The following is a 115343-nucleotide window of genomic DNA, read 5'->3' as shown; positions in this document are numbered from 1 at the left end:
TGGGTGGCCCGACGCCGACGAGGACATCCACTACGACCGGGCTCGCGAGTACAACCGGGTCCTGCACCTGTTTACCGACGTGATGGACGCCTGCCGGCACCAGCAGGTCGAGGTGTTCGACGGTGGTGTCTGGTCCGGTGGTGCTGCCAGTGCGGCCAACGGTGCGCTGGGCGGGAATCTCAAGCAAATGAGCACGCTGCAGGACTATCTCGCCACGGTTATTACCTGGCACCAGCATGTGGCCGGGTTGATCGCCGAGGCGAAGGCAAACATTGACAACAACGTGGACGGTGCTCATCGCGAAATACGGGTTCTGGAGGGCAACGCAGACCTTGATCCCGAGGAGCGCAAGGCGGCGATCGCATCCCTGATCCGTTCAGCTCACGAGGCCAACTCGGGTCTGGTGGCCGAAGCCGCTGAGCAGGTTCTGGCATCCAGAAACTGGAAGCCGCCGCACAATGCGCTCAAGGATCTGCTGCACCAGGTGACGCACCCGGCACCGGGCATTCCGTCCGTGACCGTGCCGACACCAGGACAGCCAACCCCCGGGGCACCCGGACCCAAGCCATTCGAACCCACGCCGGTCAACCCGCACAAAGCGGTTACCCCTGGCGGCCCGGGCACGCCGGTGAACCCGACGCCGGGTACTCCGGTGGTTCCGACACCCGGCGGGCCACCGCACCCGGTTACCCCGGGCATCCCGGTTACTCCGATCACCCCGGGTACTCCGATCACCCCGGGCACCCCGGTGACGCCGATCACCCCGGTCACCCCCGGCAAGCCGAAGCCAGGGAAACCCGACACCCCGGTCTTGCCGGTCGAGCCAACCCCGGCCCCGGCGCCGGCACCAGCGCCGGCACCGCAGCCCGCGCCCGCTCCGGGGCCCGGTCCGCAGCCGGCGCCCGCCGACCCGGGTGCGAGTCCGCAGCCCGCGCCGTCGCAGCCGGGGTCGCCGTCCACGCCGGGGCAGCCCTCAACCGACCCGGCTCACGTGAAGCCGGCAGCGGCAACGGAGACGTCCACGGCACCGTCAACCCAGCCGTCGGGACCTTCGGGCCCTGCGCACGGCGACGACTCCTCGGGAGGGGCCGTGGCCGCACCTGCCGCCAGCGCGATGCCGGGCGGCGGTCGGGGAGTGTCCGCTGGATCAAGCTCGGGTCTGTCCTCGGCCGGAGCGAGTTCGAGCACAAGCCAGTCAGCGGCCTCGGGCGCCGGCTCGCGTGCCGCCGCGGGGCGCGCACCGGTGGAGTCGGGCGGCCGGGGCCCCAATACGGCCGCGCCGCGCCCGGCAGCGGCTCGCACCGCATCGCCGACCCGTCCGGCTCCGGAGCGACCCAAGCCGGACGAAAAAGAGAAGTCCGAAGCGCCCGATGCCGTTACGCCATCGCCGATGGTTCCGGTCTCGGCGGCGCGCGCCGCGCGCGATGCCATCGCTTCGGCGTCTCGTCGCAGTCAAAAGAAGGACCCCTTGCGCCTGGCGCGACGCATCGCGGCCGCGTTGAACGCGCCCGACACCTACAACAAGGGCGACTACGGGTTCTTCTGGATCACCGCGGTGACCACCGACGGCGACATCGTGGTGGCCAACAGTTATGGGCTGGCCTACATACCCGAGAATGTCGAGCTACCGCACAAGGTCTACATGGCCAGCGCTGACCATGCGATCCCGGCCGATGAGCAGGCCCGGTTCGCCACCTACCCGGTGTTGGCCGTGCAGGGTTGGGCGGCGTTTCACGACTTGAAGCTGCGCGCGGTGATCGGGACGGCCGAACAATTGGCCAACTCGGACGCGGGCGCGGCCAAGATCATCCTGGAAGCCGACGACATTCCGGAGAGCGGCAAGATGACCGGACGTCCGCGGCTCGAGGTGGTAGACCGCTCGGCGGCGGCCCAGCTGGCAGAGACCGAAGATCTGCGGCTGCTGGAGTTGCTGCCGCCGGCGCCGGCCGACGCCAATCCGCCAGACGACGAGCGGCACATGTTCTGGTTCGACCTGATGAAGCCGATGACGAGTAACGCCACCGGCCGTGAGGTCTCGCACCTGCGGGCATTCCGCGCCTATGCCGAACATTGGCAGGAGATCGCGCTGCACCAGGCCTACAGCGCGGCAGACGCTGAAGCCCAGCGGCCGGCGGTCGCCGACTGGCTGTACTGGCGTTATGTCGCCGGGCTGCTTGCCAACGCTTTGGCGGACGCGTCCTGAATTCGGAGTGATCCCAGGGCTCCGGCGTTGTTGATTAGCAGGCTTGTGAGCTGGGTTGATGATCTTTGGTGCCGCGCTATTGGGGCCGGAGTGTAGGCACGGGCTATCTGGAGAACGATCGAGTTGGTTACTGTTCGTCGTTGGTCTGGAGTTGCCCGTGCCTACCGTTTCAGTATTGCCTGTGTCGTCGGTTCCAGAGGTGTTCGACCGCTGGAGTCCTGGTGAGCGTAGCGAGCTCATCGGATCGGAGTTTCTCGATGTGTTGGCCTCGGTGCCAGACCCGAGGGACCCACGCGGTCGGAGGTATTCGCTGATGGCTTTGTTGGCGATCGCGGTTCTGGCCACTGCCGCGGGGATGCGCGGCTATGCTGGTTTTGCCACATGGGCGGCCACCGCTCCCGATGATGTGTTGGCCCAATTAGGGGTCCGGTTCCGGCGGCCCAGTGAGAAGACCTTCCGCGCTGTTTTGTCTCGGCTAGACCCCGCCGACCTCAACGCCAGGATGGGCAGTTACTTCACTGCACACGTGGCCAGCAGCGACCCCAGTGGATTGGTGCCGATCGCGTTGGACGGCAAGATGCTGCGTGGTGCCTTTACGCGCCAAAGCGACAGCCACGCATCTCGTGTCGGTGTTCACCCACCGTGCCCGATTGGTGCTCGGTCAACTCGCTGTCGCCGAGAAAAGCAATGAAATTCCCTGCGTACGTGCCCTGCTCACGCTGCTGCCGGGTAGCTTGCGGTGGCTGGTCACCGTGGATGCGATGCATACCCAGGTCGTCACCGCGAAGTTGATCTGCGCCACCTTGAAGTCGCACTACCTGATGATCGTCAAGTCCAACCAAGCCAAAATACTTGCGCGTATCACCGCGCTGCCCTGGGCCGAGGTGCCCACAGCCGCTACCGACGACTCCCGCGGCCACGGCCGTGTCGAGACCCGCACCCTGCAAATCATCACCGCTGCACGAGGAATCGGCTTCCCCTACGCAAAACAAATCATCCGGATCACTCGTGAACGCTTGATCACCGCCACCGACCAGCGCAGCGTGGAGGTGGTCTATGCCATCTACAGCCTGCCGTTCGAGCACGCCCGCCCTACCGCGATCATGACCTGGATGCGTCAACACTGGGGAATCGAGAACAGCCTGCACTGGATACGCGACGTCACCTTCGACGAAGACCATCAAAGGGCACATACCGGAAACGGCGCACAGATCCTAGCAACGCTACGCAACACCGCGATCAATCTGCACCGCCTCAACGGCGCCGACAACATCGCCGAAGCCTGCCGGATCACCGCTTTGACCGCCAACCGCCGCCTAGACCTCCTCAATCCACAATCCCCAAGCTCACAAGCCTGCTAATCAACAACGCCGGAGCCCTGGGAGTGATCCGATCCCACGCCAGGGCCTCGCGGGAGACGACACTGCTGTGCGCGTGCCTGAACAAGGCCGCTGCCAGTGCGTTTTTCGAAAGTTAGTTATAGTTGATTCCGCAATTCATACACGATTCTTCTGCGATCACTTTCAGAAGTCAGTTCTGATTTATATCAGAAGTTGATTCTGAAATATCCAGGCCTGAATTTCGTGTGAGGCCCGGCGAATTCGGTGGCAATAATTGCTGGTGCCTTACGGGGCAGCTCGGCGCGGCAGAGCAGATGCGAACACCCGATGTTCGCTCTCGAGTGCGTCGGCGTGCGGACAGGCGTGCGGCCGGCCTAGCAGCGTTTTCGACATGACGATGCGGGACAGCCGTGCTGGGCGGCACAACGATAGCTCGAAAGGAATCTTCGTCTCATGCACCCGGATGAAGCGGCGACCCATAACCGAAGCTTTGAAGATTTGCTCGCCCACTTAGAGCCGGACGCAGGATTGTTTGAACCTGACGGATTCGAATCGGACGCATGGGAGACCCAAATTTGACGGATTCGAATCGGACGTAGGGGAGATTGAGCGAGAAGCGGAAGCGGGGGCGGCCGATAATCCCCACGAGCTATGCCCAGGAACCGTTGTTTGCGGGGCGACCCTGACCATCCTTGGTGTCATGTGGGGATGGCTTGGAGATGAGTCGCCCGAGCAGGGTGATCGCTTGGCGAGCAGTGGGTCATTGTTCGACGACGTCGGCGCCCAGGTCGCCGCCCTTGGTCCGGACGGCGGTTGGCGGGGCAATGCGGCGCAGGCCTATTGGGTTCAGAACCTCGCACAGTCGCGGCGCGCCACGCTGATGGCCGACCTGGACCGGCTCACCGCCGGGCTGGTGTCCTCCCAAGCCGATGCCGTCAAGCAAGCCCGCGAGCGGCTGTCGGTACTGATCGCGGTAGTCCTGGGTGTGCTGGTGGTTTGTGCCGGCCTCGAACTAGGGGGGCCCGAGGGCCAGCTCCCGTCCTTCCACATTGCGGTCGCCGCATGCGGTGTTGTGCAGGTTGCCGCCGCCGCCACCCTGATCGGGTTGGCGAACAAGACCTCCTCGAACGCCAGTAGCCTGCGGGCGGCGACACAGCGAGCGACCGAAATGTTGGCGGCACGGTCGGCACGCTCGGACGCGATCCCCGGGTCGGCCGGTATGACGGCGCCCGATGTGGGCACGCCCCCATCCGGCGCCCGGCCGCGGTTGGATGTCGCCGGTGACACCGCGCGTATCCGCCGTACGCCCGATCGGGGTGCGGCTTACGCCGAATTATCAGATCGGAGCTGAGACCGAACCCGTCGACGTCTCGCCACCGCCGGCGCTTTCGACGGGAGCGCTCACCAGTGTGGCGTGGCGAGCCGCGGCGCCTTCTGCACCGGCCGCTGCCAGGGCGTCTTCCTCGCCCTCTTTGGTCTCGTCAGCCAGCTCCGCGTCTTCGTCGGGTTTGGTGTCCGAGACGAGCTGTGCCGGCGCTGCGCCGCCCTGCGAGGAACCCTGTTGGGCCGACTGACTGATGGTCTGCGCGATCGGTGAGGCCTGCTGCGCCATCTGACCGGCTTGCGGGGCCAGTTGCACCAGCTGGGGAATTGTGGCGGCCACTCGGGGCGACAGGGCTTCCGCCTGAGCGCTGACCGCCTCGCCGATCTGTGTCGCCGCCGCCGCGGGTACGCCCAGCAGCCCGGTCGCGGGCGCGGCCAATGCTTGCGCCACGGGCGCGCCCAATAGCCCAGCGGCGGGCGCGGCCAACGATTGCACGGTCTGTCCGGCCTGGCTCTGTGCCACAGCGTTTGTACCGCTTGCGCCTAGCGCTTGGCCGTCGCCGCCGAATTGGTACTGCGTCAGTGCATCGCCAAGGGCTTGGTCGGCCTTCGCGTAGATGTCTGCGGCAGTCGACATGCTGAAAGCGGTTCGTTTCAAGGCGGCGGTTACACCGGGCATCCCGTCGGATACCAAGGACTCGATGCCAGGCATTGTGTCGTTAATTGCAGCCGAAACCGGATCCCCTCCAGTTGCTGCTATCGGCGCTGGTAGCGCCGGAAAAACCAGCTCGGCGACCTTGCTTCCCGCAGCAATCAGACGGGCGGGATCGACGGCCAGAGGCTCAGCCATCGCAGAATCCCTCCTGTACGTAATGGGTTGAGCAAATTTTACCCGACTTGAAACAAGCCCGATTGCGCCAATTTCGGTGCGGGCCGATCCGTTGCCACGACCGCCCTGACGTAGCCCTCCGGTGACTCAGAATCGGATGTTTCGAACCAGGTCATAGACGCCGGTAATCCACAGCAGCAGCGGGACAATTGATGCGACCATCGCGCCATCGAACAATTCCAGGGCCCGTTTCATGACTGGCGAAACGCGACGTACCTGGTTCATCGCGCCGACCGAGATGAGCGTAACGAGGGCCGCCGTGAGGTAGATCGTCAACAACAGCCAGGCATAGTGGGGATACCAAAGGCTCAGCTTCACGGCAAGCCCGGTCGGGATGGCAACCGTCGCCGCCAGCAGCGCCCATGCGCACCACGGATCCGCGTACAGCCGCGATCGGAACGAACAGATCACCGTGATCAGACCCGCCACAATCATGCTGTGTAGGAAGAAGTGGCCGCGTACCACCACGGCTATCGAACCGACCGCAAGAATCAGCGTTCCCGCGGTGACGTAGCCGACGAGCAGCTGCTTAGCCAATTTGCTGCGCTCAGTGAGCCGGGCTGCCGACGCCGGCGCGGAGGCGATGATGGCTTGCCAGGTCGGTGTCTCTTCGTTGGTCGCGTCTTGGGCGGTGATGGGATCGAGCAATTCCTCGTTGTCCACGGTCTCTCCGGGAACGGGGATGGGCGGCAGCGCGATCCGCGCGACGGCGACAGTCAGTTTGGCCGCGTTCGTCACGATGAACAACCCGAACGCAATCGCCCCGGCCGGCACCCATTGCTGATATCCGTATCCGAAGGCGACCGCCGCCGAAATGACCGCGATCGATGTAATCACCACAAACGCCGCGATGTCGTGGCGTTTGTACGGCCCGCCGCGCATCATCAAAGTGATGAACAACACCGCTGTGGCGGCGGCGGCGAGCTGGGGCGCCCCCAGCGAATGGAACCCGCGCGGCAGGGGAACGGCGATCGCTGCCGCCGCGGCGATGACGCCGTACGACGTAACCAGCAGGCTCTCGGCGAGCCGCGAGTTTTGGTAGAACCGTTTTGCGACGAAGGAACCGGCCAAGGCGGCGAGCCCAATTAGGCCGATCGCCAGCGGCCAGAACACGCTGCGCCCGGTTTGCCACCAGGCCCGCATGGCAACGGCGGTGATCAGCAGGGCGAAGAGGGGGATTGCCACGGCGAGGAAGCGTTCCAGAGCGGTGCGGTTGAACTCGGGCGACTCGTCGAGCACCGCGATCGCGTCGATGACGTCCTCGACGAGGGGCCGATACCGCTCCGTGCGACTGGCCAAGACCAAGGTCAGCAGCGATCCGTCGACAACGCCGGCCTCATCGAGGGACTGGTCGAGCTTTAGCGGCGGGAATCCGGGCCGAGCGAACGTCCAAACGCCCTGAGCTTCGAAGTCGAAGCCGGCCAGCACCTCCGCGGGAGTGTCTTCGAGCAGATCGGCCAAGATCGCGACGGTCTCGTCGACATAGCTCTCCATGGGTGCCGCCGCGGGCAGCACCAGATCTGTCATCCGTCTGCCGGTAAGGACGGTGACCCGGGTGGTTGCCGGCTTGGGTGGGGTTGTTCCCGTGGCGGCGGAGGGTGCGGCAACTGCAGGTGCGCTCAACGACGTCCAGCCCTTTCAAAATCGTCGGACAGAGCCGCGGCCAGCTCGAGAACCCGTCGTCGGTAGACGGGGCCAAGCTGGTCGAGATGAATTTCGGTGCCGGCCGCGATGTGCCGGTCCCATGGCAAGACCACTACGCGCCCGGGTTGGAGCTGCTGTTCAAAGTCCCGGACCAACTGCTGCTCCGACACGTTGGTTTCGCCAACGGCGACATGGTTTATCGCTACGCATGCGCGGCTCGCCAAATCCTGGTAACCGTGTTTGCGCAACCAGTCCAGCGCGATTGCGGCTTGGCGCGCACTGTCGATGGAAACGTTAGTCAAGATCACGATCGCTGAGGCGGTATCGAGCACACCCAGTGTCACCGGATCGAATAGCCCTGCCCCGCAATCGGCCAGGACCAGGTTGTAGAACTTCGACACGGTATCGACGGCCGATCGCAAGTCTTCGCCGCTGAGCCCGCGCTGCGCGGAGGTGTATTCCGCGGTGGGGAGAATCTCGAGATTGGCGGCATTGACGCTGGTGTGTGCGCGGACATCGTTGTAGTGCGACAGCCGCGGATCCGCCAGCAGATCGGCAATCGATGATGGCGACGAACGTCCCGAACATTCGGCGAGATTTCCGGCGCCCGGATCGGCGTCAAGCACCAGGATCCGATCCCCGCGCACGTGCGTCAGTGTGGTGCCAAGAGTGACCGTCGTGGTCGTCTTCCCGGCGCCGCCCTTCAGGCCCAAGATCGCGATCTGATACGAGCCGCGGGGCTTTCGACCGATCCGCGTGCGCAGGTCCAATTCATACTTCTCATCGGGAGAAAGGCCGAAGTTGATCCGCGTGACCGCGTGAACCCACCGCCGCCAACCCCGTTGTGGCACCGGCTTCTTCGGCTGCTTGGCCGGGGCACCGGCGTCCGGCAGGGGCTCAGTAGCCTCAGTAGCGGGTTGAGCCGCGGCGGCGGTGCGCGGCGGCTGAGCCCTGGTGGGGCCCGGCGGTTGAGCCCTGGTTGGCACCAGCGGAGATGGTGTCGAAGCGGCCGAAGTCGGGGATTCGGCGCGCCGCCTGGCCCTACGACCATCAGGGCGCCCCGGCGCGGACTCGACGGGGGCCCCAGGGGCGGCGGGCATGGGTCCGGAAGGCCGATCGAGCGTTGGTTGGCTCTGCTGCAGCCACGCGAAGGACGCGGTTGAGCTTTCGTCCGCCGCGGGTCCGTTTCGCCTCATTGGCTCGCGCGTCGGAAGCGGCCGTACCGCGGTGGCCTCGAGGTCATCGGTTTCGGGCTCGGGCCGATAACGATGCGCCCGTCGGGCATGCCGCGAGTGCCGAGGAGCCTCGGATTCAGCCTCCGGTGGCCCTGGAGGCTGAGGCGGGCCACCGATCCGGACCCGGCGCGGTGGCGGAGGTTCGGCCGATTCATGCCGGTTTGGCGTGGCGCCGCGTGCTGGGGGTGTGAACGCCGCTGGCCTTGGTGGGGGCGGCGGGTGTCCGCTGATGGGCTTCGGTTGCCCGGGCTGGTTGGGTGGCGCCGTTGGCGGTTGAGCGCGGCGACGCGGGGGGCCCGGTGGTAACGGTGGCTCGGGCCGGGTGGGTGCCGGCCCGTTGACCGGCATGGGGGGTCGCGGTGATTTCGGTGGTGCCGCTGGGGTTTCGGCGGCCGCCGGTTTCGGTTCTTCTTCTATGTCCTGGTGCGGGTGCGGCGCGCTCTGTTGTGGTTCCGGTGCGGGTGGGGGCCCGCCGATGGGCATGGGGGGACGCGACGGTCTTGGTGCCGCGGGGGGTTCGGCGGTTGCGTGGGCCCGTTCCTCGACGGCCTGCGGCGGCTGCGGTGGCTCTGCTGAGGCCGTCGGTTCCGGTGGAGCCGGTGGCAGTTCGGGCGGTTCCGGTGGCGGTCCGCTGACCGGCATGGGCGGTAGCGGTGATTTCGGTGGTGCCGCTGGGGCTTCGGCGGGCGCCGGTTTCGGGTCTTCTTCTATGTCTTGTTGTGGTTGCGGCGCGGCCGGGGGTGTGGGTGGGGGCCCGCCGATGGGCATGGGGGGACGCGGCGGTTTTGGTGCCGCGGGGGGTTCGGCGGTTGCGTGGGCCTGTTCCTCGACGGCCTGCGGCGGTTGTGCAGCAGCCTCCGGCGGCTGCGGTGGGTCTGCTGGCGCCGTCGGTTCCGGTGGAGCCGCGGGTGGCTCCGGAGATGCCGGTGGCGGCCCACCGATAGGCATCGGAGGCATCGGCGACTTGCCGCCAGGCGGGGGCCCGCTAACGGGCATTGCCTCGTCCGGAGGTTCAGCCTCGGCTGTCGGCGATTGCGGAGGTGCCTCCGGACGAGCCGGTGGCGGTCCCGGGGGTGCCGGTGGTAGCTCCGGGGGGGCCGGTGGTGGCTCTGGGGGTATCGGCGCAGGCCCGCCGATGGGCATGGGGGGCAACGGCGACTTGGCGGGGCCAGCTGCCGGCTCTGCGGAGTCTGACGGCGACTCATCTTCCGCCGGCGGAAATGCGCGCGACCAGTCCTTAGGCGCCGAGTGCCCGTCGCCGTTGGGTTTTACGGGCGGCGGATACGCGGTACCAGGATCAAAGAAGGTTTGCCCAGTTTCATCATCTGGAGGTCCGGAACCCTCGGCGGGCCGAAATAGCTCGTCGTAGTCCGCCGGCATCGGAACCTCTCAGAAGCTCGCCAATAGAACGAAGCACGAGAAGGGGCGAGATTCCGAAAGGTTGAAACTCGCCCCGATCTCGTGCTTCGGTATTCTACGCGAACGAGAGGGGGGATTAAGCAAACATCCCCGTGACGTTGCCCTCGGTGGAGGACATTGCCTGACCGGCCTCGCTGATGGTGCGAGCCAGGTTCTGCAGCGCGTTGTTGAGCTCCTGGGCGGTGGAGTCCCACTTCTGCTGCACACCCTGGTAGGCCTCCGAACCGCTACCACCCCAGGCTGCGGCCAGCTTGTGCAGCGACTGCTTGCCCTCATCCAGAAGGGAATGAATGCTGCCGACATTTCCCCCGATTGAGCTGGATGCGGCCTCAATGCCGGCGAAATTCCACTGCTGTTCTGTCATGTCGTATTGCTCCGTTTCTTTCTCGTTCTAGGGGAATCAGAAGCCCATTTGCGAGGACAGCGCCTGCTGCTGCTCGTCGTCGGCCCGGGAGTACTGGACACCGGCCTGACGGATGTTCGTCGAAATCTCGTCGAGTTCGGCCTTCTGCTTGTTGGCGGCTTCCTGGAAACGGACCACCGCAGCCTGAGCGGCGGTACCAGCCGCACCGCGCCACTGGGCCTGCAGCGAACCGGCGGTCGACTCAACCTGGTCGATCTGGGTCTTCAGGTCACCGGAGATCCGCTCGAAATTACCTGCCTCCTGCGCGAGGGTAGCGGCATCGGTCTTCATCTCTGCCATGCTGGACTACTTTCTCTCTTTCTTTCCTCGCCAAATTGTTGGCAAGTCTTCCGGCCCGGGTGGCCGGGAAGTCTGTTCGTGTTGACGACGCTCACCAGTCGTCCTCGTCATCCCAGTCGTCTTCGTCGGCCTCGTCCCGCTCCTGGGTCAGCGTCGCCAGGGCGGCCATGCCTGGCCGCGACGAACCGCCAGCACCGGCGCCAGCTCCTGCCCCCATTCCGCCGGCGCCCACCGGGGCGGCGCCACTGCTTGCCGACGATCCGGCAGCCGCGGCCGGCTGCACTGACGGACCCATCGGCTTTTCGACGAGTTCGCTGATCAGTGGCGTGCGGGTCAGGGTCCCGCCGGCGCCGGGTAGTGATTCACCGCGCAGCAGGCCCGCGCCGGTGGTCGGGCCTGACCCACCTGCCAGCGGGTGATTGGACAGCGCGCCGGCCCCGAGCAGGCCCATCCGGAAGCCTTCTTCGTCCGCGCCGTTGCCCGAGCTGCCGGTGTTGCTGAACGCCGACGTCATCTGTTGCGCCGGTTGTGCCAGCTGCTGCATCGGGCCACTCACCTCGGCGACCTGCGTGGCGGTCTGCTGAAGCTCACTGCTCGGTATGCCGGTGACCTGTGACGCCATGTCCAGCAGCGGAGTCGACGAAGTCGGCATGCTCTGTGCCGTGGCGGGATCGAGGATCGACGTCATCGGCTCAAGCTGTTCGAACAGCGTGTTGGCCGTCGTCTCGGCCTGGTAGACATCCATCGCCAGCGCCGCCTGATTCCACATGCGGACGAAGTAATCCATCTCGTTGAAGGCGATGGGAACCGTGTTGATGCCGAAGAAGTTGGTCGCGTTGAGGATCACGTTGGTGATCTGGTTGGCAAAGATCTCGGGTAGCGAAGGCGTTGTGGCCATGGCCTGCATGTATGCGGCGGCCTGCGCACCGGCTTGTAGGCCATGCGTCTTGGCCTGGGTCGAGGCGGTCTGCAACCAGGTCACCATCGGCAGAGCGGCCGCTAGGGCTTTCTCGCTGCCACCTCCGGTCCACGCTTCGCCGAGCGAGTTCAAGCGCGCGGTCAATTCGACGGCCTGAGCGTCCAAGGCGGCTGCCAGAGCCTCCCATCCGGCGGCCGCGGCCAGCATCGGGGCCGGGCCCGCGCCGGCCATCAGGCGAGCGGTATTCAGCTCCGGTGGCATTGTGTGCCACAGCATGGTGATCACTCCTTCTTGTTGCGCCGTGTCTGGTGACTGATTTTCTACACGATGACGCTGGTTGCGCCGTCGCTGACTTCTGCAGGGTTAGGGGCGATACGGTGGGGCGATTCGCCGGCTCGGTGGATCTCCCGCTGAGCCGCCGAGCTCGAAGCCAGCAACTGGGCGCCCTCGGCGGCGAAGGCTGCGGCCGCTTGCGTCGACACCTCGTCTGCCCCAGCTGGAACCACCCCGGTCACCGACGCCAACGCTGCCGCATCGGAGGTCACACCAATGCGAGCGTTGCCGCTCAATAGTGTGCCGATGTCGGCGATCGCCGGGCCGTGTGACTTTTGTTCCATTTGCCTGCTTCTTCTCCTTTATTTGCGCTTCGGACAAATCCTCATTTGGTTGTCGCCGAAACGGCCTGCCGGTGATCGCCTCCCGGGCTTGATTTCCGTCAGCTCGGGTGATGCGTCGCTGGCAATGAAATAATCCTAACCGGGGCTTGGGGGTGCTGCGAACACTTCTTCTGGCGGCTCGATGTAAGGGGCCTGGATGACCTCTTTGCCGTCGGGCGAGACCAGAAACGCCTGGCCGGGGGGGCGCCGCTTGACCTTGAACTCACTGGAGGGGAATTCCTGCTTGTCGCCGGAAAGGAACATTGTTGGAGCGCCCGAACCGAATGCGGCACCGACGAAGTTGTCCATGGTCGCCTTGTAGGCCTGGCTCATCTGGCAGGTCACAATGATGTGCAAGCCGATATCGGTCGCCGCCGGCAATAAGGGCGCAAATGGCGCCATCGGGGGCATGCCGCCGGCAGCGCCGACAATCATGTGCCAGTCGTCGACGAGCAGCAAAACGTCGAATCCGCTCCACCACGAACGCGAGCGCAGTTGAGCCGTCGTGAGGTCGGCTGGGGGCAGCCGATTCTTCAAGTTAGCGGCCAGGGCTTTGACGGCCTCGTTCAACGTCGCGCTGTTGCGGTTGATGGCTCCGGCCGAGAGCAGGTGTGTGTCGGGCACCGCATCGAGGAGTCCGGAGCGATAGTCGGCGAGCATGAACCGCACCTGGTCGGGACTGTTTCGAGCGCAGATGGCGCGTGCGATCGCGTGGGCAATGGTCGTCTTGCCCGACTTGGCGGCACCGAAGATGAGCAGGTGCGGGTTGGTGTGCATGTGGCTGTAAGCCACTTCCATGTCGGATTCGCGCAATCCGATCGGGATCTCCCAGCGGGTGCGGTAGTCGGATTCGGGCCCGGGAGGGTTGGGATCCAGCTCGTGGAGGTGGATGCGTTCCGGCAGAGTTCGTACCGGAGGCGCCTTGTCCGTGTGCTGGGCTGCGATTTGAGCTACGCCCGCCGTTATCGCCTCCACCAGGTTGTCGGCGCTGCGCACACCGTCGAGCCTGGGCACCCCGATCATCAGGTGGTGCTTTTCCATGGACACCGCCCGACCCGGGCGGTTCGCCGGGATCTCCCGGGTGATGCGGTCGATCTGGGTTTCGTTGACGTCGCCGAGCCGGAATTCGATCTTGGTGCCCAGGTAGTCGCGGACACGTGATTTCAACTCCGTCCACCGCGGCGTGGACAGAATCGTGTGCACACCAAAGGACAGCCCCTGTGCGGCCAGGTCCTGGACCTGACCTTCGAGGTCGGGAAACTCACTGACGAAGGCGGGCCATCCATCGATGATCAGGAATACATCGCCGTAGGGGTCTGAGGCGACGGGCTGGTTGGGGTCGTCACGCAGCTGGCGATACATCACGATCGAGCCGACCCGGTGTTCCTTGAAGGTGGCCTCTCGTTGTCGCATCACGGCCTGCATCTCCGCGACCACCCGGTGGACTTTGTCGGGTTCGGACCGGCCCGCGACCCCGCCCACATGGGGCAGGTTCTCCAGATAGATCAGGCCGCCACCACCGAGGTCGATGCAATAGAACTGGACCTTGCGCGGCGAGTGCGTGGCAGCGGCCGACATGACCAACGTCTGCAGCAGTGTCGACTTGCCGGTCTGGGGGGCACCGCCGATACCGATGTTTCCGCCAGCGCCCGCCACGTCGACGCCCCAGACGTCCTGCAGGTGGCGGCGCGGCTCGTCCATGATTCCCAGCGCGAAGCGAAGTGGTTGTCGCCGATCGCGGGCGACCAGCTCGTCGAGCGGGGTCGGATCAACCAGCGGCGGCAACCACATCTTGTAGGCGCGCGACTCGACGGTGCTGAGCTGGTCAAGGATGACCTCACGCAACGTCCGTATTTCAGGTTCGGCAGTCATGAGCGCCGCTCCCTTTCGTTGCTTCCTGCTGCAGCATCGCCGGCGTGGATCATGGTGTCAGCGCTTCCTCGAGAACCGGAGCCGCGGTGAACTCGCGGATCTGCAAGGCTCGCTTGGCGAACTGGGTACTGGGTCCGCTGCCATCGCCGTTGGTTTCAGCGGTCGCCGGCGGAACGTATGGCCCACTGATATAGAGCGTGCTGAACTTGATGGGGTCCTCCATGCCGACCCGGAGAAAGCCGACACCGCTTTCCTTGTTGGTGATGTACTGGGCCTCCGGGGTTCCGATCACCGCTTTGGATTCATGAGAGCTGGTGGTACGCAACGCGATGCGATACGTCAGGTTGGGTTCGAGCTTGTCGATGCGGACACCGCCGGTTTGTAGTGACTGGGTGGCCAGTAGCAGGTGCACCCGCAATGATCGCCCGACTCGGCAAATTCGGTCGAACAGGCCGATGAAATCCGGGTGACTCTGCAGAAGTTCGGCAAACTCGTCCACCACAACGAAAAGTGTCGGCAGCGGCGGAAGGTCAGCGCCGCGTTCGCGGTACTTCTCGTACTCGGCCACGCCGGACAGCGCGCCGGCCGCGCCGACCTTCATCCCCGCCTGACGCAGGATCGACTGGCGGCGGTCCAGTTCACCGGTCAGCACCTCGCCCATCCGGCTTACCAGCTCGGCTTCCTCGGCCATGTTGGTGATGACAGCCGCGGTGTGTGGGAGCTTCTCCATCCCAAGAAATGTCGAGCCGCCCTTGAAGTCGGTAAGCAGCAGGTTCACCTGATCGGGGTGGGTCATCGCCACCAACGACAAGATCATGGTGCGCAGGAACTCGGATTTGCCGGAACCGGTGGTGCCGATGAGCATGCCGTGCGGCCCGCCGCCGAACTCCGCACCTTCCTTGATGTCCAGGTACATGACATTGCCGGTCTTGAGTTCGTGACCGAACGGGATCTTGAGCCGGTCTCGATCGGTGTCGGTGTACATGCGCCAACGGCCCGGGGTGATGTCCTCGACGCTCTTGGCGTTGACCAACTGATGGAACTCGGTCGCGACCTTCTTCTGGATGCGTTGGGTCTTGTCGAGGATGGTTCCGGTGATCGACCATCCGGCCAACTTGCGGGCGAGGCGGGTGGCCTCCTGCGGCGTCATGCTGTCGGCGGCCGAGGTCACCAGCCGGAACTGCTGCCCAGGCAGCCGGTCGTCTGCGGTGCCGTTCTCGGCCACTCTGATGCGATAGGCGGACCCGCGATGGTTGCCCAGCGTGATTACCGTCACCCCGGCCCTGCCGTCTGGCGGGAAGCCCGCCTTGCCGCCGGTCAGGTCGAGGACCACGACGTAGGGACCGGTGGGGAGAGTGTCGGGAGCGTGGGGTCCCCGGGCGGCCAGGTCGGCCAGGCCGTCCGGGCGCGTGGAGATCATCCGGACCGGCCCGGCCCCGTCGGTTTCGGTCTGGTGCTGGACATGTGGCAGCCATTTCAACCAGGACCAGTCGGGATCCTCGGGGTCCTCGGTGAGGACGCGGATCTGCAACAGGTCGGGCGGATGGAAGACCGCCAGGTGGCAGATCATCGCGGTCAACAGTCGATCGGCTCCCGGTCGATCACCGCCGATCGCGATCGTTGGAAAACTGCGCAGCTGCACGAGTTTCGGGCAATCGTGGATCAACCCATGGGTACGCAGGAACTTGACCACCCACATGTGGCTTACCGGCTCGAGATAGGGCTGGGGGGCGGCGCTGCTGGCCGCCAGCTCGCCGCCGACCGCCGGCTTCAATAGCCGGTCCACCGCCGGCTGGTCGCCGATCCCGATGCGGGCTGCCGCATAGAAGTCGCTGTTGGCCGGCCTCGACCACTGCCGCTGGGTGCCGACGATGGACAGAAGATCGTCGGGATGGGGCGCGTGGTAGCCGAAGAACGAAACCTGGGAGGTGGCCGACGTCGTTACGCGGCCGCGCAGGCCGGCGAGATACCGCAAGTACTCCTTGCGGTCCGCATTGATCTCGGGGACCTTCTTGCTGCCGCCGCCGCTGCCCCCGGCGAGTGTGCCCACCATCATCACGATCATCATCAGGGGCATCATCAGCATGTATGGCGATAGCTGTCTGGTGCCGCCGGCCACCATGATCACGATCATGCCCAGCATCGCGCCGCCCATGACGTAGGGCAGGATCTTCTGCACGCCCGACGGCGGGATGTCGATACCGAGATCATCCGGTGGCGTGAGGCTGATCTCGCCCGGGGTGAGCCGGGGGCCACGGGTGATCGTTGGGGTGAATTTCTTTGTGGTCATTGAGGTGCTCCGGGTGTCCCAGCTGGAACTTTTCGAGGATTGGGGTCGGAGGGCAACGTTTCGTGTTCGAGCAGAGCGGCGTTTTTGGATAACACCGGACCGTCCACCAGGAGGCGAACGATCTCCCACGGTGCCGTCTTCGGTATACCCAGGCCCTGCGCCTTGGCCGAGTCGGCGTCGGGCACCCCGTAGCGCACCCCTTCCGGGTCGATGTAGTACATCGATTCGCCGTATCGGGGATCGGGTGACTGCAACTGAACAAATTTCCCGCCGTCGATATAGACGGTTGACCTGCCCTGAATCTGTTTGAGGCCGGTCTTCATGGCCGAGGGCGGGATGGGCAAGTGCCGTCCGGTGAGAACCGTCGTGTTGGGGGCCTGGTCCCCAGCGCTACGCTCCCATTCCCAACACAAGACCGGGTCGTCCGGCCGGGATATGAGGTTGAGGGTCTCGTCTGGCAGCGGTGATGCGTAAACCCGTTCGGGGATCCTGACGACCAGGCTCGGCACCACCGCGGGCGGCGCCACCAGCCCATGAGACTGAGTGGCGCGCAGTGCCGCGGCAGTGGTGCCATTTACCGCGGCGATGCCGTCGGTCAGCACTACGTAATATTGCGGCCCCTTGTCGGTGTGGATTTGAAACACCGATCCGATTACCAAATCTTCCGGAAGCCCGAGGGTGTTTGGCTCTCCGGCGGCGGGGATGGGTGGCAATTGCCAGGGGCCCCTGGCCGGAAGCGCATTGAACATTCCCTCGGAAATGGGGACCGTCTGGGCGGTGATGGGGATGCCCACGGCCGATGTGAGCGCACGATCGTTGAGGTCGATCGAGTGGCGTCCCTTTGATGTGACGATCCAGGTCTGGCCGTGATAGTCCGCCAGCATCGCCTCGTTGGGCTCGATCGGATCGATCGCGGCATCGATCCGCAGCGGCATCACCAGCAGCGATGTCTCGACCGAGGCGGAGGCGGTACCCGCCCGGCTGACGGTGTCGCAAAGGGTCCAGGTTGAAGTGGTGTCCCCGGAAACCGGGGTGGCGTAGGGGGCGCCGGGGATTCCAATGGTTTGGCCCAAGGGCAACTGGCTCAATTCGGAGGACTTGACGGTGACGGGGGCGGCAGGGCTGCCCAACACGAGGCGCGCCGAGGTCAAGTTGTAGACAGGGTGCAACTGCCCGGACAGCAGTACATAGAGCTGGTTAGTCGCGCGGTCGGTCAGCAGGTTGCTGCCACCAAGTTTTCCAGCTGGTTTGAAGTAGGCCAGCAGGCCGGCACCGGCCAAGATCAATACGGCGACAACGATGCCCAGCGCTATCGAGCGGCTGTAGAACTGCAGCGGATCATCGAACATGCGGGTGTCGCGCCGCACGATGGCATGCTCGACTCGGCGAAGCAGGAAGCGCCAGCCGCTTACCTGAACCTTGGTGGTTAGGCGAAGCCCCATGTTTCACTCTCTCATATTGAGGTGTGCATGCACCGTGGCAATTGCCTCGGCCATGTCCGCGCCGTTGATCTCTTGCAGTCTGTCCACATCGAGGGCCTCGATGTCGAGGCCCTGTGCTAGCCGCATGTCACGGTACTGCTCAGAGGCCTCGACCAATTGTCGCGCATATCGGCCGTTGCCGGCGATGTCGAGAGCCGGACGGCCCCGCAACGTACGTTCGTGCAGCGTTTTGGCTGCCTGCAGGAGTTCATCCGCGGCCGCCGTGCTCAGCGTCGAGTCATTGCCAGCCGCAATGACTTTCGCGATCTCGAGGAGCTCTTCCGGGCTGTAGGTGTCGAATTCGATACGGGTGGCAAATCGCGAGCGTAGACCCTCGTTGGTTTCCAGCAGCCGATCGATATCGGAGCTGTAACCGGCGATGATGACCACCAAGCGATCGCGGTCGTTCTCCATCCGGGCCAGCAGGGTATCCATCGCTTCCTGGCCGAACGGGTCGGTGCGTCCGTCGCGCTCCTGCACCAGGGCGTAAGCCTCGTCGATGAACAGCACGCCCCCTAGAGCCTGATCGATCGTCTTGGCGGTCTTGGCTGCTGACTGGCCCTCGTACTCGGCAACGAAGTCTTTACGTGACGTCTCGACCAGCTTGGGTTCGGCGATAACGCCTAGTCCGGCGAGCATGTTGGCGACCACCCGCGCGATCGTGGTCTTCCCGGTGCCAGGGGGCCCGGTAAAGATCATGTGCTTGCTGGGCTGTGCGACTTTCATGCCTTTGGCCTCGCGGATGCGAGCCATCATGGTCGCCGCGCGGTACCGCTCGAGCTGGCTTTTTACCCGGGATAGTCCGATTTGGCGGTCGAGTTCTCCTTGGGCTTCGGCCAACAACTTTTCGCGACCGGAATTGTCGGTCACCACGCTGGTCGGATCCCATGGATCCGAACGGGACGCAATCTGCTCGGCGTTGGTTGTCTTGAGCCGGTAGGACGGATCCTTCAACGCAGCAGAGACTTTTGGAGCCGGATGCGTGGTCTGCAACCATTCCAGCAGTGCCACCGCGGCTTCCTCGTTGCCTTGGCCCCGCCGGGCCATGGCCAGATACCACGCGATGGCCTGCGCGCAGGCTTCGCCGGCCGGTGAGTCATTGGCTTCGGTCAGTCTGCGTTCGGCTTCGGTGAACAGGCCAAGGCTGGCCGCCGCAACCCCATGGGCGACGCTGGCGGCTCCGGCCAGGAACTTGTCTGGCCACTTCCCGGCACCCTTGACTTCATCGATCACGTCGGTCCAGCGCTCGGCAGCGCCGAAGATGACCGCCTTGAGCCACGACACCAGATGCTCCGAACCGGTGACCGCACCAGCGTCGATGGCCTCCATCGCGTCCGCGTAGTTTCCTTGCGCCGCTTCGGATGCGGCGAAGCCCATGGTGATGGCCAGGGGGGAGGTAACGGGGTAGGTGATGTCTCCGTACAAACCACCTATGGGGACCCTGGCGTTGAGGGTGCTCATCGAGATCTGCGCCGTGCCTGCCAGCTGGCCGAAGTTGCGGCGCGAGTACCAGGCACGGAACAAAGTCACCCGGTCGACATCGCCACATCGGATCCGGCCGACCCAAGCATCGCACGCTGATTCGTCATAGTTTGTGATCTCGGTGAATAGGTCCATGGACCTTGACTCCGACAGCGGAAGCATGCTGACGGCACTTTCGAACAAACCGGCCAGGCGATCAGTCATGTATCACCGTTCGTTGTAACGAGAGGTGTAGTCGACCTCGTAGCGGGTAGCGAATACCTCGGCTTCGCCCGCTTCTGCTTCTTCCGGCGTCGGCAAGTTGAGTGTCATACCGACGAACTCGCGCAACAGCGCACCTTCTTCTTCGGTCTCGTCGCTCAGTTCGCTGGCCATGGCTTCCACCATGAACGTGTGTTGTGCGGCGCGCGCCTTTTGGCGGGCCAGATCAGCGATGACAAAGATCTCTTCGGCCAGAGCGGATTCCGACATGTTCGCAGCCTTGTCGGTCACCGTAACTCGCTGGACGATGCCACCCATCATGGTCGTGACCGACACGCTCCCTTGCGGGTTGGTCACGGTGAACATCGCGATGTCGGGCTCGTCTTCCTTCTCGGTCAGCCCGTGAAGTGCATCCAGGTCGGCTCCGGCTTGCTCGGTTTCCTGGGGCTCGGGGGCGCGTACTCGTCGAGTGCACCGAGTCCAGAGTCCTCAGACGTACCGCCGCCGGAGAAATCTAGGGCGCCGAGATCTTGGTTGTAGTCGTCGTTCCCGGGCAGGTCCACTGTGGCGTCCCTTTCTGAACTCGTAACGGAGAGGATTAAGTCAACCTCGGGTGGTGGCGTCGGCGCGATCCAACCACGAGCCTGACGGAAGCAGTTCGAGCAGACTGTCCAACGCCCGCTGGAGATTCTGCTCGGTACCGGGGAGGAAGCTGCCGTACAGTTCCCCGCCGACTTGGCGGGGAAGTGAGACAAGCCTGCCATGTACTGAATCCAAGACCCCCGCGGCAGCCTTGGTGTGGGTGGTAGTGCCGCCCGGATGGCGTTCGCTGGCGACGATTTCCACCCAGCTCTTCGGATTGGTGACGATTTCGGTGTACAGGCGGGCGGTGGTCGGCGTGAGCCCATATCGGGTCAGCTGTGCGGCATTGGTGCACTCACCCAGTTCGCTGGCAATGCCGGTCAGCGGTTCGACATTGGCGGGTTCCGCGGTGCCCAGCACGGCAGTCACCATGCCTGCCAGGCCGACCCGCGGAGCCACCAGCTGCAGTACCAACATGTCGCCATCGCGAGCTGCGATGACATGTCTTTCGCCCCTGCGGCATACCACGAACCGCACCATCACGCCGCCAACGTCGCGGCGCCACCAGCGGCCTTCCAAGGTGCGGTCCGCCCTGCTGAGCGTGTCGACCATCGCCGCAACCGCCGGATGCGGTTGTCCGTTGTGGTCCAACACGCCCTGCGCAGTAAGGTCGCGCGCCACCTGGTCCCAGACGATCTCTCGCAGATCCTCTTGCGGGATGTTCGGCCGGATCCCAAGCGTGACAGGGAAATCGACCAGGTGTAACCGGTCCGCGATCACCAGCATGCCGTCGATGGTTACCTCGACTCCGACGACATCGTCACCGGTGCCCGCGCGACCGGTAGCGAGCGGACCGGTCATATCAGCCAAAAATCTTGTCGATGATGCCAGCGAGCCCTTCGTCGGAGTTCAGATAGGCGCCAGCGGCCGAGATCAGATTGTTGGCTAACTTGCCCGTGACGCCCTGCAGGCCTGTCCCGGCGCTGTTGCGGGTGGTTTCGAACTCGACCAGCGTGTCGTTGAAATTCGAGGTGAATGAGCCGTGGGTCAGCTGGACCCGCGAGCCGATTCCGCTCACGACGTTGGTCGCCGATTTGAGTTCGCCGACTATCTCGTTGTGCATGCCCGCCAGCACCTTCAAGAATGAAGGCACGACGTTCAGTAGTCCTGTCATGGGGGTAGACCTTTCCTCTACGTCTAACTTTCTACTCGCTATGGGTTTGGCTCGCTATGGCTTTGGTAGGCCAGTGAGCCGCCGCCGGTTGCCCGGACTAGAGGAGGGTCCCCTCGTTACCTTGCCCTGTGTTGGTTCCCGTGTCGATGGGGGCGCGTTCCGCACCGGCGCTGCCCACGGCCGCACCGTCTTCGTCGTCTTCCTTCTTGTCGCTCACCAGGGTGGCCTGTTGACCGCCTTGGGAAGCCTGCGACGAGATCATGCTGGCCTGCTGGCCCGCCATGCTGCCCAGTTGGCCAGGTCCGTCAGCGGCCGCGACCAGGTGTTGCAGCTGGCCCATCGTCGCGGTCAGCGAACTGACGTTGGGCAATTGGGCGAAGCCGAGCAGGTTGGAGAAGCTCAGGCTGGGTAGCCCGGCGAAGCCACCCAAGAAGTCGGGTAGGGCCGCCAAGTCGGTCCAGGTGGGCAACGTGCCCCATTTGCCGATCCCGGAGAACAGGTCACCCAGGCCGGGCAAGCCGGGGAACAGGTCCGGGATGCTCGGCAACCCAGGAAGGCTGGGGAAGCTGGGCAAGCCCGGGATGTTGGGGAACGGGAAGTCGATGCCGGGGATTCCCGAGGTCGGCGGGAATTCGAAACCGGGGAGCCCCGGGATCGGCAAGTTCCAGTCCGGAATGTCGATCTTGGGTGGCCAGGTGAAATCGGGCAGGCCCGGGATGTTCGGTAGACCCGGGATGGGGATGTCGGGCAACTTGGGTGGCCACAGGTCGTCGATGATGCCCGGGATGTTCGGGAGTAGGCCGCCGATCAGCGATGGCAGGCTGGCCAACATTTCGACCAACCTGCCGAGCAGGCCCTTCAGTTTGGTCAGGTTCATCAACGTCATGATGGTCAGGTACAGCAGCGCGCCGCCGGCGGTGGCCATCGCAATGCCCGACATCGGCAGGGCGAGCTCCCACGACCACAACCAGCCGAGTATCGGCACCTTTTCGAGGCCTTTGCAGACCTTGTAGACGCCGTCGATCATCTTCTTCATCGCGCGCAGCACGTCGCGGGTGTTCGACACATATTCGGCCTGATTCGAAATCAGGTTGCCGGTCAGATAGTCGACGTCACCCATCACCTTCGCGCGAAGTTCTTGAGCGATGTTCTGGTTCAAATAGGCGTCTGCCGCCTGGCCGAGCCAGTTGGTGCCCGGAATTGCCAGACCCATCTTGTCGGCGATTCCTTTGAAGAGCGTCGAACCGGTGTTGAAGATATCGCCCGGGTCGGGGATGCCTTCTCCAAGTAAAAGCAACTGACCCCAAATGAAATTACTTGTTGTCTTGCAAAGACCGCTTCCCTTTGGCGCCATTCGCGGGATTCCTTACACTCGGTGTTTCGTGCACTGTCTTTTTGTGTGCACCTTTGGTCTGTACATTGAGCTTAGCAGTGCTCCGGCCGTGGTCGACGCACGAATTTCTTGGTAGTGCGGGCATTTTCGCGCGCACAGCACCAAGGTCCGCATGCTCGAATACCGGGGTAACGCGAAGGTCCCCGGTCGTTCGGACTCGAGCGATTCAAGGTGAGTTGCCACTGGGCGCCAACCTCAATTGATTTGACGGATGAGCGCTTCAATAGCCTCGGCGGCTTCGGCATGCAAAGTTTCCTCGGCTTCCGCGCGGACGATCAATTCTTCGGTCACTCCGGCGGCTTGCGCGGTTTCCGAAGTGGACAGATTCGCCCGCCGCCGGGCGGCATACAAACGCTGCGCCAGTGTGGCTCCTGGTGCGGTTGCGCTGAGCGTCATCAATTTGTCGTGATAGCGCCGAACAGCACCAAGCGCCTTGATCAGCTCCGGTGTGATGCGGCTGATGCGGGTCGCCTGGACGGCGATGCCCTCGAGCTGGCGCAAATCGGCAAGGATCGGTGCGGCCCGCTCGGTGAAGTCGGCTTCCTCGGGTGCGGGCAATGCGGCGATTGCGAGGCTGCAGGTGTCGACCGCGGCGGCAACCGCCTGCGCGATCAGCGACGCTGGGCCGTCGGAGGTCGGCGCTTCCACGCTGGCTTCGGGAGCGGGCTCTGGCGCAACGGACTCGCCCTGGCGGATCCGCGCGATGGTTCCCGCGGGCCACTGCAGGACTTCTTCGAGCTTGGCGCGGGTGCGTTCGCGTGGCCAGCTGCGGCCCTTCTCGAACGCGATCAGTGCGCCGGCATTGATGATCCCGTCGGCTGCCAGGCTGCGCTGACTGATGTCGAGCTCCCGGCGTCGTGCCGCCGCGGCGGCCCCGGCGCGAACCACACCAGGATCGGCCTCGTTGGTCTGAGAGTCCGATTGCTCGGCCGGTCGCTGTTCACGGCTGTCTTCTTCAGGCGAATTCGAGGGCCTGACGACTTCGAACGTCAACGCCTTGCCTCCAGTGGGATCGCCGAACCGGACAATGGTCTTGTCGCTGACAGCCACAGAACTTTTCCCTGTTCCGTCGACGACATTACCGTTTGGGCTGTTGGTGACGATCCGCCGTTGCCCACCATCGGAAACCGCTCGCACATGTGTCTGCGTTAACACGGGATCATCCAGTCGTGCGTTGGTCAGCGCGCCGCGGCCGACGGGTCGGTGACCGGGCGTTACCAGGCCCGGTGAGTCGCCGCCACGGGCGACTCGCAGGGCCGGCCGAGCAGTCGATTCGGCGTCGGGCATGTACGTCGATTCCTCGCTCGCGGCTACTGAGGCGGGTGGCAAGGCGCGCGTTCCGCTGACCAACATCCTAACCGTTGCACCCTTCCATTGGTATGCCTTCGCTACGTTTCTTGAACGACAGCCGGCGGGGTTCCGAAGCGACCGTTGTCTGGTTAAACCGGGCCACCGCTACGTTTGATCCTACCCCGAAGCATTGCGCAGTGGAACAGTTTCTGTCCGGAAGGGTGTGCGTCGGGGTGGGTGGAGCGCCGTGTCACCCAGCCGATTGACAGCTAATTACCGCTGGTTATGCCAGGTTGAATGCTTATGATGGCCCATCGCGCAGCGAAGTTGTAGCAGGAGGGTGTGCGGCCCTGCATCGGGAACTGTTGCACTGCGACGGTTAATGCTATGCGATCCTCGGGCAGAGGTTACGAACCTGCAACGCTTTTGCTTTATGGAGGAACGCTTAGATATGACTGCAACTGCTCTGTACGAGATTCCGCTGGGCGTTTGCACGCAGGACCCCGACCGTTGGACGACAACGCCCGACGAGGAAGCCAAGACGCTGTGTCGCGCGTGCCCGCGTCGGTGGGCGTGTGCGTGGGACGCGGTTGAGTCGCCGGGTGCGGAAGGACTTTGGGCGGGTGTTGTGATTCCGGAAGCAGGCCGGGCGCGGGCGTTCGCGTTGGGCCAACTTCGGTCGCTGGCAGAGCGCAACGGTTTCCCGGCGCGCGAGCGGATCACCGCCCAATCGGCATGATGCCCGGCCGCGTCCGCCGCTGCTGCGAGGGGTCTGCGGCGACGCCGGGGTGAATTGCCACGTAGGCAAACAGCGCGAGAAATCCAACGATTTCTCGCGCTGTTTTGCATTCGAGCATCCAGCGGACCAGAAGCTCTAGGTCTCAGACGCTACGTTTTCGGTGGGACGGGGGTCTTCATCGGCAGCGGACCGCGCGGCGAAGTGTCCGGTAATCGTTGCGGCGATTTGCAGAAACTTCAGTCGCGTTCCCGGCTCCAACTCATGGCTCACATCGATAACACCGCCGGGGCGCAGATGCGGATCAAAAGGCACCTCGACAACCTGCTGTCCATGGTCGACGAACTCGCGCGCAAGCACCGAACGCGTGCGCTTGTCGGAATGCCCGTCCGAATCGTTGAGCACCACGACGCTGCGCCGCAGCAAGCCGCTGAGTTTGCGGTCCGCGAGCCATTCCATTGCCTTGGCGGCCGCCGAGGCACCGTCCGCCCAGGGGGAGGACACCACGATAAGCGCGTCCAGGTCGCGCAACACTTCCTGAGTTAGGGGCGCGTCCATCGTGGAGCCGCAGTCAATGATCGAGATGGCGAAATGGCGGTCGAGTCGTAGCGCCGCTTCGCGATAAATCGCGGGGTCAAGTAACCGGCGACCACCGACGGCCGCCTCGCCGGGCAAAACGTGCAGGCCCGCAGCGTTTCGGCCCAAGCGGGCAACCACGTCGGCGAACGACGCCAGATTCCTATCGGCGGTCAGGTCCCAGAACGAGCCACGCGCCGTGGGATCGATCCTGCTGCTCAACCGGCCAAAAGCGGTATCGGCGTCGACTGCCACGATGCGGTCCTGCTGTCGCAATTCGGCCAGGAGTGACCCGATGCTGGCAGCGACTGACCTCTTGCCGACGCCGCCCTTGCCTAGCACACCAACCTTGTGGGTGCCGCGCAACGGGGCTCGAATGGCCGCTTCGAATTCGGCGGCATCGCGCTGCGCCGCCGATGGGCGTGGGTTGATCAGCCCAAACGACGCGACTCGAATGATGTGGCGCCAGCCGTGGCCGGTGGATGGAGGCTCGCCGGGGGTACGCGCCGGTGTGGGCTCGGCCCAAAGGCTTGGCGGTGGAACCTCCGGCATCGGTTCGTGTGGGGCAGCTTGTGGCGGGGAGTGCGGCACGGGTGCAGCGGGGCTTGCCGCCGGTGACTGTGGGGTGAGGCCCGCGGTCACCGGGGGTGGCGGCGAGTTGTGCCCGGTGGGTGGATGCGCCACCGGTGGGGGCGGCAGCTCCGGGACCGAAGGTGGCGCCGGTGGCGGCGGGGGATGCGGGTTGGCCCCCCGCGGTGGGACGGGTGAAGGCTGCGGAGTCGGCGGACGGGGCGGGGCGGGCCGAGGTGGGTGAGTGGGCGCTACCGGAGGGCCTGACGCGTCCGTCGCCGTCCGGTGCATACCGGAACGCTGACGAGACCGACTCGCGTCGGGAACGCTGGGCTGGTCCGGCCGGACCCGGTCTCGCAGAAACTCCTCGCGTTCGTTCATGGGCTCCTCGGTCGCATCAGACTGCCAATGCCAAACACCGACCAGTATCCAAGCATCGACTGGCACTCTCGCCGGCCGGCCGGTTTGGCCCGACACCCCCGTGAACCGCTGTGTTGCCCGGTTCGGGGGCTTGTGGGGGGCTTGAGCCCTGGCCCTCGGGTACGGACCTGCCCCTGCCCGCGCTAACCGACACCCCCACCGCACCAGCAGCGCCTCCGTCTCCATATACCGGCGTCAAACTGGCCGCGATCAACCTCAACAAGCCCGACCAGGGAGTATCGCTGAAGAAGTTCGCCCATGACTGTAATGCCTACAACCTGACAATTCAGCAGTCCCTGGGACGGTTCCGCGACTTCGAGAATTGAGAAGGTGAAGCGGCCACCGCGGTGCAGGCCGCATTCGATCAACACCGGGACTGGCTGCGCCTGATCGCGCGGTTGAGTACCACGATGGCCAAACAAGCCTCAGGCCTCGAACAAGCCCACCACTGGGCCATCGGCCAACACCCGACATTGGCTGATATCACCACATTAGAAGACGTCCTTCGTGACCCCAGGGTGCCCGATAAAAACCGTTTATGAAGGTCTACGCGCAATGTCAGAAGAAATCCGAGGAAGTGCTGACCGGATACGCCACCAGGACAATCACCGAGCCCGTACAACCACCCCGACCACCGGCAGCCCCCACCCACAACGACCCCAAACCCCCACCCCCGCTACCACCCCTCCCGCCTAGCGGGGACCCCACACTGCCCTTCACCGGCACACCACCGATGCCGACGATGCCGTTCACCCCACCCCCCGCCGCAACCCCCGACACCACTGAAGCCGCCCGCGCCGCCGCCACACTCGCCACCGGCCCCACCGTCAAACCCGCCGCACTCGGCGAAAGCGCCGGCGCCGCGATCCCCTTGACCGCCCCCTAGGCGCGGGCCCCACACCCCCGGGTGCACCAGGCGCCCTGGGCCCCGGCACCACCCCCACCGGCCGCCCCCCGAGCGCCGGCCCCATGGCAGGCATGCCCCTAGGCACCAACAGCCCAGCCCACACCACCAAAACCAAACGCACCCACCAAGACGACCGAGCCCTCTACACCGAACAACGCCCCTGGACCGAAGCACTCATCGGCCCCGCCCGACCCCACCTCACCACCACAACCACCACGGAGCACAAACCATGAACCTCGACCCCACCGCCGCACACCTGCTCGCAGGGCTCACCCAATTCCACACCGCCCTACAAAACCGCTTCCACCAAATGAACGCCGGCAACTTCAAAGCCTCAGACAACACCCACACCGTCGAGGTCACCCTCAACGGATACAACTGGCTCACCGGCATCCGCATCCAAGACGGCCTCCTCAAACAACTCGGCTCCCAAGGCGTCGCCCACCGCGTCAACTAAGCCCTCCACAACGCCAAACAAGCCGTCCACGCCTACGACAACGCCGCCAACCACGCCCTGGCCACCCTCGCCACCGCCATCAACCAAACCCACCCCTAACCACACCAAACCGAAAGCGACGCAACACTGACGAAAAGCGAAGTTCAGCCGATGAATGACATGTTGACGTTGCAGCCCGACGTCGTGAACCGGCTTGCCAGCGGGCACGACGCCACCGCAACAAGTCTGCGGGCAGCGACGGCGGCGCCCGCCGGGATCGGTGCGACAGTCGCCGAGACCCACGGCCCATTCACCTCGACCTTCAACAATGCACTAAGCGCCTACGAGGCAGTCTGCGCTAGCGCGGGGCGAGCCCTGGAGGGGGTCGCTGATGGGCTTTCCACGAATCTGACCCGGGCCTTCGCCGCCTACGCCGATACGGACCAACGTGGCGCCGAGATCCTCGACGAGCAGATTGACAACTGATGTTCCCGCTCGGCGTGTGGCCAGACCACGCCGAGGCCCAAACCTCGGGCTAGCTTCTCGCCACGCCCGCAACCCATCTCAGAAAGGCATGTCATGACCGACCAGCCCGGGTACGACGCCCATAACTATCTAGCGGGACTGGGTTTCTCCGGCCCCGCAACCGAAGAGACCGACTCCGCCATCGACGCGTTGCTCAGCTACGCACCGGCCCAACCCGAGGACACCGGATCCGACATGTCAGCAATCCTTGGCGCGACCGAGGAGGACAAAACCGATGAGTGCGAACTGTTCACGGTAACCAATCCTCAAGGGAGCGTTTCGGTGTCGGCCGTCATGGGCGGAGACATCCACCGGGTCGAGCTGTCGGACAAGGTCGACAACATGTCCGAACCGAGGCTTGCCGAGGAGATATTTGTTCTTGCGGACCTGGCCCGGCAGAAGGCGCGGGCCGCGCAGCACGCCTTCATGCTCCAAGGCATGGATGAAGTGAACGACGAAGAACAACGCGCCGTACTGCGCGAAATCGTTGAGAAGACAATGAACTTGCCGACGCCCGAGCAGGCGGCCGCGGCAGAAGAAGAGGTGTTCGCCACCCGATACAAGAACGACTTCACTGCAACAACTGGCTAGTCCCGATCGCCGCCCGTGAACCAAGACCACGGCGGCTCGGACGGGCACAGTTGCGGCGGCCCGACCGAATAGGCGACGCTATGCCGTCGCAGAGATCGGGCAACGCAGCCAATTCGTTTTGTCCCGGTACAGGTCAGCCAGGTCTAGCGAATCGGGGACCATGATGGGCATGGTTGGCAAAGCCGGTCAGGTCAGTAGGCGCTGCCGGTGGGGGCGGGTTTGGGTGTCCAGTGGTGCGCGTTCACTGCTGCTGGTGGTGGCTGCGGTGGCGGTGTCGGGGGTGTTGGTGGCGTCGTCTCGGGAGAGGTGATCGGCCGGCGTGGTGTGCTGTTGGGCCGGTTGAGTCGTGGTGCTGGTGGGTCCGGCGAGGTTGGTGAGTTGGCTCAGGGTGGTGCTGAGTTGAGCGATCGTGGGCAGGCCGGCCAGCGTGCTGGTTGGGTCGGGCAGGTTTGTGGGATCGGGCAGGGTTGGCAGGCCGGTCAATGCGGTGATGGGTAGCTGCGGTGCGCCGAAGTCGGGGAAGCCCGCGCCGGCCCCGATGGCCAGGTGAAACTCGGGGGCACCGGGTAACTCGGCCAACGTCGACTGCAGATCGGGAAGCTGCGGTGGGGTGGGGCCGGTGGCCTCGGTGAGATCGAACTCCGACAGGGAATGTATTGGTGGAAAGGTCATCTCGGGCGGACCGGGAACTGTGTCCGCCCCGGTGGTCAGGGCCGCCGCCATGGCGGTCAATCGCTGCGTCGCCGCCTGCACGGCGCTGGCATCCTGCGACGTCGTGGCCGCCAACACACCCAGGGCGGTAGCGGCCGTAAACACCGCCATAGTGCACATGGGTATTGCGATATGGAAGGACAGGATTTGGCCCTCGGGCCCGTGCAGCTCCAAGCCAATGCAAACCACAAGCAAGACCAAGACAATCCAAATTTCGGCCGATAGCAGGTCGCGTGCCCGCTTCACGGCGTCGGCCTGGGATGACACCAGCTCGCCGGTGAGCCGGTCCAGATCAGCGACCAGCGTGGTGTGTTGGGATTGGGCGAGGTTCTTGGCGCCATAGGCCCGCGCTGCGTTGCCCCGCCAACCGCCGTCGGGATCAAGGGTCGCGATCTGGGTGCTGGCACCGTCGAACATCGATCCACTGCGGTCCAGGGATTCGCCCCGGGACGGGCCGGCCTCTCCAAGCAATGCCAGTAGAAGGCCGAGGATGCCCTCGGTCACCCCGCAAACAACGCTTCCTCGACGCGCCCAAGGGGAATTGTCGGGCGCCCCCTCCTGCGCCGGCGGCGGATTTCCGCCTCCCTCTTGGATGTCTTGGAAGTTCTGCAGATTTCCATCTCCGCGTACCCATCGCGAGATTCCCTGAACCAAACGCTGAAGTTGACTGAGATATATGAGATGAACGTTCCTTTCGGGCCCACGTTATGCCGGCCGCCCCCAGTTATCGGTGTGACCAGTTGGGCTCACACGATGTGGTCTAGGCGGTGTTGGGTGGGGTGGGTTGTGGTGTGCAGGGGTGCGCGTTCGCCGCTGCTGGTGGCTGCGGTGGCGGCGTCGGTGTCGGGGGTTTCGTCTGTGGTGTGGTGATCGGTCGGGGTGGTGTGCTGATGGGCGCCCTGTTGGGCCAGGGTGGAGATCATTTGTGCGTGTTGGGTGGCGGTGTTGGTGAGTTGGCTCAGGGTGGTGCTGAGTTGAGCGATCGTGGGCAGGGTTGGTAGGCCGGTCAGCGCGGGGATGGGCAGCTGTGGTGCGCCGAAGTCGGGCAAGCCCGCGCCGGCCGCGGTGGGCAGGTGAAATTCGGGGGCGCCGGGTAGGTCGGCGAAAGCCGAGTCCAGATCGGGGAGGTGCGGCGGGGAGGCGGCGCTGCTATCGATGAGATCGAACTCCGACAGGGAATGCGCTGGGGGCAGGCTCATTTCGGGTGCACCGGGGATCATGTCCGACCGTGTAGGCACCCCCGCCGCCATGTCGGACAGTCGCTGCGTCGTCGTCTGCAGACTGCCGGCCCTGCGCGACGTCTTCTTCGCCAAGTCGTGCAGAACAAGAGCAGAGATACCCAGCACGGCACCGCATACGACTACGGCGAAGTTGAAGGAGAGTAGCTGGCCCTCGGGGCCCTGAAGTTCTATGCCGAGGCAAATCAATAGGTAGGCCGAGACAAAGCCTATTGCTGCCCACAGTGCGGTGCGGGCTTGCTTCACGTCGTCGGCTTGGGAGGACACCAGCTCGGCGGCGAGCCGGTCCAGATCAGCCATCAGCGTGGAGTGTCGGGACTGGGCGAGGGTGTGGGCCCCGTAGGCGTGAGCCGCGCTGCCCTGCCAACCGCTGTCGGGAACAAGAGCCGCGATCTGGGCGCCGAGGTCGTCGAACATCGTCGCGCCTTTGACCAGGCAACCACCTTGGTCGGGGGACGCATGTCCAAGCCATGCCAGTTCGCCGCCAAGGATGCAGTCGGTCACCAGGCAAACAACGCTGCCTCGGCGCAGCCGTTGGGGATTTTCTTCGTTCCCCTCTGCGTCTTCTGCGATCAGTCGTCGAATCAGATTCCTCATTGTTCCGTTGAGGTTCATGCGTTGAACTTTCCTTCGGTTTCACGTGGAGCCGGCTGTTGAAGGTTGATCGGTGGTGTGATCTGTGTGGCCTCACACGACGACGTCTTGGTGTTGTTGGGTGGGGCGGGTTGTGCTGCCCAGGGGCGCGCGCTCGCCGCTGGTGGTGGTGGCTGCGGTGGCGGTGTCGGGGGTGTTGGTGGCGTCGTCTTGGGTGAGGTGATCGGCCGCGGTGGTGTGCTGTTGGGCCGGTTGGGTCGTGGCGCTGGTGGGCCCGTCGAGGTTGGTGAGTTGGCTCAGGGTGGTGCTGAGTTGAGCGATCGTGGGCAGGGTTGGCAGGCCGGTCAATGCGGTGATGGGCAGCTGCGGTGCGCCGAAGTCGGGGAAGCCCACCCCGGCCCCGGTGGCCAGGTGAAACTCGGGGGCGCCGGGTAACTCGGCCAACGTCGACTGCAGATCGGGCAGCTGCGGTGGGGTGGGCCCGGTGTCCTCGGCGAGACCGAACTCGGAGAGGGAATGTTTCGGGGGAGTGGGCATTTCAGGCGAACCGGGAACTGCGTCGGAGCCGGTGGTCAGGGCCGCCACCATGGCGGTCAATCGCTGTGTCGCCGCCTGCACGGCGCTGGCATTCCGCGACGTCGTGACCGCCAAGAAGGTCAGGGCGACAGCGGCGACAAACAACGCGGTACCGCATATGGGTAGTGCGGAATAGAAGGAGACGAGTTGGCCCTCGGGCCCCTGCAGTTCCAAACCAATGCAAACCACAAGCAAGACCGAGACAATCGCTACTAGTGCCCACAGGGTGGAGCGCACTTTGTGCACGTCATCGGCTTGGGCTGACACCAGCTCGGCGGCGAGTCGGTCCAGATCCGCCATCAGCCCCGTGTGCTGGGATTGGGCGAGGTTGCGAGCCCCATAGGCGCGGGCCGCGCTGCCCTGCCAACCGCCGTCGGGACCAAGGGCCGCGATCTGGGCAATGACACCGTCGAACATCGACCCACTGCTGTCCATGCGGTCCCCCTGGTCGGGGAACCCATGTCCAAGCCATGCGAGCAAGCCACCAAGGATGCCGTCGGTCCCCAAGCAAACAACGCTTCCTCGATGCTTCGAAAGGAAACTATCGGTCAACTCCTCTTCCGCCGCTGGCGGATTCGCCTGTGCGGCGTTGAGGTCGTCGAGCACTTGCTGCGAAAGGTCTTGCATCGCTTTTATTGTTTGAATGGTGGCTGGCTGCATGAGATGAACGTCTCCTTCGGTCGGACGTTGTGCCGGACGTGGCCTGTTGGCTTCACACGGCTAGTTTTTGGTGTTGTTGGGTGGGGTGGGTTGTGCTGTCCAGGGGTGCCAGGGCTCCGGCGTTGTTGATTAGCAGGCTTGTGAGCTTGGGAATTGTGGATTGAGGAGGTCTAGGCGGCGGTTGGCGGTCAAAGCGGTGATCCGGCAGGCTTCGGCGATGTTGTCGGCGCCGTTGAGGCGGTGCAGATTGATCGCGGTGTTGCGTAGCGTTGCTAGGATCTGTGCGCCGTTTCCGGTATGTGCCCTTTGACGGTCTTCGTCGAAGGTGACGTCGCGTATCCAGTGCAGGCTGTTCTCGATTCCCCAGTGTTGACGCATCCAGGTCATGATCGCGGTAGGGCGGGCGTGCTCGAACGGCAGGCTGTAGATGGCATAGACCACCTCCACGGTGCGCTGGTCGGTGGCGGTGATCAAGCGTTCACGAGTGATCCGGATGATTTGTTTTGCGTAGGGGAAGCCGATTCCTCGTGCAGCGGTGATGATTTGCAGGGTGCGGGTCTCGACACGGCCGTGGCCGCGGGAGTCGTCGGTAGCGGCTGTGGGCACCTCGGCCCAGGGCAGCGCGGTGATACGCGCAAGTATTTTGGCTTGGTTGGACTTGACGATCATCAGGTAGTGCGACTTCAAGGTGGCGCAGATCAACTTCGCGGTGACGACCTGGGTATGCATCGCATCCACGGTGACCAGCCACCGCAAGCTGCCCGGCAGCAGCGTGAGCAGGGCACGTACGCAGGGAATTTCATTGCTTTTCTCGGCGACAGCGAGTTGACCGAGCACCAATCGGGCACGGTGGGCGAACACCGACACGAGATGCGTGGCTGTCGCTTTGGCGCGTAAAGCACCACGCAGCATCTTGCCGTCCAACGCGATCGGCACCAATCCACTGGGGTCGCTGCTGGCCACGTGTGCAGTGAAGTAACTGCCCATCCTGGCGTTGAGGTCGGCGGGGTCTAGCCGAGACAAAACAGCGCGGAAGGTCTTCTCACTGGGCCGCCGGAACCGGACCCCTAATTAGGCCAACACATCATCGGGAGCGGTGGCCGCCCATGTGGCAAAACCAGCATAGCCGCGCATCCCCGCGGCAGTGGCCAGAACCGCGATCGCCAACAAAGCCATCAGCGAATACCTCCGACCGCGTGGGTCCCTCGGGTCTGGCACCGAGGCCAACACATCGAGAAACTCCGATCCGATGAGCTCGCTGCGCTCACCAGGACTCCAGCGGTCGAACACCTCTGGAACCGACGACACAGGCAATACTGAAACGGTAGGCACGGGCAACTCCAGACCAACGACGAACAGTAACCAACTCGATCGTTCTCCAGATAGCCCGTGCCTACACTCAGGCCCCAATAGCGCGGCACCAAAGATCATCAACCCAGCTCACAAGCCTGCTAATCAACAACGCCGGAGCCCTGGTCATGGCCCGACCTCTCTTATCGATCTGATCTTTGTGTTGCTGTGGTCCGCGCTGGTGGCGGGCTTGGTGGCCGAATTCAGTCGTTTCTGCACCAAACTCTCCGGCCTCAAGAATGGAATTGCGTTCCAGAATGAATCAGGAGTAGTTTCTGAAATGGAATGGCTATGCAAGCGAACCGGACTTTACTTCGGAAATGCGAGTTGCAGGGCGTTTTCGGCTAAATGGACAACGCTGTTATCGAAGCGGCCTGCAGGACGGCTGCCCGAACTGGCGTGGACGCTGCGCACGGGCCCGGCGCGGTATCGGCGCTAGCCCCGCTGGGGGGTGCCGACGCGCGGTTGGTGGTGTTGGGTTCGGCCGGTCGCGGTCGTGACCGGCGCACGCTCGTCGGTGCTGGTGCTCGCGGCGGCGCCGGTGCTGTCGGCCCCGGTGCGCTGTTGAGTAAGTGAAGAGATCATCTGGGCCTGTTGAGCCGCGGCGGTGTTGAGCTGGCCCAGGGCTGCGGTAACCTGATTCATTGCCGCCAATTCGCCGCCGGTGGGCGTCGTGGGCATGCCGGCCAAGGTGGGGATGGGCAAGTGGGGCGCACCGAAATCGGCGAAACCGGGGCTCGGTGCGCTGGGCTGGCTGAACTCGGGTGAGCCGGGTAGGTCGGGTAGGCCGGCCAAAATCATGGCGGCATCGGTGGTCTGAGGAAGGGGCCCAAGGTCCTCGGCGAGTCCGGCGGCACGCCACGGCAAATTTTACGCGGCTCCATCGGATGCCGACGTGGAAGCCGATGGGGGAACGGCCGCGTCGGCCAGCGCGGGAACCGGGCCAGACCAATTCGGCAAATTGGTCATCATGTCGGTCAATCTTTGCGTGAGCACCTGCAAGCTCCGCCGATTCCGATCACTGGCAATACCGCCGTACACCAGCAGGCCGAACCAGCTGGTCAGCGCCCCGACGCAGACGACCCCGGCGATGTGTTGTGACAGTCGCCAGCCCGCCGGTCCCAGCGCCCCCTCAATGTAGAGACACACCGCGCCCGTACCGGCAACGATGACCATCAACGCAATCACGCCGGTGCGAACGGTTTTCACGATTTCGGCTTGAGAGGCCACTAGGCCGGCGGAGAGGCGGTCAAGATCGCCCATCACCCGCGCGTGTTGTGACTGTGCGAGAGTCTGGCCCGCATAGGCCTGCGCCGCGATGCCCTGCCAGCCCTCCTCGGGAACCAGGGCCGCGATCTGGCCGCTGAGTTGGTCGAACATCACCCCGCTGCGCACGACGCTGTCACCCTCTTCGGGGGGTGCTGGATGTGCCAAAGCGTAGATCAACCAGGCGAAGAGGACGGCCTCGGTGCAGGCGCACATCACTGATCCAGGTTCGCCGCGTAATTCCGGTTCCGGCGGGTTGTTGTTTCCGCCAGGCACCGGCGCGTCATTGCCTGCTGGATTGAAAGGCTGCATGCTGCAAAGTTCCTTCTGATCTGGTGTTCTCGTTGCTGCGGTTCAGGCTGTGCCGGCTCGGCTCGATGGGCTTACCGGAGGTGCGCTCGAATGGATTCTCGTTTGGCGTGCCCGAATTTCTATCCGCCGTGCACATCTATTATGGGCGACAAAATGCGGTGATCCCCACGCCAATTTTCAGCCAAGAAAGCAGAACGGCCTTCCAGGATAAATCAGAATTACCTTCTGAAATAAAACGATATGCACGGCTTCTGATACATTGCGTCAAGGCGACCTGGCGGGGGCAAGTGTTAAATAGTCAATGCAGTTGTCGCCACAGCGGAGGGTGTGCCCACTCGTTGGATCCCGCGATTCGTATGGTGATCACGGCGACGCGGGGGTGTGGGTGTGTCGGCGCGATCAACAGGCATTGGACCGCGCGCTAGAGGCGGTGATCTAGGCACACCCAACGGGCCGGAGTCGGCGGTGTGGTTGTCGTGGTTGTCGTTGTCGGGCTCACCGGCCACGGCCAGGTGTGTCCGATCACACTCTCGCGGACTGTCGATGGACGCTGAACTGGGGTCGGTCCAGAATCGGCCGCTAGCTATTGGGCGAGGCGGGGCGAATCGCCGACCCGGACCGCCGGCCTTAGCGTTTTCTTAATATTGCGCAAACATGACCGGCGGCAACCGGGGGATGTCGTGGCGTCGTGGCCATGGCGCGTGCACGGTGATCCCAAAATTCCTGCACGATAACTGCCACGCCTTATCGTGGAACGTGTTGCCGAAGTGACTGTTGTGTGACGCGGTCTCCGCTGTGGCCGAGTGCGCTTCGGCGCCGGTCCAGCAAATTAGTCTAAGCAGTTACTGTGGCTCGTCGCGGGGTTGGGGGCGGCGGTTGGCACGCCGATAATTCACCGGAAAACGGCACGTGAGCGCGGCCTTCGATCATTGGCTGCGCTGACCGTACGGCATCACCACTGGGCGGGTTACCATTGGTAAGTTGGCATGTCAGGCGGCGGGGCTTTGTCATATCGTTTTACGACTTGTCGTGATCGGTTACAGGGGCACCGTTCAGCGCTGCACGGACGAATCCCTGACTGGGTCATCCCGCACGAGGGCAAGCCTATCGACAAGACCGAAGGGGCCAACGCGGGCAACGTCGGGGCGAGGTGGCCTACGGGCTGCTGGTGAGGCCGCGCAGTTAAGTCTGCTGAAGGGTTAGGTGGGTATGACGCCCAAGCGCGTCGGGCTATACAACCCCGCATTCGAACACGATTCGTGTGGGGTAGCCATGGTGGTCGACATGCATGGCCGGCGGAGCCGCGACATTGTGGACAAGGCGATTACTGCGCTGCTCAACCTGGAACACCGGGGCGCTGCTGGTGCCGAGCCGCGCAGCGGTGACGGTGCCGGCATCTTGATTCAGGTCCCGGATGCATTCCTCCGGGAGGTCGTCGACTTCGAGCTACCGGCCCCGGGCAGCTACGCCACCGGCATCGCCTTCCTGCCGCAGTCGTCCAAAGACGCGGCCGCGGCCTGCGCGGCCGTCGAGAAGATCGCCGAAGCGGAAGGCCTGCAGGTGCTGGGCTGGCGCAACGTGCCCACCGACGACTCGTCACTGGGCGCACTTTCACGCGACGCAATGCCGACATTCCGCCAGGTTTTCCTGGCCGGAGCCTCTGACATGGCCCTGGAACGGCGCTGCTACGTCATCCGCAAACGGGCTGAGCACGAGTTGGGGACCAAGGGCCCCGGCCAAGACGGCCCGGGCCGGGAGACCGTGTACTTCCCCAGCCTGTCCGGCCGGACGTTCGTCTACAAGGGCATGTTGACCACCCCACAGCTCAAGGCGTTCTACCTGGATCTGCAGGACGATCGGCTGACCAGTGCCCTGGGAATCGTGCACTCGCGGTTCTCGACCAACACGTTCCCGTCCTGGCCGTTGGCGCATCCCTTCCGGCGCATCGCCCACAACGGGGAGATCAACACCGTCACCGGCAATGAGAACTGGATGCGGGCCCGCGAGGCGTTGATCAAGACGGATGTCTTCGGCACCGAAGCAAACGTGGAGAAGCTGTTCCCCATCTGCACCCCGGGCGCGTCTGACACCGCGCGTTTCGACGAGGTGCTCGAACTGCTACACCTGGGCGGGCGCAGCCTGGCCCATGCCGTGTTGATGATGATCCCGGAAGCCTGGGAACGCCACGCGAGCATGGACCCGAGCAGGCGGGCGTTCTACCAGTACCACTCCTCGTTGATGGAGCCGTGGGACGGCCCGGCGTCGATGACATTCACCGACGGCACCATGGTCGGCGCGGTGCTGGACCGCAACGGCTTGCGCCCGTCTCGGATCTGGGTCACCGAGGACGGCTTGGTGGTGATGGCCTCCGAGGCTGGTGTGCTGGACCTGGACCCGTCGACGGTGGTGCAGCGGATGCGGTTGCAGCCGGGCCGGATGTTCTTGGTCGACACCGCGCAAGGCCGCATCGTCTCCGACGAGGAGATCAAGGCGGAGCTGGCTGCCGAGCATCCCTATCAGGAATGGCTCGACAACAACCTCGTGCCGCTGGAGAAGTTGCCGTCGGGCGAATACGCCCGGATGGCCCATGAACGGGTGGTCCTGCGGCAGCTGGTTTTCGGATACACCTACGAGGAACTCAACCTGCTGGTGGCGCCGATGGTCCGCACCGGTGCCGAACCGATCGGGTCGATGGGCACCGACACCCCGATCGCGGTGCTGTCGCGGCGTCCCAGGATGCTCTACGACTACTTCCAGCAGCTGTTCGCGCAGGTGACCAACCCGCCGCTGGACGCGATCCGCGAAGAGGTGGTGACCAGCCTGCAGGGCACCACCGGTGGCGAGCGAGACCTGCTCAACCCCGACGAGAACTCCTGCCACCAAATCCAGCTGCCCCAGCCGATTCTGCGGAACCACGAGCTGGCCAAGCTGATCAACCTCGACCCCGAGACCGTGATCAACGGACGGCCACACGGGCTCAAATCCAAGGTGGTTCGTTGCTTGTACCCGGTCGCCGAAGGTGGTGCCGGGCTGGCTGCCGCGTTGAATGAGGTACGTGCTCAGGCGTCGGCGGCGATCGCCGATGGCGCCCGGATCATCGTGTTGTCGGACCGCGAGTCCGATGAGCGGATGGCACCGATACCGGCCCTGCTTGCCGTTGCCGGGGTGCATCACCACCTGGTACGCGAGCGAAGTCGCACCAAGGTGGGGCTGGTGGTCGAATCCGGCGATGCCCGCGAGGTTCATCACATGGCGATGCTGCTGGGCTGCGGCGCGGCGGCGGTGAACCCCTATCTGGCCTTCGAGTCGATCGAGGACATGCTCGACCGGGGGTCATCGACGGCATCGACCGCAACACCGCGTTGAGCAACTACGTCAAGGCTGCCGGCAAAGGCGTGTTGAAAGTGATGTCCAAGATGGGCATTTCAACGCTGGCTTCCTACACCGGGGCCCAGCTGTTCCAGGCGGTCGGGGTGTCCGAAGAAGTCCTCAACGAGTACTTCAGCGGACTGACCTGCGCCACCGGCGGGATCACCCTCGATGACATCGCCGCCGATGTCGCCAGCCGCCACACGCTGGCCTATCTGGACCGGCCCGACGAACGCGCACATCGAGAGCTTGAAGTGGGCGGGGAGTACCAGTGGCGTCGCGAAGGCGAGTACCACCTGTTCAACCCCGAGACCGTTTTCAAGCTTCAGCACTCCACCCGCACCGGCCAATACAAGATTTTCAAGGAGTACACCCGCCTGGTCGATGACCAGAGCGAACGGATGGCCTCGCTGCGCGGACTGCTCAAGTTCCGGGCCGGCGTACGGCCCCCGATACCGCTGGACGAGGTCGAGCCCGCTAGTGAAATCGTGAAGCGCTTCTCGACCGGAGCGATGAGCTTCGGGTCCATTTCGGCCGAGGCACACGAGACGCTGGCGATTGCCATGAACCGGCTCGGCGGCCGGTCAAACAGTGGCGAAGGCGGCGAGGACGTCGGGCGATTCGAGCAGGACCCCAATGGGGACTGGCGTCGCAGCGCCATCAAGCAGGTCGCCTCGGCGCGTTTCGGCGTCACCTCGCATTACCTGACCAACTGCACCGATATCCAGATCAAGATGGCGCAGGGTGCCAAGCCCGGTGAGGGAGGCCAACTTCCGGGGCACAAGGTCTATCCCTGGGTGGCGAAGGTGCGCCACTCCACCCCGGGTGTCAGCCTGATCTCGCCGCCACCGCACCACGACATTTACTCCATCGAGGATCTGGCGCAGCTGATCCACGACCTGAAGAACGCCAACCCGTCGGCACGGGTGCACGTCAAGCTGGTCTCCGAGAACGGGGTGGGGACTGTCGCCGCCGGCGTCTCGAAGGCCCACGCCGATGTGGTGCTGATCTCCGGGCACGACGGTGGTACGGGTGCGACGCCACTGACGTCCATGAAGCACGCCGGTGCGCCCTGGGAGCTGGGCCTGGCCGAGACGCAGCAGACGTTGCTGCTCAACGGATTACGTGACCGGATCGTGGTTCAGGTGGACGGTCAGCTCAAGACTGGGCGCGACGTGATGATCGCGACGCTGCTCGGTGGCGAGGAGTTCGGTTTTGCGACCGCGCCGCTGGTGGTGGCCGGCTGCATCATGATGCGGGTGTGTCACCTCGACACCTGTCCCGTCGGCGTGGCCACCCAGAATCCGTTGCTGCGGGAGCGGTTCAACGGAAAGCCCGAATTCGTGGAGAACTTCTTCATGTTCATCGCCGAAGAAGTGCGCGAATACATGGCGCAGTTGGGCTTCCGCACCATCAACGAGGCTGTCGGCCAAGCGGGGGCACTGGACACGACGCTGACGCGGGCGCACTGGAAGGCGCACCGGCTGGATCTGACGCCCGTGCTGCATGAGCCTGAGTCGGCGTTCATGAACCAGGACCTGTACTGCAGTTCCAGCCAGGATCACGGGCTGGACAAGGCGCTCGACCAGCAGCTGATCGTGATGAGCAGGGAGGCCCTGGATTCCGGCAAACCGGTCCGGTTTGCCACCACCATCAGCAACGTCAACCGCACGGTGGGCACCATGCTTGGTCACGAGGTGACCAAAGCCTATGGCGGCCAAGGCTTGCCGGACGGAAGCATCGACATCACATTCGAGGGATCCGCTGGCAACAGCTTCGGTGCGTTTGTGCCGAAGGGGATTACCTTGCGCATCTACGGCGACGCCAACGACTACGTCGGCAAAGGCCTCTCGGGTGGCCGGATCGTGGTGCGGCCATCGGATAATGCGCCACCGGGTTATGTCGCCGAAGACAACATCATCGGGGGAAATGTGATCCTTTTTGGTGCCACCAGCGGAGAGGTATTCCTGCGCGGCGTGGTGGGTGAGCGCTTTGCGGTTCGCAACTCCGGGGCTCATGCCGTGGTTGAGGGCGTCGGCGATCACGGTTGTGAATACATGACCGGCGGCCGGGTCGTCATCCTTGGCCAGACAGGCCGCAACTTCGCCGCCGGAATGTCGGGTGGTATCGCCTACGTCTACGACCCCGACGGCGAACTGCCGGACAACCTGAACACCGAGATGGTCGATGTCGAGACGCTCGATGACGATGATTCCGAGTTCGTGCACGGCATCGTCCAGGCTCACGTCGATGCCACCGATTCCGCTGTCGGCCAGCGCGTCCTGGCCGACTGGCCGCAGCAGCAACGGCATTTCGTCAAGGTGATGCCGCGCGACTACAAACGGGTGCTGCAGGCGATTGCCGAGGCCGAACGCGACGGTGTGGATATCGACAAAGCGATCATGGCGGCTTCGCATGGCTGACCCGACCGGCTTCCTGAAATACACGCATCGCGAACTGCCGACCCGTCGGCCCGTCCCGTTGCGGCTACGTGACTGGAACGAGGTCTACGAGGACTTCGACAACGAGAGGCTGCGTGAGCAGGCGACACGCTGCATGGACTGCGGTATTCCTTTCTGCCACAACGGATGTCCGTTGGGCAATCTGATACCGGAATGGAACGACCTGGTGCGCCAGGGGCGTTGGCGCGATGCAATCGAACGGCTGCATGCCACCAACAACTTTCCGGACTTCACGGGGCGGCTATGTCCGGCGCCGTGCGAGCCGGCGTGCGTGCTCGGGATCAACCAGGATCCGGTGACGATCAAGCAGATCGAGCTCGAAATCATCGACAACGCCTTCGATGAAGGCTGGGTGAAGCCACTGCCGCCGCAGACGCTGACCGGTAAGACGGTTGCCGTTGTGGGCTCCGGTCCGGCCGGTCTGGCGGCCGCGCAGCAGCTCACCCGGGCCGGGCACAAAGTCACCGTCTTCGAGCGTGAGGACCGCATCGGTGGTCTGCTTCGCTACGGCATCCCCGAGTTCAAGATGGAAAAGCGTGTTCTGAATCGGCGGCTCGAGCAGATGCTGGCCGAGGGCACCGAGTTCCGGGCCGGCGTCAACGTCGGGGTTGATATCACGGCCGAGCAGCTGCGCGCCGATTTTGATGCGGTCGTGCTGGCCGGTGGTGCCACCGCGTGGCGGGATCTGCCCATCCCCGGCCGGGAGCTGGATGGCGTCCATCAGGCGATGGAATATTTGCCGTGGGCCAACCGGCTGCAGGAGGGCGACGACGTGCTGGGGCCCGACGGGCAACCACCGATTACCGCCCAGGGCAAGAAGGTCGTCATCATCGGCGGCGGCGACACCGGCGCGGACTGCCTGGGCACCGCGCATCGCCAAGGTGCGGCCAACATCCACCAGTTCGAGATCATGCCGCGTCCGCCGGAAGCCCGCGCTGCGTCGACCCCGTGGCCGACCTACCCGCTGATGTATCGGGTGTCCGCGGCACTCGAAGAGGGCGGCGAGCGGGTGTTCTCGGTCAACACCGAGAAGTTCATCGGTGACGATGGGCGCGTGCGTGCGCTCAAGGCGCACGAAGTCGCGATGCAAGACGGCAAGTTCGTCAAGGTCGAAGGGTCAGACTTCGAATTGGAGGCCGACCTGGTTTTGCTGGCGATGGGCTTCGTCGGTCCGGAGAAGCCCGGTCTGCTCACTGACCTCGGGGTCAAGCTCACCGACCGCGGAAACGTGGCCCGCGGCGACGACTTCGAGACCTCAGCACCGGGCGTCTTTGTTGCCGGAGACATGGGTCGTGGCCAGTCATTGATCGTCTGGGCGATTGCCGAAGGCAGGGCGGCGGCGGCCGGAGTGGACCGCTATTTAATGGGTTCCACGGCGCTGCCAGCCCCAATCAAACCGACCGCAGCACCGCTTCAATAATCACAACAGCCACATTAGAAACATTTGATAATTGCTCGGCGCGTCGTTTTCGGTTTGCCAGAGCCGGGGTGTCTAATTGGCCGATGTGGGCTCCGTCACATAGACGTCGCACATGGGGTCCAAGTAGTTTGTCCGATCACAGGGAGTGTCACTGTGCGTAGTAACCCGTTACCCCGGTCAAGGATGGGGCGAATCGCCTGGTCATGGTTTCGCCACCCCGTCAAAAGCCACGAGTTTCCTGCCAAACACGAGCGCCTGGCAACGGCCGAAGAGCTGCTGCGGTTCGCGGTCTAGCGCCTGGCCCGGCGCACTTGCCGGCGCCAAACGGGTTTGCTCGACTTCATCGATTTGTTATTAGAAGCATCGTTTATCCGTCAATTAATCCCGACTCGCGGATCGCCTCGGCCATCGGCTCCAGCACGGCCGGGTCATGCGGTGGCGCGATATAGACGATTCCCAGATCCAATCCCTCGGCCGCCAGCGCGGCGGCGTTCTCGATCACCTGCCCGAAATCGCGCTCCGGCGCCAAACCCAGGTGGGCTGAAAGCGTGATCTCTTTCGGATCGCGCCCGATATCGGCGCAATGGGCCGCCAATACGTCGCGCTTGCGGGCAAATTCCTCCGGAGTTCCGCCCGCAAAATTCCAGTGTTGGGCATAGCGGGCGGTGATCCGCAGCGTACGTTTCTCCCCGCTACCACCGATACAAATCGGCGGGTGCGGACGCTGCGGGCCCTTGGGCTCGTTGCGCGCGTCCTCGAGCTGGTAGTACTTCCCGTCGAAGGTGGTGCTCGGTTGGCTCAGCAGCCGGGTCAGTACCGCGCAGGCTTCCTCGAATCGGTCGAAGCGCTCCTTGACGCTGCCCAGCTCGATTCCGTAGGCACCGGACTCCTCCTCGTTCCAGCCGGCGCCAATCCCCAGCTCGAGTCGCCCATGGGAAATGATGTCGAGTGCGGCGGCCATGTTGGCCAACACCGCGGGATGGCGATAGTGAATGCCGGTCACCAGGGTGCCTAGCCGCAGCCGCGTGGTGGCCTGAGCCAGCGCGGTCAGCGTTGTTCACCCTTCCAGGCAGGGGCCGGTGGGGTCGCTGAAGATCGGATAGAAGTGGTCGAAGGTCCAACCGGATTCGTAGACGTCGATGCCGTCGGCGGTCTGCCAGACCGCCAGCATCTGCTCCCAGGTGGTGTTCTGCGGTGAGGTCTTGAAAGCGAAACGCATGCCTTCGACGGTAGTCGCGGTGCAACTGCCGCAAACGCCCGCGCAGGTCCACGGTCGCCGCGCGTATGACTTGCCCTGTGCGCCAGCGGTTTTAGACCTACCGAACACGAAACCTCGCACACTTGCCTGCGAGCAATAGTGCCCACGGAGAAGGGACCAACGCCTCCTGCCACCCGCACGCGGATTAACTAACGTCGGTGTTAGCCGGCAAAGCTTGAACGTCCACCACATGCGGTAGCGATGCCCGAACAGGGAGGTTGTCTATGTCGACCGAGTCCACGAGCCCGGCAATTGTGGTCGGCGTCGACGGCTCGCCGGCCTCCACGTTGGCGGTGGAGTGGGCCGCGCGGGACGCTGAGATGCGTAATGTGCCGCTGAAGGTGGTGCACGTCTTCGCGCCCATGGTGGCTCCCGCTAACGGATGGGCAGACGTTGCGATGCCCGCGGACTATGCGCGCTGGCGAGAAGACCAGGCGCACCAGATTGTGCAGCAGGCCCACGCGGTGGCGGTCGACGCGGCCGCGCCGGGTCGGGCAGCGCACGTCACGAGCGAGGTGCGCTATGCCGCGATCGTGCCCGCCATGGTGGAGCTGTCCCAGCAGGCCGAGATGGTCGTGGTGGGTTGCCGCGGCCAGGGCGGGGTGGCTAGTGCCCTGCTGGGGTCGGTCAGTTCCGGGCTGGCCCACCACGCACATTGCCCCGTCGCGATCATCCATGACGATGAACCGCTGCCACCGCGGTCCGCACAGGCGCCGGTGCTGGTGGGCGTCGATGGCTCGCCCACCTCGGAGTTGGCCACCGAGATCGCTTTCGACGAGGCATCTCGGCGCGGCGCGGAATTGGTGGCATTGCACGCTTGGACCGACATGGGTCCCCTCGACTTCCCGAGCATCAATTGGGCGCCGATCGAGTGGAGCAACATCAAGGACCAGGAGGAAGAAAGTCCTAGCGGAACGCCTTTGCGGATGGCAGGAACGCTATCCCGATGTGGTTACGCACAAGGTTGTGGTGAGCGACCGACCAGCACCTCGGCTGCTCGAACACGCCCACGACGCTCAGCTTGTGGTTGTGGGCAGCCACGGTCGCGGTGGGTTCCCCGGCATGCTGCTCGGCTCGGTCAGCCGAGCGGTCGTCAACTCGGCACGGATTCTGGTCATCATCGCCCGCACGCCCCCAAACTCCTGAGGCCAAGCCGCGGCTAGGCCAGCATCGGGTCCACCGCAGCGCGGGGGACCAGCACCTGGCGAGCGCCGGCGGCTTCGGGCAGCAGTTCCCCCGGGCTGAAGGAGAACGTGATCCCGTCATTGGAGATGGCGAAATTCTGGTAGTTCTTCGGGTCCAGACCGGCGCTGGATGCGATCACCACCTGCTCCTCGGACTGCTTTGACAATTCGCTTTCCACGATTGGGAAAACGACCTTCAGCGGATCGGTTTCAGGCTGCCACAACTTGTCCCAAGTGATCGGCTTGCGATAGGCCTGGTCCCAATTGAACGCCTTGTATGTGGTTTGGGGGCGCGGGCCACCGACGTTTTGATAAATCTTGAGCACCACGCTCTGCGTTCCCCGCGGAGGAATCGCCGACTCGTAATTGGTCGAGGTGATGTCGAGCTCGTAGGGTGCGTCGCGCGCAGTGGAGGATTTCGCCTTGTCGAGGAAATGCTCGCCCGTCTCGCGGACGAAGCTCTCGAGCGACTTCCCGTCGGGGTAGTTGCTTGGCAGGCTGATATCGACGGTGTAGCCGGGTTCGGTCATCTGAATCTTGCACACCTCGCCGGTGGTGGTCCCTTTGAGTTCGTCGCAGTAGCTCTTGGGCGGCGCGGCTGCGGCGAGGCCGGTAGAGCCGAAGAGCGTGGCAAACGTGACCAGCACGAACATCATGATGTGACGCATGTCGAAATTCCTCCTGGAGCACATCGCGGCGCGACGGCATAGACACAAGGGATTGGCTTGCCGCGAGATTTGCATCGACGACAAGGCGGGGCCAGCTGGTGCGGACCCCGGTGACCGACGTGACCCAAGCTAGCAGATCATCTGGATTTGGCCGCTAACGCGCAGCAGACGACCGGCGCGCAGGCCGTGCGGCTCCCGGCGGTTTAGGTGAGGCCTGCCCTTAGCCCGCGGGTTATCTCCTCGGGCATGATCGGGCTCTCGGCCGGCCCACAATTGCAGCTGAAGCCGCCGAAGGGGTTGGGCTCTTCGATGACTTCACCGGGACTGGCGCCGGCCGGTGTCGCCCCAACCAGGCAGCCGATAATGACGGCAGCGCCAACCAACACCGTTCTCATCGCGGGGCGCTTCAGAATGGGGAATCCCACGTTTGGCCGTTCGTGCTTCGCGATCGACAGAACGGCCTCTCCTTCAGAATTGTCGGTATCTCACGGACGACTAACTCGTCACGCAGCTGTATTCGACGGTATTTGCCGGGTGATCGACGGTTCAAGCAAATGGGTGACACACATGCAGAATCCATAACCACCGCGGTGCCCGATGGCGTGACGTCGGAGAACGCCATGAAGCCCGGGGCGCAACTAGACTCCATACAACGATGAGCCACATCCTCGGGGTCGACACCGCCATCACGCTGGTGGCGGCGGGAGCCATCTTTCTGCTGGCCCTGGCGCTCGGAGTGTGGAAATACCGGCAGGTCATGGTCAGCGATGGGCACCGGGCCCACGTTTACGTCGATATCGCGCATCGGCCCGCGCTGCTCTACGCGTTCGCAACGCTGCTGGTTGCCGTCTTCGTCGAGCTGAGCGTCTGGCCAGCGTGGCTCAATCTCACGGCGGCGATGGTCATGGTGTTCTTTTTCGTCGCTGCGATCGCGACATACATCTTCCACGGCGCGCGTCGTGACACCGAGAATCAGTTCGATCCTGCTGTGCCGGGGACCGGCGTGTTCATGGTCTCGTTAATGCTGGGGGAGATTGGGGGCTTCACGGTGGTCTTCGTGGGGTTCATCGTCGGTCAGCTGAGGTGAGCGACAAGGCATGGATCCGGTAGCCGCACTTCGGCAGATCGCCTACTACAAGGACCGAAGCCGTCAGGACCCCAGACGGGTCATGGCCTATCGCAACGCCGCCGACAGCATCGAAAAACTGGACGAGGATGCGCGCCAGCGGCATGGTCGGGCCAACAGCTGGCAATCGCTGCCGGGTATCGGTCCCAAGACCGCAAAGGTCATCAGCCAAGCGTGGTCCGGTCAGGAGCCCGATCTGCTGGTCGAACTGCGGTCTGCGGCGCAAGATCTGGGCGGCGGTGAGATTCGCGGCGCGCTGCGTGGGGATCTGCACCTGCACTCGGAGTGGTCGGACGGCTCGGCGCCGATCGAGGAGATGATGGACACCGCGGCGGCGTTGGGGCATGAGTATTGCGCGCTAACCGACCACTCGCCGCGGCTGACGATCGCCAACGGGCTGTCGGCAGAGCGATTGCGCAGGCAGCTCGATGTCATTGACGAACTGCGCGAGAGGTTCGCCCCGATGCGCATCCTCACCGGAATCGAGGTCGACATTCTCGAGGATGGCAGCCTCGACCAGGAACCGGAGCTGCTCGACCGTCTCGACATCGTGGTGGCCAGCGTGCACTCGAAGCTCTCGATGGAGTCGGCGGCGATGACTCGGCGGATGGTGCGGGCCGTTTCCAACGGTCATGCCGATGTGCTCGGCCACTGCACGGGCCGGTTGGTGACGGGCAACCGTGGCATCCGGCCCGAATCCAAATTCGACGCCGAAGCGGTGTTCACCGCCTGCCGTGACCACGGCACCGCGGTGGAGATCAACTCGCGTCCGGAGCGGCGCGATCCGCCGACCCGGCTACTGAACCTGGCCCGCGACATCGGCTGTGTCTTCAGCATCGACACCGACGCACACGCACCCGGCCAGCTGGACTTCCTCGGCTACGGCGCTCAGCGCGCGCTCGACGCGGGAGTTGCGGCCGATCGCATCATCAATACCTGGCCGGTCGACAGACTCCTCGACTGGGCTTCAGTCCGGTAGACGGGGCACCTCCTGGTCCGGGGCCCGGCCCACCAGTACCGCGCGGGTGAGCGCGGAGTTGCCGTATCGACGCCGAATCCGGTCCACCGCCGCGTCAATGGCCTCGGGTTCGCCGCCGAACGGCAGCATCAGTTGCTGGGCACCGCCGGGGTCGATGCTGGACACGGCGAAGCCGACCAGCGTCAATCCCCGCTGCGCGATAGCCGGCGCGGCCGAGCGCACCAGTTGGCGCGCCGCGGCGAGGATCGGCTGGGTAGACGACGTTGCCCACGGCAACGTGTGGGACCGGGTCGCCCGGCTGAAATCGTCGAATCGTAGCCGCAGCACCACGGTTCGGCCGGTGCGGCCGGCCGCTCTCATCCGGCCCGTGATTCTGTCGATCAACGTGACCACCACCGCGTCCAACTCCGCCGGCGACAGGGCGTTGCCCGCTCGCCCCAGTGCGCGCTGGGCGCCCACCGAACGCCGTCGCACACCGGTGCTCACCCGGCGCCGATCGATGTTGCGGGAGAGGGCATACAGCTGGCGCCCCATCGCCGCACCCAGCATCGAGCTCAGTGCCGATTCGCTGAGCTCGGCGACGTCGGCGACGGTGCACAGGCCGTGCGACTGCAGTTTCGCGGCCCACTCCCCAGAGCCGGCGCACCGGCAGGGGATGCAGGAATGCCAGCTCATCTTCCGGCGGCACCAGCAGCAAGCCGTCCGGCTTGGCCTCTTGGCTGGCGACTTTGGCCAGAAACTTCGTCCGCGCCACGCTGACGGTGATGGGCAGCCCGACCCGCCCGCGTACGTCTTCCCGCAGCCGCGCCGCGATCTGCACCGGTGTGCCCGAGACCCGGCGCAAGCCGGCCACATCGAGAAACGCCTCATCCACCGAAAGCGGCTCCACCAGTGGAGTGCAGTCGCGGAACACCTCGAACACGGCATCACTGGCCCGCATGTAGGCGCGCATACGCGGCGGCACCACCACGGCCTGCGGGCACAGCCGCCGCGCCTGAGCTCCGCCCACCGCGGTGCGGACCCCGTATGCCTTGGCCTCATAGCTCGCCGCCAGCACGACACCGCCGCCGACGATCACCGGCCGACCCCGCAACGAGGGGTCGTCACGCTGCTCGACGGACGCGTAGAACGAATCCAGGTCCGCGTGCAGGATGGAGGCATCGCCGTGCACGAACATATGTTCGCACCGCGGACCGACAAGTTCCTGGTTAGCGAGCCGCGCCGTAGATGCTGCTGACCCAGACGTGCACCAGGGTGTCGACCACATGTGTCTCCGGCACGGACGGCTCCTCAGCCAGGAACGACGCCGACAAAGTCCGCTCGTTCATCAGGTTGAGTGCGGTGGCCAGTTCCAGGGCGGGCAGCGTCACCGGCGCGGCGCCCCGTTCGCGCTCGGCTTCGATGATCTTGGCGGTATAGGCGATCCACTTCTGCATGAATGTCGACCACAGCTCCCGGACTTCGGTGCTGATACTTCGGACGCCCTGACCGTCCTGCACGACCGCTCGGTGCGATCCGAAGGTCTCGAAGAACACGTTGATTCCGTTGCGCCACATCGTCACGTGGTCGACGTCGGGTGCCTGGGCGAGGTTGTCCAGCGCCGCGTCGGCCTCATTGACCACCCGGTCCAGCAAGGTCAGCAACACTGCTTCCTTGGACGGGAAATAGAAGTAGAAGGTGGGGCGGGAGATGCCGGCTCCCTTGGCCAGGTCGTCGACCGAGATGTCGACCATCGGACGGTCCTCGAGCAGCTTCTCGGCCGTGTTGAGGATCGCCAGCTCCCGCTCATCACCGGATGGTCGCGCGCTACGGCGGCCCCGGCTCAGCGATGCCTGACTGGCAGTGGAAGTAGACACCACGGCAGCTTACCGCGCGTCGAGAGTTTCGACACTCCGTTGACGGACTCAACACAGCGTTGATAGCGTGGCGCCATGACTGAGCATCCTGACGTCGTGATCGTGGGGGCGGGTATCTCCGGCGTGAGTGCAGCCTGGCATCTTCAAGACCGCTGTCCGACCAAGTCCTACGCGATCCTGGAGAAGCGCGCCGCCATGGGTGGCACCTGGGATCTGTTCCGCTACCCCGGCATCCGATCCGACTCCGATATGCACACGCTGGGCTTCCGCTTTCGTCCGTGGACCGAGCGCCAGGCCATCGCCGACGGCAAGCCGATCCTCGAATACGTCAAAGGCACGGCGGCCATGTACGGCATCGACAAGCACATCCGGCTCAACCAGAAAGTCATCAGCGCGGACTGGTCGAACGCGCAGAACCGCTGGACGCTGCAGATCGAGAGCAACGGTGCCATGAGCGCCGTCACCTGTTCGTTCCTGTTTCTCTGCAGCGGCTACTACAACTACGACCAGGGCTACACCCCGAACTTCGCCGGCGCGCAGGACTTCGCCGGCTCGATCATCCATCCGCAGCACTGGCCCGAAGACCTCGACTATGACGGCAAGAACGTCGTCGTGATCGGCAGCGGTGCCTCCGCGGTCACTCTGGTCCCGGCGCTGGCGAACTCGGGGGCAAAGCACGTCACGATGCTGCAGCGCTCGCCGACCTACATAGTCTCCCAGCCAGAACGGGACAGCATCGCTGAGCGCCTCAACCGCTGGCTTCCCGAGAACATGGCCTACGCCATGGTGCGGTGGAAGAACGTGCTGCGCCAGGCCGCCGTATACGGAGCCTGCCGCAAGTGGCCGCGGCGAATGCGGAAGAACTTCATGGGACTGGCCCAGCGTCAGTTGCCCGAAGGCTATGACGTGCGAAAGCATTTCGGCCCGCACTACAACCCATGGGATCAGCGGCTATGCCTGGTGCCCAACGGCGACTTGTTCCGGGCCATTCGCCACGGACAGGTCGATGTGGTCACCGACACGATCGACCGGTTCACGCCGACCGGCATCCGGCTCAACTCGGGCCAGCAGCTGCCGGCCGACATCATCGTCACCGCAACGGGTTTGAACCTGCAGCTCTTCGGCGGGGCGGCGGTCACCGTGGACGGAGAGTCGGTGGATCTCACCAAGGCGATGGCCTACAAGGGCATGATGCTTTCCGGCCTGCCCAACATGGCCTACACCGTTGGCTACACCAACGCGTCGTGGACACTGAAGGCGGATCTGGTGTCGGAGTTCGTTTGCCGTCTGCTCAACTACATGGACGCCAATGACTATGAGTCCGTCGTCGTCGAGCGCCCGGGTTCGGATGTGCAGGAATGTCCATTCATGGAGTTCACTCCGGGCTATGTGCTGCGCGTGATCGACGAACTTCCCAAGCAGGGTTCACGCAAGCCGTGGCGACTCAACCAGAACTATCTGCGCGATATTCATCTGATTCGCCGCGGCAAGATCGACGACGAGGGTTTGCGATTCGCCAAAAAGCCGGTCGCAGTGCCGGTTTAGTCGCCGGCTTAGCCGCGATTCAGGATTCGGTTGCGACGGCGGCGACCACCACGATGCCGTCGTCGTCGCTGTAGGCGATCTCGCCCGGCACGAACGTGACACCGCCCAGCGTGATTTCGGCGTCGCGTTCACCCGACCCGGTCTTGGTGCTCTTGCGCGGATTGGTGCCCAGTGCCTTGATGCCAATGTCAATGCCACGCAGTGCGGCCGAATCGCGGACCGCGCCGTGCACCACCAGCCCCGCCCAGCCGTTGGAGCGCGCCAGTTCGGCGATGACATCACCGACCAGGGCGGTATGCAGGGAACCGGCACCGTCGATCACCAGCACCCCGCCCTCACCCGGCTGCGAGAGCACCGATTTCAGCAGCGCGTTGTCCTGAAAACACCGCACGGTGCTGATCGGTCCGGCGAGCTCGGCGCGGCCACCGAACTGGCGGAATTGAAGATCACAGCTGCGCACATCGGGCCCGATGTCGTCAACGAGATCGGCCGTTGGCCGAAACGCCACGTTTCCCATCGATCAGCGCCGGCGCAGCTGGCGGATCAGCAGCATCGCCAACAGGCTCAATGCGATTGCGACGACCAGCGGAACGGTGGAGTGGCTTGGCTGCTCATCGGCGACCCGGGGAAGTGGGTTGTTGGCGCGGTCTACCGTCGACTTAGCTTGTGCGGCCGCATCTTTAGCGGCTTCGACGAGTTGGCCGTTGGCGCTCGGTTGTTGCTGTGAAACGTTGGCCAGCGCGGTCGGTTGCGGGGCCGGTTCGGGGCTTTGTGCGGGCGGCTTGGTCGCCGGGGCCTTTTTGGCCGGTGCCTTTTTGGCGGGGGCCTTCTTGGCTGGCGCCTTCTGCGCCGGGGCCTTCTTGGCCGGCGTCTTCTTCGCAGGTGTCTTCTTGGCCGGTGTCTTCGCAGCCTTGTCGGCGGGCGGCTTCTTGGCCGGCTGTCCCGGTGTCGCGTCGGGTTCGCCGTCGGGTCGATCCTGCGGGTCTGCCATGCGGCCGCTCCTTTGCAGCTTCCTCATTGCTCACTAGATCGCGAAACACTCGGGTCCATCATGCCAGGACACGGTTCGTCGTCTGCCTCGCCTACCAGGTCGCCGGCCCAAGCCGCTACGGCCGGCGCCGCGTAGCCCACAGCGCTGCCGCGCCTACCGCAGCGACCACTCCCACCGCGAACGGCCAGGCGGGCAGGTCCTCGCCCGAATCGCCACCGCCATCACCACTGGCGCCGACGGTCACCGATTCGTGCGCCGCCATGCCTCCAGCCTGCGCGGATGCCGCCGGAACCGGCAGCGCGACGACAATCGTGATGGCGACCAATAACGGCGCGAACCGCAACTTCCCGAGCACCTGCGCAACCACACCACGCGAATATCTGGCTCGTGACTGAACACGGCTGCTCGAAACCCAACTGCGCAGGACCGGCATGCTGACTCAGGCTAGCCCTAGACGCGCCATCAGGTCCGCCTCGATGCCGTCGAGTTGCGAGGAGATCGCGGAATGCGCGGCTCGACGCCGCTGGGCCGGCATGTTCTTGGCTGCTGTGATAGCGGCCGAGAGTTCGCAGAGCCGCTCGCTGATGGCCGAGACGAACTGCTTGGTCTCCGCGTCCTTCGGCTTCTTTTCCTGCACAATCCGCAGCGACCGCTCACAACCGGACACCCGGGCGGACAGCTGTGCGCCGTGGCCCGAGAACTGTCCGATCTGAGCCAGCGGCACCCCGAGCTGGTCTGCCCGCCGTTGATCCAGCAGTCCGCGGGCCGCGATGGCCGCGCGATACATCACCGGCGCAAGGATCGGGGCGAGTAATCGAGACACCGTCAGTGTCCGGCGGATTCGAGCGGGCGAGAGGAACTTGCCCTCGCGGGCCGCCTTGAGTTGGGTCTCGGCGACCTTCAATGCCGCCCGGTCGCTGTCGCGCTGCGCCTTGAGCTGCGCCTTGAGCGCCTTGTCGGTCGCCTTCTGCGCGGACTTGATGCGGCGCGCCTCATTCTTGGCGGACAGTTTGGCTTCCAGCTTGGCGCGGGCCTTGATCGCGCGGGCTTCGGCGCGACGCGTCGCGCGGCTCTTTCGCTTGCGGAACAGGCCCATTCCCGGCCGCCTCCCGGTATCTCGTGGACTATCGCGGTGCGTGCGCGCTCGCTGGGCCCAACCCTAATCCGGGAGGGGCGTCGGCAATCCCTCAGGTCGGGGGACCGGCCCTGCGGTAATCGCGTTAAGCGTCGAGGCGTTCCGTCCGGCGGAGTTCTTCGATTCGCTCCACGATCTCCTGCTGCGCTTGGGTGGACAACCCTTGGGAACGAACGGCGATGCGGCGCACGCCGTCGTCACGCATCGTGGCCAGCCACTGCAGTTCCTGATCGAGGTTTTCGTAGTACTCGTCATCGGTGAAATAGGCCGACTTGATGCGAAAGAAGTTGGCGAGGGCGGCCATGGTCGCGGTGGAAGGGTTTGTGCGGTTGCCGGAGCGTAGCTGCGATAGATAAGGAGCCGACATCGTGATGCCCTCCGCCTTGAGCGCCGCAATCACCTCGGCGGAGGTATGCGGCCCCCGTCCGGGCGGGTACACCGTGTCAAACAGACGGTTCAGGCGGGCAGCGAACGTCGTGCTCATCGATATGACCTCCACCGGGCTGCAAAATTGAACGCTTATCTATATGTATTTGCTGATCATGGTAGCGACAGTTATGTCAACAACCAAGTGCAAACCTGAGGCGATTGGGTGCCGGTGCGTCGGACAGGTGCCCAAGCCGCCTCCGACGAGCGTCCAACCGATTCGGTGGGGTGTCCATAAGATGAACGAATTTCACAGGTTATCCGCAGAATACGGCCTTCGGATGGCATCGAAAGCCCACGAGCACCGGCGCTGGCAAGGAACAAAGGTGCTGCCCGTCGGCGGAACGCGCTCGATTCTGGGCAACCAGACGCCAACGGCGGACGTCGGATTGGGCGCTTTGCTGTCTATGAAGCCTCGGCGGGTGGCAGCGCGAAACCGGGGCGGGCGGGGGACCGGTGCGACGATGTCGGGGCGGTGGTCGAGATGGTCGGAGCCCGGCCGATGCCGGTTGGTGCCGGCTACCGGCCCGAGGGTGAATTCGTGCCGAGTGCGGAGGCGCTGCGACGCCGCCGGAGAGTTTGCGCCGTGGCTCCGGCAGCGGCGGCCAGCGCCACCGCCGCGGTCACACCGATGGCGACCGAGCGCCATCCCAGCGCCCCCTCGAACAGCATCCACAAGCCGAAAAGCAGGAACAGCAGGCTGGCCAGCAGATGCAGCAGCTGTTCGGGCAGCCGGTGATGCAGCAGTAGTCCGACACCTATTGCCAGGCCGTCGGCCACGATCATGCCCAAGGTGGTGCCGATCCATACGCCGGCCCAGTTGTGATCGCTGGCCAAGGTGACCGTGGCCAGGGTTGTCTTGTCGCTGAGCTCGGCCAGGATAAACGACGACACCACGGTGAGCAGCGCGAATCGGGGGTTGGGCAGATGCGCGACCTCGTCGGCGCCGGCCGGGTCTTCGCGGCCTTCGCGCCAGGCCCAGCCCGCGAATATCAGGAAGGCGATCGCTCCCACAAACGCCATCGGCCGGGCCGGCACCGTGGTGCCCAGGAAGTGGCCGACCGCCACCGAGACACCATGCACGGTGACGGATGCGATCGCTACCCCGGTCAGCACCACCCACCAGCTGTACCGCAACGCGTAGGTCATCGTGATCAGCTGCGATCTGTCGCCCAGCTCGGCAAGGAAAACCACTCCGAGACTCAGCATTGTGGCGGAAAGCATGCGGGCGACCTCTCGACACGTGCCGATGACCGTCCGGTCATCGAACATCGGTCGAAGGTCTCGCCCACCGTCCGGTGTGACGGTTCGCGGGCCGGGCTGTGCGCCAGTATGTCGACCCAACGATTCGGGGCTACTCCCCTTCGCTAACAGTTTCCCAGGCTAGCGGCCGGATTCGATGCGCGCCACCGTGGCGATGAAGTTCGGGCGGCCGTATCCGTCGATTCGGCGCGCGAACTTATTGGTTCGAATCTCCTTATGCGGCAAGCAGCATCGCCAGAATTGCGGTGTCGGGATGACTGATGGGGTCAACGCCGACGCGGCTGACCATCGAGGTGATGGTTCCGTCGGCTTCGGCCTCCACCCACGCCGCCCGATGTTCCAATCCCAGATACGGCAACCCCGGTAGCAGCACACAGCCCGAGGCGGCGCCGGTGCACTCCGGCAGCGACGGCGTCGTTTCCGACGGCGGATGCAACATGAGCAATGCAGGGGGTTGATGATCGGCGAAGTATCCCGGCTGGATCGCGGATTCGCCGAACACCGTGCCCTCGGCCAGCACCAGTCCGACGGTGCCGGGCTCGGGCTCATCGGGCAATTCCTCGCGCGCCCCGAATACCGTGGTGGTCGAAAGCAACCCGGGCAAAGATGCGACGCGCACGGCGACCATCAACAGTTGAGCCCATTCTTTCGTTGAATCAGGCCAACGCCCGGAGATGACAAACCCTTTCAGTGAACCACGAGAATGAAAGGGTGCAACACCGATAGGCCCATCTGACCCAGCATCCATCTCGCCCTCCGTTGACGCCTCCATCCGAAATAACCACGCTGGTAGCTCGAATAAATGGTAACTCGAATGATCAAGCATGCGCGGGGTTTTGGCGCCGTGCAACTCGACACGGCGGGTGTCCGGCGGTGTTCGTAAGCGCGAAATATTAAGGCCCGGTTAAAACGCAAGGGCGCCGCGCAATGGTGTGCGCGGCGCCCAAGCCTTCGGGTATTCGAGTCAGCCGAAGATTAATCCTCGAGTTTTCGAGGTGGCGGCGTCGTAGCGCGACTGTACGTCGGCCCAGTTGACGACATTCCAGAAGGCCTTGGCGAAGTCGACCTTCACATTCTTGTACTGCAGGTAGAACGCGTGCTCCCACATGTCGAGCAGCAGCAGCGGGACAATGCCCAGCGGGAAGTTGGTCTGGTGGTCGTAGACCTGGAAGATCAGCAGCTTGTTGCCGAGGGTGTCCCAGCCCAGCGCTGCCCAACCCGACCCCTGCACGGTGGTCGCGGCGGCGTGGAACTGGGCCCGAAACTTGTCGAACGACCCGAACGCCTCATCGATGGCCGCGGCGAGTTCACCGGTGGGCTTGTCGCCACCGTTGGGGGAGAGATTCTTCCACCAGATGGTGTGGTTGACGTGGCCGGCGAGGTTGAAAGCGAGGTTCTTCTCGTTCAGCAGGATCGTCGAGTGGTCTTCCTTAGCGCGCGCTTCCTCGAGTTTGGTGACGGAGTCATTGGCACCCTTGACGTAGGTGGCGTGGTGCTTACTGTGGTGAAGCTCGTTGATCTGACCTGAGATGTGGGGTTCCAGGGCTCCGTAGTCCCAGTCCAAATCGGGCAAGGTGTATTCAGCCACGGCATTCCTTCCTTCGATCGTCCGATAAGTCATTCGCGTGGGGACCGCCACGCAGCGGGCTGCAGTAGTTAACCCTGCTTCATGAGCGCTCGCGCCGCAAGGACGCCCCACCGGGCTGATACTGCCGGGTACCCGGTTGGTCGGGGATCTAATACAAGACGATGAGGGCGAGAACTCCCAGTAATGCCAGCGCAATCAGGCCCGCACGCAGGGCGGCTATGACGTAGGCGTGATTCCAGGTGGGCGATCCGGAGTGCGACTTCGGTGAGGGAGTCGACCCGGGGCCGTAGGAATGTGTCGCCATCGAGCGCCTTTCACCTGCACGGTCACCTCCAACAGTGAGGTGACTCACACTGAACCTGGCGTCCGCGATCATAACCTCTGGTGCCCGGCTTGAAAAATTCTTGCCTGGGCGGGTCGGCAACCGCACCAGGTGAGAGCGCCAATGCGGCGATGTGGGCCGCCGGCGGACGCTGTTCGGTGGGCCGTGGTCGGTCACGTTTGTCGAGTCGTCCAACTGGGTACAAGTGCTTAGCGCGGCAATGCATTTCGCTCGGGCCCGGCCAGGGCTGTCGATCGGCGGGTGTTGGTGGCGGGGGTTATCCACAGCGACGGCCGATCTCGACCGAAAGACGCTGTGTTGATAACCAAAACCCACCCAACCCATGTTGTGGATAAACCTGTGGAAACTGTGGATACCCACAAGTAGCTGAGTCGGAGATCGCGCGGCCCGTATGCCCACGAGTGCCGACTCGCATTACGCTGGTCCGGTGATACAGGTGTGCTCCCAGTGCGGCACTCGGTGGAACGTACGCGAGCGACAGCGCGTGTGGTGTCCCCGTTGTCGGGGAGCGCTGATGGCGCCGCTGACCGGGGCTGCGGCCGCCGACCCGCAGTCGCGAACCTCGGTCGGCCCGCAACGGGTGGCGTCTACCGCGCGGCGGGCGGCGCCCCGGCTACCACCAGGTTTTCGCTGGATAGCGGTGCGTCCGGGCGCTGCGCCACCGCACCGGCCCCGGCGACGCGCGTACGGGCCCACCCCCCGGTACACGGTGATGCCGCGCTGGGGACTGGGCGACCGCGTCGCGCAGCCCGGCCCTTCGCCCGTGCCGGTAGCGACCAAGACGGGATCGGCGGCCGCGACCGTACGCACCCTGTTGTTCGCCACCATGCTGGTTCTCGGTGCCGCCGCATTCGTCTACGCGGTGCGATACGTGTTGCTGATCATCAACCGCGACATTCTGCTGAATTCCGTGCTGGCCGGCATCGCGGTCTGGGTGGGAGTGGCGGTCAGTTTCGCCGCGCTCGCCGCGATGGGCGTCTGCTTCGTCGTACTGATCAAGTGGCTTGTCGCGCGCCGGGCCGCCGCCTTCGCCTACTACGGCCTACCCGAGCACCGCTCCACCCTGCAGTTGTGGGCTGGTTGCCTGACGCCGCTGGCAAACCTGCTGTGGGCGCCGGTGTATCTCATCGAACTCGCGGTGGTCGAGGACACCTATCAACGGTTGAAGAAACCCATCCTGGTGTGGTGGATCGCATGGGTGGTCAGCACCGCCACGTCGCTGTTCGCCATCGCCACCAGCTTTTCCAGCGACGCTCAGGGCATCGCGAACAACACCGTCATGGTGGTCGTCGCGTATGCACTGGCGGCAGCCGCCGTGGGCACCGTTTCTCGCGTTTTCGAGGGATTCGAGCGCAAGCCGGTGCAACGGCCCGCGCACCGCTGGCTGGTGATGGGTCAGGATGATCAACCCGGCCGGTCCGCCACGGATGAAGACGATCGGGTCGATGCGGCCCCTGATGCTGATGCGGTTGAGCTGGAGGGGCAGGAACCGGCAGCATAATGGGTATGACCTGGGCCGACGAGGTGATCGCCGGGCATCCTTTCGTGGTGGCCCACCGCGGGGCGTCGGGCGCCCGGCCGGAACATACGCTCGCCGCCTACGACCTGGCGCTCAAGCAGGGGGCCGACGGTGTGGAGTGCGACGTCCGGCTCACCCGTGACGGTCATCTGGTTTGCGTGCACGATCGCCGGTTGGATCGGACTTCGACCGGGGCCGGGTTGGTCAGCACGATGACGCTGGATCAGCTGCGTGAGTTGGAGTACGGCGCCTGGCATGACAGCTGGCGGCCGGACGGTGCCCACGGAGATACCAGCCTGCTGACCCTGGACGCGCTGATCTCGCTGGTGCTGGATTGGAAACGGCCGGTGAAGGTCTTCATCGAGACCAAGCATCCGGTGCGGTACGGGTCGCTGGTCGAAAGCAAGGTGCTGGCGCTGCTGCAGCGCTTCGGCATTGCCCAACCTGCGTCCGCAGACCGGTCCCGCGCCGTCGTGATGTCGTTTTCGGCGGCCGCGGTGTGGCGGATTCGCCGAGCAGCACCGCTGCTGCCAACGGTGCTGCTCGGCAAAACGGCTCGCTATCTGGCCAGCGGTGCCGCCTCGGCTGTCGGAGCGACCGCCGTGGGACCGTCGCTGGCGGTGTTGCGGGAATATCCACAACTCGTCGATCGCGCCGCCGCCCAGGGGCGAGCGGTGTACTGCTGGGGTGTCGACGAGTACGAAGACATCGATTTCTGCCGGGACGTCGGCGTGGCGTGGATGGCCACCGACCGCCCCGGCCGCGCCAAGGCCTGGTTGCAGCATGGCCGGCCGGGCGTGAGTAGCGGTCCCGCCGCCCCGCCGGAGGCCTAGAGGTTGCCTCCGGCGGCACGCGGAGCGGCTGCGCCCGACGGAGCCCGGCCGACCTCACGCGCAACGAAGTTCTCGAGCTCGAACAGGTTGGCCCCGGCCCGGTCGGCAATGCGCACCAGGCTGGCCATCAGCGCCACCTCTTCGATCTGCTCCTGCAGGAACCACTGCATGAACTGCTCGCCGAGGAAGTCGCTCTCATCGCGTGCCACCGCGGTCAGCCGACTGACCTGATCGGTGACGGCCCGCTCCTGATCGAGGGCCAACGCCAGGGCGTCGCGCGGCTTGTCGAAGTGATTTCGTACCGAGTCGATTCCCGGAATCTCGACACGGAGGTCGCGGTCGATCAGATGCTGCACCAGCATCATCGCGTGGTTGCGCTCCTCGACCGCCTGAGCGTAAAAGTGCTTCGCCAATTGGGGCAATTCTTCGCTATCGAAATAAACGGCAATGGCAACGTATTGTTGGGCCGCGGTGAATTCGTTGAAAATTTGTTCCTGCACCAGCGCATGGACTTTCGTCTTTGGTCCGTCGTAGTCGGTCATACCGCCAGAATAGTGCAGGTAAAACGCCACCTGCAACGAAGGCATGACTTACTCAGGAAAGGTTTTCCTAAGCCGATGCGCGAAATCAATAAGGTCAGGTTTGCCTAAGTAAACCTAGCCGGGCCGGAATTATGGGCGCATTTTCCGCATTTTTATGACCTACAACACACCCGGGGCGCCGAAATTGCGTTGTTATGGTGGCCCGTCGAAAGCGTCGGCCGGTATCGGTGTGTCGGAAGCCAGCGCGTCGAACATCTCGGCGGCCGCGTCGTGGTTCCACACCACGACCGAGCCGACGTCGGTGGTGGTGAATTCGCCGATCGGCACCGTCAGGGCCGACGGGTGCCCGTGTAGCGCCCACCCGAGCCGGGCAAGGTCGAATACGTGGGCCCCCTGGTCGACGGTGAGCGCCGCGGCTGCGGCGCGCGGCACCGAATACCAACGCCACGGATTGAGCCATACCGCGGGGCTTTCGGCCCGGCGCAGCAACGCGGACATGAACTGGCGCTGGTTGATCATCCGGTCCAGGTCGGCTCTCGGTGTGGCTCGGGACCTGACGTAGCCCAGTGCGCTTCGGCCGTCGAGTTGCTGGCAGCCCGGCGCTAGGTCGATGCCGGCCAGTGGATCGCTGATCGGGTCCGTCAAACACATCCGGACACCGCCGAGCGCGTCGACCAGTTCGGCGAATCCGCCGAATCCGATCTCGGCATAGTGGTCGATTCGCAGGCCGGTGGCCTGTTCGACCGTCTGCACCAGCAAGGGCGCCCCGCCTATGGCGAATGCCGCGTTGATCTTGTCGCGGCCATACCCGGGAACGGGGACATATGAATCGCGCGGGATCGATACCAGGGCCGTCGGGGTGCTCGATCCGAGTCCGGCCAGGTGGACCAGCAGGATGGTGTCGGTTCGCCCGTCTCCGGGATCTCCGCCGGTGGTCAGCTCCTGCTGTTGCTCGGTGGTCAGACCCTGGCGACTGTCCGAGCCGACGATGAGCCAGTTGGTGCCGCGCCCGGGACCGGGCCGGTCGGCATAGTCGCGCAATACCGGTTCCCGGTGCAGCGCCGTGTCCAGCCACAAAGCCCCGCCGAGAATGCCGGCGCCGGCCAGCAACACGGCGGTCAGCAGGCTCAGCGCAACGATCTTGCCCCAGCGGCGCTTGGTCTTTTTGCGGCGCGCTTTGGGTGCGGCCGGACGTGGCGGCGGCGCCGGGGTGGGGGTGCGCCGCCGGCGTCGGGGCCGACGGGGCCGGTGGCCGGTTTGGGTGGAGGTGGCGCTGAGGTTGGTTGACGCGGTGGCGCCCCGCTGGGTTCGGCCGGACGGCGCAGGGGCAGCGTGTCGCGCCGGATGACCTGCGAGGGTTCCGATTGCGGCGGGATCGGAGGCTGGGGTCGCCGAAACTGAGCGGGTCGATCGCCGTTCACCTGGACAACGTACGTGCCAGGACACCGGAACGCAGCCGGCCGCCACGGCGCGCGGGGCGCAACGGGTTGGCCGCGGCCGGTTATCGCCGGGCGCGCAGACCGTTGCCGAACGGGCAGCCCAGCAGCACCCGGATGGCCTGCCTGAGCCCGTGCATGTCGTCGACCGGGCGATGAAATGGCAGCCGGATATCGCGGTCGCCGTCGTTGCTTTCGATGCGAAACCGCACGCCGTAGCGGTCGAGGCCAAGCGGGCGGACCTCACCGCGTCGCAGCGGGGCCGGCAGGCGCGACACCAACCGCGCGACCACGTCCTGATGGTCGGTCGTCAGGTGGCGCAGCAGGCTCGACTCGATCTCGCAGAACGGATCCGGTCGCGCGGCCAGTAGGTCCACGACGCTGATCGGTTCCGCGCCGGTGGAGTCGGTGACGACCACCGACTCGATCTCCAGTCGCATCAATGCGTATCGGATCTCCGCGCCGTGCGCCGGTGCGGATCTAGGTGTCTGGACTTGCAGCAAGGCTGGGTTGGGGTTCTTGGTGGCGATCAGGTCGAGCGCAGCGCCGATCATGTCCGCGGGAACGGGGTGCAGGCGCCCGCGTATCCAGACCAGCGAGCGGACGGGTTCACGCACCGGCAGTGGGGCGTAGTCCGTTAGTTCGAGGAGGGCCTGCGACGGGGGCTGCCCGGGATCGCCGGTGCCCGCACCCGGGTGCTCGATGGGAACGGCCACCGCAAAAGACCCGTCGGGCATCAGGTGATGGATGGGTGTGGCGACGGGGCCGTCCCGTTCCACCGCCAGCAGGGCACCGCCGGCCCGGGCGCATGCGCTGCGAATACGTTCGGCGGTCGTCGGCGCCGGGCTGGTGAGCGGCAGCATCACAAACTCCTCCATGCTCTTAGGTAAGCCTAAGTTAACTTACTGGGGTGGTGGCTGCAAGCACCGAAAGGGCGGGCGCCGCCGTTAATGTTGTGTGCGTGGCGCGCATCGCATATCTCGGTCCGGAAGGGACATTCACCCAAGCGGCGCTGCTCGAGATAGCGGCTGCCGGGCTGGTCCCAGGCCACGACGACGGCGGCGCGCAACCGCTGCCGGTCGAAAGCACTCCCGCCGCGCTCGACGCCGTCCGTACCGCCGCCGCCGAATTCGCCTGCGTGCCCATCGAGAACTCGATCGACGGCTCGCTGGCCCCCACCCTGGACAGCCTGGCCATCGGGTCGCCGCTGCAGGTGTTCGCCGAGACAACGCTCGACGTGGCCTTCAGCATCGTGGTCAAGCCCGGCGTCGGCGCGGCCGACGTACGGACCCTGGCGGCTTTCCCGGTGGCAGCGGCGCAGGTTAGACAGTGGCTGACCGCTCATCTGCCCAACGTCGAGCTGCATCCGGCGTACTCCAACGCCGACGCGGCCCGCCAGGTGGCGGAGGGGCAGGTCGACGCTGCCGTGACCTCCCCGCTGGCCGCCGCGCACTGGGCGCTGCAGTCGCTGGCCGACGGCGTCGTTGACGAGTCCAACGCCCGCACCAGGTTCTTGCTCATCGGTGTACCGGGACCGCCGCCGCCGCGCACCGGCACCGATCGCACCTCGGCGGTGCTGCGTATCGCCAACGTGCCCGGTGCCCTGCTGGATGCACTGACCGAGTTCGGCATGCGCGGCATCGACCTCACCCGAATCGAGTCCCGGCCCACCCGTACCGGGCTGGGCACGTACATGTTTTTCATCGACTGTGTGGGCCACATCGCCGACGATGCTGTGGCTGAGGCACTCAAGGCGCTGCACCGTCGTTGTGCTGATGTGCGATACCTGGGTTCTTGGCCGACGGGTCAGACCTATGCGGCGCAGCCGCCGCCGGCGGACGAGGCGGCGATCTGGCTGCAGCAGCTGCGCGAAGGCAAGCCCGAAGCAAGCCCGGAGCCGCCGCTATGAGCGGTCGTCTGGTGCTGGTTCGCCACGGTCAGTCGGTCAGCAATGTCGAGCGTCGCTTGGACACGCTGCCGCCGGGGGCGGAGTTGACCCCGACGGGCCGGGCGCAGGCACAGGCCTTCGCGCGCGGCGGTTTGATTCGACCCGCCATGCTGGTGCACTCGATCGCTACTCGGGCGTCGCAGACGGCCGAGGTGATCGCCGCCGAACTGACCGTCTCGGCCCACGAGGTGGTCGGCATTCACGAGGTACAGGTCGGCGAGCTGGAAAACCGCTGCGATGACGAGGCCGTCGCGGAATTCAACGCCATCTACAAGCGGTGGCATTGCGGCGAGCTGGATGTCCCGTTGCCGGGCGGTGAGAGCGCCAACGACGTGCTGGCGCGCTATGTGCCGGTGCTCAACGACCTGCGAATGCGCTATCTGGACGACGAAGACCGAACCGGCGATCTCGTCGTGGTCAGCCACGGCGCGGCCATCCGGCTGGCCGGTGCTGTGCTCGCCGGGGTGGACGCCAACTTCGCCTTGGACAACCACCTGGACAACGCCGAATCGGTGGTGCTGACCCCGATCACCGACGGTCGCTGGAGTTGCGTCCGGTGGGGAACGAAAACGCCGCCCTTCTGCGCCGAGGTCGACTCCGCCGCCGGCGACCTCATGGCGTCCAGCGGCGACCCGATGGGCTGACGGTCACCCCGCCAGGGTGACCGCGGCGCTCTCGCCGCAAGTGCAGCCGATGGCCGCGCAGTCGACGACGAAGGTGTGCGGTATCAGCTCGGCGTCGTCACAATCAGATTCGGTGCATTCCGACCGGCCGGATAGTGGACCCTCCACGTGCCGAATCAAGGTCCCGTGGCAGTGTTCCAAGCCTGCCCGGCAGTCGCGGCAGCCTGTGCTCATAGCACCGTTCATAGCACCGCACCCCGACATCGCCGGGTTGGCGCGCCCATCGTAATTCGATGGCCGATCACGCCCAGCCCAGCTGGCCCAGCCGGTCGTCGTCGATACCGAAATGGTGGGCGATCTCGTGGATCACCGTGATCGCCACCTGGTCGACAACCTCGTCGGCGGACTCGCAGACATCCAGCAGCGCTTCCCGGTAGATCGTGATGGCGTCCGGCAGGGCTCCGGCGTAGTCGGAATCACGCTCGGTCAGGGCGACCCCCTCGTAAAGGCCGAGCAGGTCGTGTTCGTCGGGGTGGCGGTCGGCGACCAGCACCACGCCGTTGTCCATAGCGGCCGCCAGCTGGGGCGGAATCAGGTCCAGTGCGTCAGAGACCAGTTCGTCGAACCGCCGGGGGTCCATCCGCACCGCCACCCGGCTAGCCTCCCGGTACGGGTTCCGCGGGCGCGGGGGCCTCGGGTTCGGGTGCTTGGGCAGGTGGTGGTGCGCCGCCATCGGCGGGCGGCGGCTGACTTTGGGTCGCCGGCGGCGGCTGAGTCGCCTGGGTTGTGGTGGCCGGGGCGGCGGGTGCCCGCGACGGCGTCACCACCGGTTGCTGATTGGGCAGATGCTGATTGCTCGGCGGAGCCGTTTGGGTCTGCCGGGGCGCGGGCGCGGGCGCGGCGGGCGGCACCTGCAGCGGAATGGGCGGCAACGTGAGCCGCTCTTCGGGAATGTCGGGCGGCGGCACCGGTGGCTGCCCGTTGATCAACAGCTCCCCCTTGGCGCTGTTCACCAACGTGGCCCAGCCCCCATTGCCCAGCGTCGCGCCGATGCTGCACGCGACTTCGCGGCTGCCCGCGGACCAGCTCGGCAGCGACAGCGTGGGGTAGATCAGGGTCAGGGTGGTGGTGCGCAACTTGATGGGGGCGAGGTAGGCGTCGGTCATCCGGGTACAGGTGTCTTTGATGTACCCGTCCTGCTCGGGCTCGGGAGGCAGGGCGTCGGGGAACTTCTCCGCCAGATTGACCGTGCCGGTGACTTCCATGGCATGGGGCGCCGCGCAGTCGACCGGAATATCGATTGGCTGGTTGGTGGTCGAATCAATGCCCAAACAGGTGCCGGCCGGCCAGACCTTGGATTGATTGATGTCGGCGACCTTGCCCTTGAACGCGGTCTGTTGGTTGTTGGGACCGGGCAACTGCAGGCCGCACAACATGCGGCGCTCGCCGGCCTGACGCCACGCCCGGTCGCCGGACCAGAGCATGCTGGTGGTGAACTTGCTGTTGGGATCGAACTTGGCGCCGAGGTAGCGGCGCACCGCGGCCTGGCACTGTTCCTGGCTGATCTGCTGAATGCGGGCCGGTGATGGGGGAGAGGCGTCGGGCCCGTACTCCGAACCGGGGAAGGTTCGCATGTCAATGGACTCGGCGACTTCGAACCGGTGCTCATCGCCGCAGTCGACGATGGTGGCCGCCTCCGGTGTGCCTTCCGGCCACATCAGGCAGTCGCCGGTGGTGGCGCGGTTGAAAGCGGCGTTGCTCTTGGTGCCGGTGCTGGGCACCGGGTTGTTGTCGATGTAGCCGGCCAGCCGGCCCGGCCCGGTGGCAACGTCGGGGATCGCGGTGATCAACCCGGCGATCAGCAGGCCGCCTAGTGCGTTGAGCAGCAACCCGCGCCTGGTCGCCGACGCTTGCAGGGCACGCGGCCACCGGAAGCCGGCCGACGGCTGCTCCGCTTCGGCGGCAGTTTCGGCGTCGGCTTCGGCGTCGGGGTCAGGCTCGCTATCCGGTGCGAGCTCCTTCTCGGGCGCGTCCAACATCAGTTCCATTCTTACAGGGCCCACATAGCCACGTGACCAATGTTGCACATGTGATACCAGAGCCCGGCAGAAGCCGAGCTGACGCGACGCGGCCAACCCGTCAAAAGTAGTCTTGCGGCCGTGATCGACCTGAAACTGCTCCGGGAAGACCCCGACGTCGTACGCCGATCCCAGCTCAGCCGCTGCAAAGACCCGGCGCTGGTAGATGCCCTGCTCACGGCGGACACGGCCCGCCGGACCGCGATCTCGACCGCGGACTCCCTGCGGGCCGAGCAGAAAGCCGCCAGCAAGAGCGTGGGTGGTGCATCGCCCGAAGAGCGTCCCGCCCTGCTGCAACGGGCCAAGGATCTCGCCGAGCAGGTCAAGGCCGCCGAGGCGACGCAGTCCGAAACCGAGACGGCCTTCACCGCAGCGCACATGGCAATACCGAACGTCATCCTCGGCGGCGTGCCCGCCGGCGGGGAGGACGACTACGCGGTGCTGGACATGGTCGGCGAACCCCGCGCGCTAGACAATCCGAAAGACCACCTGGAACTCGGCGAATCGCTGGGCCTGATCGACATGGCGCGCGGCGCCAAGGTGGCAGGGTCGCGATTCTATTTCTTGACCGGTCAGGGCGCGTTGCTGCAGCTGGGTCTGTTGCAGCTGGCGCTGCGGCTGGCCGTCGACAACGGCTTCATCCCGATGATCCCGCCGGTGCTGGTGCGTCCCGAGGTGATGGCCGGCACCGGATTCCTCGGGGCCCACGCCGACGAGGTCTATCGGCTCGAGGCCGACGACCTGTACCTGGTGGGCACCTCTGAGGTGCCGATGGCGGGCTATCACGCCGACGAGATCGTGGACCTGTCCGAGGGGCCGTTGCGCTACGCCGGATGGTCGTCATGCTTTCGGCGCGAGGCCGGCAGCTACGGCAAGGACACCCGCGGCATCATCCGGGTGCACCAGTTCGACAAGGTGGAAGGCTTCGTCTACTGCGCCCCCGCCGACGCCGAGGCCGAACATCAACGGCTGCTGGCCTGGCAGCGCGAGATGCTGGCGCAGATCGAGGTCCCCTATCGGGTGATCGACGTGGCGGCCGGCGATCTCGGCGCCTCGGCCGCCCGCAAGTTCGACTGCGAGGCGTGGATACCGACCCAGGGCACCTACCGCGAGCTGACCTCCACCTCGAACTGCACCACGTTTCAGGCCCGACGGCTGGCGACGCGCTACCGCGACGCCAACGGCAAGCCGCAGATCGCGGCCACGTTGAACGGCACGCTGGGCACGACGCGGTGGTTGGTGTCGATTCTGGAAAACCACCAACAGCCCGACGGCAGCGTGCGGGTTCCCGCGGCCCTGGTTGGGTTCGTGGGCACCGAGGTGCTCGAGCCCAAGGGCTAGACGCCCACCTTGTCGCGAGCCTGTTCGTGGCGGTGCTGGCGTTCGATGGTGGCGAAGTAGAACGCCAGCGCGAAGGCGAAGCTGGTGAACAGGCTGGACACGAAGTACAGCCAGGGCCTGCGCAGACCGCGTCGGTAGCCTTCGACGATGGAGAACAGCGGCAGCAGGATCACGTTGGCGATCGTGTAGTCCTGGCTGGCCGAACCGGCGGCCGGGTTGGTGAACATCAGCCGGATGTAGTCCGCCCAGCTGCCCGGGCCCCAGATGGGGTTGGTCGCGCCGTGCGAGTACTCCCGGACGAAGCGGATGTTGAAGTACCAGCCAAAGGCGATCGAGGCGATGCCGACCGCGTAGTACACGCATTCCGGCGGGGAGAACCACGCACCTGCGGCCGGCCGGGCATACACCTGAGGGTTCGACGCGATGATCCAGCTGATGACGGCAATTCCGAGAACCGCGTGGACAAGAAGCGACACCATGGGCGCAGTCTCACCCCTATCCCGAAGTTTTGTCAATATTGACATAACTGTCGGGGTCGCGGGTTGATGTACCTTACTGCCATGGTCAGGCCCGCGCAGACGGTGCGCAGCGAACGCACCCGCGAGGCCCTGCGCCAGGCCGCGGTGGTGCGATTCCTGGCCCAGGGCGTCGAGGAGACGTCGGCCGAGCAGATCGCCGCCGATGCCGGGGTGTCACTGCGCACGTTCTATCGCCACTTCAGGTCCAAGCACGATCTGCTGTTTGCCGACTACACCGGTTTGCATTGGTTTCGCGCGGCGCTGGACGCCCGTCCCGTCGACGAGGCGATCATCGACTCGGTACAGACCGCGATCTTCGCCTTCCCGTATGACGTTGAAGCCGTAGCGAAAATCGCCACCCTGCGCGGTGGGGAGCTGGACCCAAGCCGCATCGTCCGGCACATTCAGGAGGTCCAGGCCGACTTCGCCGAGGTGATCGCGGCTCAGCTGCGACGACGTAGCTGTGTCGCGGCGGGAACGTCGGCGCAAACCCCGGATGCCCGGGTTCGCACCGCGGTGACCGCGCGTTGCATCGCGGCCGCGGTGTTCGGCGCGATGGAAGTGTGGATGCTGGGCGAAGACCGGTCCCTCGGCGAGTTGGCGCGGGTGTGTCAGCTGGCGCTGGAGACGTTGCGGGCCGGGCTCACCAACACCTGGTGCCCCGACCGGCCCCGGACTGTTTCGTCATAATTCACAAAACTTTCGGACCGTGCCAGCCTCCAACTCGGGAGGTCGAGAGCATGGCGGAGTATGACGCGATAGTGATCGGCGCGGGGCACAACGGCCTGACCGCCGCGGTGCTGCTGCAGCGAGCGGGCCTGCGCACCCTCGGCCTGGACGCGAAGCTCTATGCCGGCGGCATGGCCTCCACCGTCGAACTGTTTGACGGCTACCGGTTCGAGATTGCCGGATCGGTGCAGTTCCCGACGGCGGCCGCGGTGATCAGCGAACTCGGCCTGGACACCTTGCCGACCGTGGATCTGGAAGTGATGTCGGTAGCCCTACGCGGCGTGGGCGACGATCCGTTGGTCCAGTACACCGACCCGATGAAGATGTTCGCCCACCTCAACGAGGTGCACGGGGCCGACGCGGTCACCGGGATGGCGGGCCTGCTGGCCTGGAGTCAGGCGCCGACCCGGGCGCTCGGGCGGTTCGAATCCGACACGCTCCCCAAGACCTTCGACCAGATGTATGCGTGCGCCACCAACGAATTCGAGCGATCGGCCATCGACGACATGCTGTTCGGGTCGGTCACCGACGTGCTGGACCGGTACTTTCCGGACCGGGAAAAGCACGCCGCACTACGGGGTTCGATGACGGTCCTGGCCGTCAACACCATCTACCGGGGACCGGCCACGCCGGGTAGCGCCGCCGCGCTTGCCTTCGGTCTGGGTATCCCCGACGGAGGCTTCGTGCAGATGAAGAAGCTGAGCGGGGGCATCGGCGCACTCACCGCACATCTGTGCCGGCTGTTCGAGCGCGACGGCGGCGAGTTGCGGTTGCGCACCAAGGTCAGCGAGATCCTCGTCGACAGCGCCGAGGCCGGAGCGCGGATCAGTGGCGTACGCACCGAGGCGGGCGACATCGTGGCCGCCCCGATCGTGGTTTCCGCGATTGCCCCAGACGTCACGATCAACGACCTGATCGATCCGACGGTGCTGCCCAGCGATGTCCGGGATCGCTACGCACACATCGACCACCGCGGTAGCTACCTGCAGATGCACTTCGCCCTCGAGGAAGCCCCGGCGTTCGCGGCGCCGTATGAGGCCCTCAACGATCCGGCCATGCAGGCCTCGATCGGCATTTTCTGCACGCCAGAGGAAGTGCAGCAGCAGTGGGCGGATTGCCGCCGCGGGATCGTGCCGGCCGACCCGACCGTCGTGTTGCAGGTACCGTCGGTGCACGACCCCGACCTGGCGCCGCCGGGCAAGCACGCCGCATCGGCGTTCGCGATGTGGTTCCCGATCGAGGGCGAGCAAGACTCCCATGAGTACGGACAGGCCAAGACCGAAATGGGGCAACGGGTGATCGACAAGGTCACCCGCTTGGCGCCCAACTTCGAGCGCAGCATCATCCGGCACACCACCTTCACTCCCAAGCACATGGGCGTCATGTTCGGAGCGCCCGGTGGCGACTACTGCCACGGCTTGTTGCACCCCGACCAGATAGGTCAGAACCGGCCGGGTCCGAGAGGCTTCATCGGCCAGCCGATCCCGATCGCCGGGCTCTACCTGGGCAGCGCGGGATGCCATGGCGGACCGGGAATCACCTTCATCCCCGGTTTCAGCGCCGGTCGCTGAGCAGTTCGTCGAGCAGCGCGATGAAATCGTCTGGACGCGCCGGGGTGAAGGCCGGTTGCCAACGAGCATCGGGGATGTCGAGGGTGATCAACGTCGACTTGAGCGGCCGGTTCATGTCCATCGGCAGCCAGCGGCGCAGATCCGAGCTGCCCCAGATGCGAAAGCGATGAGTGAGCAGTCCCAGCGATTCGGCACGGTAGCCGCGGATCGTGTCCAGCGCGATGATCTTCGCGGTGCCCGACGGGAAGTGGTAGCGACGCAACGTCAGCGCGGCGCCATCGAGCTGGACCACGCCGTCGTCGTAGAACCGCATCATTTCCGCGAGCTCCGCAGCTGGTGACCGCGGGTGGTGAGGCAGCGGCCGTCCTCCAGGCGCCACTGCCACCCGTGCAGGTTGCAGGTCAACGTATCGCCTTCTACCACACCGAACTTCGATAGGTCGGCTTTGAGGTGAGGGCAGCGGCGCTGAATCTCCCAGCCGTCCAGAGTGATTGAAGCGGAGTCGTCGTGAGTCTCGGCGAACCAGCCGTCGGCGTAGGTGATCCGCTCGTCGGTGAGGCACTTGAAGAACGTGTACAGGTATTCGTTGTAACCACCCACGCGCCAGGCCTGGAAGCGGGTGGACAAGAAGATGGTGTTGACCCAGTCGGGTTCTTGATCGCGCAGTACCGTGCGCACCAGCTCCGGCGCTATGGCAAACCCGTAGCGGAACTTCTCGTTGGGAATCGGCTCGCGCACCGCCCTTTTCGGAAAGTCCAGTACGACGGTTTCGGCGCCGATGACCAGTTCCACGGGGTAACCGATACCGTCGCAGATCTCATTGCTCTGCAACATGATCGGCTCGAACAGCGCGCGCAACGGCTCCAGCAGCGGCTCGCCCTCCGCGGGGGCCCAGCTCGCCCGTTCGGCGGCGATCACCGGAGCCATCCGGTCGGCGTAATCGGCGATGTAGGCGGACTTTCCGGTGGTGAAGATGGCCTCGACGTCTTCGGTGGGCAGCGGGTGGCTCAGCGAATTCAGGGTCGATCCGGTGAAATCCGCGATCGATCCGGGAATCATCAGCAAACCGCGATCATGGCCGTGGATGCGCATCTGGTCCAGGAAGACCATCTGGTCGGGGAAGATGTTGGCCGGATCGCTGCGGTCGTCGTTGAGCTCGCGCAGCTCGGGGTCCAGAAAACACGGTGGTCCCGCCGACGGCACCACCCAGGTCGCGTCCACCTGCGCGACGTACTGGCGCGCCCGGTCCATCCCGCGCTGTCGCTTCTGGGTGCCGAACGCCTCCTTGGCCCGGGCCGGCATGTCGTAGACCATCGGGTACCAGATCGCGCCGGAGTACTGCAGCAGGTGCACATCGACGTGGCCGAACTCCGATGCCAGCATGTCCAGCTCGATCGGTCGTGCGTCATTCATATTGAAGGCGGTGGTCTCGCCGTCGGAAACCACTAGCGCGGAGTCACCGATCGGACCGTCGGCCGGCGCCCGCAGCGCGATGATCATGATGTCGAGATCGCTGCGGGGCCCGCTGAGCCGGTGCTTGACCGAGTCGGTGGTTTCGAAGAACCGGTGAAATCCCAGCTTCTCGAGTTCATTTCGCAGATCCGGCACGGGGAAGTCCGGGAGCAGCACCACCGCGTCTTTGTTGACGTGCGAACGCAGGTTCTCGGCGTCGAAGTGATCCTTGTGCAGATGCGAGACATATAGGTAGTCGCAGTCGCCGATGGCGTCCCAGTCCAGTGCGCTGTTGTCCGGAAACGGGAACCAAGAAGCAAAGTAGGCCGGGTTGACCCAGGGGTCGCACAGAATGCTGCCGGACTGGGTCTGAATCAGAAAGCCGGCGTGGCCGACGCTTGTGACCTGCACAAATACCTTCCTGCAACAGCTACTGCTGACGCATGTTCGGCGCCAAATGCAGCATCGAGCTTAGCTTGAGTCGAGATCCTCGGCCCCCACAGCCGCCGGTAGTAATCGATTCGCCGCGGGTCCGGCGCCACTCCGTAGGCGGCGAAGAACTTCGCCTCCCAACCGTGGCCGGGAAAGTTCCACTGCAACGACAACGTTGCTACCGCCAGGTCGGCCCATCGATCGGCCACGCCCAGCGTGCCGAGGTCGACGTCGCCGCAACAGTTGCCGTCCTCGGCGATCAGGGTGTTGGGTGCACACGCGTCGCCGTGGCAGACCACCAACCGATCGATCGGGGGCGGGGCGCCGACATTAGCCCGGCCCGCCGCGGTCAGCCGCGCCAGTCGGCTTTGCGCAGACCAGTCGAATGGGCACGCTCGGACCGGCAAGCGCTCGTGCAGTGTGCGCAACCCCACACCGATGGCCCGCACGGCGACATCGGGTGCGGCCACCCAGCGGGGGTGCACGGCCGAGACGCCGGGTAGCCCCGCGGTGCGTAGCCACGCCCAGTCTTGCTCGACCCCGAAGTCCAGCACCGCCGGCACGGTGAGGTGTGCTGACGCCCAGCGCAAGCGTTGCGCCTCGGCGGTGAAGTCGAAGACGCCGGTTCTGGCCACCTTGATGAACTCGGTGCCGGGGCCCACCCGGAAGGTCACACCGCCCAGTTCGTTGGCCCAGACGGCTTGCACGGGGCGCCCGGCGGCAAGCCGCCGGACAACCGGGGGCACCGCGGGAGGTGCGGCGGGGAAGGACAAAGCACTCCTCTTTCGGACTTCAAATTCGCCACTTCAACCGACCGCCGGCCGGGAGCACTAGGCTTGACTGCTGTGGAACCGGTATACGGGACGGTCATTCAGCTTGCCCGCTTGACGTGGCGCATCCAGGGGCTCCGCATCACCGTGACTGGTGTGGAGAACATACCCGTCCAGGGTGGTGCGGTCATCGCAATCAACCACACCGGATACCTCGACTTCACCTTCGGCGGGTTGCCGGCCTACCAGCAGCGGCTGGGGCGCAAGGTGCGGTTCATGGCCAAGCAGGAGGTCTTCGACCAGGAGATCACCGGTCCCATCATGCGCAAGCTGCGACACATCCCGGTGGACCGGGCCGACGGCGCCGCGTCCTATGACGCTGCGGTCCGCTTGCTCAAGGCCGGTGAGCTGGTCGGGGTCTATCCGGAGGCAACGATCAGCCGAAGTTTCGAAATCAAAGAATTCAAGTCCGGCGCCGCGCGGATGGCGCTCGAGGCTGGGGCGCCGATCGTCCCCCACATCGTCTGGGGCGCCCAGCGGATCTGGACCAAAGGCCACAAGAAGAAGCTGTTCCGCCCGAAAGTGCCGATCGTGGTGGTCGTCGGCGAACCGATCGAACCCACGCTGCCGACCGCGGAGCTGAGCAATCTGCTGCACTCCCGGATGCAGCACCTGCTCGACCAAGCGCAGGAGCAGTACGGGCCGCATCCGTCCGGGGAGTTCTGGGTGCCGCGCCGGCTGGGCGGCAGCGCGCCATCGCTGGCCGAGGCGGCGCAGATGGATGCGCAGGAGGCGGCGGAGCGGGCCGCTCGCCGTGCCCAACGAGCCCATCCCGCGGGAGCGCCGGAGCAGTAGCCCATGGCGGAGCCGACCTACCGGACCCTCGAGATCCTGGCCAAGTTGCTGGTGCTGGCCACGGGGACCCGGATCACTTATGTCGGCGTCGAGAATGTGCCCGAGCGGGGCGGCGCGGTGATCGCGATCAATCACACCAGCTATGTCGACTGGCTTCCGGCCGCGCTGGCAATGAATCGGCGGCACCGTCGCATGAGGTTCATGATCAAGGCCGAAATGCAACGAGTGAAGGTGGTCAACTTCCTGATCAAGCGCACTCGGACCATTCCGGTGGATCGCGGCGCGGGGGCGGGCGCCTATGCCCTAGCGGTGCAGCGCCTTCGCGAAGGGGAGCTGGTCGGCGTCTACCCAGAGGCGACGATCAGCCGGAGCTTCGAGCTCAAGGAGTTCAAGACCGGGGCCGCGCGGATGGCGCTGGACGCAGACGTGCCGATTGTGCCGGTTATTGTTTGGGGTGCTCAGCGGATCTGGACCAAGGGCCAGCCCAGGCACATCGGACGCGCCAAGGTTCCGATCGTCGTGCAGGTTGGCCCGCGTTTACCGGCTGCCGGTGACATTGCGCAGACCGGACGCCGCCCTGCGCCAAGCGATGACCATGCTGCTGCAGGAGGCGCAACGGAGCTACCCGCAGCCAGCAGGGCAGTACTGGGTGCCGCGCCGGCTTGGCGGCACCGCGCCGACTCCGGCCGAGGCAGCTCGGCTGGACGCTGACGAGGCTGCCGCCAGGGTCGCCGGCCGGACACCGCATCAATCGCGGTAGCGGCGGCTGAAGGACAGAAGGAGGAACCGAAGGATGGCAGAGCCATTCTTCCGAATGATGGAAGTGCTTGTTCCGTCGATCGTTGCCGCTAACGGAAACAAGATCACCTACTACGGGTTGGAGAACATCCCCGACCGGGGCGGCGCGTTGATCGCCCTCAACCACACCAGCTATGTGGACTGGGTCCCTGCCTCCATTGCCGCCAAGGAACGCAAACGTCGGCTGCGGTTCATGATCAAGGCCGAGATGCAGGAGGTGAGGTCGGTCAACTATGTGATCAAGCACGCCCAGCTGATTCCCGTTGACCGCGCCGAGGGCGCCAATGCCTATGGGGTCGCCGTCCAACGACTGCGTGAGGGTGAACTGGTCGGGGTACACCCCGAGGCGACGATCAGCCGCAGCCTCGAACTAAGGGAATTCAAGACCGGGGCGGCCCGGATGGCGCTCGAGGCTCAGGTACCGATAGTTCCGATGATCGTCTGGGGCGCGCAGCGGATTTGGCCGAAGGGTCACCCCAAGAATCTGTTCCGCAACAAGGTTCCGATCAGTGTGGCCATTGGGCCCGGGCTGCCGCCGGCGGGCGATCCGACGGAACTCAACGCCACGCTGCGGCAAGCGATGGAATCGATGCTGCACTGGGTGCAGGAGCAGTACCCTCACCCCGAAGGGGAATTCTGGGTGCCACAGCGGCTGGGCGGCGGCGCGCCCGGTCCAGAGCAGTCCAGCCAATTCCGCATCGCGGAGTTGGCCGAACGCGCCCGCAAGCGCGGATATGACGGCGTTACCTCACGCAGTTCCAGCGAAGGCGGACCACACTGACCACACCGGAGAGCCGGCCGGCGCTCATCGCCTGCGACGTCGACGGCACCTTGTTAAACGATGATGAACACGTCTCCGGACGCACCCGCGATGCGGTGCGCGCCGCGGTTGCCGGCGGCGCGACCTTCATTCTGGCCACCGGCCGGCCGCCGCGCTGGGTACGGCCGGTCGTCGAAGAACTCGGGTTCACGCCGATGGCGGTGTGCGCCAATGGCGCCGTCATCTACGATCCCGCGACCGACCGGGTGGTGTCGGCGCACACCCTCTCGGTTGAGGCGCTGGCCACGTTGGCGGAGGTTTCCAGTCGGGTAATTCCCGGGTCTGGGTTGGCGGTCGAGCGAATCGGCGAGCGAGCCCACGACACGGCGACCCCACAGTTCGTCAGCTCGCCCGGCTACGAGCACGCCTGGCTCAACCCGGACAACACCGAGGTGTCGATCGAAGACCTGCTCAGTGCCCCGGCGATCAAGCTGCTGATCCGCAAGGCCGGTGCCGCCAGCGCGGACATGGCGGCCGAACTGGCCAAGCACGTGGGCATCGTGGGCGACATCACCTACTCGACCAACAACGGGCTGGTCGAAATCGTGCCGCTGGGCATCAGCAAGGCCACCGGTGTGCGCGACGTCGCGGCGCCCTTGGGCATTGCCGATACGGACGTGGTGGCGTTCGGCGATATGCCCAACGATGTGCCGATGCTGTTGCGGGCCGGTTTGGGTGTGGCGATGGGCAATGCCCATCCCGACGCGTTGGCCGCCGCGAACGAGGTCACCGCCCCCAACAGTGAGGACGGTGTCGCCAAGGTGCTCGAGCGCTGGTGGTTCTGAGCGCGTCGCCGCGCCTCAGGGAATGATCGGGTGGATTGGTAGCGAGAAGTGCTCGGGTGGCACCATCGGCCCGCTCGGGGGTTTGGTCGCCAGCGGTGTGGTGATCCCGTTGACGACCTCGGAGACGTTGCCGGTGAGCCGTTGGAAGTTCAACACACCGTGCTGGAAGTTCTGCGTAATCCGCAGCGGCTCCTGTATCTCGGCGCTGGTCGGCAATCCGAGCGGGCCGCGTTCGTAGCTCAGCGAGGCCCACGCGTCATAGATCGCGCCGGTCACCGGTTGGGCGCCGGTGGTCGGTGACCAGTACATCGCGCCCTTGGCGAAGGTGGCGTAGCGCGCGCCGTCGGCCCCGTCCGCTTCCGGAGATGTCGGTGCCCCCAGCACGCTGTTCATCGCGCCCAGCTCCTGCCAGCGCTGGTAGATCGCGCCGCCCTCCAAGGACTTGAGCAGCTCCTCCGGCGGATCGTTGAAATGGGATGCGATTTCGCGGATCTCGTCCATCAGGGCGTAGGCGGCGTTGCCGGGACAATCGGTGTTGCCGACGTCGCGATGGGTGAAGATGGCCGGCAGTTTCGCGATGGCGCCGCCGGGAACGGTGGTGTACGAACTGCCCGTGGACTCCAGCTCCACCATGCTCTTGGGGTCGACTTCGGCGATGCCCAGCCGCCACCCCAGCAGTCGTCCGACGGCACGGATCTGCAGCGGCGTGGGCGCCACGTCATCGAAATTGCCGATCATCGCGACACCCCAGGTGTCACGGTTGAATCCGCCGGTGTGGAACCCTTCGACCGGTTTGGTGAGCCCGCCGGCACTGCCCTCGAAGATCTGACCATACTTGTCGACCAGCGCGTTGTAGGCGATGTCGCACCAGCCCAGCGTCTTGCTGTGATACGTGTAGATCGCCTTGACGATGCCCGCCGATTCCAACGGGGAATAGTCGTTGCTGCCCGCCGTGTGATGGACCACCGCGGCGCGTACCGCCCGGTCGTATTCCGGGCTCTCACAGCGCAACGCTTCGTCCGCTCCCCAATCCGCGCGGCTGATGATGGGGGGCGCCTGGCCAGGCATGGTGACCCCGGTGGGCGGGGTCCAGTGGGTGCCGGCCGGGGCCTGCGGCGGGGAGATGAGCACCGCCGAAATGTTCTGCCCGAACGGCAGCTCCTTGGTGGCCGGACGGTAACCAAGGTCAACGGGCTCGGGTTCGCCGGTGGGTGGCGGCTGAGTCACCGGGGCGTCGATCGGGCGGGTGACCGCGATCTCGACCGTGTTGGTGGTGCCCACGAAGACCGGTTCGGTGCTACGCGGTCGCTCCGAGGTCCCCGCCGTTGCCGGTGCCCCGGCGCCTTGCTCGTCGGGCGCGGCGGTTTCGTACTCCGCCTGGTACCACGGCCCCCACGAACCGTCCGACTGCCTGGCCCTCATCCGTGCCGAGGTGCCGACCAGATCCCCGGTCAGCGCCACTAGGGAGAACGGCTCGTCCTGGGTGAGTTGGCGCACCGTGACGCCGCCGCCGAGGCCGACCAGCGGCTGCTCGACCAGCCGGGTGTCCTGAGCCGACGGCTGCTCGTGGGTGCTGGGAGGGGGACGGGTCAGCACCCACGAGACGATGACGACCGTCGCCGCGATGGCAGTGAGCAGCATGGTCGGTGCGCGACTGCGGGACGGCACCAAAGGGATGTTACTTGTGTGTCTGATGTTTCTTGTGAGGCGACACGGGGTAATGGGCCGAAAACCTGTCGACGACACCGCAGAGGATAAGTAGCTGGGGGGTGGGTTCGGTTCCAGCGTGACTCTGCGGTGTCGTCAGGTGACAGGTTCTGGGGCCTTTCGCTAGGTGCCGATTAGATCGGCGGTACCGCGGCTGCGGCAGCCGCCGCAGCCGGTGCGGCTGCCGCAGGTGCGGCCGCCGCGGGTGCCGCTGCCGCGGCGGGTAGTTCGGGCACCGCCGCTGCGGCCGCCGGCGCGGCTGCGCCACCGTTTTGGACGGCCTGCATGATCGAAGGCATCAGCACGCCCTTGAGCAGGTCGATGGCCTGGCCTGCGCCCAGCTGGTTGGCGGCCTGCATCACGTCGTTGAGGATTCCGCCGCCGCCGGTGCTGCTGCCCAGGCCGCTGCCGCCCAGGGATGAGGTCCCCGGCCCGTATCCCAGGCTGGGGTCACCCAGGATCGGATAGGTGCCGTCCATCCCGGGGTCCAGGCCGACCGGCGTCGTGATGGGAATCTCGTTGGTGCCACCAAGTGACGGGTCCAGGCCAGTCGGACTGGTCAAGCCGGGTGCCAAGCCGGTCGGGCTGGTCAACGCCGGATTGGTGAGTGCGGGGTTGACGGCGGCGCCCGGTGTCGGGGGCAGCGTCGTGCCCGGCAGGGCCAAGTCTCCCGGCATTCCCGGCGTCAGACCCGGGGTGGTCAGGCCTGGGCTGGTGAGACCCGGGCTGGTCAGCCCTGGGCTGGTGAGACCCGGGCTGGTCAAGCCGGGGCTGGTCAACCCCGGGCTCATGCCGGTGTCGGTACCGCCGGTGAGGCTGGGCACTGGAGGCAGATTGATCCCGAACGAGGACAAACCCTGCGACAGCGCGGTCATCAACTCGGTGGGCAGGTCGGCCACGCTGGCCGCCCGCACAAACTCGTGGTGTTCGGTCGGCTTGGTCTCGGTGGTCGATTCGTAAACAAGAAAGTATGCACATGGACTCGCAACTGCCAGGGCGGCGACCGCGCTCATGGCTGTCGAGAGCTTGCGTCGGCGTCGATTCGGCACGGAAGTCTCCTCAATCTGGACTATGTGTAGCGTCGGTTCGCGCCGGCTGTCCTCGGCGGCTCGAACCCACACGCTCGATGGTACGAGTGAGGTTGGTGAGACTAATGTGGTTATATCGAATCGTGAGGCAATCGCTACCTAAGGTGGCATCTTCGGCCCATCGGGGTCATCGGACCCGCTTTAGACCTGCTTAGGGCCTGCTTGGGTTGTCGAAAGCCGGTGCAACCCTGACCTTGTCGTCCTGCCAAATCGGGTTTTCGCAGGAAGGTCGGATACCCTAGGCAACCGATGACCGCACGCTTTGACCTCTTCGTCGTCGGCTCCGGATTTTTCGGCCTGACGATCGCCGAGCGCGTGGCTACCCAACTCGGCAAGCGTGTCCTGGTTGTCGAGCGGCGCCCGCACATCGGCGGTAATGCATATTCCGAACCCGAGCCGCAGACCGGTATCGAAGTCCACAAGTACGGTGCGCACCTGTTTCACACCTCCAATAAGAAGGTGTGGGACTACGTGGGGCAGTTCACCGACTTCACCGACTATCGCCACCGGGTGTTCGCGATGCACAACGGGCAGGCCTATCAGTTCCCGATGGGGCTGGGTCTGGTCTCGCAGTTCTTCGGCAAGTACTGCAGTCCCGCCGAAGCGCGCCAACTCATCGCCGAGCAGGCCGCCGAGATCGATACCGCCGACGCCCAGAATCTCGAGGAGAAAGCCATCTCCCTGATCGGGCGCCCGCTGTATGAGGCGTTCGTCAAGGGGTACACCGCCAAACAGTGGCAGACCGACCCGAAGCAGCTGCCGGCGGCGAACATCACCCGCCTGCCGGTGCGCTACACCTTCGACAACCGGTACTTCAGTGACACCTACGAGGGATTGCCCGTCGACGGCTACACCGCGTGGCTGCAGAACATGGCCGCCGACGACCGCATCGAGGTCCGGCTCGACAGCGACTGGTTCGACGTCCGCGACGAGTTGCGCGCGGCCAACCCCGAGGCTCCCGTCGTATACACCGGCCCGCTAGACCGCTACTTCGACTACGCCGAAGGCCGGCTGGGCTGGCGCACCCTGGACTTCGACGTGGAAGTGCTGCCGATCGGAGACTTCCAGGGCACGTCGGTGATGAACTACAACGATCTCGACGTCCCCTACACCCGCATCCACGAATTCCGCCACTTCCATCCCGAGCGCGAATACCCGTCGGACCAGACGGTGATCATGCGCGAGTATTCCCGGTTCGCCGAAGACGAGGACGAGCCCTACTATCCGATCAACACCGAGGCCGACCGCGCCCTGTTGGCCGCCTACCGGACCCGGGCGAAGTCCGAGACCGCGTCATCGAAGGTTCTGTTCGGCGGGCGCTTGGGCACCTATCAATATCTGGATATGCATATGGCCATTGCCAGCGCTTTGAGCATGTATGACAACGTCCTCGCGCCGCACCTGCGCGACGGTAGACCGCTGGCGGAACCGCCGGCCGAGGAGAGTGCGCGCGGATGAGTGCCGTAAGCCTTTTGTCCCGAGTCATCCTGCCGCGTCCGGGCGAACCGCTCGACGTGCGCAAGCTGTACCTCGAGGAGTCGACCACCAACGCTCGGCGCGCGCATGCGACCAGCCGGACCTCGCTGCAGATCGGTCCGGAATCCGAGGTCTCCTTCGCCACCTACTTCAATGCGTTTCCGGCCAGCTACTGGCGACGCTGGTCGATCTGTAAGTCCGTGGTGCTGCGCGTCGAGTTGTCCGGTGCCGGGCGCGTCGACGTCTACCGGACCAAGGCCACCGGAGCGCGCATCTTCGTCGAAGGGCGCGCATTTGCCGGTGATGAGGACAAGCCGGCCGTGCTCGAGATCGAGGTGGCGCTGACGCCGTTTGAAGACGGCGGCTGGATCTGGTTCGACATCACCACCGACACCGCGGTGACCTTGCTCAACGCGGGCTGGTACGCGGCCGAGCCCGCGCCGGGAACGGCCAACATCGCGGTCGGCATCCCGACGTTCAACCGCCCCGCGGACTGTGCCAACGCGTTACGCGAACTCACCGCGGACCCCTTGGTGGACGAGGTCGTCGGCGCGGTGATCGTGCCGGACCAAGGCACCCGCAAAGTGCGCGATCACCCGGACTTCCCGGCCGCCGCAGCCCGCTTGGGCGACCGGCTCTCCATCCATGACCAGCCCAACCTGGGCGGTTCCGGTGGCTACAGCAGGGTCATGTACGAGGCGCTGAAGAACACCGACTGCCAGCAGATCTTGTTCATGGATGACGACATCCGCATCGAGCCGGACTCGATCCTGCGGGTGCTGGCGATGCACCGCTTCGCCAAGAGCCCGATGCTGGTGGGTGGGCAGATGCTCAACCTGCAGGAGCCGTCACACCTGCACATCATGGGCGAAGTGGTGAACCGGGCGAACTTCATGTGGACCGCGGCCTCGCACGCCGAGTATGACCACGACTTCGCCGAATACCCGTTGAACGACAACGAAGACAAGAGCAAGCTGCTGCACCGGCGCATCGACGTCGACTACAACGGCTGGTGGACCTGCATGATCCCGCGGCAGGTGGCCGAGGAGCTGGGCCAGCCACTGCCGTTGTTCATCAAATGGGACGACGCGGACTACGGGCTACGGGCCGCCGAACACGGTTACCCCACCGTCACCCTGCCGGGGGCGGCGGTGTGGCACATGGCTTGGAGCGACAAGGACGATGCCATCGACTGGCAGGCCTATTTCCATCTGCGCAACCGGCTGGTGGTCGCGGCCATGCACTGGGACGGTGACGTCACCGGACTGGTCCGCAGTCACCTCAAGGCGACGCTGAAACACCTCGCTTGCCTCGAGTATTCGACGGTGGAGATCCAGAACAAGGCCATCGACGACTTCCTCGCCGGCCCCGAACACATCTTCTCGATCCTGGAATCGGCGCTGCCGGAAGTGCACCGCATTCGCAAGTCCTACCCTGATGCGGTGGTGCTGCCCGCGGCCAGTGAGCTGCCCCCGCCATTGCACAAGAACATCGTGAACAAGCCCCCCACCAACCCGGTGACGATCGGCTACCGGTTGGCCCGCGGCATCTTGCACAACCTCAAGACCGCCGACCCGGCCCACCATGGCCGCCCGGAATTCAACGTGCCGACCCAAGACGCCCGCTGGTTCCGGCTGTGCACGGTCGACGGCGTCACCGTGACGACGGCCGACGGGTGTGGCGTGGTCTATCGGCAGCGCGACCGGGCCAAGATGCTCTCACTGCTGTGGCAGTCGCTGCGCCGTCAGCGGGAGCTGTCCAAGCGATTCGACGAGATGCGCAGGACCTACCGCAACGCGTTGCCGGTGCTGTCGAGCAAGCAGAAATGGGAGACGGCGCTGCTGCCGGCGACGAGCCACGAGCCCGAGCATGCCTGAACCGGCGCCACCGCGCGGTGAAGCCGCGGCGATCGTCGCGGTTCAGTCGGCACTGGCTGATCGCCCCGGGGTGCTGGGCACGGCGCGCGGGCTCTCCCACTTCGGCGAGCACAGCGTGGGCTGGCTGCTGGTGTCGGCGCTGGGCGCGATGCTGTTCCCGAGCCGGCGCCGGGAGTGGGTGGTCGCGGGGGCCGGCACCTTCGTCGCGCACGCCGCCGCCGTGGTGATCAAGCGGGTGGTGCGGCGCAAACGGCCCCATGACCCGGCCGTGACGGTCAACGTCGGCACGCCCAGCAAGCTGAGTTTCCCGTCCGCGCACGCCACCTCGACGGCCGCCGCGGCCATCCTGCTCAGCAGGGCGGCCGGGGTGTCCGAAGCTGCGGGCGCGGCGGTGTTGGTGCCGCCGATGGCCCTGTCTCGAATACTGCTGGGGGTGCACTATCCCAGCGACGTGGCCGCCGGCGTCGCCGTGGGTGCCAGCGTCGCGGCCATCGCCGCGCGACTCGACAAGGTCTCGACAAAAGGTATGTCGCTATGAGCGAAGACGTGGTGACCGGACCCCCGACCAACCTGGTGGCCGGTGTGGTCAAGGCGATGCGCCCACGTCAGTGGGTGAAGAACGTGCTCGTGCTGGCCGCCCCGCTGGCCGCGGCGGGCCGCGGGGTCCGGTACGGCTACGCGGAAGTGCTGTTCGAGGTCTTGGTGGCCTTCGTGGTGTTCAGCCTGGCCGCCTCGGCCATCTATCTGATCAACGACGTGCGAGACGTCGAGGCGGATCGGGAGCACCCCACCAAGAGGTTTCGCCCCATCGCCGCCGGCGTGGTGCCCGAATGGCTGGCGTACACGTTGGCGGTGGCGCTGGGCGTGACGTCACTGGGGCTGGCCTGGTGGTTGACCCCGAGCCTGGCCGTGGTGATGGTCGTTTATCTCGCCATGCAGTTGGGCTACTGCTTCGGCCTCAAGCACCAAGCGGTGATCGACATCTGCATCGTGTCATCGGCGTATTTGATCCGCGCCATCGCCGGCGGCGCGGCCACCGACATCCGGTTGTCGCAGTGGTTCCTGCTGACGGCGGCGTTCGGGTCGCTGTTCATGGTGGCCGGCAAGCGTTACGCCGAGCTGCAGCTCGCCGAGCGCACCGGTGCGGCGATCCGCAAGTCGCTGGAAAGCTATACGAGTACCTATCTGCGGTTCGTCTGGACGTTGTCGGCCACCGCCGTGGTGGTGTGTTACGGGCTGTGGGCGTTCGAGCGGGACAACTACTCGGGATCCTGGTTCGCGGCGTCGATGGTGCCGTTCACCATCGCCATCCTGCGCTACGCGGTCGATGTCGACGGGGGATTGGCCGGGGAGCCCGAGGAGATCGCCCTGCGGGACCGGGTGTTGCAGCTGTTGGCGCTGGCGTGGATAGGAACAGTTGGGGCCGCTGTTGCCTTCGGCTAGCTCCAGACTCAAGGCCCTGCAGGCCGGTGCGCTGGCACGGCGGCCAGTGCTGCGGCCAATCAGGTGGCCGGCGTTTCCGTATGACCCCTGGGTCCGGATCAGCCTGTGGATCGGTGTGGCGATCATTGCCCTGCTGTTCGGGTGGGGAGCCTGGCAACGACGCTGGATCGCCGATGACGGACTCATCGTGCTGCGCACGGTGCGCAATCTGTTGGCCGGCAACGGGCCGGTGTTCAACATGGGCGAACGGGTGGAGGCCAACACCTCGACGGTGTGGACCTATCTGCTCTACGCGGCGAGCTGGGTCGGCGGGCCGATGCGGCTCGAGTACGTCGCGCTGGCGGTAGCGCTGACGCTGTCGGTGCTGGGTGTGGTGCTGGTGATGCTGGGCGCCGGCCGGCTGTATGCGCCGAGCCTGCGCGGCCGTCGGGCGATCATGTTGCCCGCGGGGGCGCTGGTTTACATCGCGGTACCCCCGGCGCGTGACTTCGCGACGTCCGGCCTGGAAAGCGGTCTGGTGCTGGCCTACCTGGGACTGCTGTGGTGGATGATGGTCTGCTGGTCGCAGCCGCTGCGGGGTCGCTCGGACAACCCGGTCTTCATCGGCCTGCTGGCCTTCGTCGCCGGATGCAGTGTGCTGGTGCGCCCGGAGCTGGCGCTGATCGGTGGGCTGGCCCTGATCATGATGCTGATCGCGGCCCGCAGTTGGCGTCGTCGCGGGTTGATCGTGCTCGCCGGTGGGTTGCTGCCGGTGGCCTACCAGATCTTCCGGATGGGCTACTACGGCTTGCTGGTTCCCGGCACGGCGCTGGCCAAAGACGCCGCGGGGGACAAATGGTCGCAGGGCATGGTCTACCTGACGAACTTCAACCGGCCGTATGCGCTTTGGCTGCCGCTGGTGCTGGTGGTGCCGCTGGGAGTGGTCGTGATGTTCGCGCGGCGGCGGCCCGCGTTCCTGCGCCCGGTGCTGGCACCCGATTACGGACGGTTTGCCCGCGCGGTGCAGAGCCCGACCGCGGTGGTGGTCTTCATGGTCGGCAGTGGCGTACTGCAGGCGCTGTACTGGATTCGCCAGGGTGGCGACTTCATGCATGGCCGGGTGCTGTTGGCGCCGCTGTTCTGCGTGCTGGCGCCCGTCGCCGTCATTCCCCTGGTCGTGCCCGATGGCAAGGACTATTCGCGTGAGACCGGCTACTGGGTGGCCGGTGCCGTCAGCGTGCTGTGGTTGGGCGTTGCGGGCTGGTCACTGTGGGCGGCGAATTCGCCGGGGATGGGTGACGACGCCACCCACGTCAGCTATTCGGGGATCGTCGATGAGCGCCGTTTCTACGCTCAGGCCACCGGGCACGCGCACCCGCTGACCGCCGCCGACTACCTCGACTACCCGCGGATGGCCGCCATTCTGACGGCGCTCAACAACACCCCGGACGGGGCGTTGCTGTTGCCGTCGGGCAATTACACCCAGTGGGATCTGGTGCTGATGATCAAGCCCGGATCGGCCCCCGGCATCCCGGCCAGCGAAAAGCCGCAGCACACGGTGTTTTTCACCAACTTGGGCATGGTTGGCATGAACGTCGGGCTCGACGTCCGGGTGCTGGACCAGATCGGTCTGGCAAACCCGCTGGCCGCGCACACCGAGCGGCTCGAGCATGGCCGTATCGGCCACGACAAGAACCTGTTCCCGGACTGGGTGATCGCCGACGGTCCGTGGGTGAAGTGGTATCCGGGTGTCCCCGCCTACCTCGATCAGCAGTGGGTCGCGCAGGCCGAGGCCGCCCTGCGATGCCCCGCCACCCAGGCGGTGCTGAACTCGGTGCGGGCACCGATGAGCCTGCACCGGTTCGTGTCCAACGTGGTGCACTCGTTTGAGTTCACCCGGTACCGGATCAACCGGGTGCCGCTGTATGAGCTGGTCAGGTGTGGCCTCGAGGTGCCCGACGTCCCGCCCGCCCCGCCTCGGGAATGAGCAAGTCGGTAGTGGCGCCGGACCGTTTTGGGGGTGCCGCTGCGCGGCGCAATATTCGGTTTGGTAAATATTTGGGTCGGATTCGATCGCACCGCACGCCGGGGCTGACCCTGGTTTGATCGGATACTGACAGAAACATCACATTTGATCTGTCACCCGCGCGCACGGAACCGCGGGCACGTGCGAAAATGCAACGTTGCGGTGGCGGGCGGGTCCGAAAAATCGGTCCGGATCCCCGCTGGGTAACGAACTGCGCGCCGTCTTCGATGAGAGGATCGGCCCAAAGATGTGGTTGACTACACGGGCACTGCGGCCCAGCGCGCGCAGTCTGACCTAGTTGAGGATGCGCCCGATCTAACCGGATGCGCCTAAATGAATGAGGATGAGGAAGCAAGGATGAAGCTTGTTGACAGGTTTCGTGGCGCCGTGACGGGTACGTCGCGTCGACTCATGGTGGGAGCCGTTGGCGCGGCCCTGCTATCGGGTCTGGTCGGCTTCGTCGGCGGCTCGGCGACCGCGAGTGCGTTTTCGCGGCCGGGCCTGCCGGTGGAATACCTGCAGGTGCCCTCGGTGGCGATGGGCCGCAACATCAAGGTCCAGTTCCAAAGCGGTGGCGCCAACTCTCCGGCGCTGTACCTGCTGGACGGCATGCGTGCGCAGGACGACTTCAGCGGTTGGGACATCAACACCCCCGCGTTCGAGTGGTACTACCAGTCGGGCATCTCGGTCGCCATGCCGGTCGGTGGCCAGTCCAGCTTCTACTCGGATTGGTACAACCCGGCTTGCGGTAAGGCTGGCTGCACCACTTACAAGTGGGAGACCTTCCTGACCAGCGAGCTGCCGCAGTACCTGTCGGCCAACAAGGGTGTCAAGCCCACCGGCAGCGGCGTGGTTGGTCTGTCGATGGCGGGTTCGTCGGCCCTGATCCTGGCGGCCTACCACCCCGACCAGTTCGTGTACTCCGGCTCGCTGTCGGCACTGCTGGACCCGTCGCAGGGCATGGGCCCGTCGCTGATCGGCCTGGCCATGGGTGACGCGGGCGGCTACAAGGCTTCCGACATGTGGGGCCCGAAGGACGACCCGGCCTGGGCGCGTAACGACCCGATGCTTCAGGTCGGCAAGCTGGTTGCCAACAACACCCGGATCTGGGTGTACTGCGGTAACGGCAAGCCGTCTGACCTGGGTGGCGACAACCTGCCCGCGAAGTTCCTGGAGGGCTTCGTCCGGACCAGCAACATGAAGTTCCAGGCCGCGTACAACGCTGCCGGTGGCCACAACGCCGTGTGGAACTTCGACGACAACGGCACGCACAGCTGGGAGTACTGGGGTGCGCAGCTCAACGCTATGAAGCTTGACCTGCAGCACACGCTGGGTGCGACACCCAACACCGGTGACACCCAGGGCTCCTAGTACCAAGCGCTCGGCGTAATAACAGAACAGCGATTAACGGCGGCGGCCCTCAGGGGTCGCCGCCGTTAATCATTTCTGGCGTTATCTCCCCTTTATCCGGTCGTAGCCGGTGTGGTTAGCTACGTGCGGGCCGAGCCTTGCTGTGAGCACGCAGCGATACACGATGGAGGTGGACATGAGGGGTGTGTCAGTGGTGATACGGCTGCTCTGCGTTGCCGTGCTGTCAGTCACGTTGGGCGGTATCACGGTGGCCACGGGATCCACCGGAAAGGCCAACGCCGCTCCGTACGAGACCCTGATGGTCCCCTCGGGCGCAATGGGCCGAGACATCCCGGTGGCTTTCCTGGCCGGCGGGCCGCACGCGGCCTACCTTCTCGACGCCTTCAACGCCGGCCCCGATGTCAGCAACTGGGTCACCGCGGGTAACGCGATGAACACCCTCGGCGGCAAAGGAATCTCGGTGGTCGCGCCGGCGGGCGGCGCGTTCAGCATGTACACCGACTGGGAACAGGACGGCAGCAAGCAGTGGGACACCTTCCTCTCCAGTGAGCTGCCCGATTGGCTGGCTGCCAACAAGGGCCTGGCGCCCGGCGGCCACGCCGCGGTCGGTGCGTCCCAGGGCGGCTACGGCGCGATGGCGCTGGCCGCATTCCACCCCGACCGGTTCGGTTTCGCCGGATCGCTGTCCGGGTTCTTGTACCCGTCGAGCACCACCACCAACGGGGCGATCCTGGCCGGGATGCAGCAATTCGGCGGAGTGGATGGCAACGGCATGTGGGGTGCCCCACAGTTGGGTCGGTGGAAGTGGCACGACCCGTGGGTCCACGCCGCCCTGCTGGCGCAGAACAACACCCGAGTGTGGGTGTGGAGTCCGACCAATCCGGGCGCCAGTGACCCCGCGGCCATGATCGGCCAGGCCGGTGCGGCAATGGGCGACAGCCGGTCGTTCTACCAGCAGTATCGCAACGTTGGCGGGCACAACGGCCACTTTGATTTCCCGGGCGGCGGCGACAACGGCTGGGGCTCGTGGTCAGCGCAGCTGGGTGCGATGTCTGGTGATATCGTCGGCGCAATCCGCTAGCCGGCCGGCGTACGACCTCGGCTGACGGCGCTGCTCCGACACCCGCTGTATCTGTCAGCCGGGAAGTAACCCCGTGGTGAGCCGGTACCGTGTATGGAGTGCAGCTAAGGGCGGTACCGCCGCGTCAATACGCGGTGCGGGTGAGTTCGGGTGGCTCGGGTGGTGAGCGGGCGCGACACCGCCGCCCCCAGCACCTGTACCCACACTGATAAGTACCTACCCTGCAGCAGGAGAACATGGCCACGAACTCCCGGCGGAGACGCCGACACCGGATCCTTGCCTGGGTCGCCGCGGGTGCGATGGCATCGGTGGTGGCGTTGGTCATCGTGGCAGGGGTGATCCTGCTGCGCCATTCCGAAACCCCGCCGAGCGCGGTACCGCCGGGCATCTTGACTCCGGCGCCCACCACCCCCCACCCGCGCAAGCCCCGGCCGGCATTCCAGGATGCGTCGTGCCCCGACGTGCAGTTGATCGCGGTTCCGGGCACCTGGGAGTCATCGCCCCAGGATGACCCGCTCAACCCGCTGACGTTCCCCAAAGCGTTGCTGCTCAAGGTCACCGGGCCGATCTCCACGGACTTCCCCGAATCCCGGGTGCAGACCTACACGGTTCCCTACACCGCGCAGTTCCACAATCCGTTGAGTGCCGGCGGCCAGATGTCCTATAACGACAGCCGGGCCGAAGGCACCCGCGCGATGGTCGCGGAAATGACGGACATGAACAACAGGTGCCCCCTGACCAGCTACGTACTGGTCGGGTTTTCCCAGGGCGCAGTGATCGCCGGCGACGTGGCCAGCGATATCGGCAACGGCCGCGGACCCGTCGACGAAGACTTGGTGCTGGGTGTGACGCTGATTGCCGACGGGCGCCGGCAGCCCGGGGTGGGCAACGACATCCCGCCCAGCCCGCCGGGCGAAGGCGCCGAAATCACCCTGCACGAGGTGCCGGTGCTGTCCGGGCTCGGATTGACCATGACCGGCCCCCGGCCCGGCGGATTCGGTGCGCTCGATGACCGGACCAACGAAATCTGCGCCGAGGGCGACCTGATCTGCGCCGCCCCGCAAGAAGCTTTCAGCCCCGCCAACCTGCCGACCACCCTGAACACCCTGGCCGGCGGAGCGGGTCAGCCGGTTCACGCGATGTATGCCACCCCGGACTTCTGGAGCTCCGATGGGGAGCCGGCTACCGAGTGGACGCTGAACTGGGCCCATGAACTCATCGACAAGGCACCGCATCCCAAACACGGGTGATCGAGTCCCGGTAGTAGCGATCGGCGACCGCCAGCGGGCCTCGCCAGGGGGACACAGCGACTCGCTCGCGATGGCGGGCGCAAACAGCGGTACCTTGTGATTTGGTCTGTCGCGCCCCGCCCCTTAACATTAAGAGAAATTTAAGAGCATGTGGAAGGCCGCATCGGGTCGAAGCTGGCACCGTCGCGCGAGCTGTGGCTCGCGCGCGCCGCTCGAGGGCTGGTCCGCGCACAGATGTAAAACGTCGGCCCAGCCGACCGAAATGTAACCCCGTCGGCGTAGCCGACTGAGCAGTGTTGTGACAGGAGACGGCCCCATGGCGTACCACAACCCGTTCATCGTGAATGGAAAGATCAGGTTCCCGGAGAACACGAACCTGGTTCGTCACGTCGAGAAATGGGCACGGGTTCGTGGTGACAAGCTGGCCTACCGCTTCTTGGACTTCTCCACCGAGCGCGACGGTGTCGAGCGCGACATCTTGTGGTCGGAGTTCAGCGCCCGCAACCGCGCCGTCGGTGCGCGGCTGCAGCAGGTGACTCAGCCGGGTGACCGCATCGCGATCCTGTGCCCGCAGAACCTGGACTACCTCATCTCGTTCTTCGGTGCGCTCTACTCCGGCCGGATCGCGGTGCCGCTGTTCGACCCGGCCGAGCCGGGCCACGTCGGCCGCCTGCACGCCGTGCTCGACGACTGCACGCCGTCGACCATCCTGACCACCACCGACTCCGCCGAGGGCGTGCGGAAGTTCATCCGCAGCCGGTCGGCCAAAGAGCGGCCCCGCGTGATCGCGGTCGACGCGGTGCCAACCGAGGTCGCCTCCACCTGGCAGCAACCCGAAGCCAACGAGTTGACCACCGCCTACCTGCAGTACACCTCCGGCTCCACCCGCGTCCCCTCTGGCGTGCAGATCACCCACCTGAACCTGCCCACCAACGTGCTGCAGGTGCTCAACGCGCTGGAAGGCCAGGAAGGTGACCGCGGGGTCAGCTGGCTGCCGTTCTTCCACGATATGGGCCTGATCACGGTGCTGTTGGCGTCGGTGCTCGGGCACAGCTTCACCTTCATGACGCCGGCCGCGTTCGTGCGCCGGCCCGGGCGCTGGATCCGTGAGCTCGCCCGCAAACCGGGCGAGACCGGCGGCACCTTCTCGGCCGCGCCGAACTTTGCGTTCGAGCACGCCGCGATGCGCGGTGTGCCCCGCGACGACGAACCGCCACTGGACCTGAGCAACGTCAAGGGCATCCTGAACGGCAGCGAGCCGGTGTCGCCGGCTTCGATGCGCAAGTTCTTCAAGGCGTTCGAGCCCTACGGCCTGCGCGAGACCGCGGTCAAGCCGTCCTACGGTTTGGCCGAGGCCACCCTGTTCGTCTCCACCACACCGATGGACGAGGTGCCGACGGTCATTCACGTCGACCGCGACGAGCTGAACAAACAGCGCTTCGTCGAGGTTGCCGCCGACGCGCCAAACGCCGTCGCGCAGGTTTCGGCGGGCAAGGTCGGTGTCGATGAATGGGCGGTCATCGTCGACACCGAGACGGCCAGTGAGCTCCCGGACGGCCAGATCGGTGAGATCTGGTTGCACGGCAACAACCTGGGGATCGGCTACTGGGGCAAGGAAGAAGAATCCGCCCAGACCTTCCGCAACATCCTCAAGTCGCGGGTTCCCGAGTCGCATGCCGAGGGCGCTCCCGACGATGGCTTGTGGGTGCGCACCGGCGACTACGGGACCTACTTCAAGGGCCACCTCTACATCGCCGGCCGGATCAAGGACCTGGTCATCATCGACGGTCGTAACCACTACCCGCAGGACCTCGAATACACGGCGCAAGAATCCACCAAGGCGCTGCGGGTCGGGTACGTCGCGGCCTTCTCCGTGCCGGCCAACCAATTGCCGCAGAAGGTCTTCGACGACCCGCATGCCGGACTGAGCTTCGACCCCGAGGACACCTCCGAGCAGTTGGTGATCGTCGGCGAACGCGCCGCGGGTACCCACAAGCTCGAGTACCAGCCGATCGCCGATGACATTCGGGCGGCCATCGCCGTCGGGCACGGAGTGACCGTGCGGGACGTGCTGTTGGTGTCGGCCGGGACCATTCCTCGGACTTCGAGTGGCAAGATCGGCCGCCGCGCCTGCCGCACCGCCTACATCGACGGCAGCCTGCGCAGCGGCGTCAGCTCCCCGACAGTCTTCGCCACCGGATCGTAAGCAAGCGTAAGCAAAGGTAGCCATGGCTGACACAGACCAACCTCAGTCGAACGAGGACGCGCAAGCCAACAAGTCCGATATGACGGTCCCCGAGATGCGGCAGTGGCTGCGCAACTGGGTGGGCAAGGCGGTCGGGAAGTCGCCGGACTCCATCGACGAGTCGGTGCCGATGGTCGAGCTCGGTTTGTCGTCACGGGATGCGGTGGCCATGGCCGCCGACATCGAAGACATGACCGGCGTCACGCTGTCGGTCGCGGTTGCCTTCCAGCATCCGACCATCGAGTCGCTGGCCACTCGCATCATCGAGGGTGAGCCCGAAGTCGCCGACGACGGCATCGACAACATCGACTGGACGCGCAACGGCCCGGCCGAGCGGGTCGACATCGCGATTGTGGGTCTGGCGACCCGGCTGCCCGGCGAGATGAACAGCCCGGAGGAAACCTGGCGGGCGCTGCTGGAGGGCCGCGACGCGATCACCGACCTGCCCGAGGGGCGCTGGTCGGAATTTCTGGAAGAGCCGCGGATCGCCGAGCGGGTCGCAAACGCCCGCACTCGCGGCGGCTACCTCAGCGACATTAAAGGCTTCGACTCCGAGTTCTTCGCGGTGGCCAAGACCGAAGCCGACAACATCGACCCGCAGCAGCGGATGGCGCTGGAGCTGACCTGGGAGGCGCTCGAGCACGCCCGCATCCCACCGTCGAGCCTGCGTGGCGGCCCGGTCGGCGTCTACGTCGGCGTCTCCAACAACGACTACAGCTTCTTGGCGGTGTCGGACCCGACCATCGCCCACCCGTATGCGATCACCGGCACCGCGACGTCGATCATCGCCAACCGGGTGTCCTACTTCTACGACTTCCGCGGGCCTTCGGTGGCGATCGACACCGCGTGCTCGAGCTCGCTGGTGGCAGTCCACCAGGGCGTGCAAGCGCTGCGCAACGGTGAGGCCGATGTGGTCGTGGCCGGCGGGGTGAACGCGCTGGTCACCCCCATGGTGACGCTTGGTTTCGATGAGATCGGCGCGGTGCTGGCCCCGGACGGCCGGATCAAGTCGTTTTCGGCCGACGCCGACGGGTACACCCGCTCCGAGGGTGCCGGCATGCTGGTGCTCAAGCGCGTCGATGACGCCCGCCGCGACGGCGACCAGATCCTGGCCGTCATCGCCGGCAGCGCGGTCAACCACGACGGACGGTCCAACGGCCTGATCGCGCCGAACCAGGACGCCCAGGCCGACGTGTTGCGCCGGGCCTACAAGGACGCGGGCATCGACCCGCGCAACGTCGACTACATCGAGGCGCACGGCACCGGAACCATCCTGGGTGACCCGATCGAGGCCGAGGCGCTCGGCCGGGTGGTCGGCAAGGGGCGTCCGGCGGATCGGCCCGCCTTGCTCGGTGCGGTCAAGACCAACATCGGACACCTGGAGTCGGCCGCCGGTGCGGCCAGCATGGCCAAGGTGGTGCTGGCGCTGCAGCATGACAAGCTGCCGCCGTCGATCAACTTCGCCGGACCCAGCCCCTACATCGACTTCGACGCGATGCGCCTGAAGGTGGTCGACGCGGCCACCGACTGGCCGCGATACGGCGGCTATGCGCTGGCCGGGGTGTCGAGCTTCGGATTCGGCGGCGCCAACGCCCACGTGGTGGTGCGCGAGATACTGCCGCGCGACGTCATCGAGCGCGAACCCGATCCCGAGTCGGCGCCGGCCGCACCCGCGCAGGCCGGCGAGTCCGAGGCGGCGAGCGCCGAAGGCCACGCACTGCGCTTCGACGAGTACGGCGAGATCATCACCGACGCGCCCAGCTACGGGCAAGCCGAAGAGGCGGAGCCCGAGCTGCCCGGGGTCACCGAGGAAGCGCTGCGGCTCAAGGAAGTCGCGCTGGAAGAGCTCGCGGCCAAGGAAGAGCCCGAAGGGCCCACCAAGCCCCTGATTCCGCTCGCGGTTTCGGCGTTTTTGACCTCGCGTAAGAAGGCCGCCGCCGCCGAATTGGCGGACTGGATGGAAAGCCCCGAAGGCCAGGCGTCCTCGCTGGAGTCGATCGGCCGCTCGCTGTCGCGGCGCAACCACGGCCGGTCCCGCGCGGTGGTGCTGGCCCACGACCATGAAGAGGCCATCAAGGGCCTGCGCGCGGTCGCCGAGGGCAAGCAGCGTCCCGGCGTGTTCAGCGTCGACGGTCCGGTGACCAACGGCCCGGTGTGGGTGTTGGCCGGGTTCGGCGCGCAGCACCGCAAGATGGGCAAGAGCCTCTACCTGCGCAACCCGGTATTCGCCGAGTGGATCGAGAAGGTCGACGCGCTGGTCCAGGACGAGCTGGGCTACTCGGTGCTCGAGCTGATTCTGGACGACTCGCAGGACTACGGCATCGAGACCACGCAGGTCACCATTTTCGCGATCCAGATCGCGCTCGGTGAGCTGCTCAAGCACCACGGCGCCAAGCCCGCCGCGGTGGTCGGCCAGTCGTTGGGCGAGGCCGCGTCGGCCTACTTCGCCGGCGGTCTGTCGCTGCGCGACGCCACCCGGGCGATCTGCTCGCGCTCGCACCTGATGGGCGAGGGCGAGGCGATGCTGTTCGGCGAGTACATCCGGTTGATGGCGCTGGTGGAGTACTCCGCCGACGAGATCAAGACGGTGTTCTCCGACTTCCCCGATCTGGAGGTGTGTGTCTACGCGGCACCCACCCAGACCGTCATCGGCGGCCCGCCCGAGCAGGTCGACGCGATCATCGCCCGCGCGGAATCCGAGGGCAAGTTCGCCCGCAAGTTCCAGACCAAGGGCGCCAGCCACACTCAGCAGATGGACCCGCTGCTGGGCGAACTCGCCGCGGAGCTGCAGGGCATCAAGCCGATGAGCCCGACCGCCGGCATCTTCTCGACCGTGCACGAGGGCAGCTACGTCAAACCCGGCAGTGACCCCATCCACGATGTCGACTACTGGAAGAAGGGCCTGCGCCACAGCGTCTACTTCACCCACGGCATCCGCAACGCGGTCGACAGCGGGCACACCACCTTCCTGGAGCTGGCACCCAACCCCGTCGCGCTGATGCAGGTTGGTCTGACCACGGCCTCGGCCGGTCTGCATGACGCCCAGCTGATTCCGACACTGGCCCGCAAGCAAGACGAAGTCGAGTCGATGATTTCGACGCTGGCGCAGCTCTACGTGCACGGCCACGACCTGGACATGCGCACCCTGTTCCAGGGGCCGGCCGGGCCGGCGGACTACGCGATCATTCCGCCCACCCGATTCAAGCGCAAAGAGCACTGGTTGGACGCAAAGTTCTCCGGTGATGCGTCGGTGATCATGCCAGGTAACCATGTCGCCTTGCCCGATGGCCGGCACGTCTGGGAATTCGCCCCGCGCGAGGCCACCGATCTGGCCGCACTGGTCAGAGCCGCTGCCACGCAGGTGCTTCCGGACGCCCGGCTCAGCGCTGCCGAGCAGCGCGCGTTGCCCGGCGAGGGCGCGCGGCTGGTGACGACCCTGGCCCGCCATCCCGGCGGCGCGTCGGTGCAGGTGCACGCCCGCATCGATGAATCGTTCACCCTCGTCTATGACGCCCTGGTCGCCCGGGGCGGCCAGGACGCGGTGTTGCCGGCCGCGGTCGGCGCGGGTACCGCCGTTGCGGCGGCTGTCGACGGTGCCGTCGATGCCGTGGCACCGTCCGCGGACGCGACCGAGGAATCCGACGCGGAGACGCTGACGGACAGCCTGACCAACCGCTACATGCCGAGCGGCATGGGCAGATGGACTCCGGATACTGGCGAAACCATCGCCGATCGCCTGGGCCTGATCGTCGGATCGGCCATGGGCTATGAGCCCGAGGACCTGCCCTGGGAGGTGCCGCTGATCGAGCTGGGCCTGGACTCGTTGATGGCCGTGCGGATCAAGAACCGTGTGGAGTACGACTTCGACCTGCCGCCCATCCAGTTGACGGCGGTGCGTGACGCCAACCTCTACAACGTGGAGAAGCTGATCGAATACGCGGTCGAACACCGCGATGAGGTCGAGCAGCTACACGAACACCAGAAGACCCAGACGGCCGAGGAAATCGCCAGGGCGCAGGCGGAGCTGATGCACGCCAAGCACGACTCCGCGCCGGCTCCCGCCGCGGAGGCGGAGGCCGAGGCGCCGGAGTCGGAGGCGGCCGCCCCGCCGGCGTCGGACGTGCCGCTGCCGCCGCCGCCCACCAACCCGGCCGGCCCGTCCCCCAACGGGCAGTCCAGTTCGACGCCCGACCTCAAGGGCGCCGCCGATGCGCTCAACCAGGAAGCGGTCGCCAAGGCGCTGAACGCCGACGTGCCGCCGCGTGATGCCGCCGAGCGTGTCGTCTTCGCTACCTGGGCGATCGTCACCGGCAAGTCCGCGGGGGCATCTTCAACCCGCTGCCCAAGCTGGACAAGGACAAGGCCGCCAAGATGGCACAGCGCCTGTCCGAGCGGGCGGAAGGTTCCATCACCACCGAGGACGTATTGAGTTCGCAGAACATCGAGGCGCTGGCCGAGAAGGTGCGCGGATACCTGGAGGCGGGCACCATCGACGGGTTTGTGCGCACCCTGCGGCCCCGCCCCGAGGGCAGCTCCAAGGTGCCGGTGTTCGTGTTCCACCCGGCCGGTGGTTCGACGGTGGTCTACGAGCCGCTGCTGAACCGGTTGCCGGCGGACACGCCGATGTACGGCTTCGAGCGGGTCGAGGGATCCATCGAAGAGCGGGCGGCCCAATACGTGCCGAAGCTGATCGAGATGCAGGGCGACGGGCCTTACATCCTGGTCGGCTGGTCGCTGGGTGGCGTGCTGGCCTACGCGTGCGCGATCGGGCTGAAGCGCCTGGGCAAAGACGTCCGGTTTGTCGGTCTGATCGACGCGGTGCGGGCGGGGGAGGAGATCCCCCAGACCAAGGAAGAGATCCGCAAGCGCTGGGACCGCTACGCCAAGTTTGCCGAGAAGACGTTCAACGTCACCGTTCCGGCGATCCCGTACGAGCATCTCGAGGAGCTCGACGACGAAGGTCAGGTCCGGTTCGTTCTCGAAGCCGTCAGCCAGAGCGGGGTGGAGATCCCGGCCGGCATCATCGAGCACCAACGCACCTCGTACCTGGACAACCGGGCGATCGACACCGCCGAGATCCACCCGTACGACGGGCATGTCACCCTCTACATGGCCGATCGCTACCATGACGACGCGATCATGTTCGAGCCGCGGTATGCCGTTCGCCAGCCGGACGGCGGCTGGGGCGAGTATGTTTCCGACCTCGAGGTCGTGCCGATCGGTGGCGAGCACATCCAGGCCATCGACGAGCCGATCATCGCCAAGGTCGGCGAACACATGAGCCGCGCTGTGGACAACATCAAGGCTGAACCGACCAGTGAGGTAGGCAAGTAGTGACGGATACAGCTCCAGGCCCAGCTTCTGTGGTGCACTCCACTGCCGAGAAGCTCGCGGAACTGCGGGAACGCCTGGAGCTGGCCAAAGAACCCGGCGGTGAGAAGGCCGCTGCCAAGCGTGACAAGAAGGGCATTCCGAGCGCCCGCGCCCGGGTGCACGCGCTGGTGGACCCGGGCACCTTCTTCGAGACCGGTGCGCTGTGCAAGACCCCGGGTGACCCGGGCGCGCTGTACGGCGATGGGGTGGTCACCGGGCACGCCATGATCGACGGCCGGCCGGTCGGGGTGTTCTCCCACGACCAGACCGTGTTTCAGGGCTCGGTCGGTGAGATGTTCGGCCGCAAGGTGGCCCGCCTGATGGAGTGGTGCTCGATGGTCGGTTGCCCGATCATCGGCATCAACGATTCCGCCGGCGCCCGTATTCAAGACACGGCGACCTCGCTGGCGTGGTACGCCGAGCTGGGCCGGCGCCACGAGATCTTGTCCGGCCAGGTACCGCAGATCTCCATCATCCTCGGCAAATGTGCTGGGGGAGCGGTGTATTCGCCGATCCAGACGGACCTGGTGGTCGCCGTGCGCGACCAGGGCTACATGTTCGTCACCGGGCCCGACGTGATCAAAGACGTCACCGGCGAGGACGTCAGCCTCGACGAATTGGGTGGCGCCGACTCGCAGGCCCGCTACGGCAACATCCACCAGGTGGTGGAGGACGAGGCCGCCGCATTCCAGTACGTGCGGGACTTCCTGTCATTCCTGCCATCGGACTGCTTTGGCGACCCGCCGGTGGTCAACCCCGGGCTGGAGCCCGAAATCACCCCGAGTGACCTCGAGCTCGACTCGATCGTGCCGGACTCGGACAACACCGCCTACGACATGCACGAGATTCTGCTGCGGATCTTCGACGATGGGGATTTCCTCGACGTCGCCGCGCAGGCGGGCCAGGCGATCATCACCGGTTACGCGCGCGTCGACGGACGCCCGGTGGGGGTGGTGGCCAACCAGCCGATGCACATGTCCGGCGCCATCGACAACGAAGCCTCCGACAAGGCCGCACGGTTCGTCCGGTTCTGCGACGCGTTCAAGATCCCGCTGGTCTTTGTGGTGGACACACCCGGCTTCCTGCCGGGGGCCGAGCAGGAGAAGAACGGGATCATCAAGCGCGGCGGGCGGTTCCTGTACGCCGTGGTGGAAGCCGACGTGCCGAAGGTGACGATCACCATCCGCAAGTCCTACGGCGGTGCGTACGCGGTGATGGGCTCCAAGCAGCTGACCGCGGACTTCAACTTCGCCTGGCCGACCGCGCGCATCGCGGTGATCGGTGCCGACGGTGCCGCGCAGTTGCTGATGAAGCGTTTCCCGGACCCGACCACGCCCGAGGCCCAGAAGATCAAGCGTGACTTCATCGAGGGCTACAACCTGAACATGGCGATCCCGTGGATCGCCGCCGAGCGCGGGTTCATCGACGCCGTCGTCGACCCACACCAGACCCGGCTGCTGCTGCGCAAGTCCATGCACCTGCTGCGGGACAAGCAGCTGTGGTGGCGGGTGGGCCGCAAGCACGGCCTGATCCCGGTCTAGCGAGTACCGCCCCCCAGTAGCTCGCCCGGCTAGGGCGAGCCCGGTCCGCCGTCGCCGCCGTCGCCGCCGGCGCCACCGGTAGTGCCGGAAGGAAGGCTGCCCGGGACGCCCGCGATGCCGATGGTGCCACCGGTGCCGGGAAGGCCGCTCTGTCCGACGCCGCCGGTCCCTCCGGTTCCGCCATCGCCGCCGTCGCCACCGAAGCCGCCCTCGAAGGCGCCATCGCCGCCCGTGCCGCCAGTTCCCCCTGGCCGCCTTGGCCACCGTCACCGCCGGTACCCAGTGCGCTGTCACCGCCGGTGCCGCCCTGGCCACCGTGGCCGCCGTCGCCACCACCGCCGAACAATCCGCCACTACCGGACACGCCGCCGTCGCCGGCTTGACCACCCTCACCGCCCTGGCCGCCGGTGCCGGCTCCGCCGCCGTCATCGACCCCTCCGGCGCCGCCCTGGCCACCGCTACCGCCATCTCCGCCGTCCCCGCCCAAGCCGTTGGTGGCGCCGGCGACGGCGTCGCCCCCATCGCCGGCCTGGCCGCCGGCGCCGCCTTAACCGCCGGTGGAGCCGTCAGCGCCAGCGGGGCCGATAGCACCGGCGCCGCCTAGGCCGCCGTTCCCGCCATCGCCGCCGGAGCCCGCGGAACTGCCCATGGTGGTGGTGGCGCCGCCTTTGCCGCCGTCGCCGCCGTCGCCGCCCATTCCCGCGGTACCGGCAGTGCCGCCGGAGCCACCCGAGCCCACCGCGCCGGCGCTGCCTCCCACGCCGCCGGCGCCTGCGGCGTCGCTGTCGTCGTCGTCGTAGCCGTTGCCACCTTGGCCTCCCGTGCCGCCCGCGCCCCCGGCTCCGCCGCTGCCGTTGGTCGCGCCGGCGACGGCACTGCCGCCGCTACCGCCGTCGCCGCCGTGACCGCCTTGGCCGCCGCGACCGCCGGGACGGTCGGCGGGGCCATCGATGCCATCGATGCCATCGCCGCCGGTGCCGCCGGTGCCGCCGGTGCCGCCCGCCCCGGCGGTGTGACCACTGACGGCGGTGGCGCCTCCTTGGCCACCCGCGCCGCCGTCGCCGCCGTCGCCCGCGAAGCCGATGCCGCCGGTGCCGACGATGCCGCCGGTGCTGGCCGCGCCGCTCTGACCGCCCAGGCCGCCGGCGCCGCCGCTCCCACCGGCGCCGGCATTGTCGCTGCCATCGTCGGCGCCGCCGCCACCACCCTGGCCACCGGTCCCGCCGATACCGCCCTGGCCGCCGTAGCCATTAGTCGCGCCGGCGACGGCATCCCCGCCCTGGCCGCCGGTGCCTCCCGCGCCGCCCTGGCCACCGTCGTAGCCATTGCCGCCGGCCGGGCCGGCGCCACCATCGGCACCTTGGCCGCCGCCGCCGGCGTTGCCGCCGTAGCCAGCATGATGACCGCTGATGGTGGTCGCACCGCCCTTGCCGCCGTCACCACCGGTACCGCCGGTGCCCGCGGCGCCCGCGGTGCCGCCGCCGCCGCCGGTGCCGCCTTCGCCACCGTTGCCACCGACACCTGCGTTGTTGGCGCCGTCGTCGTCGTAGCCCTGCCCGCCCTTGGCCCCCGCGCCGCCCTGACCGCCGGCGCCGCCGCTGCCGTTGGTTGCTCCGGCCACGGCGTCGCCGCCGGCGCCGCCGGCGCCTCCTTGGCCGCCCTGCCCACCGTCGGAGCCGCTGCCACCGGCAGGGCCGGCGGCGCCGCCGCCTCCTTGGCCGCCATAGCCGCCATTGCCGCCCCAGCCGGCGGTGTGCCCGGCGGTGGTGGTGTCGCTGCCCCGGCCGCCCCAGCCACCGGTGCCGCCGGTACCCGCGGTGCCCGCGGTGCCGCCGAGACCGGCCGTGCCCGCGGCGCCGGCGGTACCGCCGGCGCCGCCGTCACCGCCGTTGCCTTCGGGGCCGGCGTCACCACCTTGACCGCCGGTACCCCATTGACCGCCCATACCGCCCTGACCGTTGTATGAGCCGGAGACGGCGTCGCCGCCGTTGCCGCCGAGACCGCCCGCACCGCCCTTGCCGCCGCTACTGGCCGCATCGGCCAGACCATCGCCGCCGTCGCCACCCTGGCCGCCGACTCCGCCGGCCCCGGCGGTATGACCGATGGTGGTGGTGGCACCGCCATCGCCGCCGGTACCGCCGTCTCCGCCGGTGCCCGCACTGCCCGCGCCGCTACCCGCGCCGGCGCCACCCCCTTGACCGCCTTGACCGCCCATCCCGCCGTTGCCGCCGGCGCCGGCATTGTTACTGCCGTCGTCGGCGTAGCCGGTACCACCTTGGCCGCCGGCCCCACCGTCGCCACCCGCGCCGCCATGGCCGTTGTATGCGCCGGAGACGGCGTCGCCGCCGGCACCACCGGTACCGCCCGCACCGCCTTGCCCGCCGTCGTACCCGTCGCCGCCGGTCAGGCCGGACAACCCGGCGCCGCCCTGGCCGTCTTGGCCGCCCTGGCCGCCAAAGCCGGCGGAATTGCCGCTGGTGGTGGCGCCGCCCTGGCCACCGGCACCTCCGGCTCCGCCGTTGCCCGCCATCCCCACGGTGCCGCCGGTGCCGGTCGCACCAGGCACCCCGCCCTGGCCGCCTTGGCCGCCGTCGCCGCCGGTGGTGGCGTTGTTGCCGCCGTCGTCGGTGTAACCCACGCCTCCTTGGCCGCCGGCCCCGCCATCACCGCCCGCAAAGCCGGTAGAGCCGAACTGGGCCGGGGCACCCTGAGCGCCGGCCCCGCCGGTGCCGCCGTTACCCGCGGCGCCGCCGGTGCTGTACGCGCCCACGGTGCCGCCGCTTCCGCCGGTGCCGGCCAGTCCTGCGGTGCCGGCGTCGCCACCGTTACCTCCCATGCCACCGGTTCCGCCGGAGACGTAGTAGTCCCCGACGTTGCCGTCGGCGCCGTTGCCGGCGTTGCCGCCGTTGCCGGCGTTGCCGCCGGATCCATTGGTGCCGCCGGTGGTGTTGCCGCCGGTTCCGCCGTCGCCGCCGTTGCCACCGGCGAAGCCGTTGCCGCCGTCGGCGCCGGCGCCGATACCGGCCACGCCGATGTCTCCGTCGGCGCCGTTGCCGCCGGTGCCGCCGTGGCCTGCGTTGCCCACCGCGCCGGTGGTGCCTCCGGTGCCTCCGGTGCCGGCCAGTCCGGCGGTGCCGGCGTTGCCGCCGATTCCGCCGTTGCCGCCGGTGGTGGCGAAGCCGACTCCGGTGTTGCCGGCGGCGCCGTCGCCGGCGTTGCCGCCGTGGCCTGCGTTGCCGCCGGATCCATTGGTGCCGCCGGTGGTGTTGCCGCCGGTTCCGCCGTCGCCGCCGTTGCCACCGGCGAAGCCGTTGCCGCCGTCGGCGCCGGCGCCGATACCGGCCACGCCGATGTCTCCGTCGGCACCGCTGCCGCCGTTGCCACCGTGACCGCCGTTGCCCGCCGAACCCGCGACACCGGCGCTCCCCAAGAATGCGGTAGCACCTGCGGCCCCACCGGTGCCAGCGTCGCCGCCCGCCCCGCCAGCACCACCGGCCCCACCGCCGGTGCTGTAGCTGATGCCGCTGCCGCCGGCCCCACCGAGGCCACCTGTTCCGCCGCTGCCACCGGTTCCGCCGCTGCCGGCCGCGCCGCCCAACCATGCGTTGTTGGCGCCGCCGGCCCCGCCGGCACCCCCATGGCCGCCAGCCCCGCCGTCAGCGCCGATACCACCAGCTGACCCGTCGGTGCCGGCCCCGCCGATGCCGCCGGCGCCACCGGCACCGGCACTTCCCCAAAGCGACAACAGCTGGCTATTTGCGCCACCGGCGCCACCGGCACCCCCGTCGCCGCCGAGCCCGCCGGCTACCCCGATTCCACCGGCCCCCCAGCACCCCCGGCCCCGCCAGAAGCGCCGCCGAACGGGCCCCAGCTGCCGCCGAGCAGCCCGTTGGCCCCGCCGGAGCCGCCGTTCCCCCCGGCCCCGCCAGCCACACCGGTACCCCCGGCTCCGCCATTGCCGCCGCGTCCCCACAATCCAGCCGAACCGCCGGCACCGCCATTGCCGCCGGGTGCTCCAGAACCGCCGTTGCCACCGTTGCCGATCAGCCAGCCGCCATCGCCACCGTTTTGCCCGGTGCCGGGCGCCCCATCGGCACCGTCGCCGAACAGCGGACGTGCGGTCAGCGCTTGGCTGGGCGCATTGATCGCCGCGAGGACGTTCTGTTCGAGCGTTTGCAGGGGAGAGGCATTCACAGCCTCGGCAGCCGCGTAGGCGGCGCCGGCCCTGGTCAACGAATGCACGAATTCGGCGTGCAGGTGGGCAGCCTGGGTGCTGACCATTTGGTATTCCCGGGCGCTGGCGGAAAACAGCGACGCGATAGCCGTGGATACCTCGTCTTCGGCAGCGGCCAGCAGCCCGGTGGTCCGGGCCAGCGCCGCGGAATTGGCGGCGCCAAGAGCCGAGCCGATATTGGTCAAATCCGATGCCGCCGCCGCGAGCATGTCTGGCGTCGCGATCACATACGACATCCCGTGTCCCCTTACCCCAAGCGTGATGCGTTGGCGTTTACGGTCGCGCTAATTCGCCGCGGACCAATAGGGACTTTCGTCTCTACTTGGGAGTTGGTCGGTTCGGCCGCCCCGCGGGCATGGGCCAGGCCGATTAGGCGGTCGCCAGCGCCCCCGCCACGAGGTCACCGAACCGATCCAGGGCCTCTCCGGAGTCGGCGTCGATGCCGCGCAGCGGCCCACGATCAGCCAGATACCGTTCCGCGTAGAGCCGGGCGACCAGCGTCGCGCGGTCGGTTTCCTCGGCCCACCGCGCCACCGCACCACCCATCAGCTCGCCGGTGCGGATCAGGTGCGGTTCGACGACCGCCAGCTCGTCGGGTTGCAGGTAGCAGGTAGTACGCCACGGTTGATCGCAACGTGGGGTCGGTCAGGTACCAGTTGAGGCCCACAGCCCCGCGATAGCTCTCCGTTTGGTAGCGCTGGGCCTTCTCGGGCGTCGAGAAGGGCAACCGGTCGACGCCCTCCGTCTCGTACTCGCCGTCGCGCTGGCTCATGACGCGACGGTATTACACCTGTGCTGCCGGGTGAAGGCGTTGCGCCGGGTGCTCAGGCAGCGCGCGGCAGGTCTCGCGACGCCGCCGCTTCGTGCTGGCTGGGCCCGCTGGCCGCCGGCGCCCAGCCGACATAGATCAGATAGAGCCCGAGCAGCGCGAAGACGATGCAAAGACTCACCCACACGGCTTGCGCACCGATCATGCTGTTGGCCGCCGAAACAAACGCCTTGGGGAACGCCAGTAGCAGCACCCCGCGCAGCGTGACGATCCAGCCCAGCACCGACACGATGATCGCCGCTGCACCGTGCCAGTACTGGTGACCGGCCACCATCACCAGCCCCAGCACCAGCACAAAGGCGCCGGTGACCCATGTCCACAGGGAATTCGCCTCGAATTGCGACAGCAGGTTCTGCATGTCGGAGGCGCGGGCCACCGCCGTGACATCGACGATGACAAGCAGTGGACCCAATACCCGGCAAAACATCCGGGTCCTGGCCTGCGAATCCAGTGAGACGCTCATGGCTGTACCTCCTTTGACCACATTGGCCGCCATTGGCGCATCACCTCCATCGGATCACCACAACACGCTGCGGCGATAGGGTACGAAGTCCCGTTTTTGCCGGCAGATCCGTCGGTGCGGCCCCGGGCGGGCCCGATGCCCGCTAGATCGAAGCCAGAAAGTCGGAGGTGTAGACCTCGGCGGGGTCCTGGGAAAAACTGCTCGGACGTTGCACCAGCACCCAGACCCCCGTGGCACCCGGACGGATGGCGTTTCGAATGGTCACCGTCCCCGCGCCGGACCCGTCGAGGTCCAGTCCGGTGAAGGCGGTGTCCGGCGCGCCGGGGCCGCAAGGGGCCGACGACGGGCGGGGCGCCTGAATCAGGCCGACGTCATAGTGCATGCCTGGTAGCGCGGTGTTCACCAGATGCACCTCGGCGATCACCGTGGAACCGGCCGTGCGGATGAGGGCCGAGCCGGTGCCGGTGGGGCCTGGCGGCACCTGGGGCGCGAAAGCGGTGATGCTGAAGTCGCAGTGTCGCCCAGCCGCCCGTAACCCAACCCGAGTAGCGCCTCCAGGATCCGGAATGGCACCCGCGGTGCCAGCCGAAAAAGCTGCCCCCGCAGAGATTGCCAGTGTGATTGCCGTGGATACCATCAATATCCGTACCAGCCTGCGCATCAGCCCCACCGTCTATGTGCGTTTGATTTGCCCGCCCGAACTGGGATATTGACCGCATCGCTGACGCTGAAACCTCACCGATGGCACCTACCGGGTGACCACGAATCGAAAATGGCTCGGCAACAAGGCTCGACCGCCCGCAGCTCACGCAACGCCGCCATGGGTTAGCGGATCACAGGGCGAAGATTTGCCCGTCCTTGGCGACTGTGGTTCTGCCCGAGTAGTTCTGGTTGATCTTGTCGAGCCATTGGGAATCGGGCAGGTCGTCGGGTGCGTAGTGACTCAGGATCAGATGCTTCGGTTTGACCACTGCGGCTACCTCGCCGACCTGCTCGGCGGAGGTGTGTGACTTGGGCAGATAGTCCGGCGGGAAGACGTTGCCGTAGTAGGCGGTATCGAGGCTGAACATCGCTTCGTGGACCAGGATGTCGGTGCCGTTCGCCAGCGCAACGAGGTTGTCGGATTTGGTGGTGTCGCCGGAGAAGGTAATGGACACAGCGGGGTTCTTCACGTCGAAGCGGAAGGCGAATGCGGGATAGACGTCGTAGTGGGGCACCAGCGTCGTGGTGACCGATACGTTGTCGTCCGATACCACGGGGAACGGGCTGACCTTCGGCGCTGTGTTGCGATAGTCCGACCCCGCCGGCACCGGGATTTCGATGACCTTGGCCAGATCCTGAACGTTATCGATGCCGTAGTCGCGGATGAAGATGTTGCTGCTGTAGGCGAAGGCCTGGTGCAGCGCTTCAGTGGTCGCGGCCAGCCCTGGCGTCGGGTTGGCGGGATTGACGGTGGCGGGATTCGGGTTGCCGATTTCGCTTGGCGGCAATCCGCCGGCTGGACCGGGACCATAAACCGGGATCGGCGCCCGCCCGGGCGGGGCTTGGAAGCCGCCGGAGAGGAAAAAGCTGTAGTAGTCGACGATGTGGTCGGTGTGTAAGTGGGTGATGAAGATCGCCTTGAGGTCATTGAACTGCAGGCCCGCGTTGGTGAACGCGTTCAGCGAGCCCAAGCCGCAATCGATCAGATAGAGATCGCCGCCGATTTTCAGCACCGACGAGATTCCGATCTTGTTGGGCGTTGGCGGCGGGCCCGCGGCGACCCCGAGAGTGATCAGCGCATTTTCGGGCAACGCGGCCGGGCTGGGCGGCGCCGGCGACTCGCCCGGACCGCAGGCCGACGTGGCCAAAACGCCTGCGCCGACGACGGCTAACCCCGCCGCGGTCAGGGCGGACCGCCGTGAAGAGACCGCGGCCACTATCGATGCGCCACTGTGGTCGCACGCCTGGTGCATACCGTGCAGCTTAGGTTGCGTCATGGCCGAGGCCGCCGGTCGCGAAGAGCGGTGTGCGACTCACTTCCACGAACCGGTCCTTCGCGGCAGCTACGGACCGATGCGGATCTTGCCCGGCGACCACAACCCGCTGTGCGTCGCGGTGCCCAAGTCGAGCTGTGCGGGCGGCGCATCGACCAGGGTCTCGAACTGACGCAGTGACCCCCAGTCGCGCGCCCAGTCGCGGGACAGATAAGTCGCCATGACATGGGCGCGCAGCAGCAGGTCGGTGATACCGAGCAGACCGCCATTGACGCCGTCCTCCCAGGTGTCGGTGTCCAGCTTCTTGGCGTTGTAGTCCGGCGTGATACGGAACTTCGGGATCTCGGTGACGCCGTTGACGTGCAACATCGGCTGCTGGCAGGGGAACGCCAGCCCGACCGCCCAGTCCAGCAGCACCGGTTGCGTCGAACCGACGTACTCCTGCAACGAGCGCAGGTCCGGCACCCGCGGCGGGGTCAGCGCGATCCAGTCCTCCGGTGTCAGCGACAGGTCCTCGGCCACCACACGGACTGCGACGGCGTCGGCCGGCATCTTGTCGCGGGCAAAGCGCAGATTGCGCCAGGCCTTGGGCTGCTCGCCGAACAGGTCGTCAGGCACCATCCGTCCGGCGGCCACCAGCGGGCCGGGACCGGGCCTGGCGTACTCGAGCACCACGGTCTGTCCGGGGGTGTAGCCGTGCAGCACACTGTTTCCGGCGATCTTGCCCGCGGCGGTCACCACCACCAGGGGGTGCCCATCGTCGGGCTTGGGCAGCTGGTACCACGCCGAAGTGAGTTTGCTTTGCTGCTGTGACCCGGTGGCATAGGTACCCGCGAGCGGAACCCGCGCCGGGTCGAGCTGGTAGGGCAGCGGCACGGTGGACCCGTTGATACCCGGGGTCTTCAGCTTCGCCGGCTGATCCCAGTCGTAGTCGGTTCCGGGCTGGTTCGGCTTCATGACCATCGCCTCGGCGACGGTGTGGTCGGGGACCCCGTTGGGGGAGAACCCGACCGGGTTCACCCCGCCCAGCGGTCCCAGCGGGCCGTAGTCGCCGGGCAGCGGCGTCATGAAACCCGCGTTGGTGTCCGGCTCGACGAGCACGTCATCGGCCAGGCCGCAGCCGCCGGTAAAGGCCCGCAGGTTGGCCCAGCCATTGGAGTAGGTGGGGTATTGCCGGAGAATCCCGATACCCATCGATGCGACGAACACCACCGCCATGAAGCCGGCCGCGATGGGAACCGGCGCCGTGGTGAGCGCGCGGGTCAGCCGGCCTTCACCGCTGCCGCGCGGGGCGAAGTGTAGCCAGGCCGCGTACAGCACGGCGAGCGCGAACAGCACGAAAAATATGGTGCTGACCGTGATTCCGGCGATCTTGGGCATCGCGCTGTTGAACGGCACCCCGTAGCTGGAGACATACCACCACCCGTTGGTGGTGGCCCAGCACAACGCCAGGGTGAACAGCAGCGCCGCCAGGAATGCCATCCGGTTGCGCGACCAGCGCAGCACCGTTGGAGACACCAATACCGTCGTCAGCGCCGCCATCGCCGCTCCCACCGCGGCGAACAGCCCAAAGTGGTGCACCCACTTGGTGGGGGTGAACATCAGGAAGAACATGGTGCCGAAGATGACGCCCATCAGGCGCCACGCGGGTCCGCGCGCCACGCCTGCGACGCGCTTGCGCCGCAGCATGATGAACACCGCTGTGAACAGGCACAGCGCGGTAATCAGGAAGCCGAACCGGCGCGATAGCGACCCGTCGACGGTGGGCAGGATCAGGTAGTAGTACCGCAGGTTCTCGGTGTACCAGGCCTGGCTCGGCCCGATCTTGCCGCGCACCCGGGTGGCTTCGAACACCGTCGACAGGGTCTGGTCGGCGAACACCACGGTCAGGATGATGGTGCCGGCCGCCAGCATCGGCGACAGCAACGGCAACGTGCCGACCTGGCGCCGGCGTTTGACCAGGATCCGCAGGATGGGGCGGCCACCGGCCACCAGCGCGGCCACCGCGATCAGCCCGGTCGGTTGCACACCGAGGGTGAACGCGGCGGAGATGATCGCCAGCGCCGCCGGTGTCAGCCGGCCGTAACGCATCGACCGCTCGATCAACACGTAGGTGACCAGCGAGCCCAGCGCGATGATGCCTTCGGGACGCAGTCCGTTGTTGAATGGCATCCACGCGGTCAGCAGCACCATCGCCGCGGCCCAGTTGGCGGGTTTGCTGGCCGCGACCGCCGGCCCCAACCGGGGCAGCACCTCACGCGACAGCAACAGCCAGCACACCAGCCCGGCGAACAGGTCGGGCAACCGCATCCAGATGCTGGCGTCGCTGACGTGGGTCATCAGCGCAAGGAGGTTGTAGTACCAGCCGAACGGGTCCTCGGGGCTGCCGAACCAGCGGAAATAGTTGGACATGTAGCCGGCGTGATCGGCGACCCGGGCCATGCCGAGGATGTAGCCGTCGTCGGACGAGTTCGCCCCGATGACATGCCACAGCAGGAATCCGAATATCACCGCCGCGTCGACCAGGGTGAAGGTGCGCCAGTTAGCCGGGAACAGGCTGCGTAGCCGGCGCCCGTCCAGTCGGTCGAGGCGCCAGAGCGTGATCAGCGCGACGGTGGTGGCCAGGATCGCACCGATGATCGCCAGCAACTTCAGCGTGGTGGGTGTGGTGGAGAACCGGGTGTCGATGGTGGCCGAGAGCCGCAGCCCGTCCGGCGCGGGTCCGGTCAGATCGGTGAAGACCCCGACGATCTGAGGGCGCAGGTTGGGATCCGGGTAGCCACTGCGTAGCGGGGCGCCGGAGGGATCCTTGAGGCCGACAAAGGTGGCGAAGGTACCGGCATGCGTCGAGCTGATCTCGATGCGCTCGCATTGCGGGGAATCCACCTGCTCGCGTGGCACCGACAGGATCACCACGTTGCGGTCGGTGACGTTGACGCGCTTGCTGTTGACGACGACGAACAGCGCCTGCAGGTTGGCGTCCTTGCCCTGCTTGGGTGCGGTGCCCAGCACCACCCCGCCCTTGGCGGGCATGTCGCGCACCACGCTGCAGGGCACCGAGGCCGTCAGATTCACCGGCGTCAGCGAAATCAGCGGCGCGGTCACGCTGTTCAGCTGCCCGTTTTGCGGCCAGTTGAGCATCGCGGTGGTCTGCACGACCGGCAACAGCGGGGTGGCCACCGAGAGCACGAAGCCGATCAGGCCCGCGATCGTGGCTACCCATCGGGTCACCCGCACCTCACGGGCGCTAGCGGTGGTGGCGGCGGTGGCCTGTTCGGTTTCGTTCGTGACGTTCATGGCAGCGCCCTAATCGGTCCCTGGCGACTCCAGCCGGGCACTGTGATCACACCCTCTTGCACAACGGCCTCCGGCGCCTGATCGGCCGGCACCAAGCGGTAATACTGCTCCACCGATCCCCAGTCGCGATGCCAGTTACCGCGCAGGTAGGTGGCGATGGTCGAGGTTCGCAGCAGCGCCTGGGTGAACAGGAACGGCCCACCGGTCGGGCCGGCCTGCCACAGGTTCGACGACGCCGCGGTCTGCTTGTGGTCAGGCAGGATGCGGTACTGCGGCAGTTCGGCGATGCCGAGGTGCTCGGAGAACGGCCGCTGGCACGGGAAGTTGGCTGCGGTCGCAATGTCCATCAACACCGGGGTCTTCGATCCGATCAACTGCTGCAGGGTTTCCAAAACCGGCACCCGGGGCGGGGTGAAGGCGAACCACTGTTCGGGACTCAGGTTTGGGTCGTAGGCGACGATGCGCGCCACGTTGGCCTCCGGCGGGGCCCAGGCCAGCGGGAAGCGCAGGTTGCGCCACGCCGGTTGTGGCCCGATGTCGATCGGGAATACCTGCCCCAGTGGCTGCGTGGTGCCGTCGGGGCGAGTGACGCCCCACTCCAGTTTCAGGGACTGCCCGTAGATAAAGTCGCCGTCCTCTTTGTAGGACCAGATGGCCCCGGCCGCGGTGACCACGACCAGCGGCTGGGCGGCGATGTTGGCCTTCCAATCGCCGGGCAACTGGTACCAGGACGAGGTCGCCGTGGCGGCCAGCGAGTTCTCCCCGTAACTGCCCATCACCGGGGTACGGGCCGGGTCCAGTCCGAACGGCAGCGCCGCGTGGGATCCGTTGATGCCGGCCGGGCCCTTGCCGCCGGCGGTGCCGGCGGAGTCGCTGATGGCGGCGTTGGGCTTGTTGGGCGATGCGTCGGAGTTGACCAGGCCGGGCTTGCTGACCACCGGGTCGGACTTGAGGTCTTCGCCGACCCCTTCCGGCTTGAACCCGAACGGGTTCATGCCGCCCAGCGGTCCGCCCGGTCCGAAGGTCTGCCCCGGAAGTGGTTGCAGCATCCCGGCATTGGGATCGGGCTCGGCCAGCACGTCATCGGCCATAGCGCAGCTGTTCGGGGATAGCCCCGACGTCAGGGCGGCCAGGTTGGCCTTGCCGGTGGTGTAGAGCGGGTAGCGGAAAACCGCGGCCTTGGCCATCGAGCCGACTTCGCCCAGGACCATGATGACCGCGACCACCAGTAGCGGGGTGGAGGCCAGCACGCGGTTGCGCCGGTTGTCCTTGACTTCGGTGTGCCCGGCGTAGTCCATCCGGAAGTGGTACCAGGCGGCCAGCAGCCCGGTCAGGATCGACAGGGTCAGGAACATCGAGGTCACCGGATGGCTGGCGATCACCGGCTGAATGTCGTACCAGGGCACCCCGTAATTGCCGACGTAGAACCACCCGTTGATGCCCGAGGTAGCCCACGCCAGCACGAACAACAGGGCGGTCACATAGAGCGTGAGGTTGCGTCGGCTGTGCAGGCCGATCCGGGCGAAGCTGAATGCCATCACCGCCCCCAGCGCACCGGCCAGCCCGGCGAAGGCGCCGAACTGCACGGCCCACTTGGTCGGCGTGAAGGTCAGCAGCAGCAGACCAACCGCGGTGGTGCCGATCAGTCGCCAGGCCGGGCCGCGGGCCAAACCGCCCACCCAGCCCCGCCGCAGCAGCACCACCAGTGAGCCGAACAGGCAGAGCAGCAGCACCAGCACGGCGAAGCGCCTGGTCATCGACCCGTCAATGTTGGTTTCGACGGTCAGGAAGTAGTAGCGCAGGAAGTCCTGGTACCACGCGATGGTCGGGCCGACCTTGTACTTGATCCGCGCCGCCTCGGCCACGGTGGCCAGCGTCTGGTTGCGGAACACCACGACGGTGATCAGCGACAGCGATGCGGCCAGGACGGCGAGCGGGGCCAGCAGCCCGTCGGTGCCGCGGCGCTTACGGATGATCCCGGCGATGACGCGCGCCCCGGTCAGCAGCGCGGCCACCGCGATCAAACCTTGCGGTGCCAGCGTCGCGGTGAGCATCGCGACGATGATCGCGATCGCGGCCGAAGCCAGCCGGCTCAGCGCGATGGCGCGTTCCACCAGTGCCCAGGTGACCAGCACGCCAAGGGCGATCAGCGGCTCGGGGCGCAGGCCGTTGTTGAATGGCAGCCAGGCGGCCACGAAGACCGCGCCGGCGGTGAACACGGCCACCCGATTGGCGGCCAGGCCGTTCTTGCCGGGGCCGAGCCGGCGCAGCACGAAACGGCTGATGAGCAGCCAGCAGGCGATGCCGGCCAGGGTGGCGGGCAACCGCATCCAGACGCTGGCGGTGCTGATCTGGGCCAGGTGTGCCAGCAGCTCGTGATACCAGTCGAAGGGGGCCTCGGTGGCCCCGAAGTATCGGTAGTAGTTGGCCACGTAGCCGGCCTGGGGTGCGATCCGGGCGATGGTCAGGTTGTAGCCGTCGTCGGAGGAAAGGGCTCCGATCACATGCCAGAGCAGCTGCGTGGCGGTCACCGCGGCGTCGGTGAGCCAGGTTGCGAACCCGACGCGCCAGCGCGACAGCCGGGGCAGCCGCGGCCGGTACCTGGAGAGCCAGGCGATGGGGGAGCGCCAGTCGCGCAGCGCGTCACCGCCGCGGCTGAGCCGGTCCAGGGCGGCCAAGGCCACGATGGCGCCCAGGACCGCGATCGCACCGAGGATCATGGCGATGGTCTTGGTGACCGTGGGCGCGGTGATGAATCGGGTGTCGACGTCGATGCGCGCCGACAACCCCGGTTGGGCCTGGACCTTCAAGTCGGTGAAGATGCCACCGACTTGAGGCTTCTTCTCCGGGGGCAGGGTGCCCGCGGCACCGGGAATGCCGACGAAATCCGCGTGCGCGCCGGTGGCGTCGGCCCAGATGTGCAGCGCGCTGCACCGACCCACGGCGATCGCGGCGCGCGGTGCCACCGCGGCCACCGTGTCGCGGAATGCGACCACGACCGAGTCCTTGTCAGCGCGGACGAACAGCCCGTTCTTGCCGGTATCCACGCCCCCGGCGGGGAGGGTGGACAGCACCAGACCGCCGTTGGCGGGCAGGGTGGCGATCGCCGCGCAAGGCAGTGAAATGTCCAATGCGCGCGGCGCGCCGGACACCAGTGGGGCGGTGATCTGGCTGATGTCGCCGTCCGCGGAGGCGCCCTGGGGCCACAGGATCGTCGCCGTCGTCTGCTTCACCGGAAGGAGCGGAACCAAGGCGCACAGGACCAGCCCGGCGACTCCCAAGACGACGGCTGCTAACCGGGCGATCCGCTGAGATCGCTCATTACCGTCGAGGGACACGATGGTCGATCGTAGGCGACGCGGCTTAGCGCGGTGAGGACGCGGGGCCGCAAAGCGGCTCCGGGGAGGGCCCGGATCGGCGGATCCAGCGCCGTCAGGACGCGCCGCCGCAAAGCGATTCCGGCGCCGGCGCCGTGGCGAAGGGTCGGACAGGCGGATTGGGTGCGGCGCGGCCGCGAGTCCGCAAAGCGGTTGCCCACCGCCTCGGGGCCCCGCTAACCCTTACGCAGGGGTGCCGGATTCCACAGACCGCTGTGGGTTGCCGTGCCCAGTTGCAGCCGTGCCGGTTCGGCCTCCGGGTAGTACGGGGTGAGGCGCTGCAACGCGCCCCAGTCCCGGAACCAGTCGTCCTTGAGGTAGCTGGCGACCGTCGTCGCATGGAACAGCAGCTCGGTGACGCCGAGCGGGCCACCGCCGTTCTTGTCCATCACGGGCGAGTTGGCTTCCGCGCCGAACCGGTCCGGCAGGATCCGCCATTTCGGTGATTCATCGACACCGTTCTGATGGCCGAATGGCCGCTGGCACGGGAAGGCCAGGCCCACCAGCCAGTCCAGGAACACCGGATCCTTGGAGCCCACCACCTCCTGCAAGGTGCGCAGTTGCGGAATCCGCGGCGGGGTCAGGGCGATCCAGTGCTGCGGAGCCAGGTCGTTGTCGTCGGCCACCAGGCGGATTTGTGTGGCGGAGTCGGGGATGGCGGACAGCGTCGCCCGCAGGTTGCGCCACGCCGGTGCCGCCCCGACGTCGGCAAACCCCATCGAGCCGCCGTGCTTCCCAGCTGCCGCTTGCTCATCGGTGGCCCACTGGACCTGGACTTCGCGGGGATCGAACCGGCCGGCCGCGGACACCACCAGCAGCGGTGTCTTCTTCCGCTGATCCGCGGGGGGCAGTCGATACCAGCCCGACCGCAAAATGGCAGGCACCTGGATGCCGGATCGCCAGCTGCCCAGCACCGGCGTGCGCGCCGGATCGAGGTTGAAGGGCAGCCGCGCGCGCGAGCCATTGATGCCCGGTGCGGCAGTGGTGCCGCCCTCGGTGCCGGCCTCGGTGCCGGTGACCAGACCGTCGTCGTTGACGAAGCTGCGGTCGCCCGGGCGCTCCATCACCGGGTCCGCGGAGACGTTGGCGGGGATTCCGTTGGCGGTGAACCCGTCTGACAGGCCGGCGCCCAGCGCATCGGCCACCGGAGCGCTCACCGGGGGCAGCATTCCCGCGTCGGGATCCAGCTCCACCAGCACGTCTTCGGCCAGCCCACAGCTCTTGCCGGTCAGCGCCTGCAGGTTGGACCGGCCCACCGACCACGCCGGGTACTGCGACATCATGCCCTGGGTCAACGAGACGACTTCCATCGTCACCAGCAACCAGGTGGCAATGGCCAGCGGCGCTTGGACGATCGGCGCCAGCCGCGCCCCGAGGCGGGTCCTGGGCGGCCCGTCCCCGGTTGCGACGAAGTTGAACCAGGCGGCCACCACCAGCACGATCACCGACAGCTCGAGCAGTGCGGTGGTCAGCGACCACCGCAGTCTGGGGAACGAGTTCGACCACGGAACGCCGAAGTTGGAGACATACCACCAGCCGTTGACGCTGGCGAACGACAGCGCCATCACAAACAGCACCACGGCGGCGAACACGGTGCGGTTGCGTCGCGAGCGCATCGCCACCCCGGTCACGGCGACGGCGGCCAGCGCTCCCAGCGAGCCGGCCAGCCCGGCGAACACCCCGAAGTGGTGGGTCCATTTGGTCGGGGTGAACATCATCGCCAAGAACGAGATGATCGTGATGCCGATGATGCGGCGGCTGGGGCCTGCCGCACTGCCAGGAATCCGGCCCTTGCGCAGCGACATCGCCACCACGACGGCGAGCGCGAGGATTAGCGCCAGGACCGCGAAGCGACGGGCCACCGAGCCGTCGGGGCTGGCCATGAACAGTCGCTCGTAGCGGATGTGCTCGTCAAACCACTTGAGGCTGGGGCCGACCGCGCGTTTGAGCACGCTGGCCTGAGCCTCGCCCGCGAAGGTCTGGTCACGGAAGATCAGGATCACGGTGACGGTGGCCGCGGTGAGCAGCGGCGCCAGCAGCGGCAGCGCGCCGAACTGTTTGTAGCGGCGGTGCAGGATGGTGCGCAGCGGCCCGATCGCGACCAGCAGCGCGCCAATGGAGGCGATGCCGGTAGGCCCGGAGAACAGGGTGAGGGCACCGATGATGCACGCGATTGCCACCGGCAGCAGCCGGCTGGTGGCCACCGCTCGCTCGACCGAACACCAGGTCAGCAGGATGCCCAGGGCGATGATCGGCTCTGGGCGCAGCCCGTTGTTCAGCGGCAGCCAGACCGCCAGGAACATGCCCGCGGCCGTCCAGGCCGCGGCCCGGTTGGTCTTGACGGCGTGCCCCAGCCGCGGGATGACCTCCCGGCTGATCACCCACCAGCAGGTCAATGCCATCGCCAGGGTGGGCAGGCGCATCCAGACGCTGGCGGTGCTGACATGGGCCCACATCGCCAACAGGTCGTAGTACCAGCCGAA

83 protein-coding genes and 13 pseudogenes (2 of these 96 cut by a window edge) are annotated in these 115343 nt (G+C 66.1%); 39 read left to right on the top strand and 57 right to left on the bottom strand.

Going from position 1 to position 115343, the window contains the following annotated elements:
* From CKW46_RS02160 to CKW46_RS02150, 3 genes and pseudogenes are all read left to right on the top strand, one after another.
* Positions 1–2203: the 3' portion of an EspK C-terminal domain-containing protein gene (locus CKW46_RS02160; RefSeq protein ID WP_482052741.1), read on the top strand. It extends 53 nt beyond the left edge of the window; 2203 of the gene's 2256 nt are visible here — the last part of the coding sequence; its start codon lies off the left edge, out of view; it ends in the stop codon at positions 2201–2203.
* Positions 2204–2360: 157 nt separating this feature from the next.
* Positions 2361–3564, top strand: a pseudogene (locus CKW46_RS02155) (ISAs1-like element IS2404/ISMul1 family transposase).
* Between the two features lie 679 nt (positions 3565–4243).
* Positions 4244–4894 carry an EspA/EspE family type VII secretion system effector gene (locus CKW46_RS02150; RefSeq protein WP_499018682.1) on the top strand — a complete coding sequence of 217 codons (651 nt, stop codon included), beginning with the start codon at positions 4244–4246 and terminating at the stop codon, positions 4892–4894.
* Here CKW46_RS02150 and CKW46_RS02145 read toward each other — a convergent pair.
* The 17 genes from CKW46_RS02145 to espM form a co-directional block, all read right to left on the bottom strand.
* Positions 4880–5716, bottom strand: a complete 837-nt coding sequence (locus CKW46_RS02145) for a hypothetical protein (protein WP_482052739.1) — start codon at positions 5714–5716, stop codon at positions 4880–4882. The two genes, CKW46_RS02150 and CKW46_RS02145, sit on opposite strands and share 15 nt — an antisense overlap.
* A gap of 126 nt (positions 5717–5842) precedes the next feature.
* A complete protein-coding gene (gene eccD / locus CKW46_RS02140) occupies positions 5843–7378 on the bottom strand; it encodes a type VII secretion integral membrane protein EccD (RefSeq protein ID WP_482052738.1) in 1536 nt (511 codons plus the stop codon).
* Positions 7375–10014: a MinD/ParA family ATP-binding protein gene (locus tag CKW46_RS02135; RefSeq protein ID WP_482052737.1), complete on the bottom strand. Its 2640-nt coding sequence runs from the start codon at positions 10012–10014 to the stop codon at positions 7375–7377. The genes eccD and CKW46_RS02135 overlap by 4 nt, the downstream gene beginning before the upstream one ends.
* Positions 10015–10129: 115 nt before the next feature.
* Entirely contained in the window at positions 10130–10417 is a 288-nt protein-coding gene (locus CKW46_RS02130) for a WXG100 family type VII secretion target (RefSeq protein WP_015357697.1), read from the bottom strand.
* A 36-nt stretch (positions 10418–10453) separates the two neighbouring features.
* The gene (gene esxB, locus CKW46_RS02125) at positions 10454–10756 is read right to left on the bottom strand and encodes a type VII secretion system ESX-1 WXG100 family target CFP-10 (protein WP_012392185.1); all 303 of its coding nucleotides are present in this window, start codon (positions 10754–10756) and stop codon (positions 10454–10456) included.
* A gap of 91 nt (positions 10757–10847) precedes the next feature.
* Positions 10848–11951, bottom strand: a complete 1104-nt coding sequence (locus CKW46_RS02120; protein ID WP_117436932.1) for a PPE family protein — start codon at positions 11949–11951, stop codon at positions 10848–10850.
* Positions 11952–11995: 44 nt separating this feature from the next.
* Positions 11996–12292, bottom strand: a complete 297-nt coding sequence (locus CKW46_RS02115; protein WP_482052736.1) for a PE domain-containing protein — start codon at positions 12290–12292, stop codon at positions 11996–11998.
* Between the two features lie 135 nt (positions 12293–12427).
* Positions 12428–14203 (bottom strand): type VII secretion protein EccCb, encoded by a 1776-nt coding sequence (gene eccCb, locus CKW46_RS02110; protein WP_117436926.1) that lies wholly within the window; start codon positions 14201–14203, stop codon positions 12428–12430.
* Positions 14204–14252: 49 nt separating this feature from the next.
* Positions 14253–16493, bottom strand: a complete 2241-nt coding sequence (gene eccCa, locus CKW46_RS02105; protein ID WP_020727040.1) for a type VII secretion protein EccCa — start codon at positions 16491–16493, stop codon at positions 14253–14255.
* Positions 16490–17935 (bottom strand): type VII secretion protein EccB, encoded by a 1446-nt coding sequence (gene eccB / locus CKW46_RS02100; RefSeq protein WP_482052735.1) that lies wholly within the window; start codon positions 17933–17935, stop codon positions 16490–16492. The genes eccCa and eccB overlap by 4 nt, the downstream gene beginning before the upstream one ends.
* A gap of 3 nt (positions 17936–17938) precedes the next feature.
* Entirely contained in the window at positions 17939–19660 is a 1722-nt protein-coding gene (eccA1, locus tag CKW46_RS02095; RefSeq protein ID WP_020785500.1) for a type VII secretion system ESX-1 AAA family ATPase EccA1, read from the bottom strand.
* 3 nt (positions 19661–19663) lie between these two features.
* Positions 19664–20023 carry a hypothetical protein gene (locus tag CKW46_RS02090; RefSeq protein WP_499018672.1) on the bottom strand — a complete coding sequence of 120 codons (360 nt, stop codon included), beginning with the start codon at positions 20021–20023 and terminating at the stop codon, positions 19664–19666.
* A 29-nt stretch (positions 20024–20052) separates the two neighbouring features.
* Entirely contained in the window at positions 20053–20220 is a 168-nt protein-coding gene (locus CKW46_RS02085) for a hypothetical protein (RefSeq protein WP_499018669.1), read from the bottom strand.
* A 40-nt stretch (positions 20221–20260) separates the two neighbouring features.
* The gene (locus tag CKW46_RS02080; RefSeq protein ID WP_015357687.1) at positions 20261–21100 is read right to left on the bottom strand and encodes an ESX secretion-associated protein EspG; all 840 of its coding nucleotides are present in this window, start codon (positions 21098–21100) and stop codon (positions 20261–20263) included.
* Position 21101: 1 nt separating this feature from the next.
* A complete protein-coding gene (locus tag CKW46_RS02075) occupies positions 21102–21413 on the bottom strand; it encodes an ESX-1 secretion-associated protein (protein WP_012396940.1) in 312 nt (103 codons plus the stop codon).
* Between the two features lie 97 nt (positions 21414–21510).
* Positions 21511–22767 carry a type VII secretion system ESX-1 associated protein EspE gene (gene espE, locus CKW46_RS02070; RefSeq protein ID WP_482052734.1) on the bottom strand — a complete coding sequence of 419 codons (1257 nt, stop codon included), beginning with the start codon at positions 22765–22767 and terminating at the stop codon, positions 21511–21513.
* A gap of 234 nt (positions 22768–23001) precedes the next feature.
* A complete protein-coding gene (gene espM / locus CKW46_RS02065) occupies positions 23002–24093 on the bottom strand; it encodes an ESX-1 type VII secretion system transcriptional regulator EspM (protein WP_020785505.1) in 1092 nt (363 codons plus the stop codon).
* 454 nt (positions 24094–24547) lie between these two features.
* Between espM and CKW46_RS02060 the strand changes: the two genes are divergently transcribed.
* Positions 24548–24835, top strand: coding sequence for a WhiB family transcriptional regulator (locus CKW46_RS02060; RefSeq protein WP_117436920.1), 288 nt, complete (start codon positions 24548–24550; stop codon positions 24833–24835).
* A 135-nt stretch (positions 24836–24970) separates the two neighbouring features.
* Here CKW46_RS02060 and CKW46_RS02055 read toward each other — a convergent pair whose 3' ends face one another.
* Positions 24971–26359, bottom strand: coding sequence for a MinD/ParA family ATP-binding protein (locus CKW46_RS02055; protein WP_238559469.1), 1389 nt, complete (start codon positions 26357–26359; stop codon positions 24971–24973).
* 110 nt (positions 26360–26469) lie between these two features.
* On the opposite strand from CKW46_RS02055, the pseudogene CKW46_RS02050 reads away from it, so the two are divergent.
* From CKW46_RS02050 to CKW46_RS02030, 5 genes and pseudogenes are all read left to right on the top strand, one after another.
* Positions 26470–26940: pseudogene (locus tag CKW46_RS02050) on the top strand (PPE domain-containing protein).
* The gene (locus CKW46_RS02045) at positions 26937–27284 is read left to right on the top strand and encodes a PPE domain-containing protein (protein WP_499018665.1); all 348 of its coding nucleotides are present in this window, start codon (positions 26937–26939) and stop codon (positions 27282–27284) included. Before CKW46_RS02050 ends, CKW46_RS02045 begins: the two are co-directional and overlap by 4 nt.
* A 250-nt stretch (positions 27285–27534) precedes the next feature.
* Positions 27535–27762, top strand: coding sequence for a hypothetical protein (locus CKW46_RS02040; RefSeq protein ID WP_482052733.1), 228 nt, complete (start codon positions 27535–27537; stop codon positions 27760–27762).
* Positions 27763–27912: 150 nt separating this feature from the next.
* Entirely contained in the window at positions 27913–28227 is a 315-nt protein-coding gene (locus CKW46_RS02035) for an ESX-1 secretion-associated protein (protein ID WP_036426097.1), read from the top strand.
* Between the two features lie 93 nt (positions 28228–28320).
* Positions 28321–28857, top strand: a complete 537-nt coding sequence (locus CKW46_RS02030; protein WP_482052732.1) for a DUF2694 family protein — start codon at positions 28321–28323, stop codon at positions 28855–28857.
* Between the two features lie 186 nt (positions 28858–29043).
* On the opposite strand, the gene CKW46_RS02025 is transcribed toward CKW46_RS02030, so the two are convergent.
* From CKW46_RS02025 to CKW46_RS02000, 6 genes and pseudogenes are all read right to left on the bottom strand, one after another.
* On the bottom strand, positions 29044–30246 hold the full coding sequence (locus CKW46_RS02025; RefSeq protein WP_482053501.1) for an EspA/EspE family type VII secretion system effector: 1203 nt from the start codon (positions 30244–30246) through the stop codon (positions 29044–29046).
* 68 nt (positions 30247–30314) lie between these two features.
* Positions 30315–31421 carry an EspA/EspE family type VII secretion system effector gene (locus tag CKW46_RS02020; protein ID WP_482052731.1) on the bottom strand — a complete coding sequence of 369 codons (1107 nt, stop codon included), beginning with the start codon at positions 31419–31421 and terminating at the stop codon, positions 30315–30317.
* A gap of 72 nt (positions 31422–31493) precedes the next feature.
* Positions 31494–32636, bottom strand: coding sequence for an EspA/EspE family type VII secretion system effector (locus CKW46_RS02015; protein ID WP_015357679.1), 1143 nt, complete (start codon positions 32634–32636; stop codon positions 31494–31496).
* A 129-nt stretch (positions 32637–32765) separates the two neighbouring features.
* Positions 32766–33968: pseudogene (locus CKW46_RS02010) on the bottom strand (ISAs1-like element IS2404/ISMul1 family transposase).
* A gap of 453 nt (positions 33969–34421) precedes the next feature.
* Positions 34422–34853, bottom strand: a complete 432-nt coding sequence (locus CKW46_RS02005) for a hypothetical protein (protein WP_482052730.1) — start codon at positions 34851–34853, stop codon at positions 34422–34424.
* A gap of 3 nt (positions 34854–34856) precedes the next feature.
* Positions 34857–35564: an EspA/EspE family type VII secretion system effector gene (locus CKW46_RS02000; protein ID WP_499018663.1), complete on the bottom strand. Its 708-nt coding sequence runs from the start codon at positions 35562–35564 to the stop codon at positions 34857–34859.
* Between the two features lie 1209 nt (positions 35565–36773).
* Here CKW46_RS02000 and gltB point away from each other — a divergent pair.
* Positions 36774–41356: pseudogene (gene gltB / locus CKW46_RS01995) on the top strand (glutamate synthase large subunit).
* A complete protein-coding gene (locus tag CKW46_RS01990) occupies positions 41349–42815 on the top strand; it encodes a glutamate synthase subunit beta (RefSeq protein ID WP_117436040.1) in 1467 nt (488 codons plus the stop codon). The pseudogene gltB and the gene CKW46_RS01990 overlap by 8 nt, the downstream one beginning before the upstream one ends.
* Positions 42816–43182: 367 nt before the next feature.
* On the opposite strand, the pseudogene CKW46_RS01985 reads toward CKW46_RS01990, so the two are convergent.
* Positions 43183–44034 (bottom strand): annotated as a pseudogene (locus CKW46_RS01985) (LLM class F420-dependent oxidoreductase).
* 263 nt (positions 44035–44297) lie between these two features.
* Between CKW46_RS01985 and CKW46_RS01980 the strand changes: the two are divergent.
* Positions 44298–45219 (top strand): annotated as a pseudogene (locus CKW46_RS01980) (universal stress protein).
* Positions 45220–45232: 13 nt separating this feature from the next.
* On the opposite strand, the gene CKW46_RS01975 reads toward CKW46_RS01980, so the two are convergent.
* Positions 45233–45925 carry an esterase gene (locus tag CKW46_RS01975; protein ID WP_015357673.1) on the bottom strand — a complete coding sequence of 231 codons (693 nt, stop codon included), beginning with the start codon at positions 45923–45925 and terminating at the stop codon, positions 45233–45235.
* A 655-nt stretch (positions 45926–46580) separates the two neighbouring features.
* On the opposite strand from CKW46_RS01975, the gene CKW46_RS01970 reads away from it, so the two are divergent.
* A complete protein-coding gene (locus CKW46_RS01970) occupies positions 46581–47012 on the top strand; it encodes a hypothetical protein (protein ID WP_015357671.1) in 432 nt (143 codons plus the stop codon).
* Between the two features lie 10 nt (positions 47013–47022).
* A complete protein-coding gene (locus CKW46_RS01965) occupies positions 47023–48030 on the top strand; it encodes a PHP domain-containing protein (protein WP_482052728.1) in 1008 nt (335 codons plus the stop codon).
* Here the strand turns inward: CKW46_RS01965 and dinB are convergent.
* Together dinB and CKW46_RS01955 are read right to left on the bottom strand one after the other, a co-directional pair.
* Positions 48019–49207: pseudogene (gene dinB, locus CKW46_RS01960) on the bottom strand (DNA polymerase IV). The gene CKW46_RS01965 and the pseudogene dinB sit on opposite strands and share 12 nt — an antisense overlap.
* A gap of 31 nt (positions 49208–49238) precedes the next feature.
* Positions 49239–49886, bottom strand: a complete 648-nt coding sequence (locus tag CKW46_RS01955) for a TetR/AcrR family transcriptional regulator (protein WP_117436059.1) — start codon at positions 49884–49886, stop codon at positions 49239–49241.
* A 75-nt stretch (positions 49887–49961) separates the two neighbouring features.
* On the opposite strand from CKW46_RS01955, the gene CKW46_RS01950 reads away from it, so the two are divergent.
* Complete coding sequence (locus CKW46_RS01950) at positions 49962–51431, top strand: flavin-containing monooxygenase (RefSeq protein ID WP_015357668.1); 1470 nt, start codon at positions 49962–49964, stop codon at positions 51429–51431.
* Positions 51432–51450: 19 nt separating this feature from the next.
* Here the strand turns inward: CKW46_RS01950 and rraA are convergent, their stop codons facing one another.
* From rraA to CKW46_RS01905, 9 genes are all read right to left on the bottom strand, one after another.
* The gene (rraA, locus tag CKW46_RS01945) at positions 51451–51948 is read right to left on the bottom strand and encodes a ribonuclease E activity regulator RraA (protein ID WP_015357667.1); all 498 of its coding nucleotides are present in this window, start codon (positions 51946–51948) and stop codon (positions 51451–51453) included.
* 3 nt (positions 51949–51951) lie between these two features.
* Positions 51952–52422, bottom strand: coding sequence for an Rv3852 family protein (locus CKW46_RS01940; protein ID WP_482052727.1), 471 nt, complete (start codon positions 52420–52422; stop codon positions 51952–51954).
* A 115-nt stretch (positions 52423–52537) separates the two neighbouring features.
* Positions 52538–52789, bottom strand: coding sequence for a hypothetical protein (locus CKW46_RS01935; RefSeq protein ID WP_011742489.1), 252 nt, complete (start codon positions 52787–52789; stop codon positions 52538–52540).
* 72 nt (positions 52790–52861) lie between these two features.
* Positions 52862–53518 (bottom strand): DUF6474 family protein, encoded by a 657-nt coding sequence (locus CKW46_RS01930; RefSeq protein WP_020785529.1) that lies wholly within the window; start codon positions 53516–53518, stop codon positions 52862–52864.
* A 124-nt stretch (positions 53519–53642) separates the two neighbouring features.
* Complete coding sequence (locus CKW46_RS01925) at positions 53643–54041, bottom strand: hypothetical protein (protein WP_011742487.1); 399 nt, start codon at positions 54039–54041, stop codon at positions 53643–53645.
* Between the two features lie 461 nt (positions 54042–54502).
* Positions 54503–55207, bottom strand: coding sequence for a TMEM165/GDT1 family protein (locus CKW46_RS01920; protein ID WP_499018657.1), 705 nt, complete (start codon positions 55205–55207; stop codon positions 54503–54505).
* Positions 55208–55460: 253 nt separating this feature from the next.
* Entirely contained in the window at positions 55461–55994 is a 534-nt protein-coding gene (locus CKW46_RS01915) for a hypothetical protein (RefSeq protein WP_012396897.1), read from the bottom strand.
* 216 nt (positions 55995–56210) lie between these two features.
* Complete coding sequence (locus tag CKW46_RS01910; protein ID WP_117436047.1) at positions 56211–56834, bottom strand: superoxide dismutase; 624 nt, start codon at positions 56832–56834, stop codon at positions 56211–56213.
* 148 nt (positions 56835–56982) lie between these two features.
* Positions 56983–57138 (bottom strand): hypothetical protein, encoded by a 156-nt coding sequence (locus CKW46_RS01905; RefSeq protein WP_012396896.1) that lies wholly within the window; start codon positions 57136–57138, stop codon positions 56983–56985.
* A gap of 466 nt (positions 57139–57604) precedes the next feature.
* Here CKW46_RS01905 and CKW46_RS01900 point away from each other — a divergent pair, with 466 nt between their 5' ends.
* Positions 57605–58678 carry a DUF4328 domain-containing protein gene (locus CKW46_RS01900; RefSeq protein ID WP_482052726.1) on the top strand — a complete coding sequence of 358 codons (1074 nt, stop codon included), beginning with the start codon at positions 57605–57607 and terminating at the stop codon, positions 58676–58678.
* A gap of 5 nt (positions 58679–58683) precedes the next feature.
* A complete protein-coding gene (locus CKW46_RS01895; protein WP_482052725.1) occupies positions 58684–59529 on the top strand; it encodes a glycerophosphodiester phosphodiesterase in 846 nt (281 codons plus the stop codon).
* Here CKW46_RS01895 and CKW46_RS01890 read toward each other — a convergent pair.
* The 3 genes and pseudogenes from CKW46_RS01890 to CKW46_RS01880 all read right to left on the bottom strand — a co-directional run bounded on the left by CKW46_RS01890 (position 59526) and on the right by CKW46_RS01880 (position 62370).
* Positions 59526–60071, bottom strand: a complete 546-nt coding sequence (locus CKW46_RS01890) for a ferritin (RefSeq protein WP_041300751.1) — start codon at positions 60069–60071, stop codon at positions 59526–59528. The genes CKW46_RS01895 and CKW46_RS01890 overlap by 4 nt on opposite strands.
* A gap of 192 nt (positions 60072–60263) precedes the next feature.
* Positions 60264–61492, bottom strand: a pseudogene (locus CKW46_RS01885) (LCP family protein).
* An 80-nt stretch (positions 61493–61572) separates the two neighbouring features.
* Positions 61573–62370 carry a DUF2470 domain-containing protein gene (locus tag CKW46_RS01880; RefSeq protein ID WP_015357659.1) on the bottom strand — a complete coding sequence of 266 codons (798 nt, stop codon included), beginning with the start codon at positions 62368–62370 and terminating at the stop codon, positions 61573–61575.
* Positions 62371–62468: 98 nt separating this feature from the next.
* On the opposite strand from CKW46_RS01880, the gene pheA reads away from it, so the two are divergent.
* Both pheA and CKW46_RS01870 read left to right on the top strand, forming a co-directional pair.
* Positions 62469–63416 (top strand): prephenate dehydratase, encoded by a 948-nt coding sequence (pheA, locus tag CKW46_RS01875; RefSeq protein ID WP_482052723.1) that lies wholly within the window; start codon positions 62469–62471, stop codon positions 63414–63416.
* Positions 63413–64099: a histidine phosphatase family protein gene (locus tag CKW46_RS01870; RefSeq protein ID WP_015357657.1), complete on the top strand. Its 687-nt coding sequence runs from the start codon at positions 63413–63415 to the stop codon at positions 64097–64099. The genes pheA and CKW46_RS01870 overlap by 4 nt, the downstream gene beginning before the upstream one ends.
* A 3-nt stretch (positions 64100–64102) precedes the next feature.
* On the opposite strand, the gene CKW46_RS01865 is transcribed toward CKW46_RS01870, so the two are convergent.
* The 3 genes and pseudogenes from CKW46_RS01865 to CKW46_RS01855 all read right to left on the bottom strand — a co-directional run bounded on the left by CKW46_RS01865 (position 64103) and on the right by CKW46_RS01855 (position 66117).
* Positions 64103–64312, bottom strand: coding sequence for a hypothetical protein (locus CKW46_RS01865; protein ID WP_036451211.1), 210 nt, complete (start codon positions 64310–64312; stop codon positions 64103–64105).
* A 3-nt stretch (positions 64313–64315) separates the two neighbouring features.
* A pseudogene (locus CKW46_RS01860) lies at positions 64316–64730 on the bottom strand (metallopeptidase family protein); the annotation flags it as partial.
* Between the two features lie 4 nt (positions 64731–64734).
* Entirely contained in the window at positions 64735–66117 is a 1383-nt protein-coding gene (locus tag CKW46_RS01855; protein WP_482052722.1) for a septum formation family protein, read from the bottom strand.
* A gap of 120 nt (positions 66118–66237) precedes the next feature.
* Between CKW46_RS01855 and serS the strand changes: the two genes are divergently transcribed.
* Complete coding sequence (gene serS / locus CKW46_RS01850; protein ID WP_482052721.1) at positions 66238–67497, top strand: serine--tRNA ligase; 1260 nt, start codon at positions 66238–66240, stop codon at positions 67495–67497.
* Here the strand turns inward: serS and CKW46_RS01845 are convergent.
* Positions 67494–67976, bottom strand: coding sequence for a DUF2834 domain-containing protein (locus tag CKW46_RS01845; protein ID WP_117436051.1), 483 nt, complete (start codon positions 67974–67976; stop codon positions 67494–67496). The two genes, serS and CKW46_RS01845, sit on opposite strands and share 4 nt — an antisense overlap.
* 81 nt (positions 67977–68057) lie before the next feature.
* On the opposite strand from CKW46_RS01845, the gene CKW46_RS01840 reads away from it, so the two are divergent.
* Positions 68058–68705 carry a TetR/AcrR family transcriptional regulator gene (locus tag CKW46_RS01840; RefSeq protein WP_117436052.1) on the top strand — a complete coding sequence of 216 codons (648 nt, stop codon included), beginning with the start codon at positions 68058–68060 and terminating at the stop codon, positions 68703–68705.
* A 50-nt stretch (positions 68706–68755) separates the two neighbouring features.
* Positions 68756–70315: a phytoene desaturase family protein gene (locus CKW46_RS01835; RefSeq protein WP_482052720.1), complete on the top strand. Its 1560-nt coding sequence runs from the start codon at positions 68756–68758 to the stop codon at positions 70313–70315.
* Here CKW46_RS01835 and CKW46_RS01830 read toward each other — a convergent pair.
* From CKW46_RS01830 to CKW46_RS01820, 3 genes are read right to left on the bottom strand one after another with little or no spacing between them, the layout of a single operon-like run.
* Positions 70299–70631 carry a hypothetical protein gene (locus CKW46_RS01830; protein ID WP_015357650.1) on the bottom strand — a complete coding sequence of 111 codons (333 nt, stop codon included), beginning with the start codon at positions 70629–70631 and terminating at the stop codon, positions 70299–70301. The two genes, CKW46_RS01835 and CKW46_RS01830, sit on opposite strands and share 17 nt — an antisense overlap.
* Positions 70628–72178, bottom strand: coding sequence for an MBL fold metallo-hydrolase (locus tag CKW46_RS01825; protein ID WP_117436055.1), 1551 nt, complete (start codon positions 72176–72178; stop codon positions 70628–70630). The genes CKW46_RS01830 and CKW46_RS01825 overlap by 4 nt, the downstream gene beginning before the upstream one ends.
* Positions 72142–72972, bottom strand: coding sequence for a phosphotransferase (locus CKW46_RS01820; RefSeq protein ID WP_482052719.1), 831 nt, complete (start codon positions 72970–72972; stop codon positions 72142–72144). Before CKW46_RS01820 ends, CKW46_RS01825 begins: the two co-directional genes overlap by 37 nt.
* A gap of 72 nt (positions 72973–73044) precedes the next feature.
* Between CKW46_RS01820 and CKW46_RS01815 the strand changes: the two genes are divergently transcribed.
* The 4 genes and pseudogenes from CKW46_RS01815 (at position 73045) to CKW46_RS01800 (ending at position 76227) form a co-directional block, all read left to right on the top strand.
* A complete protein-coding gene (locus CKW46_RS01815) occupies positions 73045–73824 on the top strand; it encodes a lysophospholipid acyltransferase family protein (RefSeq protein WP_482053500.1) in 780 nt (259 codons plus the stop codon).
* 3 nt (positions 73825–73827) lie between these two features.
* Positions 73828–74584, top strand: a pseudogene (locus CKW46_RS01810) (lysophospholipid acyltransferase family protein).
* Positions 74585–74617: 33 nt separating this feature from the next.
* A complete protein-coding gene (locus tag CKW46_RS01805) occupies positions 74618–75403 on the top strand; it encodes a lysophospholipid acyltransferase family protein (protein ID WP_015357645.1) in 786 nt (261 codons plus the stop codon).
* A complete protein-coding gene (locus CKW46_RS01800) occupies positions 75400–76227 on the top strand; it encodes a Cof-type HAD-IIB family hydrolase (protein ID WP_051045847.1) in 828 nt (275 codons plus the stop codon). Before CKW46_RS01805 ends, CKW46_RS01800 begins: the two co-directional genes overlap by 4 nt.
* Positions 76228–76242: 15 nt before the next feature.
* On the opposite strand, the gene CKW46_RS01795 is transcribed toward CKW46_RS01800, so the two are convergent.
* Complete coding sequence (locus CKW46_RS01795) at positions 76243–77895, bottom strand: LGFP repeat-containing protein (protein WP_012396876.1); 1653 nt, start codon at positions 77893–77895, stop codon at positions 76243–76245.
* Between the two features lie 173 nt (positions 77896–78068).
* Positions 78069–78983 (bottom strand): hypothetical protein, encoded by a 915-nt coding sequence (locus tag CKW46_RS01790; RefSeq protein WP_482052718.1) that lies wholly within the window; start codon positions 78981–78983, stop codon positions 78069–78071.
* Positions 78984–79271: 288 nt separating this feature from the next.
* On the opposite strand from CKW46_RS01790, the gene glf reads away from it, so the two are divergent.
* The 12 genes and pseudogenes from glf to CKW46_RS01730 all read left to right on the top strand — a co-directional run bounded on the left by glf (position 79272) and on the right by CKW46_RS01730 (position 99288).
* Positions 79272–80480 (top strand): UDP-galactopyranose mutase, encoded by a 1209-nt coding sequence (glf, locus tag CKW46_RS01785; RefSeq protein WP_240274411.1) that lies wholly within the window; start codon positions 79272–79274, stop codon positions 80478–80480.
* A complete protein-coding gene (locus tag CKW46_RS01780) occupies positions 80477–82375 on the top strand; it encodes a glycosyltransferase (RefSeq protein ID WP_012396873.1) in 1899 nt (632 codons plus the stop codon). Before glf ends, CKW46_RS01780 begins: the two co-directional genes overlap by 4 nt.
* Positions 82368–82913 (top strand): phosphatase PAP2 family protein, encoded by a 546-nt coding sequence (locus tag CKW46_RS01775; protein ID WP_015357640.1) that lies wholly within the window; start codon positions 82368–82370, stop codon positions 82911–82913. Before CKW46_RS01780 ends, CKW46_RS01775 begins: the two co-directional genes overlap by 8 nt.
* A complete protein-coding gene (locus tag CKW46_RS01770; protein ID WP_011742458.1) occupies positions 82910–83818 on the top strand; it encodes a decaprenyl-phosphate phosphoribosyltransferase in 909 nt (302 codons plus the stop codon). The genes CKW46_RS01775 and CKW46_RS01770 overlap by 4 nt, the downstream gene beginning before the upstream one ends.
* Positions 83793–85784, top strand: coding sequence for a terminal beta-(1->2)-arabinofuranosyltransferase (gene aftB, locus CKW46_RS01765; protein WP_482052717.1), 1992 nt, complete (start codon positions 83793–83795; stop codon positions 85782–85784). The genes CKW46_RS01770 and aftB overlap by 26 nt, the downstream gene beginning before the upstream one ends.
* Before the next feature lie 396 nt (positions 85785–86180).
* Positions 86181–87194 carry a diacylglycerol acyltransferase/mycolyltransferase Ag85A gene (gene ag85A / locus CKW46_RS01760; RefSeq protein ID WP_482052716.1) on the top strand — a complete coding sequence of 338 codons (1014 nt, stop codon included), beginning with the start codon at positions 86181–86183 and terminating at the stop codon, positions 87192–87194.
* A 175-nt stretch (positions 87195–87369) separates the two neighbouring features.
* Entirely contained in the window at positions 87370–88275 is a 906-nt protein-coding gene (locus CKW46_RS01755) for an esterase family protein (RefSeq protein WP_012396869.1), read from the top strand.
* A 236-nt stretch (positions 88276–88511) separates the two neighbouring features.
* Positions 88512–89525 carry a carboxylesterase Culp6 gene (gene culp6 / locus CKW46_RS01750; RefSeq protein WP_015357637.1) on the top strand — a complete coding sequence of 338 codons (1014 nt, stop codon included), beginning with the start codon at positions 88512–88514 and terminating at the stop codon, positions 89523–89525.
* 316 nt (positions 89526–89841) lie between these two features.
* A complete protein-coding gene (fadD32, locus tag CKW46_RS01745; protein ID WP_012396868.1) occupies positions 89842–91731 on the top strand; it encodes a long-chain-fatty-acid--AMP ligase FadD32 in 1890 nt (629 codons plus the stop codon).
* Between the two features lie 22 nt (positions 91732–91753).
* Positions 91754–97104 (top strand): annotated as a pseudogene (pks13, locus tag CKW46_RS01740) (polyketide synthase Pks13).
* The gene (locus CKW46_RS01735) at positions 97104–98684 is read left to right on the top strand and encodes an acyl-CoA carboxylase subunit beta (protein ID WP_482052714.1); all 1581 of its coding nucleotides are present in this window, start codon (positions 97104–97106) and stop codon (positions 98682–98684) included. Before pks13 ends, CKW46_RS01735 begins: the two are co-directional and overlap by 1 nt.
* A gap of 256 nt (positions 98685–98940) precedes the next feature.
* Entirely contained in the window at positions 98941–99288 is a 348-nt protein-coding gene (locus CKW46_RS01730) for a hypothetical protein (protein WP_020785555.1), read from the top strand.
* On the opposite strand, the pseudogene CKW46_RS01725 reads toward CKW46_RS01730, so the two are convergent.
* The 4 genes and pseudogenes from CKW46_RS01725 to CKW46_RS01710 all read right to left on the bottom strand — a co-directional run bounded on the left by CKW46_RS01725 (position 99232) and on the right by CKW46_RS01710 (position 104634).
* Positions 99232–103154 (bottom strand): annotated as a pseudogene (locus CKW46_RS01725) (PE family protein). The gene CKW46_RS01730 and the pseudogene CKW46_RS01725 sit on opposite strands and share 57 nt — an antisense overlap.
* A gap of 268 nt (positions 103155–103422) precedes the next feature.
* A pseudogene (locus CKW46_RS01720) lies at positions 103423–103690 on the bottom strand (DNA alkylation response protein); the annotation flags it as partial.
* 52 nt (positions 103691–103742) lie between these two features.
* Positions 103743–104243: a hypothetical protein gene (locus CKW46_RS01715; RefSeq protein ID WP_015357632.1), complete on the bottom strand. Its 501-nt coding sequence runs from the start codon at positions 104241–104243 to the stop codon at positions 103743–103745.
* Positions 104244–104352: 109 nt separating this feature from the next.
* Entirely contained in the window at positions 104353–104634 is a 282-nt protein-coding gene (locus CKW46_RS01710; RefSeq protein WP_020785557.1) for a hypothetical protein, read from the bottom strand.
* A 154-nt stretch (positions 104635–104788) separates the two neighbouring features.
* Here CKW46_RS01710 and CKW46_RS01705 point away from each other — a divergent pair, with 154 nt between their 5' ends.
* Complete coding sequence (locus CKW46_RS01705; RefSeq protein ID WP_499018648.1) at positions 104789–104923, top strand: hypothetical protein; 135 nt, start codon at positions 104789–104791, stop codon at positions 104921–104923.
* 120 nt (positions 104924–105043) lie between these two features.
* Here CKW46_RS01705 and CKW46_RS01700 read toward each other — a convergent pair whose 3' ends face one another.
* The 4 genes from CKW46_RS01700 to CKW46_RS01685 all read right to left on the bottom strand — a co-directional run.
* The gene (locus CKW46_RS01700) at positions 105044–106189 is read right to left on the bottom strand and encodes an MBL fold metallo-hydrolase (protein ID WP_482052711.1); all 1146 of its coding nucleotides are present in this window, start codon (positions 106187–106189) and stop codon (positions 105044–105046) included.
* 66 nt (positions 106190–106255) lie between these two features.
* Entirely contained in the window at positions 106256–109483 is a 3228-nt protein-coding gene (embB, locus tag CKW46_RS01695) for an arabinosyltransferase EmbB (protein WP_482052710.1), read from the bottom strand.
* Positions 109480–112821: an arabinosyltransferase domain-containing protein gene (locus tag CKW46_RS01690; RefSeq protein WP_482052709.1), complete on the bottom strand. Its 3342-nt coding sequence runs from the start codon at positions 112819–112821 to the stop codon at positions 109480–109482. Before CKW46_RS01690 ends, embB begins: the two co-directional genes overlap by 4 nt.
* A 215-nt stretch (positions 112822–113036) precedes the next feature.
* Positions 113037–115343, bottom strand: partial view of an arabinosyltransferase domain-containing protein gene (locus tag CKW46_RS01685; protein ID WP_482052708.1) — the 3' portion only. The gene runs 966 nt beyond the window's last position; 2307 of the gene's 3273 nt are visible here — the last part of the coding sequence; its start codon lies off the right edge, out of view; it ends in the stop codon at positions 113037–113039.

Source organism: Mycobacterium liflandii, from assembly GCF_022354805.1.
Taxonomy (GTDB): domain Bacteria; phylum Actinomycetota; class Actinomycetes; order Mycobacteriales; family Mycobacteriaceae; genus Mycobacterium; species Mycobacterium marinum.
Note: the sequence above shows the minus strand (reverse complement) of the source record. Positions and strands in the feature narration are given on the sequence as shown.

Bases quoted from the DNA above. Each gene is read 5' to 3' on its own strand.
- CKW46_RS02030 (WP_482052732.1), top strand. From the start codon at position 28,321: ATGACCGACCAGCCCGGGTACGACGCCCATAACTATCTAGCGGGACTG.
- CKW46_RS02060 (WP_117436920.1), top strand. From the start codon at position 24,548: ATGACTGCAACTGCTCTGTACGAGATTCCGCTGGGCGTTTGCACGCAG.
- CKW46_RS01950 (WP_015357668.1), top strand. From the start codon at position 49,962: ATGACTGAGCATCCTGACGTCGTGATCGTGGGGGCGGGTATCTCCGGC.
- CKW46_RS01895 (WP_482052725.1), top strand. From the start codon at position 58,684: ATGACCTGGGCCGACGAGGTGATCGCCGGGCATCCTTTCGTGGTGGCC.
- CKW46_RS01930 (WP_020785529.1), bottom strand. From the start codon at position 53,518: ATGGGCCTGTTCCGCAAGCGAAAGAGCCGCGCGACGCGTCGCGCCGAA.
- CKW46_RS01845 (WP_117436051.1), bottom strand. From the start codon at position 67,976: ATGGTGTCGCTTCTTGTCCACGCGGTTCTCGGAATTGCCGTCATCAGC.
- CKW46_RS01715 (WP_015357632.1), bottom strand. From the start codon at position 104,243: ATGGCGGCCAATGTGGTCAAAGGAGGTACAGCCATGAGCGTCTCACTG.
- fadD32 (WP_012396868.1), top strand. From the start codon at position 89,842: ATGGCGTACCACAACCCGTTCATCGTGAATGGAAAGATCAGGTTCCCG.
- CKW46_RS01880 (WP_015357659.1), bottom strand. From the start codon at position 62,370: ATGCTGCCGCTCACCAGCCCGGCGCCGACGACCGCCGAACGTATTCGC.
- CKW46_RS01840 (WP_117436052.1), top strand. From the start codon at position 68,058: ATGGTCAGGCCCGCGCAGACGGTGCGCAGCGAACGCACCCGCGAGGCC.
- CKW46_RS01925 (WP_011742487.1), bottom strand. From the start codon at position 54,041: ATGAGCACGACGTTCGCTGCCCGCCTGAACCGTCTGTTTGACACGGTG.
- CKW46_RS02035 (WP_036426097.1), top strand. From the start codon at position 27,913: ATGAATGACATGTTGACGTTGCAGCCCGACGTCGTGAACCGGCTTGCC.
- CKW46_RS01890 (WP_041300751.1), bottom strand. From the start codon at position 60,071: ATGACCGACTACGACGGACCAAAGACGAAAGTCCATGCGCTGGTGCAG.
- CKW46_RS01780 (WP_012396873.1), top strand. From the start codon at position 80,477: ATGAGTGCCGTAAGCCTTTTGTCCCGAGTCATCCTGCCGCGTCCGGGC.
- ag85A (WP_482052716.1), top strand. From the start codon at position 86,181: ATGAAGCTTGTTGACAGGTTTCGTGGCGCCGTGACGGGTACGTCGCGT.
- CKW46_RS02055 (WP_238559469.1), bottom strand. From the start codon at position 26,359: ATGAACGAACGCGAGGAGTTTCTGCGAGACCGGGTCCGGCCGGACCAG.
- CKW46_RS02000 (WP_499018663.1), bottom strand. From the start codon at position 35,564: ATGCAGCCTTTCAATCCAGCAGGCAATGACGCGCCGGTGCCTGGCGGA.
- CKW46_RS01830 (WP_015357650.1), bottom strand. From the start codon at position 70,631: ATGATGCGGTTCTACGACGACGGCGTGGTCCAGCTCGATGGCGCCGCG.
- CKW46_RS02115 (WP_482052736.1), bottom strand. From the start codon at position 12,292: ATGGAACAAAAGTCACACGGCCCGGCGATCGCCGACATCGGCACACTA.
- CKW46_RS01700 (WP_482052711.1), bottom strand. From the start codon at position 106,189: ATGACGCAACCTAAGCTGCACGGTATGCACCAGGCGTGCGACCACAGT.
- CKW46_RS02150 (WP_499018682.1), top strand. From the start codon at position 4,244: ATGTGGGGATGGCTTGGAGATGAGTCGCCCGAGCAGGGTGATCGCTTG.
- CKW46_RS01915 (WP_012396897.1), bottom strand. From the start codon at position 55,994: ATGGATGCTGGGTCAGATGGGCCTATCGGTGTTGCACCCTTTCATTCT.
- CKW46_RS02075 (WP_012396940.1), bottom strand. From the start codon at position 21,413: ATGACAGGACTACTGAACGTCGTGCCTTCATTCTTGAAGGTGCTGGCG.
- CKW46_RS02020 (WP_482052731.1), bottom strand. From the start codon at position 31,421: ATGAACCTCAACGGAACAATGAGGAATCTGATTCGACGACTGATCGCA.
- CKW46_RS02015 (WP_015357679.1), bottom strand. From the start codon at position 32,636: ATGCAGCCAGCCACCATTCAAACAATAAAAGCGATGCAAGACCTTTCG.
- eccCa (WP_020727040.1), bottom strand. From the start codon at position 16,493: ATGACCACAAAGAAATTCACCCCAACGATCACCCGTGGCCCCCGGCTC.
- CKW46_RS01965 (WP_482052728.1), top strand. From the start codon at position 47,023: ATGGATCCGGTAGCCGCACTTCGGCAGATCGCCTACTACAAGGACCGA.
- CKW46_RS02135 (WP_482052737.1), bottom strand. From the start codon at position 10,014: ATGCCGGCGGACTACGACGAGCTATTTCGGCCCGCCGAGGGTTCCGGA.
- eccB (WP_482052735.1), bottom strand. From the start codon at position 17,935: ATGGGGCTTCGCCTAACCACCAAGGTTCAGGTAAGCGGCTGGCGCTTC.
- CKW46_RS01920 (WP_499018657.1), bottom strand. From the start codon at position 55,207: ATGCTTTCCGCCACAATGCTGAGTCTCGGAGTGGTTTTCCTTGCCGAG.
- CKW46_RS02130 (WP_015357697.1), bottom strand. From the start codon at position 10,417: ATGACAGAACAGCAGTGGAATTTCGCCGGCATTGAGGCCGCATCCAGC.
- CKW46_RS01905 (WP_012396896.1), bottom strand. From the start codon at position 57,138: ATGGCGACACATTCCTACGGCCCCGGGTCGACTCCCTCACCGAAGTCG.
- CKW46_RS01870 (WP_015357657.1), top strand. From the start codon at position 63,413: ATGAGCGGTCGTCTGGTGCTGGTTCGCCACGGTCAGTCGGTCAGCAAT.
- espE (WP_482052734.1), bottom strand. From the start codon at position 22,767: ATGGCGCCAAAGGGAAGCGGTCTTTGCAAGACAACAAGTAATTTCATT.
- glf (WP_240274411.1), top strand. From the start codon at position 79,272: ATGACCGCACGCTTTGACCTCTTCGTCGTCGGCTCCGGATTTTTCGGC.
- espM (WP_020785505.1), bottom strand. From the start codon at position 24,093: ATGCCCGACGCCGAATCGACTGCTCGGCCGGCCCTGCGAGTCGCCCGT.
- CKW46_RS02120 (WP_117436932.1), bottom strand. From the start codon at position 11,951: ATGCTGTGGCACACAATGCCACCGGAGCTGAATACCGCTCGCCTGATG.
- CKW46_RS01975 (WP_015357673.1), bottom strand. From the start codon at position 45,925: ATGCGTCACATCATGATGTTCGTGCTGGTCACGTTTGCCACGCTCTTC.
- culp6 (WP_015357637.1), top strand. From the start codon at position 88,512: ATGGCCACGAACTCCCGGCGGAGACGCCGACACCGGATCCTTGCCTGG.
- CKW46_RS02090 (WP_499018672.1), bottom strand. From the start codon at position 20,023: ATGTTCACCGTGACCAACCCGCAAGGGAGCGTGTCGGTCACGACCATG.
- esxB (WP_012392185.1), bottom strand. From the start codon at position 10,756: ATGGCAGAGATGAAGACCGATGCCGCTACCCTCGCGCAGGAGGCAGGT.
- embB (WP_482052710.1), bottom strand. From the start codon at position 109,483: ATGAACGTCACGAACGAAACCGAACAGGCCACCGCCGCCACCACCGCT.
- CKW46_RS01865 (WP_036451211.1), bottom strand. From the start codon at position 64,312: ATGAGCACAGGCTGCCGCGACTGCCGGGCAGGCTTGGAACACTGCCAC.
- CKW46_RS01755 (WP_012396869.1), top strand. From the start codon at position 87,370: ATGAGGGGTGTGTCAGTGGTGATACGGCTGCTCTGCGTTGCCGTGCTG.
- CKW46_RS01805 (WP_015357645.1), top strand. From the start codon at position 74,618: ATGGCAGAGCCATTCTTCCGAATGATGGAAGTGCTTGTTCCGTCGATC.
- rraA (WP_015357667.1), bottom strand. From the start codon at position 51,948: ATGGGAAACGTGGCGTTTCGGCCAACGGCCGATCTCGTTGACGACATC.
- CKW46_RS01970 (WP_015357671.1), top strand. From the start codon at position 46,581: ATGAGCCACATCCTCGGGGTCGACACCGCCATCACGCTGGTGGCGGCG.
- CKW46_RS01990 (WP_117436040.1), top strand. From the start codon at position 41,349: ATGGCTGACCCGACCGGCTTCCTGAAATACACGCATCGCGAACTGCCG.
- eccCb (WP_117436926.1), bottom strand. From the start codon at position 14,203: ATGACTGCCGAACCTGAAATACGGACGTTGCGTGAGGTCATCCTTGAC.
- CKW46_RS01775 (WP_015357640.1), top strand. From the start codon at position 82,368: ATGCCTGAACCGGCGCCACCGCGCGGTGAAGCCGCGGCGATCGTCGCG.
- CKW46_RS02040 (WP_482052733.1), top strand. From the start codon at position 27,535: ATGAACCTCGACCCCACCGCCGCACACCTGCTCGCAGGGCTCACCCAA.
- CKW46_RS02045 (WP_499018665.1), top strand. From the start codon at position 26,937: ATGAAGGTCTACGCGCAATGTCAGAAGAAATCCGAGGAAGTGCTGACC.
- CKW46_RS01835 (WP_482052720.1), top strand. From the start codon at position 68,756: ATGGCGGAGTATGACGCGATAGTGATCGGCGCGGGGCACAACGGCCTG.
- CKW46_RS01855 (WP_482052722.1), bottom strand. From the start codon at position 66,117: ATGTTGGACGCGCCCGAGAAGGAGCTCGCACCGGATAGCGAGCCTGAC.
- CKW46_RS02145 (WP_482052739.1), bottom strand. From the start codon at position 5,716: ATGGCTGAGCCTCTGGCCGTCGATCCCGCCCGTCTGATTGCTGCGGGA.
- CKW46_RS02080 (WP_015357687.1), bottom strand. From the start codon at position 21,100: ATGACCGGTCCGCTCGCTACCGGTCGCGCGGGCACCGGTGACGATGTC.
- CKW46_RS01940 (WP_482052727.1), bottom strand. From the start codon at position 52,422: ATGGCAGACCCGCAGGATCGACCCGACGGCGAACCCGACGCGACACCG.
- CKW46_RS01770 (WP_011742458.1), top strand. From the start codon at position 82,910: ATGAGCGAAGACGTGGTGACCGGACCCCCGACCAACCTGGTGGCCGGT.
- eccA1 (WP_020785500.1), bottom strand. From the start codon at position 19,660: ATGACTGATCGCCTGGCCGGTTTGTTCGAAAGTGCCGTCAGCATGCTT.